This is a genomic window from Psychrobacter sp. GP33 (assembly GCF_014119005.1).
GTDB lineage: Bacteria > Pseudomonadota > Gammaproteobacteria > Pseudomonadales > Moraxellaceae > Psychrobacter.
On record NZ_JACGYX010000001.1, the window covers coordinates 346,029 to 461,371 of the forward strand.

Genomic DNA, 115,343 nt, shown 5'->3' on the forward strand with positions numbered 1-115,343 from the left:
TCGGTATCGGCACGTGTTTTGACCCTTATTGCTCAGCAGTTATAACGGCTAAGCCTAATCGCTATGTTATTTGTGTCAATAAGATGCCTTTTGCTATTATTCTGAGCCTCACAATATGATCAATGATGCTAAGCCGTTATCCATAATAGGCGCACCACTATTGGCGTCGCGCCCATTATTCTCACGTTTTGGTGTTCCAGTTCTGGTTTTGGGGATGGTAATCGCGTTTTTTGTCAGTCAGTTGATAGGCATTTATCTTGCTAGTAGTATGTTATTGCCAGCAGTAGACACATTAACAGTAGATAATACTTTCTTTTTAGGTAGCGCAGATGGCACTATCGTCAGTGCCTCTATTTTGATCAGTTGGGTATTATTAACGCTTCTAATTATGGCAATAATACGAGCCAAAGGTGGAGACATCCGTCATTATCTCGCACTTACGCCTTTTTCATGGGTCACAGCAGGAGCCATGATTGGCATCCTTGTGATATTCATGCTTGGCAGTCAGGTATTGACGAATTGGATGGATAGAACGCCACTTGATTTTGTGGATCCGCTTTATCAGTCAGTAGATTCGGTATGGTTACTGGTTATTGCGATGGTGATTGTCGCGCCAATATATGAAGAGTTAGTATTTCGTGGCTTGTTATGGTCAGCGATTAGTGAGCAGTTCTCTACGCCGCGCGGCGCAGTTATTGCTAGCATTGTGACCAGTATTATTTTTGCGGTTATTCACTTGCAATATGGACTGTATGAAATCACGACCATTATGCTATTGGCATTGATATTCTGCTACGCGCGTATCAAGTCAGGCTCAGTATTACTGCCCATTTTGCTGCATATTATTAATAATGGCGTAGCAATGGGGCAGTACTTAATACAAGTTGCTTAATTCTACAATTAAACCCTGCCACTAGGCATCAGGGTTCGATTGCAATACTTCGTCCGCTGCGCGTTCAATATCTTCAATGGTTAAATGCGGTTTGCCACTAAGCGATTGTCGCCATTTGCGCGCTCCAGTTAAGCCTTGGAACAGCCCTAAATAGTGCCGGGTCATCGTTGATAAAGATTCGCCTTGCGCCGCTTGCGCACGAAGCTTTGGATACAACTGCGCTATGATATCTGAGCGTTTTGGAATCGGCTGTCCCCATAAGATATTGGCTTCTGCCAGCAGATACGGGTTGTGATAAAACGCTCGACCAATCATCACCCCATCGATATGCTGCAAGTGAGCTTGAATGTCTGCTATCGACTCAATACCACCATTGATCTCAATGGTAAGCTCAGGAAAATCCTGTTTTAAGCGATACACATCGTCATAGCGTAGCGGCGGAATTTCGCGATTTTGTTTGGGACTCAAACCTTGTAGCCATGCTGTTCGCGCATGAACAATAAAACGGGTACAGCCTGCCGTCGCTACTGTTTGCACAAAGTCACTCATAAACTCGTAGCTGTCAAAATCATCAATACCAATACGATGTTTGACCGTTATTGGAATATCAACCGCAGCTTGCATGTGCTTGACTAAGTCAGCAACGGTCGCCGGCTCTGCCATTAAACAGGCACCGATTTTATTGTGCTGCACCCGATCAGACGGGCAACCAACATTAATATTAACCTCATCATAGCCATGTTGCTGAGCAAATTCGGCACATTGAGTCATCTCATTAATATCAGCACCGCCCAATTGCAACACAATCGGATGCTCGCTCGTATCAAAGCGCAAATGACGGGCACGATTACCATATAACAGCGCACCAGTGCTAATCATTTCTGTATATAAATAAACCTGCGGATTAAATAACCGTGCAAAATAACGATAATCAGTCGTCGTCCAGTCAATCATCGGCGCGACCGATAGCCGTTTATGAGTCATATTAATCGTCATTATTTATAGCCTTTGTTAACGCGTAGTATTATTCAGATAATTAGTTTGATGTGAGTAGAACTAAGTCTTACTATTATCGCACCTTTAATACTGCAGAATCACTCAACTTAGATGACCGTATCTATCTTTTTAAATTCTGGCAAATGATAGAAATACAGTCCCATTATTACGCCAATAAAGCCAATAAACGCAATATACAATGCTGGAGAAAAGCTAATATATAAAGTTGCATAAGCAAGCCCAAAAGGCACCAATCCACCGACAATGCCATACATCACATTATAAGAGAAGGCGATACCCGTTAGACGAATATTGGTTGGAAATAGCAATACAAAAATTGCAGGAACCATACCGATAATACCGGCAAAAAACCCTAATAAGGCATACATAATTAAAATATATTCGCCACCAGACTGTAGATGATAGTAAAAAGCAAACATCTGTCCTATCAGTAATAGAGAGCCAATGATGAGAATTTTACCAAAATTTTGATAATTGGACACCAATCCATAAAAAATACAGCCAAAAATCATAAATACAATGCCAAGGCTATGGGCGAAACTAAATAAATCATTATCGACGCTAAAGCGTAGCTCCATTAAATCAGGCAATAATAAAATAATGACTGTGGTGATACTCGAGATAATCAACGTCAGCATTAAGCCGATAAAGATAGATTGCCGGCAGTGTTTAAATAATAACGTAAAGGGTTTATTAGTATATTTATCTGGCTTACGGGACGTTAAATCAGTAAAAAATGGTGATTCTTTTACCAAGCGCCATGTTAATAAAGGCAGGCAACTGAGTATTGCTGCGATAAAGAACGGCAAACGCCAGCCATTATTCATCAGCTGGTCAGGTGTCATGGAGCTGATCAGCCAGATAAAAAAAGCGTTAGAAAATAATACACCCACATAAAAGCTTGCGGTTACGTAGCTACATCCCAGCGAGAGATATTGGCGTGGCACATGTTCTGCAATAAATATCCATGCTAGCGGCACATAGACGCCAAACGCCATACCTTGTATCAGTCGCAGCGCAATAAATAGTGCAGGCGCGACCCAGCCCCATTGCGCATAAGTCGGCAAACATGCCATCGCCAGTACCGATAGCATGGTTGCTAACATACTGAATAGCAGTACTGGTTTACGACCTTTAATATCACCATAACGCCCAAACAAAATACCGCCCAATGGACGAGCTAAATAGCCAATCGCGAACAACCCAAGCCCTTGAAGCCGGGCAAATTTTGGATCGATAGTATCTGGTAAAAAGGTAGTAGAGACAATATCTGCCATATATAAATAAATCAAAAAATCAAAAAACATGACGGCGCTACTAAAGCAGACAAACATTACCATATTCTTGTCTTTTGAGGACATCAGTTCATATTGAGGACGGGCAGGCATAGAAAATCACTTATACACATATTGATATGGCGACAGTTGTAGTCAGTCAGCAGGTAAAGACAAGATTTTAAGTAAAAAATTTAAAAATTAAAGCTTGAAACTTAAAGTTTGAACACTAAACCTGAGACAATCACGCGCCATAAAAAGCGGTAAATAATCCAGTTACCAAGATGGTTTACCGCATAATTAAGAAAGAACAATTAAGGAAAAACAACTAAGAGAAAATATTTTAAAAATTGAGAATGGGATAAACATAAACGTTTAAAGCAGCCAGTCAATCGGTAGCCATGACATGATGGTCAGCCAAACATGATCAACGACATCAACGCGGGGCTCGCTATCGTAAACAACCTTTTTACCATATTCAACTGTATGCCACTGTAGCTTGTCATTATCAACCAGCTTGACCTCATAAGCCTGATTTAGCAAATCCTCACTGAGCGCTTCATGCAGCTGCTGGGCGAGTTCATTGTCATTAATAATGACACCCATTTCTGTATTGATATTAGCAGAACGGGGGTCAACGTTATATGAGCCAACAAAGACTTGATTGTCATCAACGGCAAAGGTCTTAGCATGTAAGCTGGTAGAAGATTGACTGCGTGCTTTCCACAGTTTATTCTCACGTTTTTCTTCGCTTGCTGTCGATTTTAACTCATAAATTTTGATACCAGCACGCAGCATTTTTGGTCGCCATTGACTGTAACCGGAATGTACGGCGGTCACGTCAGTGGCGTCAAAGGAGTTGGTTAAAATTTTAATTTCAACCCCAGAGTTTGCCAGCTTCACTAATGTATTGACCCCATCATTGGTTGGCACAAAATAGGATGAGATAATGGTTAACTGTTTGGTTGGTGTGCCCAAAAGAGTGCGCAGCTGCTGCACTAAATTGGTTTGTGCAGGGACATTTTTAGTCAGTTTGCCCACGTCATCACTTAAAAACTGCATATCTGTCCAGCGAAACGGTACGCGTCTATTCAGCAAGTCAGAATCAATTGAGGAGTCTTCAATCGCTTCTTTATACACCGTTAAGCTGCTACGCGTATTATTTTTTTCGTTTTCATATAACTTATCCAAACCTTTTAAAAAGTCTGTTGTTTCGCCTTTATTCAGCGTTGCCAGCGTTTCAATATCAAAAGAGATGGGCGCTGACCAATAACTATTAAAACTGTTGTCGATATCTGCCACTACTTTACCAATCAGTAATACATCTAAATCGGCAAATTGACTGTTTTGACTATTGCTGAGGTACTCATCACCAATATTACGTCCACCAATAATGGTAATTTGTTTATCAAAGGTCATGCTTTTATTATGCATACGCCGATTGATACGCGGTAGCCCAGTTACAAAGTTTAGCGCTTGAAATTTGCGGTGCATTAAAGGGTTAATAATGCGCACGGCAATATTAGGGTGACTGGAGAAACGCAATAAATGCTGATCAAACGCGGCACTGTTATTAAAATCATCCAATAGTAAGCGAACAATCACCCCGCGCTCAGCCGCGTCCCATAAATCTTTTAATAATAGTTGTCCTGCTTGGTCATCATGCCAAATATAGTATTGCGCATCGATATTACCAGATGCCATGCCAGCTAAAATACTGCGTGAAGCAAATGCATTTGCCCCTGTGACAATGGGATGATAACCGGATAAGTCAGGATGAATCTCATTTTGTGCACTAATTGCAGTCACGAGATCCATTTTTGATGGCTTACTATTTTCAGTATTTTTGATATTTTTAGTTTGGGTAGTCGCGCGCTGTACAAGCTTAACATTGTCTTGCTGGTACAAGTCATTTACCCGCGCTGAGAGCTGCTGGCTGGCAGGTAAATGCGGCTGTTTGGGTAGCACTTGACAGGCAGTTAAGCTTAAAGCTAACCCAAGTGTCAAACTTATCGATAAGCTGCTTGAGTCTAGATTTAACATCGACATAAGTGGGGATGACCTTTATAAGCTTGATGGGGGTCTACAGTAGAAAAAATACTCTATCGTAAAAACCATCTAAAATAGGCGTACAATAATGGGGCACATGAGTGTTGATAGTTGAGCAGCTTCACTATTTTTCTTTATATCTTTATAATAGTGGTATAAAAAATAGGTAGTGAACAGTAGCGGTAATAAAAAGCAGTGTTAAGTGCTAATGAGTAATATAGGGACTGGTATCGGGTGGTAAGCTTATCAGGTGTAATGAAATCTGCCTATTAAAAATACGTTATTTTTCTTAGTTTTAAATTTATTCTAGACCTTTGCCCACTCTTAATTTAACTTTATAATATCAATTAAAAGGAATGGTTAGCAGGTGTCGGAAAGAATAGAGCGTGATATCATCATCTAAGTTAAAGAAGTAGATTAGCTTTCATAAGAAATTAATAATTCTTACTAATCGTCTTTTATAAAAAAATTTATTAATAGTCATTTAATATCGTTAATAATATATTACTAATAACAATGGAATCGTCATGAGTCAGTCGAATGTGAAGGAAGATAATAATATAGGTAGCGGATTGGATGCAAATTGGCGTTCTGATACGCTAGATTTAGGACTCGATTATGGCATGCAAACCATTGCTGTTCGTGCAGGGCAACACCGTACCGATGAGGGCGAGCATTCTGAGCCGATCTTTACTACTAGCTCGTATGTTTATAACTCAGCTGCTGATGCAGCTGCTCACTTTGATGGAACTAAAACGGGTAATGTCTATTCCCGTCATACCAATCCAAGCGTACGTACCTTTGAGCGCCGTCTAGCTGCGCTAGAAAATGGCGAGCGTGCAGTAGCGACTGCGTCTGGAATGGGTGCGATTTTGACCATGTGCTTAGCTTATCTCAAAGCTGGTGATCATTTATTGGCCGCAAACCAATTATTCGGTTCATCGATTGGTTTGTTTAATAACTATATGGCAAAGTATGGGGTTGAGGTCAGCTATGTGGATTGCTTTGACAATGACGCATGGGCAAATGCTGTGCAGCCGAATACCAAAGTAATTTACTGCGAAAGCCCTAGCAATCCACTCGCGCAGATTTGTGATATTGGTTTTTTAAGTCAGTTGTGTAAAGCCAACGATATTTTATTGGTGGTAGATAATTGCTTCGGTACGCCAGCGCTCCAGCGTCCATTAGATTTGGGCGCGGATATCGTGATTCATTCTGCAACCAAATATTTAGATGGTCAGGGTCGGGTGCTTGGTGGGGCGTTGGTTGGTAATGATAAGCTTATGCAAGAGGCGTTTACAGTTGTGCGCTCAGGCGGTATCAGTATGAGTCCGTTTAATGCATGGGTGTTTACCAAGGGGCTTGAGACGCTCAAATTGCGTATGCAAGCTCATTGTAATAATGCCAATCAAGTTGCGCAGTTTTTAGTTAATCATCCTAATGTTAGTAAAGTCCATTTCTCAGGATTGACCGACCATCCGTCGCATGAATTGACCAAGCGTCAGCACCATATGAAGGACGGCTTTGGGGCAATTATGGGTTTCGAAGTCAAAGGCAAAGGTGATCACGATCCAAAATCTGCGGCTTGGCACGTCATAGATGCTACGCGTATGGTTTCTATCACTAATAACTTAGGCGATGCGAAAACGACTATTACGCATCCAGCAACCACGACTCATTTCCGCTTAACGCCGCAAGAACGAGCTCAGGCTGGTGTTGAAGACGGTCTCATCCGTTTGTCGATTGGTTTAGAAGATGTAGAAGATATTATCAAAGATTTGGCACGCGGTTTAGACAGCTTGTAAAGTTATCGGTATAATCACGAATAGTATTTTTATTTTATACTTAATATTATTGATTTTTACTGTATTATTTTTATATTTTAACTTCCTTATAAGAGACAATTATGAATATTCAAGCCTTGATGCAACAAGCACAAACCATGCAGAAGAAAGTTGAAGCCAATGTTGAGACGGCAAAAAAAGATTTGGCTAATAAAGAAGTACACGCAGAATCAGGAAGTGGTTTAGTCAAAGTCACTATGACAGGTCGCCATGTGGTTAAGCGTTTAAGTATCGATCCAAGCTTATTAGAAGATGAGCCGGATATGATTGAAGATTTAATTGCTGCGGCAATCAATGATGCAGTACGTCAAGCTGATGAATTATATGAACAAACCATGGCTGGCGCGACTTCAGGAATGGGTCTGCCACCAGGTATGCAAGGTTTATTCTAACCCTTAATTTATAATAAGCATGACATATTGACGTAAAAAATGGGGTTGTTATCTATAGGATATGACCCCATTTTTATAGGTACAATTTTAGATTTTACTGCTTACTTTTTCATACAATCTAAAAATTATACTACCTATAAAGGAAGTTATTTTGCTTACAGCCAAATTTGATCAGCTCGTCAAACAGCTGCGTATTTTACCGGGTGTTGGTCAAAAGAGCGCCCAACGTATGGCACTTCATTTACTCACCAAAAAACGCCCACAAGGCATGGCACTTGCCCAAGCCCTTGATGAAGCGATGCGCGATATCGTCGAATGCCAGCGCTGTCATAGCTTTAGTGATCATAGTATCTGTCCATTATGCCAAGACCCAAGGCGTGACGACAACTTATTGTGCGTGGTTGAGACCGCCGCTGATGTGATGGCGATTGAGCAGACCGCAGGTTACCGTGGTCGCTATTTTGTGCTAGGTGGTCACCTATCACCAATTGATGGTATTAGTGCAGATGATTTAAACATTGCGCAGCTGGTCTGGCGAGTTAAGCAAGAGCCCGTTGAGGAGCTGATACTGGCAACTGGAACAACAGTTGAAGGGCAGACGACTGCACATTTTATTAGTGAAGCTGTGAGTCGGCATGTCAATAAAGTTACCCGTCTGGCACAAGGTGTACCCATGGGCGGCGAGCTTGAATACCTTGATAGTATGACTTTAGGGCAAGCATTGCAGAACCGGTCATTTTTATAAAAGTTCAGTTTTTATAGTAAATAACGGTTTGCCATTTTATACTCTGACATTGCTATAATTAATCTCTTAGCATTTTTTATTTCCTAAAATTGTTGACTACTTATCATTTTTTAGCGCTGATTGATGAAGAATAATAGCTACTGTTATTGAGTCATTTTTAGCGTTTCTCATCTTTTTATTTATGCAGGTATTTGCCCCGTGTCTGACCATTGTAATCCCATTCTTACCGCCAACCAGCCGTCTGTGTCAATCAGTACTGATAATCACTCTTTTATGCCAGCAGAGCCAAATATTGATGTGCTGCTAGATGTGGCAGATGAAGTGCCAGTAACGTGGATAAGAGAGCAATATCAGCTTGATGAAGTTATCAATGCTTTGGAAGGTTGCGGGCGTGTGGCGTTAGATACTGAATTTATTAAACGTGATACATATTATCCACGGTTGGCGCTGGTACAGTTGAATACGGGTGATCATATCTATTTGCTAGATGCGCCAAAGCTACAATTAACCGAACTTTGGCAAGCATTAATCAAAGTTGATGTGGCTATTTGGCACGCTTGTGGTGAAGACTTAGGTATTTTTTACTTACTATCAGGTTGTCCTCCACTGACTAATATCTTTGATACGCAAATTGCCCTGTCTTATTTGACTGGACAATTACAAATGGGTTATCAGCAGGCACTTGATGATCAATTAGATATGCATATTGATAAAGAGCACAGTCAGTCTGATTGGCTTAGACGCCCATTGTCAGACGAGCAAGAGCAATACGCCATTGATGATGTGCGCTTTTTACCAGCATTGTATTTAAGTATTGAATACGAGCTTAAGTCGCAAGGGCTGTACGATTATGTGTGGGAGGACTGCCAGCTTTATGCTCATGAGTTGTATAAAGCTCAGAATGTCGAAGATGAAGATATGTACTTGACGATGGCAGACTATCGTTATACTTCAGAGCAGATGGCAATATTACAAGCAGTGGCAACATGGCGTGAAGCGCTGGCACGTTCTACTAACCAACCGCGTACTTTTGTGATTAAAAAGCAAGCGGTACGTGAGATTATCACTGAAAAACCAAGTAATATGCGTGAGCTTGCTCATAAAACAACCATGCATCGCAGTATGCTACGATTGTATGGTGAAGAATTAATGGCGGTGATTAATAAGGCAAAAATACTGTCGTCTGCTGAATATCCGCCTTGTCTATTGCCGCCTTATCGCTCAAAAAACAAAGTTTTATCAAAAGCGGTTGAAGGTATCATTACTGAACATGCCAAGCAAATAGATGTGCCCGAAAATGTGCTTATGCGTAAGAAGTGGCTCGGTCAGTTATATGAAGTGATTGCTTTTGATCAAGGTCTATCGGCTTTACCCCAAGGATTACAAGGGTGGCGTTATGAGTGGGTTACTCAAACCTTAATTCCCGTGATTGAAGCCCATAAAAAAGAACTGCAACAAGGTATGGGCATTAACGTTTAAATTTGCCATTACTTAAAAAATATCCTGTCTGCTCAGCAACTGCCGGATCGACCAACATACCAGTATGCGATACTGGCATAATTAAATGGTCAGTGGCAGTTTCAAGCTTAGTCTCCCTTAGATACACTGTGCCGTCATGCGTCAGATATTCATCAGGTAGAGGGCTGTTTTGCAGGCGCAGCTTGCGATTATGGTAGCCCAAAACCAATTGCCCCAAACCAAAAGGATGATTGCCAGCAATCACGCCCATAATGATATGCTCAGGTAATGGCGCAACCGTCCCATCTAAGGCATCGATATAGGATTGCCCCACGATAGCAGGAGCAAGTCGCCACATATAATCAGCACAAACACTGCCCAAATGCGGCGTTCCCAGCGTGACGCAACGTCCAATCTGCCATTGCGGATAACTAACAAGAAAATCCCGAATAATTAGTCCGCCTAAACTATGACCCACTAAATCTATTGGCTGTTCAGGGTGATGATAGCGCTCAAGCCAATTATTTAGGCTTGCACTGCTCACCTTAATGCTGTCTCTTAAACTACGGTAGCCATATTGATACGTATCAAATCCTTGTACCTGCAAGCGTTTGGCTAATGGACGCATTATAAAAGGCGCATGATGCAAACCGTGAAGCAGAATAACTGAGTTTTGTTGCTGCATAAGATAAACCAGAAATTTATTTTAGTTAATTGTAGCATGAGGTTTTAAGAGTCATGAGTAATAAAAAACCGCCAAATCAGCAGCTGACTTGGCGGTTTTTAACATTAAGTGAGTATCGTTAAAATAAACTTCTATCTCATAGCAAATGCCATAATTACTGAAGATTATATTTACTAAAACCTACATGTAGTTTTCGATACTTGGGCAAGAACACATTAAGTTCTTATCACCGTAAACATCATCCACACGCGCCACACTTGGCCAGAACTTGTTTTTGCGAATATACGCTAATGGGAAGGCGGCCGTTTCGCGGCTGTATGGATACGCCCATTCGCCATCAGTAATCATCGCAGCAGTATGCGGTGCATTAACCAATGGATTGTTCTCTAGCGACCAGCCATCTGTACCAGCTTTCGCTTTTAAAGCTTCAGCTCTGATAGATTTGAGCGCATCGATAAAGCGATCAATCTCTTCTTTTGACTCAGATTCAGTTGGCTCAATCATCAAAGTACCGGCTACTGGAAAACTCATGGTTGGCGCGTGGAAGCCATAATCCATTAATCGTTTGGCAATATCAGTTTCGCTGATACCCGTCTCTTCTTTTAGAGGTCGAATATCGATGATACATTCGTGCGCCACTTGACCATTTTTACCAGTGTAAAGAACAGGGTAGTCGTCTTTAAGTTTGGCAGCAACATAGTTGGCATTCAATAATGCAAGATTGGTTGACTCAAGCAGACCATCACGACCCATCATGGCGATATACATCCATGAGATTGGTAAGATACTTGCTGAACCATAAGGAGCGGCTGATACTGCTGAACAATCTTTTTGAGCATTATGCACTGGGAATAGCTTATGATTTGCCATAAACGGTGCCAAATGCGCCTGCATACCGATAGGACCCATACCTGGACCACCGCCGCCATGTGGAATACAGAAAGTTTTATGCAAGTTCATGTGCAGTACGTCTGCGCCCACGTCAGCGGGTTGCATGATCGCAACCTGTGCGTTCATGTTCGCGCCATCCATATACACCTGACCACCGTGCTTATGGATCAGATCACAGATATCACGAATACCTTCTTCGAATACACCATGCGTTGATGGATAAGTAATCATCAATGCGCCAAGATTGTCGCTATGCTCTTCACATTTAGCGGTCAAATCAGCGATATCAACGTTACCATTGTCATCGGTTTTAACGACAACCACTTTCATGCCCATCATCATGGCTGTAGCAGGGTTGGTACCATGCGCAGACTGCGGAATTAAGCAGACATCACGATTCGTCTCGCCCAATGACTCATGATAACGACGGATAGCAAGAATACCCGCATATTCACCAGAAGCGCCAGAGTTAGGCTGCATAGAAACATCATCAAAACCAGTAATGGCTTTCAATTGTTCTTGTAAGCCGTCAATCATCTCAATATAACCAGATACTTGGTCAACGGGTGCAAAAGGATGCACGTTAGCAAACTCAGGCCACGTGATAGGTAACATCTCACTGGTCGCATTTAGCTTCATAGTACAGCTACCGAGAGCAATCATACTACGGTTCATCGCCAAGTCTTTATCTTCAAGCGACTTTAAATAACGTAGCATTTCATGTTCGGTATGGTGCGAGTTAAATACAGGATGCGTTAAAATAGCATCAGTACGTAAATGTGCCGCATCAAGTGAAACAGTCGCCACTTTTGGTAAATCATGTGACTTATTAATGAATAATTGAGTTAATACATTAAAGTCATTTTCATCACTGGTTTCACTAAAGGCAACGCTAATTTTAGTCTCACCCAAACGCCATAAGTTATAACCAACATTATCAGCGTTTTCAAAAATCTGGGTCGCAAGTTTCTCTGAACCACAATCAACTACTACACTATCAAAGAACTGGTCATGAACGACGTTTAAATTATTATCGCCCGAAGTTCTGATGACTTCAGCGAACGCAGAAGCAAAAGCATGGATGCGAGTGGCAATGCGTTTTACGCCATTTGGACCATGATAAACGGCATACATACCCGCAAGATTGGCTAGTAATACTTGAGAGGTACAAATGTTAGAGTTGGCTTTTTCGCGGCGGATATGCTGCTCGCGAGTTTGCAGTGCCATACGTAGCGCGGTATTGCCTTGTGAATCTTTTGACACACCAATAATACGACCCGGTGCTGAACGCTTCGCTTTATCAGAAAATGCAAAGTAGGCGGCATGTGGACCACCAAAGCCCATTGGAATACCAAAACGCTGTGTGCTACCTAATGCCACGTCTGCACCCATATCGGCAGGTGATTTTAGCAACACTAAGCTCATGATGTCACTGACAACTGAAGTGTAAGTTTTCTTTTCTTTTACGGCACTGATAACGTCCGTTAAGTCTTTAACATCGCCCTCAGAACCAACGTATTGAAATAGGGCACCAAAGTAGTCGCCAGATTTTGCTAATTCAAAATCACCAACGATCACGTCCCAACCGAAATATTTGGCACGCGTACGGATAACGTCTAGTGTTTGCGGATAAACGCGTTCATCAACGAAGAATTGATCAGATTTGCTTTTGCTCATACGCTTTGACATTGCCATTGCTTCAGCAGCGGCAGTTGCTTCGTCAAGTAATGATGCGCCAGCAAGCTCAAGACCTGTTAAGTCGATACAAACTTGTTGAAAGTTGAGCAAGGCTTCAAGGCGACCTTGAGCAATTTCAGCTTGGTAAGGCGTATAAGCGGTGTACCAGCCTGGATTTTCAAGGACGTTACGCTGAATAACAGCAGGCATACGTACTGGAGCGTAACCTTGACCGATATAGCTTTTGTTAACAGTGATGTTATCTGCCATCTCGCGCAGTTTTGCAAGCGCAGTATGCTCACTCATCGCTAATGGCAAATCAATCTCTTTTTTTAGACGAACGGCGTCAGGTACGGTAGCATTAATGAAGCTTGCCATATCATCATAACCAATCGCTTTTAGCATGTCGGCTTGTTTGTCATCATTAGAACCTAGATGACGATAAACGAATTCAGATTCATTAAATAGACCTTCGAAAGTATCAAGGGTCGGATTTTGAGAGGTAGACATAATAATCCTTGTTAGGGTTTATAATACAAGCAAAAAATAAGATAAAAATTCACTATAAAAATGAGTAAAGCGTATAAAAAGTAAACCTAGCGTATATTAAATAGCTATGATTTAAACATCTAATATTATTTAAATATGGTGCACGAACTGAGCTTGATCAAAACGGAACTGCGAGTTGTAAATACCATCATCAGCACGCTCACCCGCTGCAATCATCATAACAATATGATGATTCTCACCTAAACTTAATAGTCGCTTCATGGCAGGCTCATCAAAACCGCCCATCGGGCAGCTATCAAAACCGTGTGCGCGAAAAGCTAACATCAGGTTTTCAGCAGCAAGTGATGTATTATTGGTCGCCCAGTTTTTAACGTCATCAAAAGTGTAATAAGGAGATTTAATCGGCCCTTTAACTTGTCTGATGGCTTGAGTTGCGCCCCATTTTGCTACTGAAATCACATTCATTGGTCCGCGCAAAAAGTCCATTGCTACAAGTTTAGTGTAGTAGTCTTTAACTTTCTTGGGTACTGGGGTATCAGGATATTCCCGCAAAACTTGCTGAGCATGATCATGCCAGATATCAGTACGTGCCACGACAGCAATCAATCGCGCTGCGGTTTCAGCTGCATTTTGATTCATACAATTCTTAACGGCATATTTGCGTTTATCGGCACTGTCAATAACATAGAATTCCCAAGGTTGCAAATTGCTTGAGTTTGGTGCCAGCATCGCCAAGCGTAAGCAGTCTTCAAGCACTGCGTTTGGAATGGGCGTATTCGTAAAGCGCCGTATCGAACGACGTGATTCAACCACTTGACGAAACGCTTGTAATTGCGGTGTATTTACTGGTGTCGCCATGTCATCTAATACTTGCTCATCTCTTATAGGCTGTTTACTAGACACATCGACATTACTATCGACGTTATCTTCAGTTGTCTGCGAAGGATGGTTTTTAGTCGTATTGTGATAACTGGTATGAGGATCTGTTGATTTCACACATGACTCCAGAACTAAATAGCAAACTAATAATTAAAAAAATCTGATAGAAGTAAGGTGTTGATCGTGTTGCATAGGATTAATGATGTAATATATAAAATATGTTTAATATAAGAATGCAAAACAACTGTGGTTCATATTAATTTGCTATCCTTTTACATGATATTAAATATCAATTGCCATCACTAGTATTTTAGCACATTAATGATAGTGTAAAAGCAGATACCAACTAAGCGCTGATATCTGCATTATTAGATATTATATAATAAAGTATGACGGTTCGTTTAGATGCCATTCATATCAATATATTAGCAAAAATTATAGCTCGCTTTCGTACTCTTCAGCAGAGAGCAAACCTTCGTAGTCTTCAAGATTGGTTGCTTTCATTTTGTATAACCAGCCTTCACCATAAGGGTCTGAGTTGATAACTTCAGGCTCGTCTTCAAGGCTTTCATTGATAGCAATAACTTCGCCTGAGATAGGAGCATAAACGTCAGAAGCTGCTTTTACAGACTCAACAACAGCGATTTCTTCGTCAACCGTAATGTTAGCACCAACTTCTGGCAATTCAACAAAAACGACGTCACCAAGTAAATCTTGCGCGTGTTCAGTGATACCTACCGTGATAGTACCGTCGTCTTCTAGGCGCAACCATTCATGGCTAGCGACGTATTTTAATTCTGCTGGAATATTGCTCATGGAAAGCTCCTTTAAGGATGGTCAAAAATAAAAACTAGCTCATTATAATTGATGATTAATCAGAAATATGATTAATCATCAATCAAATACTATTCGTTACTTATAGTCAAGATTAGAATTAAGCGAATTGCTGTTTACCGTTTCGTACGAAAGGTAGCTTGAGAACACGAACGTCAACAAACTTACCTTTACCGCGTAAATCAATTTGTACGTTATCATCATCAGATACGTTATCAGGAACGCGCGCGATGGCAATAGAATTTTTTAAGCTAGGAGAAAAGGTGCCACTGGTGATAACGCCTTTTTGTTCGTTATCTGATCCTTGATTGATAGTGACTTCCATACCTTCACGTAATACGCCACGACTGGTGAGCAATAGACCCACTTGTTTCATTGCAGTGTTATTTTCTTTAGCTTGTTTACGGTTATTAACCAGCGCTTGACGACCAATAAAGTCACGCTCGTCTTTTAGTGCCAAAGTCCATGCCATGTTACAGTCGTAAGGACTGATGGTTTCGTCCATATCGTGACCATATAGATTCATACCTGCTTCCATACGCAAGGTATCACGAGCGCCTAGACCAGTAGGCTTGATGCCGTTCTTTTTAAGTAATGCGAAGAATGCAGCAGCAGCGTCAGCAGGCATAATGACTTCAACGCCATCTTCACCCGTGTAACCTGTACGAGCGACAAACCAATTTGGTCCTTCGATATCAGTCAAGTCAGCACCAACAAATGGAGTGATGCTCTCAAGCGTATCAGCCCAGTTAGGTTTCGCTTGAGTCAGTTTTTCAACGGCTTTAGGACCTTGTACCGCAAGCATCGCCAAATCGTCACGCTCATTTAAAGTAACATCAAATCCTTCTGCCACTTTTTCGAACTGTGCCATGTCTTTATCACGGGTGGCAGCGTTAGATACGATACGATATTCTGTTTCATCAGCATTTGATAGATAAACGATCAAATCATCGATGATACCACCTTGCTCGTTCAACATAGGAGAGTATAGAGCTTTACCGACCATTTTCAGTTTATTTACATCATTGGCTAATAGTTTTTGTAGCCAGGCTTTGCTTTCTGTACCTTTAATATCAACAATGACCATATGTGAGACGTCAAACATACCAGCATCGGTACGTACGGCTTCATGTTCATCAATTTGTGAACCATAATGAATAGGCAATTCCCAGCCAGAAAAGTCGACCAATTTACCTTCACTATCAACGTGAGACTGGTAAAGAGGGGTGCGCTGGGGAGCTTGATTATTCTGATTATTAGTATCGGTCATAACAAATCCTTGAATGTATACTGTAAATACTTAAATTCAATAAGTACTCGTAGCGTAAAGAGCAAAATTGCACCGTGCAGCCATTGCAATAAAGGGTACCACAAAAAATAAAGCCGTGCGCCAAACAGACGCCATACGTCTGTTTAAGCAAAAGCCCCATCTGTCCTGTGACCTGAGATTTTCAACGCACTCCAAACAATATTTAGCACAATTATAAAGTATAACTATATTAGCTAATCTTTGGCAGTGAGTTTTCTCCCCTTCGGTGGGTAAGACATCATCTGTTCTTACCGCTCTCCAGATTTGTTATGCCCTAATGTTGATGATTGCAAAAAGCAAATAAACACAGGTGGCATATGTTTTTCAGTCCTTTTACCTGAGCGATTAGCAGGGTAGATGCGCCTTCGGTGGTATTATAGCAGATATAAACGAGGCTTAATAAGCGCTGCATCATGCTATAAAACTCTCTCCTGAAAAACGCTTTTATTATGAAACGTTAACGATTGTTTTACAAGTCATCAAACAGATTAAAATTAAACTGCTCATCAATAGAGGTTTACCGCTTAATTTAGTTATCCCAAACTTGATGATAATTGTTTTGTTTATTTTAACTATTAAGAAAAGTCATATTTGTCAGTATTCGTGGATCTATCAACAATTAATATGGTGCTAGTATTGAAAGCTACTACGTAAAGTCACTACTGATATGAAAGCAAATTATGATAGGCTATCTAGCCCATAATAAAGATTTTATGTGTAGCAACTACTATTCAGTGGGTAGCATTCCTAACGCACGGTATTATTTCCTGACTATTGTTCTTTTCTAGCTTTTAATAGGTTTTTTTATGCATTGTGATATTTATAAATTCCCTAAACATAATGATATGTATGTTTATGTTGCACGCCCTGATTATCCTAATGATACTGATGATATTAAAGACTGGCTAGGCGTATTGCCAAAAGACTTTCGTGCTAGTTTGGGCGTTAGTAAATTTGTGATGCATTTAGATTTAAGTTCTACAAAAGCTTTGGCACGTGTTGATAAAGATGAGGTCATAGCCAAGCTAAACTCGCAAGGGTATTTTGTGCAACTGCCGCCACAAGAGGTGATGCGTAAACAAGCTGAGCTGCGCGCTCTTGAGGCACAAGACAGTAAATACCACTAAAGTTGTTACGCTTACTTGAGCCTATATTGTACGTAGGTACACAAGACAATAACTGAATAGAGTAGCCATAAAAAAGGCTGTATGATGCATTTTGTTATAAAGTCGTGATAAACTAATAACTTATTAAGCGTATAAGTTTATCGTTCTCTATGTTTAGCTTTAACAGTGAGATATCATTGTGGCGGCAGATAGGGTCATATAAGCTTGACGCAAAAATTATAACTCAGGTATCTAAATACGCATGGACTGGTTAAAAAGTATCTTACAAAGCTTACCGCTAGAAAAAATTAGTGACATTCTCGGTGAGATTGTTATCTGGTGGAGCCAGATGGTGAAAGGGGTTCCGCCTGCTGATTTGCCAGCTTACGCTTATATTGGTGGGGGTATTGTGGTACTGGCTTTATGGGTATTGGTTGCTCGTATGTTGCCACGTCCATTGGGCGGTATTAGCTGGATGGTATTGTTTTCTGTGCTATTCGCACCTGGTACTGCGCTTAGTGACCCTAGTACTATTGCGCCAGCTAGCATTAGTGTCGTTTATGCCGTCATGATGAAAGATATGACAGCAGCAGTGAGTAATACTTTGCCAATTTTAGTAGTATTGGTCGTAGGTTTATTTATAGGCTTTGTCTGGCAACTGATTCGCGGGGCATTTGAGTCGAGTTTGGAAGAAGCTCGCCGGCGCATGGCTATAGATACTGAAGCTAATTTGCAGTTAGCTGGCGGCAATTATATTGCTGAACGTGAAATGGTGGCTGATTTTCAGTCAACTGAGATACCTATCGCCGCTCCTATGCCTGAGCTAGAGAAAGCTGAACCTAGAGCCACTCAAGTGAGTTTGAATAAAGCTGTTAAGCATGACGCTTCTAAAAATGTTGCTACTGAATCTGTCGCTCATAAAGTTCTTGTTACTGAACCCGTTCTTAATAAAGAAATTCATAAAGAAAAAGTTATTACTGATACGACAATTTTAACTGCTCCTAAAAAGCCTAAAATTGAGGGTTTTTATAGTAAAAAAGCGAATGAGAGTAAAGACAGCATCGTAAATAATCTTGATACTACCGACGCTGTTGTCAGTAAAGCTAACAATAATGACTTTAAAGAAAATGCTTTACCTAATACCAGTGCTAAGACTGATACTATAAAAGATATAAAGTAGCACTTATTCTTCAAGCTAAACCGATTATCTTTCATCACTGTCTTAATCAGACAAGATAAATAAAAATGACACCTACGGGTGTCTTTTTTTATGGCACAGTTTTAAATTGTTGCTTCATACTTGATTTATAGGACGTTATAGATAGCGAACGCATGAGTATTTTGGCAATCAATGCGGCTGTGCTAACCTCAATGGTTGTTTAACGATTTTCACTATAACAATAACTGAGATTTTATTATGATTGATAAAAAAACTAAATTTACTGGCACGCAAAGCTATATTGCCACTGATGATTTGCAACTGGCAGTCAATGCAGCGATGACACTGCAAAAGCCGCTACTTATCAAAGGTGAGCCGGGTACGGGTAAGACTTTACTGGCAGAAGAAGTTGCCGAGAGTTTAGGGATGCCGCTCATTACATGGCATATTAAGTCGACCACCAAGGCAGAGCAAGGTCTGTATGATTATGATGCGGTGTCGCGTCTGCGTGATTCACAAATTGGTGACGACAAAGTTTATGAGATTGGCAACTATATCAAGCCGGGTAAATTATGGGATGCTTTTACCAGTAAAGAGCGTAGCGTGTTATTGATTGACGAGATTGATAAAGCCGATATCGAGTTTCCAAATGACTTGCTACACGAGCTTGATAAGATGTCTTTTTATGTTTATGAGACCGGCGAGACCATTACTGCCGAGCAGCGCCCCGTGGTGATTATTACCTCAAACAATGAAAAAGAGCTACCAGATGCGTTTTTGCGTCGCTGTTTTTTTCATTATATTGATTTTCCAGAAGAAGAAACCATGCGCCAAATTATTGAGGTACATTTTCCTAATATTCAAGAAAAACTGGTTAATGATGCGCTCGATATTTTTTATAAATTACGTAACGTTCAAGGGCTTAAAAAGCCGCCGTCGACCTCTGAATTGGTCGATTGGTTGACGTTATTATTGGCGGATGATATGGCTCAAGTAGAGCTAGAAGAAAACTTACGCGGTGAAAAGTCTATTCCACCGTTATATGGCGCGCTGCTAAAAAACGAAGCCGATGTGAATTTATTACAGCGTTTTGCCAATATGATGCGTCGTTAAGCGTAAGCTTTACAGCGAAGATTGAAGCTTATGTAAACGTTTAAATCATAACCATATCCGCCAATAAGTGATGCGACTCTTATGTTTATCAAACTATTCTACACCTTGCGTACTTACGGTGTGCCGGTCAGTACGCGTGAGCTGCTTGACTTCAATGCGGCACTTGAGCAAGGACTGATGATGCAGCCGCATTCGGAAGATGCTGAGCTGTTTACCTTTGCCAGTCGTGAAGATATGTACCGACTGATTCGGCTATGTATGGTCAAAGACGAGCGCCATTTTGACAAGTTTGATCGAGCAATGGCGGATTATTTTGAGGGTGTTGATAGTCTTGATATGGATGAGCTGTTGGCTAAGCTGACTGATATTCCCAAAGAATGGCTCGACTTAAAATTAGACCCAAAAAACCTAACCAATGAGCAGCGCCGACTGCTCAAAAAATATGGCTCACTTGAAGAGTTGATGAAAGCGCTTGAAGAACGTCTCAAAGAGCAAAAAGAGCGTCATCAAGGTGGCAGTAAATGGGTCGGCACCGGTGGCACTTCACCATTTGGTGCCTATGGTGATCACCCAGAAGGCGTGCGGGTAGGTGGTGAATCACGTAAACGCAGTGCGGCGAAAGTGTGGGAGCAGCGTAAATATCGCAATCTTGACGATGATAGTCAGCTTGGTACGCGCCAGATTCAGATGGCGCTACGTAACCTACGCCAATTTGCGCGTACAGGTAGTGCTAATGAGCTAGACATCCATGAGACCATCAAACGCACCGCCAAAAAAGGCATGCTCGATATCCATATGCAAGCGGAGCGTCGCAACCGTGTAAAGGTACTGATGTTATTTGATGTCGGTGGTAGTATGGATATCCATGTTGAAGCGTTAGAGAAGCTATTTTCTGCCGCGAAAAATGAATTCAAAACTTTGGAGTTTTTCTACTTTCATAATTGTCTGTATGATTATGTTTGGAAGGATAATAATCGACGCCATAGTGCACCGATGCCAACCTTTGAGCTGCTTAATAAGTATGGGCGAGAATATCGCGTTATCTTTGTGGGTGATGCCTCAATGTCGCCTTATGAGCTGATGACGGTCGGTGGTAGCGTCGAGTATATGAATAACGAAGCAGGTATTGTCTGGTTAAAAAGGGTACTGGCGCATTTTGATAAAGTCGCTTGGCTGAATCCTGAAAATCCAACGTATTGGCAATATACTCAAACCATCAATGAGATTAAGAAGCTGTTTGATAATAAGATGTATCCGATGACCTTACATGGTGTAGAAGATATGACCAATTATATGGCGCGCTAAATATATTGGTTTTATTAATGTTGTTTTTAAAGTAGTTTGACGTTGGGTTTTCAATTAACCACCACAGATTTTCAGTCAAAATAAAAACAGCCTCTACTTGATAGTAAAGGCTGTTTTTTATAACTTTTCAATCATTTATGATAGGTAAGTATTACCTATTCATCAGCTATTAAATTAATGGACGATTCCATGCATCACGTACTGCAAATCTAGCATCCGCCCATTCTAAGCGCGAGTTACCACGTGAAGTAACCCAATCACGCTGCAAATCTTGCTCTACCAACTCAAACGATTGCTCGTTACCATAACGCTTGCGCTGCGCATAACCATAACCGTAAGCATTACGGTAGTCGGTGTCGTAGTTATATTGAGGATTGTAGTATTTAGTTGATATATGCTGGGTACGCCAATATGTGTCTTCTTCCATATTGCCTTCAAAGGCATTAGCAACCGCGTTACCAGCTGTCGCACCAACGACTGCACCTACAGCGCCGCCTACGACTGAACCAATAGGACCTCCAGCTGCACCGATAGTCGCGCCTGCTGCTGCACCGCCAATCATACCCGTTCCACTACTAACAGGATTGGCTTCTTTTTGCACTTCATTATGATCAGTAGGATTGACTGCTTCACCAACTTCTTGACCGCCAGCGCCACCAACCACTGCACCTGCTAAGCCACCTACCACAGTACCAACTGGACCACCAACTGCTGTACCTACAGCGGCACCAGCTGCTGCGCCACCCAGTGCACCAGTACCACTAGCGATAGGGTGCGGCTTTTCATGAGCTTCTGAACTATCAGTAGGGTTGACTAGCTCACCTGCTTCATGTCCGACTTTACTACCAGCGATTGCCCCAACGGCACCACCGACTAATGTGCCGACCGGACCACTAACTGCTGTACCTACCGCAGCACCTGCTGCTGCACCACCAAGAGCGCCAGTACCTGTCGCTACTGGATGAGGTTTGTCTTCTTCGTTATGAATAGGCTCTCTATGACCAGCATAATGAGCATAGGCTTTAGGCTCATAAACTTCACCATTCAAGCGCGCATTGGTTTTGTCCCAACCATCACGCACCATGTCTTTTGCCTGTAGCCAAGTCATGCGCGAATTGCCTTTAACCTCATTCCAGCGTTGCTCAAGCTCAGACTCGTAATCCTCAAAGCGCGCATTTCTTGGATAATGTGCTCGGGTTGCATAACCAACCGCGTAAGCAGGATGGTAATCCGTTTCATAATCATAATCTGCCACATAGTATGGACGACCAGTATGCACCTCTTGCCAATAGGCATATTCAACCGTTGGGTCTAGCATCTCACCAACCGAGCTACCAGCTACGCCACCAACGATAGCACCAATAGCGCCACCAATAAGCATACCTAAAGGGCCACCAATAGCTCCGATAGCTGCGCCAGCTGCTGCACCGCCCGTACCACCAACGGCAGTACCGATTGGATGTGAGCCTGGCTCTCCTGTGATGGGATCAGCATTATCATTTACAACGGTATTACGATTAATATTATCCATGAATTATTATCCTTTTTACTATTATTGTATAAATTTTGGAGAATGTTAAAGCGATATGCTTACATTTATTTTTATACGTCTTATTATTTGCACTGCTTCATTGTGTAGAAGAATGTGTAGAACAAACATCTGAAACTTCATTTTAGTTAATAGCTAAATTCTAGCAATCAATCAGCGACCTAATGGTTGACATGCTATGTTTATTTTAAGAAACATAAATTTGCCATTATGCTGATAAAGAAATAACGAACTAGAACGCTGTGACGGGTCGATGAGTAATATATCTTAAGAACATGGCAGAGGTATGTAGGTACTGGGCGTTAACTTTGCAGTAGTTAGGTAAATGATATTGCCGAAATGGTCAGTCTTGTTAATCCGTTAGTATTGATAATAGTCTAGTGTTTGATTAAGTAAATGTTTAGTAATTTTTATCAATAAAGGAGAATCGGGAACTTAATAGTAGGTTCCGGCATTTATACATCGGAGTATCAACCGTTATAACGTAAAACATGGAACACGCTAGCAGTAAAAATTGAACATAAAAACAAATAAACTGCTTAGCAAGCATTGGTATTCCTAAAAAAATATGTTAACATATATTTAAAATGAATCTTATAAATCAAAGATACTTTGCTTAAGAACTATGATCGCTTAAAAAAGTATTTTTACAAATTGGCTTATAAGAGTTCACCCATTTAAACTTATTAACTAATCATCGTGATGACCCACTAAGAGAGACACAATGGCTACTGCACAAACACTCAAAATCGTAAAAGCAACCGTTCCAGTACTTGAAGAACACGGTAATGCGATTACTACAGTATTTTATAAAAATATGTTCGCTGAGCATCCGGAACTATTAGATATCTTTAATGAGACCAATCAGAAGCTGGGTCGACAGCAAACAGCACTGGCTACTACCGTTTTAGCAGCAGCCAAGCATCTTGAGCATTTAGCAGTTTTATTACCACAAGTGACTCAGATAAGTCATAAGCATCGCGCCTTACAGATTCTGCCTGAGCATTACCCTATTGTTGGCAAACACTTGATTGGCGCTATCAAAGAAGTGCTAGGCGAGGCGGCAAATGACGACATTATCACTGCGTGGACAGAAGCGTATGATGAGATTGCGTCGGTATTTATTCAGATTGAACATGGTATGTATGAAGAGGCAATGTGGGATGGCTTTGCTGAGTTTAAAGTCACTGAAAAAGTAGCAGCGGCAACAGATATAGCTGCATTCACTGTGATGCCTGTTAAGGATAGCTCAGCAGATAACCAATCAGCTATCGACTTAAACAAGCTAAAATTAACAGCTGGACAATATATCACGGTAAAAGTTGAACCTGAAGACAGTGAGCATGTCGCCTTACGTCATTATTCGCTTTATTCTGCCAATACTGATACCGGTATTCAATTTGCTGTCAGACGTGATAACCGCAACGCGCATCATGGTTTAGTGTCTAATTATTTACATGACAACTTACAAGTTGGTGATTCACTATGGTTGTCAGCGCCTGCTGGTGATTTTGCTTTAGATAAAGAGCTAGTGAAACAAAACGAGATACCTTTAGTAATGATCAGTGCAGGGGTTGGGGTAACACCAGTTTTATCTATGTTAGAAGAGCAAGTCACGACCAATCCTCAGCGTCCTATTATTTGGGTATATGCCTGTCAGAATGAGGAGCATCATGCTTTTAATGCCGACGTTAGCGCGCTATTATCACGAGCAGAGCAGGTTGAAAAACATATCTTCTATTTTGATAAAGGACAAATACTAGACCAGGCTTGGCTTGCTTCATTGCCAAAACCAGCTGATCTTTATGTTTGTGGTTCCATGCCGTTTATGGAATGCATCATTGAGGAATTAAATGTCCTTGAACACAGCGGTGATCACGTTCATTATGAACCGTTTGGTCCAAAAATGAGTTTAGATATTAAAGCTGCTTAATCATTGTTTATGACGTTGATCGCTTTATGACAATAGAACCGTGATTAAAAAGGCAAAGTTATTTTATAACTTTGCCTTTTTTGTGTCTGTATTTGCTATAAAGGTTCTGTCGACTTTATCTCTGATTATTGTTACAGTGTTTTTTATATGGTGATAGTCCATACAAGGGATTGTGTCGTTATTAAATCTTGGCTTATTGAGACACGGCGTTAGGATTTACTGTCCTGTTATCTGCCAAATTTTGTTCTAAAATTGTCCTGTTTTTTTTGATTACTTTTATTATTAGAGAACTCTATGATGTCAACAAAGCGCTATTTTGCCTTGATACCCGCAGTGTTACCGGTACTGTTTTTAGCCAGTTGCGCAACCCAAACTCAGACGAATAAACCGGTGCGCCATGGCAATGTGCAAATTAATGAAAATCAAACTATTGTGCGACCAGCGCCTGTTATTGTGCCGCCCAATAAAGTGGTTAAGCCAACGCCGGTGCCAAAAGCAAGTTACAGCAGCTTTGCCGATTGGAAAGCAGACTTTGCTAACCGTGCCATTGCATCAGGCTACAATAGCGCCGACGTTCAGCGTCTACTAGGTTCGGCATCTTTAAATCAGCAAGTGATTTCGTTGGATTCAGGGCAGCCTGAGTTCTCTAAGATGCCTTGGGATTATGCAGATTCTGCGGTATCTGATGCGCGGGTAAATACGGGACGCAGTAAATTTTCTGAACAGCGTGCTTATTTATCAACGTTAGAATCTCGATATGGTGTTAATGCTGAGATTATCGCGGCGATTTGGGGCATGGAATCAGCATATGGTGCAGTAACGGGTAATAGCTATTTGCCAAGTGCGCTGGCAAGCCTTGCTTATGATGGTCGTCGCCAAGCTTTTGCAGAGTCTCAGCTGTTATCATTAATTACGCTACTACAGCGCGGCGATGTATCGTGGTCACAGCTTAATGGCTCTTGGGCAGGCGGAATGGGACAGACGCAATTTATACCGACGACTTGGCTTAAAGAAGGGGTAGATGGCGACAATAATGGACATAAAAACCCGTGGTCAACCGCAGATGCGTTGGCATCAACTGCAAGTTATTTGAGCAATGCCGGTTGGGTACGAGGCATAGCGCCATTTTATGAAGTCAAATTGCCAGCTGGTTTTAATTATTCAGCCGTTGGTACAAAGCAGGCTGTCGCTCAATGGGCAGCACTTGGTATTGATACCATTGCTGACGTTTCATTAGATGCCAATACGCCGATGGAGCTTTGGTTACCTGCTGGTAAAGACGGTCCTGCGCTATTACTCAGTAAAAACTTTGATGCGATTAAAGTGTATAACAACTCATCCAGCTATGCGCTTGGTGTGAGTTTATTGGGCAAAGCAATCGCGCGTCAAGGTGGTCTGCAACAATCGTGGCCACGCTATGAGCGTCCGCTCTCTACCACGCAAGTGACCAATTTACAGCAACGGTTAACCCGTGCAGGCTATGATACACAAGGCACAGACGGAGTGATTGGTACCAATACCCGTAAAGCATTTCAGCGCTGGCAAGCAGATAATGGGCAAACGCCAGATGGATTTATCACTCAGCGTAGTGCTACATCTTTGACTGCCTGGTGAGCTGATTTAACTTTACCATTCTTTGCGAGTAACTATTGGCAGCAGCTGGTCAAAGCGTAATTCTAAATATTATTAATAAAAAAGCATCCAATTTTGGATGCTTTTTTATGGAAGTAAAGACTGTCCAGACTGCTCTTTAATTAATAATTTTTAGTTGATAGCTTTTATTTAAGTATTTTGAATAAAGATTTTCAAAGATTTTAATAATAGTAATACAGAAAGAGTTTAACTTAACGTACTACGCTATCGAGTAACTGAAAAGGTAGAGTGACCACGTCAAAGGCGAGTGCAAAAGGTAATAATACTAATTTTTGAACGCCTGTTTTGCCATCATATGACACATCATTTCGTTGTGACTGAGTATAAAAACTGACCGTGTAAGGTTTGCTTAGTGGACGATATTTGGACTGAATGAGGGCTAAATTATTAACCTGCGGATAAATAGCGCCTTTAACGGGTACTTGAAAACAAAAGCGCTGGGCGGCAATGCGTGCATCACTAGCAGTCGTACAGTCCTGCCCGCCATTTTGTAGAAAAAACTGATAATCGGCGCGTTTAAATTCATCTTTTAATTTGGCATAAGACAGCTGCATGTTCCCTTGAAAGTAACCGTCATTATTAGGTACATAAAAAGACATGTCATTTTGAACTTGGATATTCTTCGGGGTCAAATTGGTTAATAGAGTCACCATTTCTGTACCACCTTGGGTCAGAACGTAGCTGTTTTTATTGCCGACAATAACCATAGTAGCGTTCGGCATATTTGGTAACGACTGGGCAGGACGACCAAAGGCAACGATTTGATCTTCAGATAATATTTGCTTGGTGCTTGTATTAGTGACATGGCTTGGGCTGTCCAATAACGAGCTGGTAGCACACCCCGTAATCATAAGTATCGTGGCTATCGATGCACCAAGTATTGCCGACTTATATTGGATAAAATGAGAGGGAAAGATAGTCATCATTAGGCATCCTTGTCTATAATATGAAAGCAGTTATATAAAAATAACTGTATACAGACATCGTACCTTTTTTACCTCACCATTACTCTTTAAAGTTTGTATTGAATAGTGTGGAGAGAAGTAGATTTATTTCAGTGATGGTAGCTTTTCTAACAATGGCAAATCAAAGAACGCCGAATATAAGAACGGTAAAATATTCAGACACAAAAAAACCCCAAGTAAATAAATACTTGGGGCTGAAACTTTGCTTAAACTTAAAAAGTTAACTAAGTTTTAAATATGGCGCAGCGGACGGGACTCGAACCCGCGACGTGACAGGCTAGACCCACCATATTTCATTAAATGATATTAAGTAACATTAACCTACAAAGCTTTATAGCAAAAGAGTTGTAGGTGATTTTTTATTAGGACGTTTAGCGTATTTTAATATATCTTAATAAGGGTAATAAATATATTTTGGTCACTAAAATAGCCTAATTATTAGGCATTTATATGTCAAAAATGCCTAATAATCGGGCTTAGTCATTCTGATTATATTGGTCATTTTGTCCATTCCTCCCCACTCACATCTGTGTTGTTACTATAAGCTAAGCAGCCGCAGGATACTCTCTCAGACTAGATATAGCTGCATTTTGCTCATCACTTTAAGAATCGATACTCCCAGACACCCTCCAAAATCATTTTCCAATTTCGTATTCTTGACACAACCTGTCATACCCCTACGCTACACTAGTGCTTTATCTTTATTTATGAGTGTTAGCAATGATCTACCTAGAAAAATTCTTAGATATAAAAGACTTTCCTATTAAGCGATCTCTCTAGAATACGGCAACTGCCTCAAAATATTCCTATTTGGTTTGAATTTGATTCTGGTCAACGTATTAATTTGAGTAGCAATACAATTATTGAAGATACAACAGGCTTATACTAATTTTTACGGTGTCGTGGACAACGTCTTATTGCCAAACAAATACGTGTGAATTCTAAGTTCATATCAGTACCGCGTCTTTATACAACGATTATTTTTTACGAAAAAAATTATTATAATTGGCAACTTTAATATCACAACTTTTCTACTAAATTACCTTTATTACATAAGTATATGAACATCAATAGCTTACTAGCAGATATGACCTACGAGCATCAAATATTGATTGTTAAATATATATAAAAGTGCATAATCACATTTCTGTATGGTTCATGTAATATCATTACAATTTTTTATACAGTGTGAAATGAGTAATAGTAATTGAATTAAAAAAGCATGAACGTCTTGCATATCGCTTATCTGATATTATCGTTAGACTCAACAACGGTGAACGGTTAGATATTTTTGAGCTAGCAGATACCTATAAGGTATCTATTCGTACCCTAAAAAGAGACTTTCAAGATCGTCTAACTGTCTTAGATTTTAGTGAAGCAGGTCCACAGTTTTATTGTCTCAATGCTAAAAAAATTGGATATTACTGATATCAAACGCTTCGCTAACTTTGCCAGCGTCCAAGATCTCCTACCAAAAATTGACCGCCAATTTTTTCAAGAACAACTCAATCAAAGCATACTCGTTAAAGGTTTTGCTTATGAAGACATTAGCGCGCGTACTAATGACTTTAAAGCCATTAATCAGGCGATTAGCAAGTGCCAATATATTGAGTTCGATTATCGCAAAGTGAGTCATAATGCGACTGATAACAGTAGCAAACATCATCGTTTGCAGCCTTATCGTCTACTCAATAAAAATGGGGTTTGGTACGTGGTTGGGCAACGTGATGGACGGACGCAGGCGTTTTGCTTTACGCAAATAACCCATCTACAAGTCAATACCGACACCTTTGTGTGCTGTGAGGATGTCAAAGCGCAAATATTAAGCACCGATAGTCTGTACTTTAGCAATCATATCAGCGAAATCATATTGCAAGTGGATGTTAAGGTCGCAGGATACTTCGAGCGCCGTGACCTATTGCCTAATCAGGAGCTGATACGTCGTCTTGATAGTGGCGATTTGCTGCTAGTCTGCAAAAATGTACACCCAAGAGAGGTCATTCCTATTGTGCAGTACTGGATACCGCATATTCGGGTAATCAGCCCAAGTGCGGTTCAGGCGGAGATGAAGGATGGTTTGAGAGGGTATTTATCTATATAAATTTAATACATATAATTGATTTTTTTATTGTTTGTAGGCTTAAACGTATATTTATTCAATGAGTAAGAACAATTTTTTGAACTGCAAAATGGAGCGTAAAAAAATGAATGCTGAATATTTAAAATTATTAGAAAGCAACTTAAGACAGGTAATGAACATTGCTTGTGATCTTGATAGCTGTAGTAAAGAGACTTTGAAAAAAATTGTTGAAACTTATCGAAAAATTCGCTTGAGTCGTCTGTTAGCTAACGAATACTTCGTAGCCATTGGAGGTACACAAGGAGCAGGAAAAACCACTTTGCTAAGCACCATCTACAATGCTGAGGATTGGCTTACTTCTAATAGTGGTCGGGGGGAGCAAGTTCCTGTGTTTGTATATGAAAAGCAAGGCATTACAGAAATAATGGCTAGTAAGATTGTTTTTAACACAAAAACAAAAAAAGAATCTGAGATTCAGTGTGCCAAAGAAGAGTTTAAAAAGATTATCACTCAATGGGAATGCGATGGTAAAGATGATGAACGTGTCGTTTACGTCAAATTATTTGTACCTGTAGTATTCGACATTCCCTTTGGTTGGGTATTATTACCAGGGTATGAGGTAGAAACTCATAAAAACTATGCTTGGCAGCAGCTTATGCGCTATGTCATGACTCATGCTTTAGGCGTTATCCTTGTGACTAGTGAAGAAAGACTGGCACATGTGCAAACTGATATTACTGATGACTTAGCAGAAAGCTTACAATCGCGTCAGCCAGTTATTGCTATCTCTCGTTCAGAAAACTATCGTGATAATGAAGAAAAAATAAGCCAACTCACTAAACGAGCAAAAGAAGTCTTCAAGGTTTCAGAGGATAAAGTTATTTTTACAGGAACAGATCTGAATAATTGGAAAGATAATTTTGAAAAAGCTGTAATACCTCTATTAGATAAAAACTCTGCTGTAGAGAATAATAAAATCCATACTTTGCTAGAGGTCATTGATAATGATTTATCAGAAGTCATAAACGATCTTGAAGGACTAGCCCTAAATGCTGAGATTAGCGATAGTGCTCAAAATAGCTTAGTAGATAAGCTTATAAATAAGTTTGATAATTCTGCTAATAAGTACAAACAAGATTTATCAAAAGAGCTTAGTAGAAAGACTGCTACCTTGGTAGCAGACGCTATCCAGCAGGCTCAAAAAGAATACGGTGATGAAGAAGTAGGCCTAATAAATAATGTAAAACTAGGCTTGAAGCATATTACATTTAACGGCTCAAAGATTGATGATAAACGCAAAGAAAGAGTTAAAGGTAACTTTACCCCTACAGCCGTTATGACTTCAAACTTAAATGCTATTAATGAAACCGCTCAAAATCAATTAAACTTAGAGTTAAGCAGTCATACATCTAATAACTTATTAGGTTATTCAGATACGAAAATGGACAATTACGAAGACTCACCAGCAGACTATCATGAGTCAGTTAATGCGGGACTTAGAATATTATTAAGAAAAGAAGAGTTATCTGAAAGTGCTAGCAGCAAGAAAAATCATAACGAAATAATTGAAAAAGCCATGGAGGTACTGCCTGCTGTAGCAATGGAGTACTCTCGCATTGTCCAAATTGCTTATTTACATTCAGATGGAGATACCGTTGCTTTTAAAAATAAGCTCGAAAATAGCAACCTTGACACAACAGACCTACAAGGACTGATGGCAAATGTCGTTAGAGATACTGATACAACTTCTGAAGGTGTCAAGACAGTTATGGGTATAGTTGGGTCACTAACAGGCTTGGACATGATGGATGGTAAACTTGATGGGCAAATTGATTTTTCAGATAAACCATCGAATAGCAATGATGGGTTACAAACAGCTGCATTACTAGCTACTAGAGTAGCAGGTTTAGCGGTTGCAGTTGGTGCTGTAGCATTTACTGCATACCAAATGTCTAACTCCGTTAATCTAACAGATAAATCAAACAAAACATTTATTGAGGCATATGCGCAAGATTTAGGACGTAAAAACAATGCGATGGTAATTAGTGAGTATGATGAGCATATGCAAAAAATATCACAGTATTTACGTTCAAATTTAGAGCAAATGTATGGTATAGGTTCAACTGATACTCAACATCATCTTATGGTTGCACTCAAATATTTAAAAAATGCTCATAAAGACGTACGGAGAGTATTGAACAATGAACAACTTAACATGGCCTGAAGTTTATCAACATAGATTTGAGTGGGCTAAATCAGCTCATTCAAAGTTTATGCTAAAGTTTGACAACGACCTATATTCAACACGTGAAATCAAAGATCAAATATTTGTTGCCGTTTATGGCGCTTCACAAGTAGGCAAAACATCTTTAATCCTTGAGCTAATAGGCGTACTTCCAGAACACTATAGTACCGTTCAGAATGTTCTTAGAGCAGATAGAGACTATGGAAGATCTGCTACATCAACTGTAGTTCGCTATCGTGCTTCTAGTGATAGCTATTGGCACATACATGATGTTGGCGAAAATAGCAACGATAGGATAAATCTAAATAATAGCCAAGCCAAAAAAGTTTTAGCAAAAATTCGTTCTGATATGGAAGTTGTGGGAGGCCAATATAATGTCGAAGAAATTGATATCAGTATTCCTGAAGAATATTTGAGTAAAAAAAGTAATCGATATAAAGATATTGTCATTCGCGATTTACCAGGAGTTAAAGCAGAAAACAATAATGAGCGCGAATTTGTTACTAAGGCGATTAAAGATAAGATTGAAAAAGCTGATTTGGTGCTATTAGTTACTACTATCGATAACATAGGTTTGGTAGTACAGCCTGAAAACTTAGAATTAGATGAGTTGCAAAAATGGAGAGTTAACCCACAAAGATTTAAGATTGTCTTTACTAGGTTTTATTCAGACGACTCAAGTCTAAGGCTCTGTAACCAGCTTCATGAGCAAGAAGGTTCTATAAATAAAGACGATATTCGTACTCATATTCAAAAGCAAATACATACTTTGGATAATGATTGGAAATGGGATGTCAAAAGCCAACTCTACGCATTAGAGGTAGGAGATAGTTGGTATAAGCTTGAAACAGGCCTCAGTGAAGAGACTCAGTCGCTAAAAAAGATTAGGAAAGATTTTTTTGATGAGCTAAACGATGTTATTTACTCTGCCAGCAATCCTATCATCAGACTTTGTCACGGATACCAAATTGGTAATATTTCTAAAAATTTTAAATCAGAAAAAAACCAAGAAGCTAATATTGATCTGTCTAGGATAGAAAAAGAGATCAAAGATATCGATAATGAAATAAAAGATAGTAATATTAATATCAATAAGCATCAAATATCTATTAATGGCGAGAAAGAAGATTTAAATAACCACATAGTATATATCAGTAATTTTTACAATGACTGTAAAAATAAACTTTCGCATGTAAGACTCGAAAATTTAGAGAAAATCATAAAAGAGCCTAAACAAAAAAATACTAATATGCTAGATGACTATTTACGAAAGAATATTTCAAATATCCAGGATGAGTGGGAATTAATAAAACGAGAAAGTATAGGTAGTATTAATTTGAGTGATTTTCCTCACTTAAGTGATATAGATGATATGCAAGCTCATCTAAACAACTATGCCTTTGAAACCTATTTCTTTCAAGACAATTATAATAGTGATTTAAATAAAATAAAATCTATTATAGATAAACAGTTAGCAGTTATAAACGATTCGCTAAAAAATTCTTATTTGAAGTATCTAGGATATATAGAATTAGAAAGCAAGAAAAAAATAAAAAAATCTGAAAATATTATTTCAAAGCTAAAAAATAGAGAAAGAGATTTAGTCAAAAAAAGATACCTTTTATACAAAGAAAAGTCGAACTTAGAAGAAAGCTTAATCAGGTTTAACTCTGACCGTGATTTAGAAATAGAAAATAGTAATAACTTCTCTGGGTTTGTCCAGAATGAATTTAAACTAGCCATATCTGATTTTTCAAATCTTGCTAAAGAAGAATCAGATAATATGAGAAAACTATATTGGATAATGTTAATTAGACAATTAAATATTGACTTTAAAGTTGTAGAGGGAAAAAATGAAGGAAAAAATTGATTACGAAGAGTCTTTTGATATATTAGTAGAAGATATATTTGGCAAGATGATAGAAGAAAAAAACTCTAACCAAAAAGAGGAAATGCTTTACGACATCGAACTTCAAATAAACTATACTAAACAAGAGATCTCAAAAAATAGTAGTAAATTAAGTGGGGAAATATGTAGACTTGAAGATTTTATCAAAAATGATATTGAGTTAGAAGATGTAGCAAAAAGGATAAAAAAAATTGATAATAAGTCTCAGGACTTGTTAGAAGCTATCGACGAGTATAGTGTTAATACAAAAAATAATTTATCAGACTTAAAGTCATCATTAAAAGCCAGTAATAATGAAAATACTAATAATATTGCTGAAACCCTAAAAAAATATAATCAAGAATTAATTAAGAGTGATGAACTATTAACTAGCTTACTAAAGTCTTCAGATCTGAGCCATAAGAATTTAGCTGAAGAAACAATGCAGGCTATTTCCGATGTTAGCCAGTTACTAAACAATAATCTTAATACTTTATTGAGTAATATAGAGGATAACCGTCAGTTTACTGATGATACATATCAGAAATTTATAGAGGTTTTCCAGAGAGAGAAAGAAATATTACTAGAACACTCCTCTAATTTAGAAAAATTATTTTCTGAAAAAAATAGTCATAATTTTAGTAAGTTGTCAGAAGAAATTTCTATTATCAATAAATTGGTTTATAGTAAATACGACTCTTTACTACATCAAATAGATAAAAACAGTCAAATAATAGATGAAAAAACCACTTCAATTAACAAGACTATTGAAGCTAAATATGAACAACTAACCTTTAACCTAAAGTCTACCACGGATGAAGCACTTGTTAAGTCAAATAGTAATTATGACATTACACAGAATAAACTGGATAAAATATCCTTATCAAATAAAATTTTAATTACTTTAAACTGCCTTTGTTTAATAGCAGTTATAGTCGTTATCTTTTTAATGTATAGTTCTTAAAACGTAACTTTTAACTAAATATATTTTAATCGCTGCTTAACTGCTCTGAGCATACTTTATGAAGGTCTATGTAGACTTGGAACCTAATTATGAAAAATACTGATATTTATGACAGTAATCTTAATACTGTTTTGGATAAAGCATCTAACGAAGATCTCGATCCATTAGTTGAATATCTCAGTAAGAAATTTTCTTGTGATCTAGTAGTAGATAAAGTCTATAAAGAGAGTTCCCCTAATCATTCATGAATATGTTTCGAGGCTTCGAAGGGCCGTCATACCATGAAGTTGTATGTGACGTAGCGTCTAAATTGAAAGCAAGTTATGACAAAAATGACAGTATAGAAAATATTGAAAACTCGATATTAGAAGTTATTCTGACTAAAGCTTTAGAAAAGATGACAAATGAAGAAAAGCAACTACTACTAAAGGAGATGGGAGGGAAGTCTAATATTAATATAGCACTTCTCTCTACGAAAAGTTTTCTTACTTTATTTAGAACTGGGGGTTTTGCTTCATATCAGATGACCCTGATTATTGCTAACCAAATGTCTAGAATGTTACTAGGTAGAGGACTTATATTTGCAACTAATGCTGCTTTGATGAAGTCAGCATCATTACTTACGGGTCCTTTTGCATTGGCAGTAACTAGCGTATGGATCGCTATAGATATGTCTGGACCTGCCTACAAGGTCACCATATCATGCGTCATACATGTTGCTATGCTCAGAAAGAAAGTTAATCGAAAACGATTTAAATTTTAGTAATAAGAAAAGCAAAATATTTAACTTTTAATTGTTTACCACGGTATCTATCTAATAGTAGAGTTATTTTCAGAACGTCCAAATGACTAATGTTCTGGAGGGCTATTCCCGTCACTATTATTACTTTAGGTGAAGTACTTTTCAGTTCCTACAACTACACTACTGGTTCACACCATTAGACAAACTTATATTCAGGACTCATAACATGTTTTCAAAGAAATATTTACTACAAAATAAGTAAGCTAATCAAGCCGAGTTGTATAATCTTTATAATTTCGGTTTTTTTACATCGAAAAAGTATAAATCAATATGGAAAATATCTTAATTAATAGTTACTACCAAACTCAAAAATCTGAGTTTTCTGACCCATTTCGCTTGCGTATGCACCGGTCATTAAGTTGGCTGTCTAAGGCAATGAGCGTCGATGATGACGACATACGTTTCATCACTCTATGGATTGCGTTCAATGCAGCTTATGCTCGTGAAGTGGTCTTGTTTACGACTAGTTCAGAGCGCAGTGAGTTTAGACGCTTTATACAGCTGATATGCCGTTTAGACATTGACCAGCAGGTCTATAAGCTAGTCTGGGAGAAATATTCCGGTAGCATTCATATATTATTGGATAACTAATATACATTTCAGCCATTTTGGGATTATCAAAATGGTCTGATTAGTCAGCAAGCATGGGAAGAAGATTTTAAACGTGCAAAAGATAAAGCTCACCGTGCACTGAGTAATAAAGATACAGATACAGTATTTGATAGGTTATATACCCTACGTAATCAAATCATACATGGCAGTGCCACTCACAACAGCCAAGTCAATCGTTCACAAATTAAGGACAGTGGCGCTATCTTATCTGATATCTTGCCATTAATGTTAGGGATTATTATGGTAAACCATAGCAAGATGGACTGGGGAAAGCCATTTTATCCGGTCGTAAACTAGCAATTATTTTAGTATAAGCTTCTTACTATAAACAGTTCAGTACAGGACTAGTTTTTGCCGCCTCATTGCTAAAAATTAGGCTCTGTCAGTGCTACAGTCGGGCATTAATACATGCCCTAAGATTTCAGCCAAAGTGTTATATTGCTCCTCAGAGCTGCCCACAAAATTGGAAGATCTGTTAACTTTTAACTTAGAGAATTTTAATACTTTAAGAAACCAACCTTATATTTATATCGTAATTATTGACCACTATAAAGGCTTATTGTGATTCTAAATTGTGTTGCGATCCATATCTAACAGTTCGGCGTAATCAGCTTGGCGCAAGTAGCTCCTGCTATTATCAAACACCTTGTTCCAAATATTACTATTATAATCTTGAGTAATTTTTCTTAGTGCTGATTCTATAAAGCCAGGCCTTTTGAGTGAGATTAAAGACATAGATCTAATAAAATCCATAAAAATAAAATATATCTTGATTGGAATCCTTCTCAATACGCTTTTTATGTTCAGGGTTAGTAGTATCTTTAGATGTCTTATAACTGAGAAAAAGCGTAGTACTTTCACTAAGCTCTCTAAGATTAAATAGAGGTGAAAAACAACCTCCAATCAACAGATATTTATTAGCACCTTTACTTATCAGTGATACATTATGGATAGGTAGACTAGGGTAACAATCAAATCTATCGCTTATCAGCTTAAGATACTCTTCTTGCCCTCCTGCAACATATGCCTCGATCATCAACTCATAGAGTTTTTTAGCCAATGGATGTAAGTCAATTTTAGTAATATTCTTAAATCTGATAGTTTTTGCGGATAAATTCATTTTATTGAAACCTCTAGATTTTATCTAATTAAATTTTTCGCCTATCATGATGTATACATAATGACAGAATATTTGTAATGTCCGAACACTCCACTGACTAATAGGAATATTAGAATCCAGTCTGTTCTCAATTCTTATAGGCTGAGTTTAGCTCGTTAGTGAAAGCTCAGCTCGAATCTGTTTTTGATATGACCTACCTTTTTCGTAATCGACTTCAGTAAATTCTATTTGTGATCGAGGTATAGTCTTTAATGCAAGATTCCAAGAGGTTTGATCTGCCTCTGAGGCCTGCTCAGATAAGTGCAAAAATCTACCAGACAGTTTAACCACTGGCACATCGAGTAAGGGCTTTACTAAATTCTATAAGGTTCCAATTGCTGTACCAATTCTTGAAAAAAAGGCTACCTTATAAACGTTGTTAAAAAGGATCGTCTTCATTCCTGTCTTTTAACAATCTTGGTCACAAGTCACATTAATAGTATAGGAATAAGCAATCTGCTTTCGAGCTAATAGTAGAAGTAAAAATAGACAGCCTTTATAAAAAAGGCTTTAGAGAGAATTACAGACACAAAAAAACCTCAAACAATCTAATGTTTGAGGTTGAAACTTTTGTATTAAAACTAAGTTTTAAATATGGCGCAGCGGACGGGACTCGAACCCGCGACCCCCGGCGTGACAGGCCGGTATTCTAACCAACTGAACTACCGCTGCTTAGGTCGTTTTTAGCGTCTTGCTCTTATTAAGGAGCCCACTTCGCTAAAAGAGTGGTGGGTGATGACGGGCTCGAACCGCCGACATTCTGCGTGTAAGGCAGACGCTCTACCAACTGAGCTAATCACCCTGAGAAGCGTTTAAAAATTGCAGTGCAATTTTAGCTTCGCAAGAGAAAATACTTTAAATAATATTTTCTAAAGCTTTATTCACTAAAGGAGTCATTCTTTAGTGAATATTCGAAATATCTTAACGATATATCTAACAGCATGGAACTCATTAAAGCCCGTTGCTGTGGGTGTGTAGTATATAGATTTATAACAGACTGTCAAACATTATTTTTACTATTCTAGAAAATAATTAGCTATAGCAGAAAAGTACAGCATCTGCGCCGTCTAAAAGTGCTATCGTTCTGTCTACTTGTATGCCTACTAAAAGCCACTATACTAGGTATATTTTTATCGTAGTATAAACATTATTGCCGTTTGACGCCTTTAATAAATAAACACAGTGGGGTAATTGGTTTGAGTCGAGTTATGTACTGATGGAGATGCCTGTAGAGACTTTAGTGATCGACCCACAAGTTGCGAGTTGGACTTGGACAGACTTTGCAGGATTGGGTTTAATCTTGCATATTATTCTGATGGTGGTGCTCACGCTGCGCATTGTCTCCGTTCAGCGCAATATCGGTGTAGCAATTGCGTGGATAGCAGTGCTGTTTACTTTACCGATATTCGGTCTGATTGCCTATATTTTGGTTGGCGAGCCGATGATTGGTAGCCGTTATCGCAAGCGCGTCCAACAGGCAAGGCAGCTGATGAATGAAATGGCGCAGCGTGAGCGCTTGGTATTTAATAAAGGGCAAAGCTTACTGCCAATGCATTATCGCGGTGTGAGCCAAATGGGCACGCGTTGGACAGGTTTTGGGGTATTCCCTGAGCATCAAATGCAGCTGTTGACCACGCCCCATGCTATTTTTCAGCGTTTGATTGCGGATATTAATAACGCACGACGTACTATTTTGATGGAGTTTTACATTTTATATCCAAAAGGTCAGATATTGGAGGTCATTGATGCGTTGATGGCAGCGGCTCAGCGCGGCGTAGAGTGTCATATTCTTATAGATAGTGTGGGAAGTTTTAGTTTTTTTAATAGTGATGCGCACAAATCATTAGAAAAGGCAGGCGTTTTTGTCCATCAATCGCTACCCGTAGGATTATTTAAGACCTTGTTTCAGCGTTCAGATTTACGCAATCATCGCAAGATTGTGGTAATTGATGAGCATGTCGGCTATATCGGCAGCTTTAATTTGGTCGATCCAAAGTTTTTTAAGCAAGATAAAGAGGTTGGGCAATGGATTGATGTGGCAATCCGCAGCGTTAGTGAACATGAGGTCAGTATCACAACAGCAATGGCTAAGGTTGTCGTCACAGATATCAGTGCGGAGAGCAATGACAATCTAGACGCTTTGGATAAACGGGTTAATAGCTATACACGCAAATTATATGTGCGTAATCCGACCATTAATGAGATGAATAGCCGGATAAAGGTTCTCGATGAAATTATCAATTATCTTGATCCGCCTAGTATGGGTGCAAAGTCTATTGTCATTCCGCAAATGCCGGTAGTAGAAGGTGTAGTGGCGCAGTTGATTCCGTCCGCACCACAGGTTACGGCTCATGTAATTTATCATACGCTGGTTACTGTTATTCACCGTGCCAATCATCGTATTCGTATTACGACGCCTTATTTTGTACCCGATGAAGCGTTATCAGGCGCATTGATGACGGCAGCAAAAAGGGGCGTTGAAGTTACCTTAATTATTCCTGAAAAGGTTGATTCATTCTTAGTACAGCATGCGTCACAAGCGTACTATCAAGATCTATTAGAGGCAGGCGTGACGATTGCGCTTTTTAAAGGCGGGTTGTTGCACGCCAAAACGGTGGTTATCGATGATGACTATTGTCTGTTTGGCACGGTTAATATTGATATGCGCAGTTTTTATCTAAATATGGAAGTCACGTTGGCAATTTATACGCCAGAGATGGTAGCGCAAGTGGCAGACTGCCAAGAAACATATTTACAAAACTGCCGGTTTTTGGGCTTAGAGGAGTGGCAGCAGCGTAGCAACCACGAGCGTTTATTTGATAATGTCGTGCGATTATTTAGTCCTTTATTGTAGCGCCCTAGGTTTTAGGTTAAGGTAATGGGCATTATATTTCATGCTAATTACTTTTCATTTACTGTTTATGTGATATTTATATAAGGATAGGCTTGCCTTATGCCGCTTCCCTCAGTTAAATCTGCGCTAATAACTCCGCTTGATTATATGGCTGAAGGCTATTGGCAAGATTTTTTAGCCAAGCGACCTATTACAGGCGGTATCGCTTATGAGTCAGCATTACAAAATAGTAACCTTGATGAGTCTTTGCTGAGCTTACAACGGGTTGATACGTTATTGTCGCAGATACGCCGTGATTTGATTCAAGCGGATAGATGGAATGAGCAGGCAATACAAGCAGATGATAAATATCGTAAATTACTAATATTTTTGGCGTTTTATACTGGGCGCGTACTGGAAAAATATAGTCAAAAAACTGTTCATTGGTACGGTCAATTGGAATTACGTACGCTTTATCTGCAGCTAAACACTATAAACGATGATTTTTATCGTCATATGGCATTGTTTGTTGAGGATGTTACCCCTGATACACTCGTAGAAAATTCAGTATTGCCTGTGTTTTTTGCTTTAGAATCTATTGGTATGCGTTTATTTGGGCATATCGATCGCCAGTTCCGTACTATTTTTGGCGGGCAAGTTGCTGGTGGGTTATATCAAGCAGTGACTGATTTCTTGTCTACACTTTCTGCTAAAGCTCAGCCTAATGCTATTTCTAAACCACAATTAATATTTAAGTCTGAACTTGAGCCAGTAGTAACCGCAACACCATTGCGATCCATTTCTTCTCAATCAAAAATTTCTCAACCGCAAGCTGTAATGCCTAAAAAGCAAATCATAGAGTCAGTCGTTCCAGTTATCTCAAATATTTCAGTCGCCCCAAAACTGCCAATTGATGAACCGTCAACCACTAAGAATTTAATAAAACCAGTTATCGTTACTCCAGAGATATTTACTCAGTTACTTATTGAGCTTAATGAAATAGAAGTTGTCCAAACCGCTGGCAATAGTGAATATCAGCAAGCGTGCAAGATTCTTGATCAGTTTGAACGGCATATTGCCAAGCAAGATAAATCTCGTGCTCAAGTGATGTTTTCTGAGGCGCATCAAAGCGCTCGCCAACGCGCCCTGCAACTATTAGCAGAGGCAGCCACCGCCGGAAATACTGCAGCAATGGCACGGCTGGCAATGTATGAGCTACTGGGTGAAGGACTGAAAACGGATAAAAACAGCAGTCAATTAGCAGGAGTAGAGTGGATTAAGCAAGCGGCTAGTGCAAATGACAGCCGAGCCCAGCGCCTGCTTAGCAAACTGTATTATCAAGGCGTAGGTGTATCACAAGATATGGATGCGGGTAAACTTTGGCTTGAACAAGCCGCTAAAAATGGGCACCCTGAGGCAGCAACGGTGCTGGCGCAATGGCAGCAAGCGCAATCATTGATATCCGTGCAACAAAAGGAACAGGATAGTATAAAGCGATATCAGCTTTTGATAGCGGCTATTGCCATAGCCGCTTTATTATTGATTATCTTCGTATAATTTTTTTATAACGCATCGCTGTAAGTAATAACTGTTTATGTCTATTCATATCTATTTATTATTTAATTACTGTCTAACCAATTATTAATCTGAGTTTTTTACATGCCTTCTTCTTCACCACCTTTTTCATCTACTTCTAAGGATGCTGCGCCTCTACAATTGCGCGCGCGCGCGATCAGTCCGCCGCCTTGGTATTACCGGCTGATTATTGGTCTATTAAAACCCTTGTATCGTCTCCAAGTCTGGCGGCGCTCGCATCAGCGTGATAACTATCAACAAGAAGTGGCACAGCGTTTTGGCAAATCCTATCCGTCGCACCCTATTAGCAATAATGCTGCTGATAATAACGTCATTTGGTGCCATGCCGTCTCGTTGGGTGAGACAAATACTGTCGCCCCATTATTGGATCAATTATTACAGCAGGGCTATCAAATTTGGCTGACCAACACCACACAAACTGGATTTGCGCGTGGTGCTAGCCGCTTTGCCGATGCGATTGCTCACGGAAAAATGAGTCACAGCTATGTGCCAGTAGACAGTCCAGCCGTGATTAAAACGTTCTTAGCGCATGTGCAGCCCGTTGCGGTATTATTTGTTGAAACGGAACTGTGGGCAAATATTTTATATATTCTTGCGCAGCGAAAAATCCCCAGTATCTTAGTAAACGGACGGCTATCGGCAGCGTCTTTTAGCCGCTATCAAAAAATTAGCGCAGTCAGTCGCAGCATGATGCAAAATCTTACGCTGATTATTGCGCAAGACGACGATTCAGCGCAGCGTTTTTGTCAATTGGGCGCTGAGACTTTGCAAGTACAAGTTGCAGGCTCGCTAAAATGGGTTATTAATGCCCCTAAGATAAATCATGGTAATGAAAAGCCATTAACAAAAAATGATAACGAGAATAGCGCCCTACAAAAAGATATCGCTATCAAGCCATCTTTAAGGGATAAAAAAACATCATCAAATTCAAAAGCGCTAGAGCGTTTAAACCGTCCGTTATGGGTGGCTGCGAGCACTCATAGCGGTGAAGAAGAAATAGCTTTGTCATGGCAGCAGCAGTTACTCATGGGAACAAGTGGTCAGAATCCTTTATTAATTCTAGTGCCCAGACATCCAGAGCGCTTCGATGAGGTCGCAACTTTAATTCAACAGTCAGGATTGACGATGGCGCGTCGCAGTATGAATGAGGTAGTCACGAGCGACACGCAAGTCTATTTGGCGGACAGTATGGGTGAGCTGATGACATGGTTTGCGCTGGCGGATGTGGCGCTGGTCGGCGGCTCATTGGTCGATATTGGCGGACATAATCCGGTCGAACCTGCCAGCGTGGGAACGCCCATCTTAATGGGACGCTACACCCAGTCGTGTCAAACGGTCGTGGATAAACTGGCTGGTGTGGGGGCATTATATCAACCCTATAATGATTTTTATCGACCTATAGTCGTTGATTCACTAACTGCTGAGCAAGGTGAAGCTAAACCTTTTGTCCAAATTGCAGCTACTGACGATAATGCTTTTATTTATGAGCAACTGCAGTTTTGGCTAAGTGAGCCGACCCTTGCCAAGCAAGCAGGGCAGTCGGGTGCAGAATTGGCAGAACAAGAGCAATCAGTACTTCCTCGTCAGTTGCAATTAATAGAAGCCGTGATTGCCCAATTTTCGGATAAGGAGCCTGTACTGTGAACTGTATTTTATTACCTGCCGCTGACATTACTGCGCCTTTTGCTCAGATTCATGATGCTAGTCAAATTAAGCATATCAAGGATATATTGGGTGCTACAGTAGGCAATACGCTAAAAATCGGTCAACTTAGTGGTAATTTGGGTACAGCAATCATTGAGGAGATGACAGCCGAGAAGATTCAATTACGTGAAGTTAAGCTCACGATTGCCCCGCCAGAAAAACTTGATGTGACTGTTATTTTGGCATTGCCGCGTCCAAAAGTATTACGTCGTTTAATCATGGATATGACTGCTCTAGGAGTGCGCGATATTATCTTAATTAACAGCTACCGCACTCAAAAAAGCTATTGGCAAAGTCCGCTACTTGCCCGCCTTGACGAGTTTGTTTTAGAAGGGTTGCAGCAAGGGGTTGATACCATTGCGCCGCGCATTAGGTTGCAAAAACGCTTTAAGCCATTTGTGGAAGATGAGCTGGAAAGCCTTATCACCCATTATGCTATCGTTGCTCACCCTTATAGCGAGCGCTCGCTTACTGAATATTTACAAGCGCTTGATTGTACGCAAAATAAGGATCTGGTTAGAATGGCGAATACATCTACCGCGCAGATGCCAAGTGTGGTCTGTATTGGTGCGGAAGGTGGCTGGATTGAGTATGAGATTGCGCTATTAGCGGCGCATGGGTGTCAGGCGGTCAATATTGGCAGTCGGGTACTGCGAACGGAGGCGGCAGTCAATGTGATTCTGGGACAATGGTTACTGCATAGCGTTTAATATAATTTAAGTGGTCTGATAGATGAATCATATACAAGTATCGCTTTCGTCTTTCTAATTTATACCGGAAAGCGCTATTCATTAATGAGGCTAAAGGTAAGTATTTATTCCTGTTATTGGCACAGCAGATAAATGTATTGATAATTACTATCATTTCTATTAGTATAATGCCTTGTGTTTTAACATTAATTTATCAGCATTTTTTCAGTTATTTTTAGCCGTTCGCAGTTAATTGTATACCTTCCTCTTATTTATTCATTGTGTTATTTATGGAGAAAACCATGTCGTTGAACGCGGTTGCAGCACCTCTATCTTTTACTAGCCCTATTAAAGCCACGTTATCTGTGGCGGTATTTAGCTTAATGTTAGGACTGGTCGGTTGTAATAAAGCTGAAACGCCTGAGCAAGGCACCGAAACAGACGCAACAGCCGACACCACGGCTGCGGTGGGTGAAGCAGCGCCTGATAGCAAAGCAACGACAGGTAGCGATCAAGTCGTTACCATTTATTCTTCGCGTAATGAGCAATTGATTAAGCCATTATTGGATAAATATACGGAAGAGACGGGCGTAAAAATTGAGCTAGTAACGGACAAAACCGGTCCACTGATGGCGCGTTTAGAAGCAGAAGGTAAAAATACGCCTGCAGATATGCTTTTGACCGTTGATGCCGGTAACTTATGGCAAGCAGCAGAGCAAGGATTGTTGCAGCCAGTGGCTTCTACTGTGTTAGATACCAACGTACCGGCTAAATATCGTGACCCGAAAGGCATGTGGACAGGACTGTCATTGCGTGCACGTACTATTTTTTATGACCCAAGCAAAGTCGACGCCGCGCAGTTGTCTACCTATGCCGATTTAGCCGATCCAAAATGGAAGGGTAAGCTATGCTTGCGTTCATCAAAAGCGGTCTATAACCAGTCATTGGTTGCCAGTATGATGGAAAACTTGGGCGTAGAAAAAACTGAGCAAGTGGTTCGTGGTTGGGTGGCAAATTTAGCGACTGATACCTTTAGCGATGACACCAGCATGTTAGAAGCCATTGCTGCTGGTCAGTGTGAAGTTGGTATTGCCAATAGCTATTACTATGGTCGCCTGCTTGATGAAAAGCCTGGTTTTCCAGTAAAAATATTCTGGGCGAATCAAGACACCACTGGTACGCACGTGAATATCTCAGGCGCTGGCGTTATTGCTAACTCTGATAACCCAGATGGCGCACTTAAATTAATGGAATGGTTATCTTCTGATGAAGCGCAAGGTATCTATGCCAGCTCTGATAAAGAGTATCCAGTGAAAGAAGGTATTGATGAGTCAGAGATGCTTAGATCTTGGGGTCCATTCAAACAAGATAGTATCAGCGTCCAAAAATTCGGTGCTTTACAAACTCAAGCTATTCAGATGATGGATAAAGCGGGTTATAAATAAGTAATTAGTCGATTGACCAGTTAATAAGCGTCTATCCATCCTACGTGGTTGATAGACGCTTCTGCACTTACTTTTAACGTACGTTATAACCTTTAACTCTATTTGATAACTATCAATTGACCTAATAAATATACTCTCATACGCAAATACAATATAATACGGTTTTTTTTGCGCCTGATACGGTAAGAATTTTATGATGACACTAATTCAATGATAACAATGCCAAAAGTGTTTGTTCGTCGAGGCAATCGAGTTGAACAAGACCGTGTTGCTCCTCAAGACCATACGGTTGCCAAACGTATTTTCTCAAAATCAGTCTTAGGGCTGATTTCGTTGTTTATGCTGGTACCAATTGTTATCGTGCTGTTGTCATGGACGCAGCCAGTAGCCGATATTTGGACGCATATGCGCGAGTATATCTTGCCGCAAGTGCTCAAAAATACAGCTATTTTATTATTAATGGTTACGGTTATTTCTGGAGTCATAGGTACAGCGCTGGCATGGGTAACGAGTATGTATCGTTTCCCCGGTCAGCGCTTTTTTGCGTGGGCATTAATGTTGCCATTAGCAATTCCAGCATATGTGATGGCATTTGTGACGGTGGGAATCGTTGATTTTAGTGGACCATTACAGACTGGATTACGTGATTTTGGTATCACGACGGCTATTCCTTCGGTTCGTAACGTTTGGGGTGCTGGCATTGTGCTATCGCTAGCATTTTATCCTTATGTATATTTGCTTGCGCGTCAGGCTTTTTTATCTCAAGGTCGACGGGCAATTGAAGCGGGTCAAATGTTGGGCTTAAGTCGCAGTCGGGTATTTTTTCGCTTGGCACTACCGCAAGCGTTGCCTTGGGTTATTGGTGGTTTATTACTGGCGGCGATGGAAACGCTGGCGGATTTTGGTGCGGTGTCAGTATTTAACGTTGATACCTTTACCACGGCTATTTATAAAGCATGGTTTGGCTTTTTTAGTTTGACTACGGCGGCTCAGTTGGCGGCTCTACTGATAGGTGTGGTATTTATTGTCGTATTGTTTGAACAATATTGGCAAGCTAAGCGCGGCAATGGCATTACCCAAGGGAATAATCGCCGTTTTGAAACCAGTAAACCTGCTAAGCTTGGGATGACGCTACTATGCACAGTGATATTCTTACTAGCATTTTTAGTGCCATTTTTACAACTTATTTATTGGACAGCAGTAAATTTTCGTCAAGATTTTGATGCGCGTTATATTGATTTTGTCATTAACAGTCTTTTGCTGGCGAGTATGACCACGCTATTTATTGCCGTGCTTGCGATTGTTATTGCGTGGGTAAAACGTCAATATCCAGATAAATCGACCAAATTAATGACCACGTTAGCCAATTTAGGTTATGTGGTTCCAGGTACGGTATTGGCAGTTGGCGTATTTATCCCGATTGCGTGGCTAGACAATCAGTTTATTGCCTTTGGATTAACCTCACATCAAGTGTTGTCCGGTAGTGTGGTAGTGATGCTGTTGGCATTATCAACGCGTTTTATGACCGTAAGTTTTCAGCCTGTTGACCGTCAATTACAGCGTTTGACTGCTAATCAAGAAGCGGCTGCAAAATTGCTTAGCGATAGCCCTTTTCAGCGATGGCGTCAAGTTGTGCTACCGGTGCTCAGCCCAGGCGTATTAACGGCCTTATTAATGGGATTTGTTGAAGTCATGAAAGAGATGCCTATTACTTTAATGACGCGTCGACAAGGCTGGGATACGCTGGCAGTACGAGTGTTTGAGATGACCAGCGAAGGCATGTGGGCGCGGGCAGCCTTGCCAAGCTTACTTATTGTGCTGGTCGGTCTGCTTCCAGTTTGGATATTGCTGCGTCAAAGTGATAAAAATGGTTAGCCAAATCTGTTAAAATAAGTTCTGAGTAATGTATGTTAATTTGGTTAGTTTTTACCTATGTATATTATGGTTTTAAACCCTTTATTACCCAATAGCTAGATTATTCATAACTACTCCTTACAACTACTGTTTGCTTCATTCACCGCCCATTTTATTGGTACCGTCTATGTATACTAACCTTGTAAACGAAGCCGCAGACCAGCCAAACCATTCTTCAACTGATACTAAAGCGCAGCATAATTTTCAGCATAATAAAGTAACGCCAGTATCAGCCGAATTAGGCGCTAGTATCATGGATACCTCTTATTTTAGTATCGCAGACTTGGTCGTTGGTTACGATGACACCACGGTGGTAAATGGGCTGTCATTAACCTTACAACAAGGTGAAATTGGCTGTTTTTTAGGCTATAGTGGTTGCGGTAAAACCACGGCCCTACGAGCCATTGCTGGATTAGAACCAACGCGTGCTGGTATGATTAGCCTAAATAGTAAATGTTTAACAGAGCAGACGCCATCGCAGTCTTATGCGGTATCGCCGCCAAAGCGCGGTATGGGCATGGTATTCCAAGATTATGCGCTGTTTGGGCATCTAAGCGTGGCTAAAAATATCGCTTTTGGGCTGAATAAATGGTCGGCTGCCGATAAAAAAGCACGGGTCGCAGAGATGCTTGAGCTTGTTGAATTAACAGCGCATGCGGACAAGCGTCCAGCCGAACTATCCGGTGGTCAACAACAGCGCGTTGCGTTAGCACGAGCATTAGCACCAAAGCCTAAACTATTACTACTCGATGAGCCGTTCTCTAACCTTGATGTGGTTTTGCGTGAATCGCTCGCTATGAGTGTGCGCGACATTCTTAAACGTACTAATACTACTGCGATTTTGGTGACGCATGATCAAAATGAAGCCTTTGCGTTAGCGGATAAAGTGGGCGTCATGCATGAAGGTAAGCTGGAACAATGGGCGACCCCCACTGAGTTGTATCATCAACCCGTTAGCCCGTTTGTAGCTGAATTCGTTGGTGAAGGCGCGATGATTGATGGCGTCATTAAAGAAGGTCACGTAGAAACCGCGCTTGGCGATATTTACCGCCGAATGGAATGCCATGATGAGCTGGGGCAGCCACAGTACTGCGATTATGACTACCCTAATGGCACGCTGATTAAGGTGTTAGTCCGTCCTGACGATATCATTCATGATGATGACAGCACGCAAACGGCATTGGTGATTGGACAAGTCTTTCGCGGGGCGAACTATCTGTATCGCTTGCAACTAGATGATGGACAAACCGTATTAGCATTGGTATCCAGCCATCATAATCATGCGATTGGCACGCGTATTGGTATCTTTCCCATGCTTAAACATGTGGTGGTCTTTGATGAAAAAAATATCAATGCAACCACCTGGTCAGATTATGATCGTGCATAGTTGATGATTAGAATGGATAAATAAATATTAACGCGTTGCCAAAATATGTAAATAACGTCCCAACCATTTATACGGCTCTTGTTGTGAGTAACGCAGCTCCATACGAATCACCGCTTCTGGATCGTTATGACCACCACGTTTGAGAGGTGCATAATCATGAAAGACACGCAGACCGCTACTGACAATGGTCTCATAATGATGCTTCTCTAACCATGACTCTACTTCTTGCTTGGCGACCGGATGATTCGGCGTCAGGCTTTTTTTATTGTCGGCTTTATAATCTGTCTTATCGAGTAGATTAAAATTGCCCATAATAAGATTACGATAATCAAAGCTTGCCGGATTATAAAAGCATAATGATAGCGCTCCAGTGTTGGTCAGATGTCGATTAAAAAAGTCTATCACATCCGCAGGTTCGGCGAGCCACTCGAGCAGCGCATGGCAGAGAATTAAATCAAATTTTTCTACCTTGTCAGCAGTAAATTGTTGCTCTAATGCTTGGTACGGGCATACATGCCAACTGATGTTGTCCAATACTTGAGCTTGTTCAGCACTGATTTTTGCTTTATCAAGCATATTGGCTGAAATATCATTGATGACCATGCTATGACCTTGTGCGGCAAGCTCAATAGCGATTTGTGCCAGTCCTGCGCCCACATCTAAGATACGTAAAGGACGTCCAAGCGTTTGGCTCATCTCATAAACATACTCAAAAATATCGCGACGCAATACTGCCAGCCGTATTTCACCTTTTAAACCGCCATAAACTTTTTTTTCGAAATGATCGGCGATGGCATCAAAGCTACGGTCGGTACGCTTGTCTTCTTGTTCTGTAAGTGCTAGGGCTTCGTTGTCTTTATTATCAATTTGCATAAGCGTTTACATCGTCTTTACTAGTTTGATATCAATTAAGTTGTTTGCTTGCTATGACTTTAGCGTCGCCGTTTGATGACCCATTTAAATACCAGCTTGGATAAGGTAATAATCACAAACACCACTGCAATAAATACCCAGATACCAGTTCCCTGCAAGTTCTTTTGATACACTTGCGCCAAATAAGCGGACAATGCCATAGCAACCAGTAGCGAGCCCCAGCGTATGAAAGGTAAGGCGCGGTTATTATGATTGGGAAAGCTGACCGCATAGTCGCTAGAGAAGCTATAAAGCACCATTGCCAACATCCAAACGATAGCTAAAACGATGTTCATAAGAATAAAAGCCTTTATGTAAGTTGCCGATTTTAAAACAGTGCTTAGTGTAGCGGGTAGAAATATTTTGTCTACAATAATTGAAAATCCGCCTAAATTACAGTCAAAAAAACTTCCTTAGACCTCATGCTTAATCGCATGCAAATGCCCCTAAATAGGCAAATTTGTGCTAAAATAGCTTCTTTTATTCAACATTACTTTTAACAAAAACAGTATCGCCATTTCCCCTTTGTTTTGCACGCTTAGCAGTGCTTTTTTATAGTTTGTATATCGATAATTGCTGCATGTTTAAGCAGCTTTATTTTTGTATAACTATGAAAATTATGGTTAATAATCATATTAATACTAGCTAAGAAGTGAGACGGTAGGAGATGGAGGCGAGTGAAGGAAGGTATATGAGCGAATCAGTCAGTCCTATTGGCATCGTCGAAGAGTTAAAACAATCCTATTTGGATTATGCGATGAGCGTGATTGTCTCACGTGCGCTGCCTGATGTGCGTGATGGGTTCAAGCCTGTACACCGCCGTGTGATGTATGCGATGCATGTGTTGTCTAATGACTATAATAAGCCGTATAAGAAGTCGGCGCGTGTGGTCGGGGATGTCATTGGTAAGTACCATCCACATGGTGACAGCGCAGTCTATGATGCCATTGTGCGCATGGCGCAGGATTTCAGCTTGCGTTATCCGATGGTCGATGGTCAAGGTAACTTTGGCTCGATTGACGATGATCCACCGGCGGCGATGCGTTATACCGAAGTGCGTATGACCAAGCTGACCCATCAAATGCTCGCGGACTTGGATAAAGATACCGTCGATTGGGAAGACAACTACGATGGCTCTGAGCGCATGCCCAGCGTCATGCCTGCTCGTGTTCCTAATCTGTTGGTAAATGGTGCAACGGGTATTGCCGTTGGTATGGCGACCAATATGGCACCGCATAACCTGACTGAAGTCATCAATGCCTGCCTCGCTTATGCCGCAAATCCGCAAATATCCGCTGAAGAATTGATGGGTTATATCTCAGGTCCTGATTTCCCCACAGGCGGTATTATCTATGGTCGCGCCGGTATTCAAGATGCCTATCGTACCGGTAAAGGTCGTCTGCATATCCGTGGTCGTTATCATATCGAGGCTATGGCAGATACCGGCGTCAACCGTGATCGTGAGCGTATTGTCTTTACTGAAGTGCCGTATCAAGCCAATAAAGCCAAGCTTATTGAGCGTATTGCCGAATTGGTTCGTGATAAAAAGATTGAAGGTATTAGCGAGATTCGTGACGAGTCTGATAAAGACGGCATGCGTATCGCTATTGACCTACGTCGCGGCGAAACGGCTGAAGTTATCGTTAATAACTTATTCTTGCAAACCCCGCTTGAGTCTAGCTTTAGTATTAATATGGTCGCGCTCGATAACGGTCAGCCAAAGCTACTGACTTTACGTCAACTGATTGCGGCTTTTGTCCGTCATCGTCAAGAAGTAGTGACACGCCGTACCATTTATGAGCTAAATAAAGCACGCGTGCGTGGTCATTTACTTGAAGGCTTAACGGTAGCATTGGCAAATATTGACGAGATAATCGCTGAGATTAAAGTGTCTGCTAACCGTGGTATGGCGCGTGAAAGCTTGCTAAATAACACATGGGGTTCAGGTAGCGTACAAGCGATGCTTAAAGCCGCTGGTAGCCAATCTGTACGTCCAGACTTTATTGAAGGCGAAGATCCAAAAGCACCGTTTGGTCTGATTGAAGGCGCTGAGCGTTATCGCTTATCCCTTGAGCAGGTCAATGCTATTTTAGATATGCAATTGCACCGTTTAACTGGTCTTGAGCAAGATAAATTAACTGAAGAATATCAAGATTTGCTACGTGAGATTGCTAATTTAGAATCTATTCTTGGCGATTTTGATAAGCTGATGACGATTATCTCGAACGAGATGATTGAGATTCGTGACAACTTTGGCGATGAACGTCGTACGGATATTGTTGATTCACGTACTGACTTTAGCCGTGAAGATTTGATTCCAGAGCAAACTGTAGTCATGACCGTATCGCGTACCGGCTATGCTAAAACTCAGCCAATCGATGACTATGTGGCGCAAAAACGTGGCGGTAAAGGCAAATCTGCTACTGCGATGAAAGAAGATGACGTGATTGATCATTTATTGGTCACTTCAACTCATTCAACGGTACTGTGCTTTACCGATACCGGCCGTGTGTTTAGCTTACGTGGCTTTGAGGTGCCAATTGCCAGTCGCGGTGCACGTGGTCGTCCATTAGTAAATCTAATCGGTCTGGTTGGTGATGAATCAGTCACGACCATTCTACCGATTCCACAGACGACGGAAGAGGTTACTGGACATTTCGTATTCTTTGCGACTGCTAATGGTACGGTGAAGCGAGTTGAGCTTGAACAGTTCGCCACTATTCGTTCTAACGGTCTGATTGCGGTTGGTTTAGAAGAGGGTGATAAACTGGTCAGCGCGCGCATTACTGACGGAACCCAAGACGTGATGTTATTTGCCTCTAGTGGTAAAGCCATTCGCTTTGATGAAAATGATGCACGCTCGATGGGGCGTACGGCAAAAGGCGTTCGTGGTATGCGTCTTGCTGCTGATGATGTTATCAAGTCATTGGTCGTGATTGAAGATGATGTACGTGAAATCCTCATTGCTTGTGAAAATGGCTTTGGAAAACGTACCTTTATCGAAGAATTTAATACCCAGCATCGTGGCGGTGGCGGTGTGATTGCCATTAAAACTAGCGCGCGTAATGGTGCATTAGTAAGAGCTACTGATGTTAACCCTGAAGATGATATTATCTTGATATCGGATAAAGGCACATTAGTACGTACACCGGTTGAGCATGTTGCCAGTGCTGGTCGTAATACTCAAGGTGTGACGCTAATTCGTCTATCAAAAGATGAAAAACTGGTCGCTATGGCATGCGTTGAGCATGAAGAAGACGATAATGAATTAATCGATGCGCTAAAAGAAGATGGTACCTTTACTGTGGACGGTCAAGTACAAAGCGATATAAATGATGCGGTTGATAACGTCGCTAGTGGCGATATTGATGATAGCCTTGATGATTCGGACGCAGAATAAGTATTTAATATCTAGGTATCTGTAAATAAGCTTATATCACTATAAGTTGATTTAGTTTTCATTGTTATTGAGCCATTATTGTTATAAAAAAGCCTCCGACGTTATCGTCTGAGGCTTTTGTTTTTATGATAAATAATTACTAATGCTTGTTATTTTAATAATGTTTTTAAAGGCTACTGTCATGTTGACTACTAACCAAACCGTGCAAGGCGCTCTAGCATCGATATCCTCTAGTGTGCTTTTTTCACTAATGTTTTTATTCGGGCTGTTTATGCAGCCGTTATCAGGGACGCAGGTAGCCTCATGGCGCATTTTGATGATGCTATTGAGCTTGGTGTTATTGGTCAGCGTTACCAAGCAATGGCAACATGTTTTTGACTATCTAAAAACGTTAAAAACCCTAAAAGAATGGCTGTTGTTTGTGTTGCCAACTCCAATTTTAGGTGGGCAAATCTGGCTGTTTATGTGGGGACCGGTTAATGGTTTTGGACTTGATGTCACGCTAGGATACTTTTTATTGCCATTGGTCATGATATTAATTGGGCGGTTTTTTTATCGTGAAAGTATGAGTCGATTACAGTGGGTGGCGGCGGTATGTGCAGCAATAGGTATTTGCTATGATATATTTCAATACGGGTCAATATCTTGGGTGACTTTATTTGCGTGCTTTGGCTATCCACCTTACTATTTATTAAGGCGCAAGCTTGCCGTACCGCCGATTACTGGTTTATTGTCTGATTTAACGTTACTAACGCCAGTCGTGTTAATTATGCTTTATGTTAATAGTGGCTATAGTATGGTAGCAGAGTCTCATAAATTTTGGTATTTACTGCCGCTGTTAGGAGCGTTTAGCGCGCTTGCAATGTCACTAACGATGGTTGCTAGTAGTAAGTTGCCAGTCTCATTGTTTGGCGCGTTAAGCTACCTTGAGCCTATGCTGTTGTTCGTCTTTTCAATTACTGTGCTCCATCAAAGTTTAGACGAGGGCGGCTCCTTATTTATGTATGCCATGATTACCCTCGCATTACTGTTCATGATCATGGAAAGTATCATTGCCTATATAACGCGCAAACGTGATAATCAGCTGCGCGGTTATATCGAGCCGCAAATTGATAGTTTCCCGCCACAGCATCGTATTAACAATCGTCGCATTAAAGGCATATTGGCAGCATATCGTTTTCGTAAAATTAAACGCTACCAGCAAAAAATCAACAGGATTAATCGGAAAAATGATCAGTTGCAGATTAAATGAAGTTTTATAGTGCTCAAAAGCAGTGAGGATTCTGAGTGAATGATTCAGGATATATGCTAAGCGTTTGTATTTGGTGAAACTGACCGTATAGGCATTATTTTTCGTAACCAGAACCAAGTGGGGCAGTATTAAAGGGTGATTAAGTGCGCTATGATCCTTTTCAAAGACCACCTTTAGCGTTATTTTTGGACTGGTTTTACCCTCACGTTTTATTAGGATAATGTATGTTACACCTGCATCATTTAGAAAATTCACGCTCATTTCGCATTTTATGGTTGTTAGAAGAGCTAAATGCGGATTATAAGCTAACCTGTTATCAGCGTAATAAAGCCTATCTTGCCCCCAAAAGTCTGAAGAAAATTCACCCTTTAGGGCACGCGCCTATCTTAGAGGTTGATGAACGCGTGCTGGTAGAGTCAGGATTTATTATCGAATATTTGCTAAAACAGTATGATAATGCGCATTTGTTTAAACCGACTGAAGACAATAACGCCGCTTGGGAAGATTATACGTTTTGGATGCACTTTGCTGAAGCATCAATCATGCCATTGTTGGTCATGCGTTTGGTGTTTACCAAGGTCGTTGAAAAATCTCCCATGCTGATAAAACCGATAAGCAAAGGCATTCGTAAGCAAGTGGAAAACAGTATGATTCGTAATAGTCTGGCTACGATGCTTGATATGATGGAAGAGCAGCTGCAACACAATCATTGGTTTGCAGGGGCGGCATTTAGTGGCGCAGATATTCAAATGTATATTCCAGTTGTTGCTGCCAACGCTGGAAATGGATTGGACACTACCAAATACGCTAATCTGCTCAATTGGCTAAAACGTTGCCAAGAGCGAGCAGCCTTTAAATTAGCTGTTACCAAAGGTGGACAAGTTCGATTTTAAGAGCAAATAGTATTATAAAATTGACATGAAAAAAACGATTAAAAATTGCTGTTTGTCCGTCAAATAAATCACTAAAATAAAACCGCCCTTATTCAATAATTGGGGCGGTTTTTGTTATCATGTTGCATCATCCGTTAAGTTATCCATAAGGCAGCATCATGAACAACCGCAATGAATCAGACCCTAAACCAACAGCACCTTTATCGGATACCGTAGTTTATCCCCAGCAATTGTCTATCAAAGCCTGGTCACAGAAGCTGCTGGTCGCTTTATTGTGTGTTGCCAGCTTTTATGGCGGCTGGAAGTCGTATGAATCGCGTATGGTCAATCAGTGCTTTGCCAATGGCGGGCAGATTATAGAAGCTGAAAAGACGCTATTGTGTAAAGTATCATAATCTCACTACAGTATCGAAGTGCAGAAAAAAGTGCGGTTAATAAATACTTATCGCATAGCAGTTTATTCATGAAAAAATTGGAATTTTTGCGATGTTACAGCTGAATTTTTTAGGAACATCGGCAGGCGTACCGACCAAGCAGCGCAATGTCACAGCGCTGGCGATTGAGTGTCTAAACCCTTATTTGTCAGGTGCCAATCAGCAACAGAAATCACGTCCATGGTTACTGATTGACTGCGGTGAGGGTACCCAGCAACAGCTATTGCATACGTCATTATCTTTACATCAATTGACCGCTGTTTGTATTACTCATGTGCATGGCGATCATTGTTATGGCTTGCCTGGTTTGCTGGCGAGTGCCGCAATGTCCGGACGATGTCACAAGCTTACGATTATTGCTCCAAAAGCAATCGCTCAATTGCTGGAAGCAGTGACGATAACTACTGAACTTTACTTGCCGTTTAATATCGATTTTATGGCGATTGAAGATGTGTTAATAGAGCAAGAAGGCAAAATTACTATCGCCTTAGATAAGCAGCAGCAACTTGATATTGCTATCACGCCCTTATCGCACCGTGTCCCATCGCATGCCTTTAGTATCACGCAAACCATCAGTCAACGTACTTTAGATACGAGTAAGCTAATAGCAGATGGTATTCCAGCCAGTGCGCTATGGGGCAAGCTGCAACAAGGTCAAGACGTTGATACCGAAGAGGGTCAGCATGTACGTTGTGCTGATTATGTGCATGATAATCAACGGTGTACCAAAATCGTCGTCGCTGGTGACAATGACAATCCTGACTTGCTTACTCAAGCGGTGATTGGGGTAGATGTCCTAGTACACGAAGCGACATATACGTCTGACGTGTTAGCGCGTATTCAAGCCAAAAATCCTGAGTTTGACCCCATGCACAGTAGTGCGCAGGGGATTGGTCGATTTTCTCAAGACAATAATATTAAAAATCTAATATTGACCCACTTTAGCGCCCGTTATCAGAGCTTTGATAATCCGCAAAGTGCAACCCCAAATATGGGACATATCCGCCAAGATGCGCAAAGTACTTATCAAGGCAATCTATGGCTAGCCGCTGATTTTGCTCAATATGTCATCAATAGCGCTAAAGAAGGTGAAGCGGATAACTGTGTACAGTATCTAGGTTTTGTACGAGACGATAAATAATAGTCGTTTAGAATTTACAATAGATTATCAGCAGCTTTCAATTGTGTTTGACCTACCCAATAGCGGCTAAATTGATATGCCACACGCCCTGAACGTCCGCCACGCTCTGATGCCCAGCGTAGCGCATTGGCTCTGATATCTTCAGCAAGCTCAGCATTTTTAATATTACTGGCTGGCATTTGTTTTTGTTGAATGGCTAAATAATGCTGCACGATTTGCAAATAGGTTTGCTGATTCATTGGATAAAATGACAGCCACAAACCAAAGCGGTCAGACAGCGACACGGTTTCATCAATGGTCTCGTACGGGTTTACCTCATCAGTTTGCCCATTATAAATATTAACATTGTCTTTCATTAATTGTGGCAATAAATGACGACGATTACTGGTCGCATAGACGAGTAGCTTGTCTTGTTCTGAATCGAGCGACCCATCCAGTACACTCTTTAACGTGCGATAGCTCTCATCTTGTCCATTAAATGCCAAATCATCACAGTACACCACATAGCGACAATTAGAATCCGCTGGAAGCGCATTAATCGCTGCGCGAATTTTATCCAGCACCAATAAATCATCACGGGCAATCTCAATCACTCGCAGCCCTTCAGCGTGATAAGCTTGCAGTAAGGCACGAATCAAAGATGATTTACCCGCGCCACGCGTTCCCGTCATTAACACATGGTTTGCTGGATAACCTTTAAGAAATTGGCGAGTATTTTGTACCAGTTTTGCCTTTTGCGTATCAATACCATGTAAATCATCCAAGCTTAAAAATAAATTAACGGATAAAGGTTCTAGATGACCAGTATGTCCACCAACCCAGCGATACGCCAGCTGAGTGGGATCAATCTCAATAGTCGGTGTCACCTTTTGTTGTAAATACTGAGTTAGTAAATCAAGTAACGGTTTAGGTAAGATAGATATAGGATTTAATGAAGCATGATTTGATTCAGACATAATGGCTCTATAATTAGTAAAGAAATGTAGTGTTTAATAAGACGGTAGCGACGTTATAAAGGTTTGACGGTATCATGAAAAAAAGTAGTAGCAATATATCAGTAGCTCAAACAGGAACCCAAAAATTGCGTGCACAAGCCGCACAGCTATTACCAAGCGTGACGGCTGCACTAATAGGTTTGGGTTATTATGCATTGTCACATCAACGCATCAGTCAGCAGTTCCTTAATGGTAAAAATTCTTCTGAAAATACTATTTATGAGGGTATAACACGTGCTGAACATTCTCATTTTGGCTACGTGATGATTAAATGGACGCTCGTGTCTATAAATAACAACATGTCTAATTTAAATGTCACATCTGCTAGATTACTTAATCATGAAGTTGCTGTCTTAAAAGCTTTGAGTACCACAAAACACTTTCAAGATAGTTCTGTATCTATTGCACCAGCATTGTTAGACAGCCGCACATTACGCTGGCAAGTATTGGATAGCACTTACCAGCTTACTTTTATTGTCATGCCTTATTATAAAAACGGTAGCTTAGTAAATTATTTACACCAACATAAAACACTATCCCATAAGCAAAAATATCAACTTATTTTGCAAAGTGCGTATCTTATTGCTGATTTACATCAACATGGCTGGCTACATAACGATATCAAGCCAAGCAATATATTACTAGAGGATTTTGCACCCAATGATGCTGAGAATAGCAGAGTGACCCCAAGATTATTACTGACGGATTTTGCTTTGACGCAGCATTTTGATGATATTAAAAGCGATAAACCCGCAGGCACACCCGCTTATCTTGCGCCTGAACGCTGGCAAGGGCAGGGCGCAACGGTGCAAAGCGATATTTATGCCTTTGGAATAATGATGGTTGAGATATTAACAGGTAGTAGACCATTTAAAGTGCAGGTACAGAAAAATAATCAGGTGTTGCATGATTGGGCAATTGCACATTGTCAAAAGCCCATACCAAAGTTACTGGAAGCATATCAGCAGTATCAAGATATCATTAATAAAGCATTAGCAAAGCGAATTGAGAAGCGCTATAAAAGTATGAATGAGGTTGTAATCGACTTTAAAAAGGTAATAAGTAAGTAAAGTAGCTATATTCAAATTTAAAATACTAAATTTTAGACACAAAAAAACCTGCTAAAAAGCAGGTTTTGATATTCGGTCTAAGATGTACTATCCGAAAATGGTGGGGCTGGAGAGACTCGAACTCTCACACCTTGCGGCGCCAGAACCTAAATCTGGTGCGTCTACCAATTCCGCCACAGCCCCATTTTCGTTACCTTATCATCTTTGGTGTTCAACTTCAAACCCCATTGAGATAAATAACTGATTCGGTAGTGCGTCTCAGTGGTTGGCTATTATATAGAGTTTGCAGAGTTTGGCAAGCCCTTTTTGCAATTAATTTTAATTATTTTACTGATTCTTATTATTATAATAATAACTAATTGATAATTAACTGTTTTTAAAATTATGTTTTATAAATAAAGTGAGGCAATAGAGCATAGTTAGACTATAGTAAGTGTCGCTTTTAGGTAGTACGATAATAATATATAACTAAAAATCAATACTATAGCCTGTCAAAACTGGTGATTATGGCAAAAAAAACGTACAATGCGCTCAGCCAATTTATCTCTAGCAAGGTCAGCTATGCTCAAAACGTCTACCGAATCCGCCACTATCATTCCGCTTTCATCGTCAGCAGCGCTAAAAGATACGGCGACTGTGTTTAATCCTGCCCAAGCACCAATGCAAAAACAGGACGCAAAACAGTCAGCCGTGACAGATACCAGTGAGCCTTATCATCATAAAGCCAATCACAATGAAAACCGCAGTATTGCCCAAAGTGGCGATGCAATAGGGAAGGCAAGTGCCGCCAGTCCCGCAATAAGCGCGCCAAAGATTGGGTTTGTGTCACTGGGTTGCCCAAAAGCGTTGGTCGATAGTGAGCGCATTATCACTGAGCTCAGTCGCGATGGTTATCAGGTTGCCAGCGATTATGAAGGCGCAGATTTGGTAGTGGTCAATACCTGCGGCTTTATTGAATCTGCCGTACAAGAGTCGCTTGATGCCATTGGTGAAGCTATTAGTAAAAACGGTAAAGTCATTGTCACCGGTTGTTTGGGTAAAGAGGCGGATAAAATCCGTGCCATGCATCCAGCCGTGTTGGCAGTGACTGGCGCGCATGCGTATGATGAAGTAATTAGAGCCGTGGCGCTGCACGTGCCAAAACCTGAGCGCAGCACTGATACAGAATATAATCCTAAAATAGATTTGATTAATGAGGCGGGTATTAAATTAACGCCCAGTCATTATGCTTATTTAAAGATTTCAGAAGGCTGTAATCATCGTTGTACGTTCTGCATTATTCCAAGCTTACGTGGCGACTTGGTATCGCGTCCGATTGATAGCGTAATGAATGAAGCCATGGCGCTAAAAAAAGCGGGCGTAAAAGAGCTGTTAATCATCTCGCAAGACACCTCTGCGTATGGATTGGACTTAAAATATAAGACCAGTTTTTGGAACGGCATGCCGCTGAAATCTAAGTTTTATGATTTATGCCAAGCATTGAATGACCTAGGTATTTGGGTGCGTTTGCATTACGTGTATCCGTATCCGCACGTCGATAAAGTCGTTGAATTGATGGGTGAGAAAAAGCTGCTGCCTTATCTTGATATCCCGTTTCAACATGCGAGTCACAGCATCTTAAAAGCAATGAAGCGTCCAGCGCATAGCGAAAATACCTTGGCGCGTATCCATGCATGGCGCGCTATTTGCCCAGACATCGTTATTCGCTCTACCTTTGTGGTTGGTTTTCCGGGTGAAACGGAAGAAGATTTTCAGTGTTTGCTAGATTGGTTAGTCGAGGCTCGCCTTGATCGTGTTGGCGCGTTTACTTATTCAGAAGTAGAAGGCGCGGTGGCGAATGACTTGCCCAACCACGTACCCGAAGATATTAAACAAGAACGTTACGAGCGTTTGATGACGTTACAACAAGATATCTCTGCGCAAAAACTGCAAGAAAAAATCGGCAAAACCTTAATGGTATTGGTCGATGAAATCGATGTTGAAGAAAATGTGGCGATTTGTCGTAGTTACGCTGATGCCCCTGAAATTGATGGTCACGTTTATGTCGATGACATTACTTCAGTGGTACAAGTTGGGCAATTCTTAACCGTTACCATTGATGATGCCAGCGAGTATGACCTATTCGCCAGTTATCAAGGCTAATAGCTCAATTGATAATCTATGCTAAGAATAATTTGCGCTAAGGGTAATTTGTGTTGAAAATTGCCCAATAGGGGGCAGTTTTTGCTACAATTAGCGCAATTTAGCCAACGCTGGTCGATAGGCTATGTCTATCTGGATATTCACACGCATTTTAATGCTAATTTAATGGCAGTTTTATAATAACAAGGTGTCTTCATGTCTGATAAAAATCCCCGCTACGCTCGTATATTGCTAAAACTCTCTGGCGAAGCCTTAGCCGGTAGTAAAGATATGGGTATTGATAGTGACGTACTCGATAAAATGAGCTTGTCTATCGCCCATTTGCGTGGTCTTGGGGTACAAGTCGGGATTGTTGTTGGTGGCGGAAATTTATATCGCGGCGCGCAGCTGCAAAAAGAAGGCTTGGTCGGTCGTGTGACTGGCGATCAAATGGGAATGCTTGCGACCGTGATGAACGGTTTGGCAATGCGTGATGCCTTAGAGCGTCGCAATATTAAAACGCGCTTGATGTCAGCACTGCCAATTGGCGAAGTTACCGAAAGTTATAGCAGCCGTAATGCCATTCGCTATCTTAAAAACGGCGAAGTCTGTATTTTTGTTGCCGGTACGGGCAATCCGTTCTTTACCACAGATACAGCTGCTTGCTTGCGTGGTATTGAGATTGAAGCTGGCTTGATTTTAAAAGCGACCAAAGTAGATGGCGTGTACGATAAAGACCCAAGCTTACACAGCGATGCTGTGAAATATGATGGTCTAACCTTTGATGAAGTGTTAGAGCAAAAGCTTGGCGTAATGGACTTAACCGCCATTGCTTTATGCCGTGAGCACAATGTACCACTGCAAGTGTTTGATATGACGAAGCCTAATGCTTTATTAAACGTCATTATGGGTGAAAATGAAGGCACGCGCGTTTTTCACTAAGCGGCTATAACTTTATACATTTAGCATTGGTATCTGTTATAAAAAATAGTATGAATAGTTAACAACGATGAATAAATAAGATCTATCGGTAGCGATAAATAAGGATTGATGATGATTCAAGAGATTAAGCAAGACGGCGAAGCGCGCATGCACAAAACGCTAGAGGCGCTGGACAGTACCTTTAGTAAGGTACGTACTGGTCGTGCACACCCAGGTATGCTATCAGGGGTAATGGTCAGCTATTATGGTTCGGCTACGCCGCTGAATCAAGTGGCGAGTGTCAATGTTGAAGACTCACGTACGCTATTGGTGCAGCCTTTTGAGCGCACCATGATTCAAGCCGTTGATAAAGCTATTCGCGAAGCTGATTTGGGATTAAATCCTATGACCGCTGACGTCATTCGGGTGCCAATGCCAGCATTGACCGAAGAGACACGCCGCGATATGCAAAAAATGGCGCGCGGTGAAGCTGAAAACAGTCGGGTGTCTATCCGTAATATTCGCCGCGATATGATGAATGATATCAAAGAGTTGGCAAAAGAAAAAGAAATATCAGAAGACGATGAGCGCCGCGCCAGCGATGATATTCAAAAAATAACGGATAAATTTATTGAAACCATTGATAGCCGTTTAAGTAAAAAAGAAGCTGATTTGATGAACGTTTAGGTTATCGTGTTTTCTATGTTATAGCGTCAAATTGGCAGCCAATGATGTGATATCATTGGCTGTTTGTCATTACTATTGTTGGTTTGATTTATTATTAAAAGTAACACCAGCAATGGTAATGAGTTAAGACTTTATTTTTGTGAAGCAACTTTTAATGTTTTCCCACTCAATACCACTCAAATTTTTCTCAATAATGAGCATTACAGTCCATGTCAACTTCTACCACTTTAAAACCAAGCTCTCTTCCTCATCATATTGCTATCATTATGGATGGTAATAATCGATACGGCAAAGCGCAGGGTTTAGGGCGCGGGGCAGGTCATATTGCTGGTAAAGATGCGCTTGATCCTATCGTTGAGTATTGCCAAGAGGTAGGGGTTGAGGTGTTGACTGTTTTTGCATTCTCAAGCGAAAACTGGCAACGTCCACCAGTTGAGGTAGCGTTATTGATGCAACTGCTGGCATTGACGATTAATGAGCAACTGCCACGCATGCAAAAATATGGTATCAAGCTGCGCTTTATCGGCGACCGCAGTCTGTTAAGTGAAGAGTTGCGTGTGCTCATGGCAGATGCAGAAGCTCAGACCGCGCATCATCATGCCATGACGTTGGTAATTGCGATAAGCTATGGTGGACAGTGGGATATTGCTCATGCTGCTCAGCAATTAGCGCAGCAAGTGCAAGAGGGTCAGTTAAAGGTAAGTGATATCACTAAAGAGAGGCTCGGGCAGTATGTGCAATTGGCAGATGCGCCTGTTGTTGACATGTTGATTCGTACCGGTGGTGATTACCGTTTGTCAAACTTTTTATTGTGGCAATCAGCATATGCCGAGCTATTTTTTACCGATACCTTATGGCCACAGTTTAGCGTTGCTGAACTGGCTACTATGCTGACTGAGTTTGGTCAGCGCCAGCGTCGCTTTGGCAAAACCAGTGAGCAAGTAGAGATTCCCTCAGCGTAGTCATTAATGAATCGCCAATATTTGCTATAATCGTTTTTTAAGTAAAAATATCTCGTCATCATAAGGTCTAATGGATATGTGGCAACGGATTAAAACAGCAGTCATCCTGATTATTATTGTTGGGATTGCTCTATTTGCGAGCCAATCGCCCATTCTTTTTGCCCCTTTGTTAGCAGTCGGGGTTACGATTGCTGCACATGAATGGACAAAGCTGATGCCAAAATGGCGTCAGCCGGTGGTTTTTGTGCTGATGGTATTAGTTATAACGCTGCTTTCTTTATGGTTTAAAGTGACATGGATAGCATGGTGGATCGCGTCATTAATCATCTGGCTCATGGCATTGTCGTGGGTAACCAAGTTTCCAACGCACACCAGCTGGTACGGTCGACAGTTGGCTTTAATGGGCGTAGTGATATTAACTTCGTCGATTACTGCAATGTTCTATTTATGGCAGTTATCGCCATGGTGGCTGCTATACGTGTTTTTACTGGTGTGGTGTGCGGACAGTGGCGCGTATTTTGTTGGGCGCAAGCTGGGTCGACGCAAAATGGCACCAAATGTATCCCCTAATAAAAGTATGGAAGGCTTGGCAGGCGGTCTGGTAACAGGCTTAATGGTGGTCATTGGTATTAGTGTCTTCAAGTTGCAGCTAACGGGTACGGCACTGATAGCCATTGTATTACTGTCTGCGCTTACGATTTTGGCATCGGTATTGGGCGATTTGTTTGAATCAATGCTTAAACGCCGCGCAGGTGTAAAGGATTCTGGCACTATCTTACCGGGGCATGGTGGTATTTTAGACCGTATTGATTCTTTATTATCAGCAACGCCCATATTTGCACTTGGCTTTTGGGGACTACAGCAGCTGGGTATTTTAGTCATCTAAATGATGATATTTTCTGGCTGAATAATATTTTTTATTATTAACATCTTTTACTTTTTGTTTTCACTGTTAATGACATCATGGGCACAACTGGTTATGACGCAACGCATCGCAGTACTTGGCGCAACTGGCTCTATTGGCGACAGTACTTTGGCAATTTTAGTAACCCATTTACAAGATTATGAGGTTTATGCCTTATCCGGACATCATCGATTGGATAAATTATTGGCGCTATGTCAGCAGTTTATGCCAAAGCGCGTGTGCGTGCCGCTTGAGTCAGTTGATTTATTTGCTAAGCGCTTAGACGCTGTAGGTTTAAATATTGACGTAGTGGGTGGTGAAGCTGGATTGATTGATATTGCTACTGATACCCAAGTTGATACCGTCGTTGCTGCGATTGTTGGTGCTGCTGGTCTGCCCTCAACCTTAGCTGCTGCGCGTGCCGGTAAGCGTATTTTATTGGCAAATAAAGAAGCGTTGGTCATGGCAGGGCAGGTAATGATTGAGGCGGTCAAGACCCATAATGCCACCTTATTGCCGATTGATTCTGAGCATAATGCTATTTTTCAATGTTTGCCATCGATTATTCAGCAGGATAATACCCAAATTCATGATCGTTGTCATGGGGTACGTCAGCTGTGGTTAACTGCGTCAGGCGGACCTTTTTTACAACAGTCGTTTAGCCAAATGCAACAAGCTGGCGTCGCAGAAGCGGTTAAGCATCCGAATTGGTCGATGGGTCAAAAGATATCTGTTGATTCAGCAACGATGATGAATAAAGGACTGGAGCTCATTGAAGCCTGCCATTTATTTGATTTACCAGAAGATAAAATAAAGGTGGTTATTCATCCTCAAAGTATTATTCATTCAATGGTAGAATATAGTGACGGTAGTTTTTTGGCACAGCTTGGTAGCCCGGACATGAAAACCCCAATTGCCCATGCCTTAAGTTACCCTCTGCGGATTAATAGTGGTTCACAGCCGCTAGATTTATATACGCTCAGTGGATTAGAATTTATTAAGCCTGATTTGCAAAAGTTTGCTTGTTTGCGTCTTGCGCGAGAAGCAATGCAAGCAGGTACGCAAGCAACGATTGTACTAAATGCGGCTAATGAGTTGGCGGTTGCTGCATTTCTGGCAGGGCAAGTACGTTTAACAGATATTGCTGACATTAATGAGCAAGCACTCGGTCAGGTTCAGGTGTCGCAATTGGGTTTAGATGCTGATATAGAAGATATTTTAGCGATTGATACGTTAGCTCGTCGCCATACAGAGACGATTATCGCAAAAATGGCTGGCTAGATATAAAGCCGTTTATAATAATGAGTGTCGGTGTAATTTTGAAAAGTACAGATCTTAAAGTAAAGTTATTATAGTTAGTTTAGATACCTGTTTGACCATCCGTAAGCTGAGCGAGATAAGGTAATGACGTTTTTATTAACGCTATTGGCGGCGATTTTTGTATTAGGACCTCTAGTTGCCTTACATGAGTGGGGTCACTTTATTGTTGCGCGCCTGTGCGGAGTGAAAGTGCTTACGTACTCTATTGGTTTTGGTCCTAAAATATTAGGTTGGACAAATAAAAAGAGCGGTATCAATTACCGCATCTCAGCGTTGCCTCTTGGCGGTTATGTCAAAATGCTTGATGAGCGCGAAGGTGAAGTTGCAGAGCATGAGAAGCATTTGGCGTTTAATCGTCAGCATCCGCTTAAGAAAATTGCAATTGTTGCAGCCGGTCCGTTGATGAACTTTATCATTGCAATTGCGCTGTTCTGGGTGTTATTTATGACGCCCTCTGAGCAATTAGCAACTAAAATTGGCACTGTGTTGACAGATACGCCAGCGGCGATGGCGCAGCTACCGGTCGGCGATAAAATCGTTGCTATTGATGGGCATACTGTGCAAACGTGGGAGGCGATTAATTATCGTCTGGCTGGACGCATGGGTGAGACCGATAATATTAGTGTGACTTTACAATCGGCTAAGGCTCCTGCTGATAATTTAACCACTTATCAAGCCCCTGTAACGCAGTTTATGCAAGGCGATGCAAGAGGTAAAGATGCATTAACCAGCTTCGGTATGCTACCGTGGCAACCAGAAATAGCCCCTGTGGTAGGTGGATTAGCTCCAGATGGTGCAGCGCAGCGTCAAGGTTTAAAAGTTAATGATCGCATCACCGCTATTGATGGGTTGCCGATAGCTGATTGGATTAGCGCCACCCGAATTATCCGTGATAATCCTGAAAAACTGCTAAATCTTACGGTAATACGAGCAGGTAAAACTATACAGCTACAAATCATGCCACAAGGTAAAAAAGACACTTTGGGCAATATTTATGGGCAGATAGGGGCAATGGTGGCTCAATCTGATATCGTTATCCCTGATGCTTATAAAACTACTGTGCAATATGGTGCAGGGGAAGCTCTTGTTAAGTCCTTCGAGAAAACCGAACAATTAGCGGTCATGACGGTCAGTTCAATGGGCAAAATGCTATCAGGTATGATTGGTCTTGAGAATTTATCAGGTCCGATTACCATTGCTAAAGTTGCCAAGCAAAGCTTTGATATTAGCTGGCAGATGGTAATATCCACTGCTGCCCTCATTAGTTTAAGCCTAGCGGTACTTAATCTATTACCAATTCCCGTCCTTGATGGCGGTCATATCGTATACTATCTAATTGAGCTGATTCGTGGTAAACCTTTATCAGAAGGCGTGCAAATGGTCGGGTTAAATATTGGTCTACTCTTGCTGGTAGGTTTCATGGTGTTAGCAATTGGTAATGATATTAGTAGGCTGTTTTAATGTTATATTTCTCATTGATTGCAGTAAGTAGCGCTATACTAACGTTTTAGTCCTTATTGAATAGCAATTATGTATTCAACCCGCTAGCGTGGCTATGAGGTTACTACTATACTAATAGCAAGTTTTAGTTTATTTTATGATACGTTTTATATAAAGTGTGTTGGGTCAGCTATGATTGAAGTAAAGTTTTCCTTGGAATTTGGCTAGACAAAGCACCTTTTTTACCTTAACTTAAGCAAGTTTTTTATTGACGGATAGTGTTTATGCGTACGCCTTTATATATGAGCGCGGCTGTTTTGCCGTTAGTGGTCGCGATGATCAGTATGCCTGCACAAGCAGCGAACTTTGTGGTAACAGACATCGGCTTTAATGGTCTACAACGTCTAACCGCTGATAGTCTCTATCCGGTTTTACCCATTTCGGTGGGCGATACGGTGACAGACAGCAGTCTTGCTGCCAGTATCAAAGCACTGTATGCGACAGAGAACTTTGCTAACATTCAAAGTCGCGTTGACGGTGGTAAGCTGCGCTTCGATATGGTTGAGCGTCCAATTATTGCTGAAGTTAACTTTGACGGTAACAAACTGATTCCGAAGGAAGGTTTGCAACAAGGTCTTAAAAATGCCGGTCTCGCTACAGGTGATGTGCTTAAACAAGCGACGCTACAAGGCGTGGCAAACGAATTACAGCAGCAATATATTAGCCAAGGTTATTACAATAGTAATATTGAAGTTGATCAGACATTATTAGATGGCAATCGCGTCAAACTAGACGTACGTTTTATTGAAGGCAAGCCTGCTAAAGTAGTCGATATCAATATTATCGGCAATAAACATTTTAGCGACTCACAAATTAAAGACGTGTTTGCGGTAAAAGAGTCGTCATGGACACGTCTGTTGTCAAAATCTGACCGTTATGCTCAGGAAAAGTTGGCAGCCAGTCTTGAAAACTTAAAAGCGCTTTATCTTAACGATGGTTATGTACGTTTTTCTGTAGATAATGCGGTACTTAATATCAGTGAAGACAAGCAAAGTGTGTTTATTGAAGTGAGCTTAACAGAAGGCGAAAAATACCAGTTTGGTGATATTAACTTCTTAGGTCAGCCAAAATTTGATAAAGAAGAGCTGCGCAAGCTGGTGTCTTTTGATTCTAAAGAACAGTATTCACAAGCAAAATTAGACGCCACTACTGCTGCGCTAAAAGGCCGTTACGGTAATGAGGGTTACTATTTAGCTCAAGTGCGCCCTGTGCCACGTATTAACGATGCCACTAAAGTTGTTGATATCGATTATTATATTGATCCTGCGCGTCCCATTTATGTACGCCGTATCAACTTTAATGGCAACTTACGCACAGAAGATGAGGTATTACGTCGCGAAATGCGTCAGTTAGAAGGCACACTGTCGTCTAATGAGAAAATCCAATTGTCACGTACTCGTTTGATGCGAACTGGTTTCTTTAAATCGGTCAACGTTGATGTTAAACCGGTTCCCAATCAGCCAGATCAAGTCGATGTGAATTATACCGTTGAAGAACAGCCTTCAGGCAGCTCAACGATTGCAGCAGGTTACTCGCAAAGTGGCGGTGTGACCTTTCAGTTAGATTTGACCCAGAATAACTTTATGGGCACGGGTAATAAGGTAAAAGCGGCGTTATCTCGCTCAGAGACTCGCGACTCTTACAGTTTAGGTTATACCAACCCTTATTTCACTGAAAATGGTGTATCACAAGGTGTCAGCGCTTATTATCGTGAGACAAAATATGACGACCGTAACGTTAATAACTATGTGACGGATTCGTACGGCGGTACATTGAACTATAGTTATCCTGTCGATGAAACCAAACGCGTAAGTGCTGGGTTTAACTATGACAATACTAGCGTACGTGGCGGAAATCGTTTAGGTGTATCCAGTGTCCAACAAATTATTGATGGTGGCGGTACATTTGAACAGTACAACAATGATGATAATGAGTTCTCAGGACGTACCGGCTTTAAAAACGATTATGACAGCTATAATCTGCTATTAGGCTGGGATTACAGCACCTTAGATCGTCCGGTATTTCCAACCAAAGGCATGAGTCATACTGTTGATGCCACCGTTGGTCTAGGTGGTGATGCCAGTTATCAAAAGCTGACCTACCGCGGCAACGTGTACTATCCTTTCTATAAAGACTGGGTTGCACGAGGCTATACTAAGCTTGGCTATGGTAATGACTTACCTTTCTACGAAAACTTCTATGCGGGTGGCTATGGTTCGGTACGTGGCTATGAGTCGTCAACGCTTGGACCTAAATCGCAAAGCTACTCTGATGCGATAAATGATGATGTGCGTTTCAAAGACGAAGAAGTCGGTGGTAATGCGCTCGTAAGCTTTGGTACTGAGCTAATTTTACCAATGCCATTCAAAGGGGATTGGGCAGATCAAGTGCGCCCTGTTATATTTGCAGAAGGTGGTCAAGTATTTGATACTACTGATAAGGAAAATCGTACTTTCTTAGATCCTGTGTCGGGTAGAGATACAGGTGTGCCATTACTGACGCAAGATAATAAGTTGCGCTTTAGTGCTGGTGCCGGTGTTACTTGGTATACGCCTATCGGTCCAATTTCGCTCAGTTATGCGGTGCCAATTGGCGATAAAGATGGTGATGAGACTGAAAACGTGCAGTTCCAAATCGGTAGCACGTTCTAATAGGCTTTGGCTGTTAGTCTAAGCGTAAATTAGTGGAAATTAGTACTGCTATAATGGGTCGCTAAAGGTTGGATTTGGCGCATATTTTGTATTCATAAATCATGGTAATTTATTTAATAGTAACTTAAATGATGATAACGATTGAGCAACTTATTACTCAAATTGAACAGCGCCAGCCCGTACTGAATAAGTCTGAGCTAAGCGCTGCGCAGTTACAAATACCGCTAAAGGGCGTTGGCAGCTTAACCGATGCTGACCCTATGCAGCTGAGTTTTTTAGCAGATCCGCATTATATCTCGCGCCTGGCGACAAGTCAGTCAGGCGCGGTATTGGTTACTGCACCTTATCAAGAGCAGGTACCGCCTACCTCAGTGGCGCTAGTCGTTGCAACGCCTTACTTGGCTTATGCTAGCAGTAGCCAGTTATTTGTAGCGGCTAACTCTAATACTGGTATTCATCCGACTGCTGTGATTGCAGACAGTGCCATTATAGGCAAAGATGTCAGCATTGGTCCTTACTGTGTTATTGGAGAACAGGTGCAGATTGGTATGCGTAGCCGAATTGGTGCGCATGTCGTTATCGATGCGCATACTTGTCTTGGTGCTGATGCAATAATTGAGTCTCAGGTAACCATTGCCCACAATTGTATAATAGGTGACCATGTACGGTTGCATTCGGGAGCAAGCATTGGTGCGGAAGGTTTTGGCTTTGCGCCGACGCGTGATCCAAGTGTGAGCGGCTGGGAGCGTATCGCGCAGTTAGGTCGAGTGATTATTGGTAATCATGTACGTATTGGTAGTCACACTTGTGTTGATCGCGGCGCTATTGACGATACGGTTATTGGCAATCATGTGATTATTGATAATTTGGTACAAATCGCTCACAACGTACGTATCGGTGACGGTACAGCGATTGCGGCTAAAACAGGAATTGCAGGTAGCACAATAATCGGCAAACGCTGTATTATTGGCGGCGCTGTGGGAATCAACGGTCATGTTGAGATTACTGATGATGTTACTTTATCAGGAATGACAATGGTAACAAAGTCGATCAAGGTAGCTGGTTCTTATTCTTCAGGTACTGCCGCTATGCCAACGGCAAAATGGCGACGAGCCGCTGTACGCTTTCGCCAACTTGCTAATGATTAACATTATTTAAAACAGTCGGAATATATAGGTCTTAAAATAATCTTTTATTTTGACGTTAGGATCTTTAGCTACTTTTAAGTAAAATTTTGATAAAGATTGAGTAGTCAAATATTCAAACGAGGATAACCAATAAGTTTAGGTTTTTTATCCTCAATATAACTTATTTTTTTACTATAATTAATTAGTCTGCAATTGCAGCAAGGAAGCACCTTTATGAGCGCCATTGATATTGATACGCTAACGGACGATGACATTAAAGCCCTATCTGATCAAGGTTTAACACTACCGCTAACCTACCATACTCTAAAGCATTATTTACCGCATCGTTATCCTTTTATGCTAGTAGATAAAATCACTGCCTGCAAGCCAGGTGAGTGTATTACCGGTATTAAGAACGTGACTATTAATGAAGAGTTTTTTAATGGTCATTTCCCTGATGAACCGATTATGCCGGGTGTCTTGATGGTGGAATCAATGGCGCAAGTATCAGGCGTTTTAGGATTCATCAGTGCAGGCTTAACCGCTGAAGATGGTTATTTATATCTGTTTGCAGGTGTAGATAAAGTACGCTTTAAGCGTCGTGTGATTCCAGGCGATCAGCTTATTATCCGTGCTAAAACAGTGATGCAAAGACACGGTATTTATAAGTTTGATTGTACCGTTCACGTAGAAGATGAGCTGGCTGCCAGTGCGCAAGTAATGATTGCCCGTCAAGAGCAATAGTCAGTAAATGATAGTATTGTTATAATAGCCCGTATAAATTATTGCCTTGTTTACAAATGATTCAGATAAGTGATTCGAAGATAAGGCAATAAAAGTAGAAAGATGGCTGTAATGGACATCTTTTTTTATCGTTTACCTGTATTTTATGATACCAAGGCCTGCATTATGAGTCAGATTCACCCTACAGCACTCATCTCATCGTCCGCTATAATTGATGATTCCGCGGTCGTTGGTCCGTATTGTATTATCGGTGATGAAGTGACGATTGGTGCTCATACTGTACTTCATCGCCATGTTGTGGTATCAAAAAACACGCGAATCGGGCAACATAATGAGATTTATCAGTTTGCAAGTATTGGTGAAGACTCACAAGATTTGAAATATGCAGGTGAGCTGACATGGCTAGAGATTGGCGATTATAATACCATTCGTGAAGCCTGTAGTTTTCACCGTGGTACAGCACAAGATAATGGTTTAACTAAGATTGGCAGTCATAATTTATTCATGGTGAATACTCATGTCGCCCATGACTGTGTCATTGGTGATAACAATGTATTTGCCAATAATGTCGGTATTGCTGGTCATGTGCATATTGGCAGTCATATTATCGTTGGTGGTAACTCAGGTATTCATCAGTTTTGCCGTGTTGATGACTACAGTTTAATCGGCGGTGCGAGTTTGATTTTAAAAGATGTGGCAGCCTTTACGATGGTATCGGGGAATCCTGCTCGTGCGCATGGACTTAATATTGAAGGGATGCACCGAAGAGAGTGGTCGGCTAAGACTATTGAGATTCTGCGTAAAGGATATTTAACTGTATTTAGATCTGGAATGACCACCGCGCAAGCACTTATTATATTACAAGAAGATCTGCTGTTTAAAGAGCCTAAAATTCAGCTGCTTATTGACTCTTTGCAGCAGAGCAAACGCGGTGTGGTACGGTAACTTTATATGATATTTAACTTATGTTAAGTAATCTTGTCATATAAATAAAATCTTTATAAGCCATAACTATTAGTTATGGCTTTTTGCGTTTATGGTTGCTTGACTTTTTAGGTCGCTTAGCAGAAACTGAGCGCTTATAAGATTGTAAACAATTCTTTCTTAATGTTACTTAATTTTTGCCATTATAATTTTTCTTAGATGGCGACATACTATTAATAGTCGTTTAAGGCTATCACATTGGATAGCGTTATAATATCAGACAAGAATTCACTATTAAATATTTCTTATTAAGAAAGGTAAGAGGACGGCGAAATGGCTATTAATAAACAAGATCATGCGCAGTGGAGCTCAAGCTTTGGCTTTACACTAGCAGCAGTAGGCTCAGCAGTTGGACTAGGCAATATTTGGAAGTTTCCTTATATGGTAGGAGAGAGCGGCGGTTCCGCTTTTGTTATTGCTTACTTATTCTGTATTGCGCTGGTCGGCTTTCCTATCTTGGTGGCTGAGTGGCTCATCGGTCGTCGTGGACAAAAAAATCCTATTAATACCTTTAGTGATGTAGCAGCCAGTGAAGGACTGTCGCGCAGTTGGGGCATTGTTGGTTTCACAGGTATTCTTGGAGGGTTTTTAATCCTATCGTTTTATAGTGTTATTGGTGGTTGGGCACTTAACTATATTACTAAGGCCGGCTCAGGTAGTTTTGCAGGGCAAGATAGTACAGCGGTTAGTGCAACATTTGATGGCATGCTAGCTTCAGCAAGCACATTGTCTATTTGGCATACTGTCTTTATGGTTATTACGGCGTTGATTGTTGGTGTCGGTGTAACCCGTGGTATTGAAATGACTGCTAAAGTATTAATGCCTTTATTAGGTGTTATTTTATTCGTCATTGTTGGTTATAACGTGGTAAATGGTGGCTTTATGGAAGCCGTCAATTATCTATTTGCGCCTAATTTGAGCAAAATAACGGGTGATGTGATGTTAGCCGCATTGGGTCATGCTTTCTTTACGCTATCTATTGGTATGGGTATCATGGTGGCGTATGGTTCATATTTAGGTCGTGAAGTAAATCTATTAAAAACGGCACGGACGGTAGTAATTTTAGATACTGTTATTGCCTTAGCTGCTGGTTTAGCTATTTTCCCAATTATTTTTCATAATGGTCTTGATCCTGCTTCTGGTCCTGGGCTTATCTTTGTCAGTTTGCCGATTGCTTTTGGTAGTATGACGGGCGGTGCTATTATTGGTACACTGTTCTTTTTATTAATTACCTTTGCAGCAGTAACCTCATCAATCTCTTTACTTGAGCCATCAGTTGAGCTTTTACAAGAACGTACGCCGATGAATCGCACGATGTCGACCATTGTAGCAGCTGTTGTTGTTTGGCTATTAGGAATTGCAGCGCTGTTATCCTTTAATCTATGGTCTGACTTCACTATCATGGGTAATGGGATTTTTGATATACTTGATAAAATTACCAGTAAGTTCTTACTACCATTAACGGGTCTTGCAGGCATTATCTTTCTTGGCTGGAAGATGGATCAGCGCAGTATTCAGCAAGAGCTTAATCTATCGAACGGTGCTTGGACAATATGGCAAATCATCTCTAAATTTGTCGCACCCATTGCCGTAGTTTTGGTGTTCGTGACTACCTTATTGGGTTAGACTTTATACTTAGAAAGTAGTGGAAAGTATAGTAATAAAAAGGCTTAAGAATTTCTTAAGCCTTTTTTTATGTCACAAGCAATAAGTAAGAATTAATAAAAACTAGCGTAAATGTAGCTCAGGAACGGTTTGTCCACGTTTACTATAAAACTCAGTCACAAAAGCATCAAAGTTATCTTGCTCAATGGCTTCTCTGATACCCAACATCAAGCGTTGATAATAGCGCAAGTTATGAATAGTTGCCAACTGGGCACCGAGCATCTCTTTACATTTATTCAAATGATAAAGATAAGCACGGCTAAAGTTCTGGCAAGTATAGCAATCACATTCTGGGTCTAATGGTCGCTCATCATGACGATACTGACTATTGCGAATACGTACCACACCAGCGTTATCTAAGTCGCCAGTGACAAAATAATGACCATTACGTGCATTACGAGTTGGCATTACGCAGTCAAACATATCAACACCGCGGCGTACAGCCTCAACGATATCCTCGGGCTTACCGACACCCATTAGATAGCGTGGTTTGTCCGCTGGCATGGCATCTGGCATATAGTCTAAGACTTGCATCATCTCATCTTTTGGCTCACCGACAGACAGACCACCAATCGCATAGCCGTCAAAGCCAATCCCAAGCAAACCTTCTAATGACTGCCGACGTAAATCTTCATACATGCTGCCTTGGATAATACCAAATAGAGCATTGGTACTGCCTAATTGCTTCTGCTCATCTAGGCAACGTTGTCCCCAACGAAGTGACAGCTCTAAAGATTTTTTTGCTTCATCGTGAGTGGCAGGATAGGGCGTACATTCATCAAACTGCATGACGATATCAGAGTTTAGACTGTATTGAATTTGCATTGATTTTTCGGGTGATAAAAATACTTTGGCACCATCAATGGGTGATTTAAAATGGACGCCTTCTTCGGTTATTTTACGCATCGCACCCAAGCTAAACACTTGAAAGCCACCTGAATCAGTCAAAATTGGTTTATCCCAATGCATAAATTTATGCAAACCACCAAATTTATCAATGACATCAGTACCAGGGCGTAGCCACAGGTGAAAAGTATTGCCCAAAATGATATCCGCGCCAATGGCTTCAATGTCACGTGGCAACATGCCTTTCACTGTACCGTAAGTACCGACGGGCATAAAAGCAGGCGTTTGTACATCGCCATGGTTAAGATGAACGGTACCGCGACGTGCACGCGTCTCACCACTGGCTGTTTTATGGAGTGTAAATTGCATATAATAATCGCTATCTAAGCTATGGAAATGGCGTTAATTATATCATTGCTCAGCATTTTTAGGGCGACAGATATTGACATGATCTTTAGTTCGTATTGTCCTCCTTTAAAAGCAAATACTCACTAAAAGACACAGACACTACGACCATTTGATTGGTAAAGTGAATAAATGAGTTACCGAATATAAGTTAGCTATCAAACCGTACCATATGCCTGCGGAGACAACGTATGAAAACCGCAATTTATCTATCACTCAGTTTTCTATTATTCATACCAGGAGTTGCTATGGCTACCGAAGAACCTAACTATACCATATTGGTGAAAACTGAAAACTTTGAACTGCGTCGTTATGATGCGCAAATTGTCGCGCAAACGTGGGTTACTGGTGATCAAGATGCTGCTAGTCGTCAGGGGTTCAAGACCTTAGCGGATTATATTTTTGGTAATAATAAGGCTGCAAGTGGTAACAGCAGTAAAATTAGCATGACCGCGCCTGTCATGATGCAGCCTCAAGTTGCTGATGCCAACGTTAAGAAAAGTGAGGCGTCTAAAATCGCCATGACCGCACCTGTTATGGTGAAGCAGGAGGATAATAAGTGGCGTGTTCAGTTTATTATGCCAAGTAACTACACGATGCAGACGTTACCTAAACCCAATAATCCTGATATTACTATCGCTGAATTACCAGTGAAAAATTATGCCGTGATAAAGTTCTCAGGGCTGGCTGGCATTCAAAAAGTAGAAGCTAAAACCAAAGAGCTGCAGATATGGATGCAAAGCCAAAAGTTAGTGGGAACAGCAGTTCCGGAGCTCGCACGTTATAATCCGCCATGGACGTTACCCTTTATGCGTCGTAATGAAATTATGATTGCCTATCAGAAAAAATAAATACTTTTAGTATTAAAAATGGATTAATCATAATACGACCATAAAAAAAGACAGCATCTGCTGTCTTTTTTATTGATCACTTAAAAGGTAAAATCGCTTAGCTTTTTTGCTCACGGATGATGTTTAGCATCCGGCGTAATGGTTCAGCTGCACCCCATAATAGCTGGTCGCCAACGGTAAATGCGCCCAAATACTCACCGCCCATATTAAGCTTACGCAGACGTCCTAGGGCAACGGTCAATGTACCGGTGACGGCGACTGGCGTTAAACGATTCATGGTTGCTTCTTTATCGTCTTCGACCACATCTAACCACTGGTTACCGCTATTTTTTAGCGCCGCTTCGATTTCTTCCAAAGGAATATCTTTTTTAAGCTTGATAGTTAAGCCCTGAGCATGGCAGCGCATGGCACCGACACGAACACACATACCGTCGATAGCAATGTTATTTTCTGCATTATTACCAAGGATTTTATTGGTCTCAACACCGCCTTTCCATTCTTCACGTGACTGCTTGTTTTCCAGTTGTGAGTCGATATAAGGGATTAAGCTGCCCGCTAATGGCACACCGAAGTACTGTTTAGGGAAGTCAGCTGAACGTTGCGTTTCAGCGATTTTCTTATCAATCTCAAGTATGGCACTAGCGGGATCAGCAAGCTCATCTTTGACCGCATCACGCAACACACCCATACCATTGATCAGTTCGCGCATATTGTTTGCGCCTGAGCCACTAGCCGCTTGATACGTCATCGCGCTGACCCATTCTACCCAGCCTTTATTGAACAGCTCACCGATTGCCATGAGCATGAGAGAGACCGTACAGTTACCACCGATGAAGTCTTTTTTACCATCGGCAAGTGCGCTATCAATCACGCTACGATTGACAGGGTCTAGGACGATAATACTCTCATCTTCCATACGTAGCGTACTTGCTGCATCAATCCAGTAGCCTGTCCAGCCACTATCACGTAAAGGTTGATGTACTTCTTTAGTATAGTCGCCACCTTGACATGTGATAATAGCGTCGCAAGTAGCTAGCGCTTCAATATCATGAGCATCTTTTAATTGGCTTGGACCAATGCCATCAAAACTTGGTGCAGCACCGCCGGCATTACTGGTTGAAAAAAATACGGGGGTAATGCCCGCAAAATCATTTTCTTCACGCATCCGTTGTATGAGTACTGACCCAACCATGCCGCGCCAGCCTACCAAGCCTACTGTTAAATTACTCATGAAGCCCTGTCCTTAATTTTGGTTATTTATTGTCATACCAACCGATAACAATGCCGGGAATAACGCTAAAAAGCAAGGCATTTTGCATTATTTAAGCATGGAAATACTCAATAATTACTCATATTACCCCAACTTTAAGTTATAAAGTCAAATCTACTGACTGATGAAAACGACGTCTAACTATTAGGTAGAAAAAAGTAACGATAGTGAATAATAAAAGCAATCAGCATGGATTCACAAAACAGCTATCGTGAGTGCAAAAAAATACGCTTATAGTATTCAGATAATTACTGCTATTATTGTACATCCACGCCTTCATTCAATCACCCGTTTTTACTTAACGACAGGTTAATAACATTTATGGATTCATCCCTTGTATATTATGGCGTACAGCTGCTTGCAGGACTGGTAGCTTTTTTGACGGCCTGGGGTTGGTTGCCACTTGATAATTGGTGGGTACGCGGCGTTGAATTCCCTCGTATCCAAATTTTAGTACTGGGGATTATTGCCTGGATAGGCATGCTGCTGTTTGGTGCCGAATGGCAGTTGACTCAATGGCTATTATTCATAGCACTTAGCATTACCTTACTCTTTCAGCTGCGCATGGTACTACCTTATACAATACTCTGGAAAAAGGAAGTAGAAAAAGCCCGTATCACCGCGACTAGCAGCGACGATCAACTTAAAATTATGGTCTCAAATGTTTTAGGCCCAAATAACCAGACCCAAAAGTTGGTTGATTTGGTCAATAAAGAGCAACCAGACATTCTAATTACCCTTGAAACAGATAAAAAATGGCAACATGCACTTAGCGTCATTGAACCTGATTATCCCTATATGGTTAAAGTACCACTCGATAATTTATATGGTATGCATCTCTACTCTAAGCTTGAACTTATTGATCCCGAAGTTAAATATTTGATGATTGATGATATTCCCTCAATTCATACGCAACTGCGATTAAGAAATGACTCTGTTATCTGGTTATACTGCTTACATCCGATGCCACCAAGCCCAACAGAAGCCGATAAATCGACTACGCGCGATGCTGAACTTTTAATGGTTGGTCGACATATTAAAGAGCACAATCAAAAAGCGATACTAGCAGGTGATTTAAACGATGTGGCATGGTCAAAGACCACGCGCCGCTTTCAGCGTATCTCAGGATTACTCGATCCACGTATAGGTCGGCACTTCATCAATACCTTTCATGTTGATTATCCTTTTTTGCGCTGGGCGCTTGATCATATTTTTCATAGCGCTTGTTTTACCCTTGTAGATATGAAGCGCTTGCCTTCTATTGGCTCTGACCACTTTCCAGTGCTGACGACTTTACAATACGAGCCAGAAAAAACCAGTGAACAAAAACAGAATGCGCCCACCATGGAGGCGGGAGATATTAAAGAGACAGAAAATAAGATAGCTGAAGGTAAAAAGGAAGGTTATAAAGTCTCAAAAGAACATCTGGAAGAAGAAAAAAGCTGCTAATAATAAATCGATTGTACGTTATAGTTCATAATGAATAAAATAGCGTTCTAATATTTGTAAGCAAAAGCGTACAATAAATAGAGCTTTTAACCTCTATTACTGAACTTCGGTTTGTCCTATAATACCATCATCAGCACAAGGATATACATGGAAGCAGTGTTGAGAATGTAGTCCTATGAGCAGAGATTAATCTAAGTTTATAGGAACACGTTTTATGACTTAAGATAAGTCATCATGGAAGATAGAAGAAGAACAACAACAATAATAATATGTAGCCTCAAAGCCCGAACCAATCGCCCTAGGTTCGGGCTTCTTATTTTGTATCTATTACTAATACAAAATTGTTAGTAAGAATAATAATGGTAATAAGTAAGGACTAACATTCTTTATAAAAACTGATTTTCCCAGATGACATTAAATAAAAACTGGGCACATACTATGTATGTGCCCAGTTTTTATTTAAGACTATATAACGCTATTTAGCTACTTTAGTTGTTACTCAAACACTTGAATATAAGCGCCAGCACGCAATTCTTGCAGCCAGTCTTCTTGTGCTTGCGGAGCTAGGCGCTGATATAGAGCTTGTCTTGCCATAGTACGGCGAGCTTGCTCACTCACATCATGTTGACGCGTGCCCTCAACCTTAAGAATATGCCAGCCAAATTGAGTTTTAAAGGGCGCTGAGTAATCACCAACCGCAGTCTTTTTCATCATCGCTTCAAACGGTCCTATCATGTCCGCTTCGCTGACCCAATCTAAATCGCCACCACGTCCTGCTGAGCCTGGATCATCTGAATACGTGGCTGCAAGCCCAGCAAAGTCAGCACCTTGGCGTAACTGACTGTACAAATCATTGATTTTTTGTTCAGCAAGGGCGTCAGTTTGTAGCTCATCGACTTTAATCAAAATATGACGGGTATGCCACTGCGGTACAATGGTGGTATCGCTTGATTTTTTATTAGCAAGCTTGACGATATCAATACCTTCAGGCGTCACGAGTGGGGCGCTGACGCCACCAACCGCAAGCTTAGTTATCTCACTGGCAAGCTCTGTCGGTAACGCTGAAGCTTTATGAAAGCCCATATCCCCACCTTGCAATTCGATAGGATAACTACCTTGCACACTGGCAATCGCTGCGGCCACATCCACATTATCCGCTTGCAGTTTTGTACGTAGATTCTGGGCAACTTTTAATGCCGTCGCGCGCTGGGCATCAGACAGACGACTGTAATCATCAATGTACGGCACGCGCACGTGAATGGTTTGATATTCAGTTTGGTTCAGGCGTTTGGCTTCAGGTGAGGCTAAAAAGGCATCAATATCTTGCTCGCTGATACGTACACGATTGGAAATTTGACGCTGCTGCAAGGCCTGAATAGCAGCATCTTCGATCAGCTGAGCACGAAAGGTAGCATAACTACCGGCTTTATTGCTATCTAAACGTTGTTGTAGGGCAGTAATACTATTCAGCCCTTGCGCTTGTGCAATCTGTGCTAGACGCTGATTGATCGCCGCTTCATCAGGTTTTAGTCCCATGCGATTGATAAGTGATAACTGCAGCTCGCGTAAAATAAGTGAGTTCAATACTTCCGACTGCAACTGGGGCGAGTTGCTTAACGGTTGCCCAGCGGCTTGGGCACGTGCTTGAGTTTGGGAAATCGCATCCATCAAGTCACTTTTTAAAATCGCATTGTCATTGACTAACGCCAGAATGCCGTCACTACTATTGACAGACGTTGGGCTGCTACTCGCACTTTGAGCATTTGTACTTTGCACATCTGTTTTACTTTGAGGGCTTGTGTTTTGAGTGACGGTTTTTTGATTACTCTTTGTGGTACTAGGTTTTGCAACAGCAACCTTAGCAGGCTGTTTAACCGTGGCCGCATTGGCGCTAGCGCTAAAAACAAGACCTGTGCTCATGCCAATGGCAACAAGTACAGCACGATGGGTCTGGTGTAAAGAAAAAAATCTCATGATGCTCCTCATCAATATCATTGCTTCGGGTGTCGGGTAATCAACCAAACTCACCGAACTCAAAATAATATTGTGCATAATATGGTGATGTAAATGTTCATTAGCGCTATTCACGCAAAATGTTTGGAAAAAAGCTATATATAATTTTAAAAGTAATCGAAGATTTTGCCAGTCATATGCATATGGTTTTTCTAATCGCGATATGTTTTAACAAAACCATCAATCTGCTTGTTAGTCTTTCCATGCGGTTTGTACCGGCTCAAAACCCAATACTTTATCTGACAGTAAACGCGTTAACCGACTGCTGCCACTGCCTAAGCCATTGAGTCTAATTTCTGCCATAATCGCTTGGGTCGGTTTGTCATTCACATTTAAGTCATTGTAATAACGGCGACCGTAAACCGCAAAGCCAAAGCAGCAATCTTCATAATCAATACCGACCAATGAGTCGAGTACCTTGTTATCGCGGTAATCATATTGCCCTTGCGCCAGTACCCGCCAATTATTATTGACTGGGAAAATAGCGGATGCAGTCAGTGCGGATAGTGGCAACTGATTGGTATTATCATCCAGCTGGCGTTTGACAAAGCCCACGTTAAATAAACTGTTTTCTGAGGGCTGATAGCGCAGCTCAGTAGTAATAAAGTTTAAATCATAACTATTATTAAAGGCACCACTCACATCGACCCAGACGTTGTTATAAGGTTGTGCGCTGGCGTTCCATACCATGCCAGAAGAAGAGGAATTAAAGACTGGCTTTTGGTCTTCTAAGGTAACGCGTCCATCATTGATATAAAATTGCTCTGCAATGCTACCATCGAAACGTGTCACGCCCGTTGCGTCGATGTAACGATAGTTAATCCCTGGGGTAAAGGCATGCAAATCTTGCAGGCGATCATGACCTAAGAACCAGCTGTCCGAAAATAGCTGCTCATAGTTAATAGAAGCAATACGGGTGTTAAAGTTAGGGATATCGTTTTGGTCTTCGTAAGGTGAATAGGTATATTTTAAGCGCGGGCTAAGCAGCTGATAACCACCCATTGTGTCATCAAACGCGCCAAACGGCGAGCCGGGACGGTAGAAGTACAAACCGGCATCAATACTGGCTTGTGGTACAAATACAGATTGATTGCCATCTTCTTTATTCAGCTCATTGTCCTCTAAGCTGTCTTGGTCATACGAGGTATATAAATGCTGGAGACTCAGAGTAGGTTTAACATAACCCCACGCTGATTCTATAGGGTATGCGGCGCTTAGCTTATTATAAACTCGTATGCCACTTTTTTCATCTTCTGAGCCATCATCGATAGACTTTTTAAAGTAAGCTGAATCATGAACACCCGTAATATCGAATTTCTCTGCCCACGGTAGACGATAATTTAAAGTTAGCTGCGGCAAACGTGAATAGGGCTTGTCTTTGTCTTGAAGGGCATCTCCTTCATTGGTAAAGGCATCAAGGGTCTGGAATGTTTCTACTTTTAGCTCACCATCGACATAGTCATTATAATAACTTAGACGGGCGCGACGAGGCAGGTTTAAAGTATTATCAGATAACCCCAACGTATCAAAATCATTTAGATAATCAGAGTCGGAGACATAGCTGTATTTTGCATCGCCACTCAGGCGCGGAATACTCTTAGAAGCCCAGTAATGATCATAAAAGAAGCTGCTACGATTTTCGCCATCATACTCTTTATCGCTTGGCAAATACGAGCCATTAAAAATGCCTTCACCGTAGTTTTCGGTTAAATAGCGGAACTCACCGGATAGCATCGGATTACGATTGGTATAAATGTGAGTGTTAATCGTCGCATCGTAGTTGGGCGCTAAATTTAGGTAATAGGGAATGTCGACTTCAAGCCCACTTTCACTACCGATACTGGCACTGGGTAACAAAAATCCGCTGCTGCGACGACTGTCGATCGGGAAGTTAAAATAGGGCAGGTAAAAGACGGGAATATCGGCAATACGAAAGGTGGTATCGTAGGCTTTGCCACGGCCAGTATCGGTATCTAAGTCGATACTTTTGGCTTCTAATTGCCATTTACGATCTGTGGGCGGACAAGTGCTAAACATCACATTGTCCAGCTCGTATTGGCTTTCGTTAGGGCGATTTAGACGTTTAGCATAGCCGTGCGCTTGTAATGGCACGCTCGCAAAAGCCACGCCATAAGCAGTCGATTGCCCCGTCTCTGTACTATAAGCTAGACTGTCGGCGACGCCAATTAAACCGCCTTGTGAGGTCTTTTCAGCGAGTGATGTATTGCGACTACCGCGTGCATCTTGGTTGGTATTTAATCTGCTATTTAAGTTGCCATTGGTATTATTATCAACCGCTTGATTGGTAAATAGGACTTTACCTTGCGCACCAGCAACGCCAGTTGTGAGATCTAAAACAATTTTCTCCGCTTCAATGTGCTGAGAGCCTTGGTCAATAATTACGTTACCGGACAGCTCGGCATAATCAACATTATCATAATAGCCGTAATCTGACTCCGCAAATAGAGGTGCTTGATTATTAGGAATGCCGTTTAGAGTGGGGGCAGGTTGTCCGTTCTCGTTAATGGCACGCTGATAATTAGGATTACTGTTAGGATAAATCCATTGACCCTCACAGCGCTGGGCGCTATCTATCGAGCTGGCTGTAAATTTAGGTAGTAGGTTTAAAGTAGTACCTGTCTTTGGAATAGTCTGTGCATTATTTAAATTATTGTTAGTGTTGCTATTACTAGCCTCTTGTTGACCGTTACCAGTGTCATTTTTATTTGGTTTTAAATCATAAAATTCTGCTAAGCGCGTCAGGCTTTCTTGGATACTCTGATCGCTAACATCAATTCGGGTATTATCAATCGCAGGATCGGATGCTGCCCCTTGTGCCAATCGCGTTTTTCTACGCTTGGTTTGGTTGTCATTATTGGCAGATAGTAGTTTTGGAGTGACGTTGTCAACTATATTCTGGCGAGTCGCTATTTTATTATCAGGAGTTGAGTTAGCAGTATTATTCGTGTTTAAAAGCGGTTCAGCATTATCTTCATCTCGCTCATTAATAGCAGTAATATTCTCTGAAGTCATATCATTATCAATTTCAGAGCTAACGTTGGATTCAAAGTTAGTATCAAAATTAGCAGCACCACTATTGTCCTCATTCTTAACGGCTGTTAAGGGGAGGCTGGCTTGAGACGTATTAGGCTGAACGGCAGCAGCTTTACTTTTTGCTACACCCTTACTGGGCGTTATAACCGACTGGCTCGTTTTTATGTCGATGCTGGCTTGGGCACTGATTGCTGTGACGCCAGTCAAGCTTAAGGCACCAAATAAAATCAAACGGATGCTTTGGTAAAGCGGAGAATATAACAAGGGCACACCTATGATTGCAGAGCCTAATAAAATGCGTTGGGAGCTTGCTTCATGCACTATTATGACAATACATAAACGTGATAATAGCAAAACAATGATACCAAACCGCAAGCGTACGAGCATAATCTGGAAAATAATAATAACTGACTATTACTTTTAAATGCTGGTTAATAACTTTGCGATGAAAAAGAACATTCATCTGCTTATCTTAATATAATACTGATATCTAACCTTATTAAGCACTATGTTTACATAGCTTAATAAGACATACTCACACAAAGCTGGCAAGATGTTAATCGATAATACATTGACTCTAAATAGGCATGAGCGCCTAAAAAGGGAGTTATCTGACCACTAGTAATGACTTATCATAGTCAAAAAAAGTCAAATCAGCTACACTATTCAATAAAATTTATCACTAAGCAGTGCGTTTGTATCCCTTTATCTCTATAAGCCAAGCTTTAATAGGGTATCAGATGAATAAAAAATACCAAACTACTGGCATGATGGGCTATTTTACCAAGTATTTGTTCAATTTATTATCTTTTTAGTGATTGACCTTTCTTTTCTCTTTTGCGATGCCTCCTATGACTGATCAAACCTTACCAGCGCCTGACGTAACTACCGACTTTACTGACCTGCGTGAGCAACAATTACAAAGTTGGTTAGCGCAAATTTTTGTGGATCAACCATTCACCCTTGAGAGTTTACCGGGCGACGCTAGTGCTCGTCGTTACCACCGTATTCAATTAGTAGGTAACCATACAGATGAGGTGACAAAAACAGCGCGTTATATTGTCATGGATTCAGCTGACGAGCAAGACGCGATGCAGCAGTTTATCACTGTGGCAAAGCTGATGTCGCAAGCGATAAATGTACCAGAACTTATCGCCCAAGATATTGAAAAAGGCTTTTTAGTATTGCAAGATTTTGGTGCAGTAGAGTTTGCTCATTTATTGGTTGGTGCTACTCCAGCGCAAGTAAATGAGTACTATCAATCAGCGATGGAGACCTTAGTTGCGCTACAACAAATACCGGTAGAGACAGCAAGATCTCAGTATCAACTGCCTGATTATGATGCCGCGATGCTCAACCGTGAAATGGACTTATTTAGCGAGTGGTTTATTCCGCATATTGGCGTGACACTTGATACAAGCTTGTGGGAAAATCTAAAATCAGCCTTGATAGAGGAAATTTTATTACAACCGCAAGTCATCGTTCATCGTGATTATCATAGCCGCAATCTTATGCAGGATCAGGCAGACAATGCGCGTTTAGGGGTGATTGATTTTCAAGATGCGGTGATTGGCGCGCACAGTTATGATTTGGTATCACTGCTGCGTGATGCTTATGTTGAATGGCCAGAGCCAAAAGTCATGCAGTGGATTCATGACTTTTGGCAGTTGCAAAAACAAGCTGGACTAATAACGACAGACAGTGCTAAGCAATTTGAAAGTCAGGTCAATATTATGGGCGTTCAGCGACATCTGAAAGTGCTCGGTATTTTTATCAGGCTTTATAAGCGCGATGGTAAAAACCGCTATCTAGCTGATATTCCTAAAGTCATGCGTGACTTTCTGTTTGAGTTAGATTGGCTAAGCAGTCAAATAAACACGCAAGGCAATGCGTGCCTGCAACAAGCTGTATTGCTATTTAATGAATGGGTAAGAGATAATGTATTGCCTGCTTATCAAACCAAATTTGTGCAACAATATATTTAATACTATTGATAAACATTAGCCTCGTATGAATGTCGTTAAAACTAAGGAATATCCATGTCGGTAATAACACAAGCTATGATTTTGGCAGCAGGTAAGGGCACGCGACTGCGTCCATTGACCCTTGAAACGCCAAAACCATTGGTGGAAGTGGGTGGTCAGCCGCTTATCGTTTGGCATATTAAAGCGCTCGAAGCCGCTGGTATTACTGATATTACGATCAATGCCTCTTGGCTGGCTGATAAGTTAATAGATACGCTAGGCGATGGCTCACAGTTTGGCGTACAGTTGCATTGGTCGCTTGAAGAAGATGAGCCGTTAGAGACAGCTGGTGGTATTTTTCAAGCGCTACAAACCAGAAAATTGCAAGATGCGCCATTTATTTTGGTCAACTCTGACGTGTGGACGATGTTTGATTTTACTAAGCTAACCACTTATAAGCTAGGCGCAGACCAGCGTGCACATTTATTATTAATTGATAATCCCGAGCACAATAATAGTGGCGACTTTGCCGTTAATAATGGTTTGGCAGGCGAGCAAGCGATTGGTGATGCTGGTAAATATACCTTTGCTGGTATTAGTGTTATGTCGCCGCGGCTGGTTGATGGATTGGTAACAGGACAGGCTGCTGCTTTAGCGCCTTTACTCAAGCAGGCGATGTTAAAATTTCAAGTGACCGCAGAAGTCATAACGGATAATTGGATTGATGTAGGAACGCCTGAGCGTCTGGAACAAGTAAATAGCTTTATAAAAAATAAAGGTGTAGGTATTCATCGCGGTGCGTAATTTATAATACTTGGTTCATAATAAGTTATGTCGTTATTTAAAAATATAGTAATAATAAACACCAATAAAAAACCGCAGCGCTAATAAGATTAGGACTGCGGTTTTTTTAATAATAGCTAGCGAGATAAATACTTATACGCCCATTGCCAATTTAATCAGCTGCGCAATGGTAAAGATTGTCAAAAAACCCGCGATATATAAGCCAATAAACCATGCCCATTGCGATTGTTTTTTACTAAGGTTTCTCATATCTTTCTCCTGAAAACTTAGGATTTAAAATACTTCTTAATACATATGCTCATGATCAGTTTTACCTTTAAACGTATAATAGGCAAATGCGGTATAGCTCAAAATAATTGGTAGCATAATGCCTGCGCCAATCAACATAAATGATAGCGAAGTATCCGCTGCTGCTGCTTCATAAATCGTCATTTGATACGGCACAATATACGGGAATAATGCAAAACACACACCAATATAACCCATCAAGAATAACGCGACAGTCAACAAAAACGGACGATATTCACGCTCGCCACTTAAGTCTTTACGCATCAAGAAAAATAATGCCACGACAATAATTGGCATCGGTGCAAGGTACAATAACCCTGGGAAACTAAACCAGCCTTCCAGCGCATTAATATCTGAGAAATACATAAAGGCAGTGACCACAATCATCGCTACTACCAGCGCTGACAGCATCCAACCAGAAACTTTACGTGCCCAAACTTGTAATTTATGCTCAGTCTTAATAATCAACCACGTTGAGCCAAGTAGTGCATAACCGATAATCAGGGCAATACCACAAACCACAGAGAATGGCGTGAGCCAGTCAAAAGGACCGCCACTGTATAAGCGATTGCTCGCCTCAAGTCCTTGTACCAAAGCGCCTAGCATAATGCCTTGGAAAAAAGTAGCGACCACCGAGCCGATAAAAAAGAAGGTATCCCAAACATAACGGCGCGATGATGATTTGAAACGGAACTCAAATGCCACGCCGCGCATAATGAGACCAAACAGCATAAAGGTAACTGGCAGATACAGCCCAGTCATAATAATGCCATAAGCCACGGGGAAAGCGGCGAATAAGCCGCCACCGCCCAAGACCAGCCACGTCTCATTGCCATCCCAGAAAGGAGCGATAGAGTTCATCATGCGACTACGGTTTTTGTCCGAGCCTGCAAAGGGGAACAAAATACCGCATCCCAAATCAAAGCCATCAAGTAATACATAGACGAAGACGGATAAGGCGATTAAGCCACCCCAAATGAGGGGTAAATCTAATATATGACCAAAGTTAAACATTAGCGCAAACCTCCATCTTCGACGTCATTGGCAGGTTTATCAAGATCTTGTGTTGAATTGTCTTCAGCTGAGTTTTGTTCCATATTCTCATTTGGATTGCTATCACCACTTAGCGTGCGACCTTGACCTTCAGTGATCGAGTGCTCATAGAAATTATCATCAGCAGGGTTTTCATAGGGCTGTGGACCTTTAGCAATCAAGCTTAGGATATAAAAACTGCCTGCGCCAAATACAAAAACATATAATACGATAAAGCCAATCAGTGTCGTTGCGACTTGTTGGGCGGCAACTGGAGACATGCTTTCAGCCGTTCGAATCACGCCATAAACCGTCCACGGCTGTCGTCCTGTTTCAGTGACGAACCAACCGGCAAGCAGGGCGATAAAACCCATAGGTGTCATCATCATCCACAAGCGGTGAAACCAAACACTATCAGAATTAAATTGCTGTTTTTTAAAGTATTTATACAGACTGAATAGTCCAACCAATACCATGAGCATACCAATAGCAACCATGATACGAAACGCCCAAAAGACAATGGGAACGAATGGTCGATCTTCTGGTGCCCAGTTTTTAAGCCCTTTCACTTCTTTATCAAATGAGTGGGTTAAAATTAAACCTGATACATAAGGTATTTTAATTTCAAAGTGGTTCTTTTCCGCTTTTTGGTCTGGAATGCCAAATAAGACTAATGGCGCACCGCGTTCGTTTTCCCAAAGCCCTTCCATCGCTGCGACTTTGACAGGCTGATGCTCTAGCGTATTAAGTCCATGCATATCGCCAATCAGTACTTGTGCTGGCGCGACAAAAATTGCCATCACCATTGCCATACCTAACATAACGCGACCATGTTTGCGGTGTTCGACATGTTTTTTGGACTGAAGGTAATAAGCACCTATACCACCGATAACAAAGGCAGTCGTTAAAAATGCTGCTGTCATCATATGCGCATAGCGGTAAGGGAATGATGGGTTAAAGATAATTTCTAACCAATTGGTTGGATAAAGCAGACCATCAGCGCCAACCATAAAGCCCTGTGGCGTTTGCATAAAACTGTTAGCCGCTAGAATCCAAAAACCTGATATGAGCGTACCAACCGCAACAATCGCTGTCGCGGCAAGGTGCATACGCTTGCTAACGCGTCCCCAACCAAAGAGCATGATACCTAAAAATGACGCTTCTAAGAAGAAGGCTGTCAATACTTCATAGGCGAGAAGTGGACCTAATACGTTCCCCGCTTTATCGGAGAATACTGCCCAGTTGGTGCCGAATTGGTAGGACATTACCACACCTGATACCACGCCCATTCCAAACACCACGGCAAATATTTTTACCCAATGTTTATACACTTCGGCATATATAGGCTCGCCGGTTTTAAGCCAGCGAAACTCTAATACGGTTAGAAAGCTGGCAAGTCCGATAGAAAAGGCGGGAAAGACAATATGCCATGAGATAACAAAAGCGAACTGGATACGCGCAAGCATCAGCGCATCAAGCTGGTCAATCATAAACGTAGCGAACATAAGCGGTTACCCTTATCTGTTAGCTGACTGGCGCTATACTCCATGATACGCTCAGGTAACTGTCCGTAACTGCCAATCAATCAAGGCAATAGGCTACGGTCAATAGCCAGTTATTTAGCTGTAAATGTGGGTTAGCTAAAGGCAATTGGTTGAACGACTATTTAGCTAAATTGAATAATTTATATCCATATAAACCATCAAACATTTATTTATAAAATTAAAATAGGCTTCAATCAGAAGTCAATATATTATGCGCCACCCTATGTACACACGCAAGCTGACTCTAATAAACAATTCATACCTATCAGTCATAATTTTAATTCATTGATGTTTAAAATTAACGATAAGTATTTACTCATAGCAATGTTATTGTTTAATTTTGTTTACTAATCGTAAAGGACGGTTATTATCATGTTTTTGTTAAAATTCAGTCTTTATTATTAAGATACATTACAGTTTTAAAACAATTTTTAACGTGCGATTTGCTTATAAATTTATGTTTGTGACTGGTATATATTATTGTAATATCCTTGTAAGGCTTATTTGTTTAGAGATGTTTGGTTTTGCGAGTGTTTGTAACTTGCATCTATGACCTATAACCTTATTCCTTTTCTGTAATGAAATATGTCGTCACAAAAGAGGGATAAGGTTAATTTATGGAGGAGTGTGGGTTATTGACGAGATTAAATTAAGGTAAGATTTGTTGTTGCAGCTGTTTATGTAAAATGCGACGTAAAGTAAGAATGGTTTGTGGATTGGCTTGGATACTATGACCGCCGCTAATAATCGTTTCTGACGCTGCACCATCAAGGTGGGCGCTGGTATAAGGGACGATGCCATCTGATAGTCGTTCAGTGAGCGCTTGACTGATATCTTCATTCACCGTCACTGCTGCAACGAGTGGCTCATTTTCATTATCTTTGTTATCTACTTCTAATGCTTTGGACAAATCAATCTTTGCGCCATTTGGCTGCATTTGTGCCAAACCTTTGGTGATATCTGAGTCATTATTAGCAATAATGGAATGAAAAGTAATGCGCTTATTAATATTAATATCTTTAGTAAGCTGAATAAAAGAAGATTTATTGCTTAATTGACTGGCGCCATTTTGCAGATACAACGCGCCTAACGGATTGTTTGCCAAGTCACCTTGAGTGGCAATGGTTGCCAAATTATCCGTAACGGTTTTAATCACACTTAGTGGTAAATAGATGACGCGACGAATAGCACGAGTAAACCAACGATCCGCATAATCCGTACCTCGAAAGGGCGCGGATAAAAATACGGCGGTATCGACTTGTGGCAAGGTTTGCAATTTAAAACGCATACTCAGCTCATCATTACCAAACGCTTGGGTAAGGCTTCTAGCAATTTCGCGCTTACTGGCATTGGTGAATAAATCCTTGTCCTCAAGCACACTTAGTTTATTGGCTAAATTATCATCAGAGAGCATCATGCGCGTAATGATAGCGCCCATACTATGACTGATAATCACACTGTTTTTGCTGGCGCGATTTTGTCCACTCGGGTCGGTTTGCTGATAGGTTGCGGTCAGTAATTTTTGAATTTGATATCGATTTTCTAAAATTGGCAAATTGGTGGGATAAAATATTTGCCACACTTGATAATTGTCACGCAGCTTATCGTCATTAAAAATATCGTTGGTCAAGTTAACCCACGTTGCCGGGCTAGAGGCGAGACCATGTATCATAATCAGTACGCGCTTATTGGGGTCATAAGGTTCAAGCATAAATAGTTTCGGTAAGCTGGCTTCTTGCCGGCGCGTTAATAAATTTAAATAACCGACTCCATCGAGCTGATTTTCTGCCAGCCAGAGCCCGTATCCAGCCGAAAAATTAGCAGCCAATTGATAATTATCACCTAAAATATTCACGCTTTCACTACGGTAAGGATTATAAAGGTGAATATCAAGCTGCCGACTGCCAAGCACATCAAGTACGCTTTCACCGTCAGGGATAATCAAGCCAGTCATTAATAAATGCCCGGTTGGATAAATGCGGGCGGTGGTCTCGCTATCATCCATACTGCCATTGCTTGCAGCTTTAGATAATTTGCCTGACAGTGACGACACCAATAATTGCCGTATGGTCGTGGTATAGCGATCGTCAAGTGAGGCGACCAAACTGACCCCAAGACCAGGACGTTTACTAATAGAGTTTAGCCCTGATAATCGCAGATCATAGGTTGAGACCAAATCGTCTAAGGCTGACGCTTGTTTTTGTGCGTTTTGTAAATAGTTGTTTTCATTGGGTAAATGTATATTGAGCTGATAATTGTACACTTCCATGGTCATGACTTTGATTTGATCAGTAGGCTTACCACGCAGTGCGGTCTCATTAGCAATCGTAGCCTGAGCACTGTTATCTAGCGTCTTGACAGGCGGCAAATACGCCACCTTTATATTTGCAGTTTTGCCCAGCATTTTATTATTATTGTCTTTGGATTCATATAACTGAGTAATGACATCATTACTGGCAGCGTTATAAATATCTTGAGTTTGAATATCAAGGTCATTAGGAATGCGATTTGGCTTCTGACTTCTGGCTTCTTTTGCCTCAGCGCCATCAAAATCGTGGTCCAATCGATCATAGAATAAATAGGTATAGCTGGATTTAATCGCATCAAACAATCGCGCTTGATAAGCATTAATACATACTTCCGTATTTTGCCGCTGAGTCTCAGTTTGAGTTTGAGTTAAACTGGCGTTGGCGTAATAAGGGTCAATCGGTGGACGCGCCAGTGCATCACGGCAGTGCGGCGTGATCGCTAATTGCTTGGCTTTGGCATAATGCAGCTCAGCAAAAATAGCGAGTGCCGAGCGGTAATGCTTATTGAGCATACTATCAGTAAGCTGATCTAAGCATAAATCAAATTGCTGCAAACAGGCTTGCTCATTAAGACCTGCTGATAACAATGTCGATGCCGTATCACTACTGAGCGAGTTCCCAGTGACAATGTTACCGCGCTGAGCCGCGATGGTTTTTGAAGAGGCTTGCTTATTCACAGAGACCGTACTACAAGCAGACAACACTAAAGCCATTGCTACGATTAAGAGCATAGCAATAATTATATTTGGCTTAGTAGAGGTAGCTGCAATTATAGTTGTGACACGGCGGACAGATGCCATAAGAGTCTCAATAAAGGGTAGTAAAGAGGAGATAGAATAGTTTAAACCTAAAAACATCTAAATTTTAAAAAAGCAGGTATAAAAAAGAGTAAATACAAAAAAGCGCCATCGTTTTATGAGTATATATTACCTCAAAAAAAAATGGCGCTTACATGGTGTTTTTGCTTAGCGTTAACACTATTTAGTCTTAACGTTATGTGCTTAAAATACTACCCATTATAAAATTGCTATTTATGTCGCAGGTTTGGCACTGGTATTGGTGGATAAATCCCAAATATAATATTTACCATCTTCAACCAATTTAATCTGCTGAGGAATAATAACATTGTCTGGATTTTGTTTTTCAAGACGGCGCAAACGATCTAAAGCTTGGCTACGACGATCACTTAATAAGTCTGACTGTGCCAAACTTTGCTCTGCTTCTGTATAGCCAAGCGCAACTGCACGATCAAGATACTTTTGCCCTTCTTTAAATCCGCCGCCTTCTGAGAGCATCATACCGTAAAGGAAATTCGCTTCACCACTATTAGGGTTGATTTTGATAGCTCGGTCAATATGTTTGCCACCTCGCACCGTATAATCAGAACCTAAATCTAAGTTACGTCCCATACCATTTAACTTAGCGGCACGTAACAGCACGTCATATGAAGCATCTGACGCACTAGCATAAGGCTCAATCCAATCGGTCAATACTTTAATTTTTTCACGAGCAGTATGGCGCTGAGTACGGTTAGGAAAGTTTGGTGGATAATGACGGGCATGTGGAGAGGTGTCTTTAATAAAGTCATCAAGCAAGCTGACATCCAGTTTTTCGATATCAGAGTTACGTTTTTGCGCAACGATAATGGTTGGCACAAAGCTGACATTGGCGATGCTAGCTTGTGGCACTGGAATATTACCCAATTGACTGTTTCTAATATCATTACCCGCTTGGGTGCCAACGTTTGCATTATTTACGCTAGTAGCAGGCGCTGACTGTACTGTTGAACCTTTGGTTGGTTTTTGAGCAAAAACGATAGGCAATGGCTTAAGGACTGTTACCTTTGGTGCATACGCAATGTCATCAGCGGCAGCGTCAACTGAAGCAGTACCTTCAATAGCGGTATCTACTGTCTCAGGTGTACTGACTGCAGTAGCAGAAGAAACAGAACCAGCACGGCGAACCACACGTTTGCTAGAGTCAATCGCGCTTGGCACTGTGCTGGTTGCCGTTGTTACGGCTGAGGCTGACGTGTCATCGGCAGCAGTGGCTGGTACAGCAAACATCATAGAGCAAGCGGCTGCTAAAGCGGTAACAGTAGCAATCTTATGCGATTTTTTAAGGGAGGTAGGCTGGTTAATGGTTTTCATAAAAATAATTACCTTTATATTGATGTGATTAACTTGATGTAAATAATAGAATGTAATTAGTGGTATACATTAAACTCAATAAACGAGTGCTGTCACCGAGAAGCTGGAAAAACGGTACAATTTTGATGGCTTTAGTGACCTTAACAAATGCGTGCCAATATTCGCAAGTATCTGTTAAGTGAATATCATTAAATAATTGTCATTAAATAATTGTCATTAAATAGAATCTATTAATAGGTGGCTTGCTCTATATTGAATATAGCTTATAAGTAAAATGTTATAAATGATAAGCCGTGGCTTTCATGACGTTTGCCATCCAGCGCATGGTATGGCGAACCGGCGCAGATAAAGTTATACCGCCATTATTCAATGCCAATTCACGGTGATGTAACTCTTCAATATCCATTTGTGCAAGTATCTCGCGTGAGCGTATATCCTGTACGGGCAGTTGCCCAATATGATCTTGTAAATGTTCGCTGACTTGCGCTTCTGTTTCTGCCACGAACCCTAAGCTAAACTCATTAGAAATCGTGCCCGCTACCGCCCCAAGTCCAAAGGACATCGCATACCATAATGGCGTAAAGAGACTTGGATGGCTACTAAGCTCACGCAACCGAATCTCACACCATACCAAGTGATCAACCTCTTCTTGAGCAGAGTGTTGCATGTCTTGCTTGACCTTATCATCTTTAGCACTAAATGCCTGACCATGATATAAGCCTTGCGCGCACACTTCTCCGGTATGGTTGATACGCATCAGACCAGCCACATGGCGCGCTTCTGTGATACTTAGTTTCGGAATAATATCAGTACTGACAGGCAGTGGACGGGTGCTTGGATTTGAATGCGGGACAATCGCCCGCAGCGCTCTATCGACGCCCAATAACCAATGATCTGTCGTTGACAAGGAACGCAGCGCCATAGTTAGCTCCTAACTAAAATAATATCTGATAATAGCAATAATAAGAAAAACGAGATGGATATAATGAAAACAATAGTCACAGTATTTATAGAAAATAAAATTATATAAAACTATCGCTATTTTTAAACATGCTCAGATAACCGAAGCAACGATAATCCCTAATTTTGCTCTACTATAACAAACAATCTGAAATATCGGCATAAGAATTGTCAGCATACCTACCATTTAACTGACACGTCTGTAACTGAATGTCATACAACGTGCTATCATTTTAGGACAAGGCTAATTACCACCAATTACCCATCTTGCGTTTCCATAGTTGCTCGCCCGATATGCGTTGTTAACTTAACATATAAAAATAAACCAAAGACAATATTCAGTATTCCCGTTACTAAAAATAGTTGTGGCAATGACATCTTCAAGCTGTTCAATATTACAATCGCAAAGATAGCAGAGCCAACCATAAATATCGCATTGAAAATATTGTTTGCGCCGACAATACGCGCACGGTGACTTTTGGGTGCATAAGCCTGCATCGATGCATATAAAGGCACGATATATAAGCCACCACTAAAGCCTAAAAAGAATAAATCGGCGAATACTCGCACCGTACCAGGCATGGTAGAGAGCTGCCCGATGCCTAATAACGAATTCTGACTTATATCAATCGTCAGTCCTGATAGCGAGAAGTACAAGTCAATGGCAAAAATACTTAAGCCTGCTATGCCAAAAGGTAGTAGCTTTATACTGACCTGGTTTTTTGTCAATGTTTTGCATAACAATGAACCGATAGAGACGCCCACTGAAAATAAGGTAAGTAAGAAAATAACCACAGACTCATCGCCATGCAAAATCACTTTACTAAATTCAGGGGTTTGCGTTAAAAACGTTGCGCCATAAAACCAAAACCAGCTATTACCTAGAATCACAAAGAACAAAAAGGGCAGCGAATATAAGTAACGCACCGCTGACATACTGGTGGTAAAAATATTCCAATTAATCTTTAAGCTTGGCTGCATCGCTGGCATGTCAGGAATAGCGCGTGACGTGAGGTAGCCCAATACAGCCACTATTAATACCACGCCACTAATCCAGTACAGCGATTGGTGCAGCTGTGTCAGTACGCCAGCAATAATCATACCAAGCAAAATTGCCAGCGAAGTACCCATTTGGAACAAACCATTGGCACCGACCAACTCATTTTTTTTCATCGCTTGGGGCAAATACGCATACTTAATAGGACCAAAAAATGTTGATTGCGTCCCCATCAAAAATAAAGCAACGAATAACAAGGCATACCATTCAAAGACGAAACCAACGGCAGCAATCACCATAATGGACAGTTCTAACAGTTTGGTAAAACGGGTTAATTGAGACTTTTCATACTTATCTGCCAGTTGTCCTGCCAAAGCTGAGAATAAAAAATAGGGCAAAATAAATAACATTGCCGCTAAATTATTTAAGATACTTACTGCCACCCCAAGCTGACTGGCGGCGGTATATGTGAGCACCAGTATCAGTGCCTGCTTAAAAATATTGTCATTAAAAGCGCCTAAAAACTGGGTAAAAAACATGGCGCTAAAACGGCGACGCTTGAATAGTTGAAACTGGTTTGCCATGAGGGCTCCTGCAAGCGGACAAGATTAATTAGGATTAAGAAAATAATAAAACGATGAATGAAATGAAAGTTGATTTAAACAAATATAAGATTAGATGAGAGTTCTAAATATGATTTTTTGAGCATTGCTTTATTAATGTCAGTGTCAGTGTTTGCCTATGGTGTGTCGCAATAACGGCTGTGATAACAGCATCAATAACACAGCGCAGCAGAAACGTATCATTACTTAACATACGCTTTACAGACCTTAGACCGTATAATAGCAAGGCTGTGCCAGAAATACATGCGTTAGACCTATGATTTAGCTCTTATCTCAGTTATGATTTATAGATTTTATGCGTCTATTTTAACCCCATGCTACAACATGATTCATCGGTAACTTACGATACCGTATGACATGATAGGAAAAAGTGCTCATGAGCTGTTCGCCTTTACCACAACCTTATCAGCAATCTGGCTTATCGCCATTATCTTATTTTAAAGATGAGAATAGAAATCGCGTGCGACAAGGTTATTATGCGTATCCACGCTGCTATTTTGCTCGGACAGCATTATTTACTGCTATTACCAGTAGTAGCATGGTTGGGTTTGGCGTGGCGCCAGCTATGGCAGCTGAAGCTGGCATGCTAGCTGATAGTCGTCAAGATAGCTTATTAGTCGATAGCTCAGCAACAGATAGTACCCAAGTAGATAGAACTCAGCTTGATACTACCCTTGATGCGTTACGACTAAAAAAGGCTGTGGAACAAGGCATTATTGAACCCTCAATATTAGAAGACTATAGCGCACAAAACTTTGGAGAGGGTACTAAGAAAAAAGGTGCTAAAAAGTCGCCCAAAAATCAAGAACAAGATTCTCCTCAAAAAACGTTAAGTTCATTTGATAATAACTTGCATCAACAAGCACTCAATGTACAGCAGCAAGGTTATCAGATGATGACGCCTGCTCAAATTGAGCGTGAGCTTGCAGCGGTCAATAGCGCCACTAGGCAACGTGGTAATGATAGTAGCAATAATAACGGTTTTGATGCCCCGATTGCCACATTAAATGGAAGCTCGCCGCCTATTGGGTTCGATGTAACCCTTGATTCTGCCAACCTGCCAGCACCCACTAATCTTGAAACCCTACACTCTAATGAAAGTGCGCTGACACGTGCAGACAATGAGATAATGGCGCGTCCTGTTGATGTCAGTGATTCGGTGTCGAGCGGACAGGTGGATGCCAGTCACGATGTCTTACAGCAGCCTGATGCGCTTCGTGCATTAGCGGAGCAAAATCGTAAGCCAGCTCCTGAGCAATCCACCGCTGTCCCAGATAAAGCATTAAATCCAGAAGATTATCTACCAGGTTATCAGCCAGCAACGGGAACTCAAGCCATCGTTGGTAGCATGGTTGATGCGTCAAAACCTAAGCCACGTGCCCGTAGTAAGGGTAGCTTTATTAAACGTGCGTACAATCGTCTATTTAATGGTGGTTACAAGGCGCTACCGCATATTGAAACGACGGTTTATTTGCAACAAAGTATCCCTAACGCAGCCCCAAAGCTTATCAAAGCCGATAGTAGTATGCAGCCAATTAATAATATTAAAGCGGCGCTCGATGACACCACGGTACAGTCGGTGATGGACTTTACCGCCGCCTTACCACGCTTGCGCCAGATAGCGCTCGATGCGGCAAAAGCGGTCGGTTATTATGATGTTACTCTGCGCTTAAGCCAACCTAACAGCGATTCGATTGATGTAATTATTGAAAAGCTTGGCGAGCCTGTCCGTGTTGAGAGCAGCATTGTTGATATTCGTGGCAAGGGTAGTGAACAAGAAGAATTCACCACACTTGCGCAAACTCTACTTCCAAAAGAGGGAGAAGTCTTTAATCATGGTATTTATAAAGACAGCAAGGCGGCTCTTGAATCTCTAAGCAGTACTTATGGCTACTTCGATCAATATTGGCTCAATAAATCAGTCGAGATTATCTTACCTGACAATATTGCAGATATATCGCTGGTCTATAATACGGGCGATCGTTATCAATTCGATGATGTGGTGTTTTTCACCTATGACAAAGCATCGGGGACATTGACCACCGATCCTGAAAAATTACCGGTTGAAACGTCCTTATTGCGTCAGCTTTATGACTTTAATGCAGGTGACCCTTTCTACCGTCCTGACATTACCAAATTTACTAATGATTTATCTGCTACCCGTTACTTTAATACCGTTAACGTTGAAACCATTCTGCCACCTGACGAGCTCAGCGCTACCGCAACTTTAGCCTTTGATAATGCACCAGTTGAGGAAGGGGAGTCGCGCAATAGTGATGATATTGATAGCGACCGTGGCTTAGACAGCGACGTAAATGACGATAATGGGTCTGATACGTTAAATTTAAAAGACAATGTTCGGTTTAAAGATAAAAGATTGGCGAGCAATATTGATAATAACGATATTGACAATGAGAATAGCAATGAAGGCGATCGCAATGACAGCGTCGCTGCCACAAGTGATGACGCCATAAACGCTACAGATATTGCTCCCATTGAGTTTGAAGTGGATGAAGAAACCTCTGAAAAGCTGGCAGCGATTAAGAAAAAAGCCGATCGCTTAAGCCGTTTGCCCAGTGACCGCGTATTGGATGAAAAATCGAGCGGCACCGACAGTATTTTAGGAAAAATCAGCGACTCTGTGAGTAGCGTTGCCAAAAAATTATTCCCAGATGATGAGCTGTTAATAGCTGATGAGAATTTTGTGCCGCCAACTCTTGAAGGACGCATCAGTCCTGAGCAAGTACAGCAGACTAAAAAAGTACCGCTTTATGTCTTTGTCTCAGCAGACAAGCCGCGTGATGCGCAAGTGGGTATCGGCTATGGCACAGACACTGGTGTACGTGCTACAGGAAAAATAGATTATAATTTAATCAACCGTAAAGGTTATCAGGCAGGTGCTGAAGTTGCGGTATCACGGATCAATAAAAATGCCACAGTATATGCCAGTCGACCATGGAAACATCCGCTCAATGATAAATTAGAAGCTCGCTTAACTTATGAAGAGGAAACGATTGATCAAGGTGAAGGTAACTTTGATTTATCTACCAAAACTTTAAAAGCGGCGCTGGCGCGTAATATCCACCGTGAAAATGGTTGGGATCGCAGCTACTTTATGCGTTATCGATTGGATCAGTTAGAGACCGGCATTGATGAAGCGGCTTTTGAAGATTTACCTGTACGTTTTGCATCTTCTAAGCCTAAACAGCAAGCATTGCTATTCGGCTACGGGGTTAGTAAAACGACGGCTGATAGTGCTACCAATCCAACTCGCGGCTATCGTCAATATTACGGAATAGAGGCAGGCGCGGATAAAGTATTTAGCGATACGGATTTAGCCATTATCCGTGCTGGCGTTAGCGGCATCTATACCTTTGGTGAAGATAAAAAGCATCAAGTATTGGGTAGCGTCAATACGGGCTATATTTGGGCAGATGATTTTTATAATGTGCCGTACAAGCTGCGCTTTTTTGCTGGTGGTGACCAAAGCATTCGTGGCTACGATTACAACAGCTTATCACCGATAGACAAAGGCTATTTATCAGGTGGACAAATACTAGCAGTTGGTAGTGCCGAATATAACTATGAAGTGAAACCTGGTCTGCGCGCAGCGGTATTTAGCGACGTAGGTAATGCCTATGACAAAGACTTTAAGACCGATACTAAAGTGGGCGTTGGCGTCGGTATTCGTTGGGCGTCGCCTGTAGGTGTGGTTCGGGTCGATGTGGCAGCTGGCGTGACAGAAGAGGATATTCCAGTTAGACTGCACTTCTTTATAGGCTCACCGTTATAACTCAGTTGATATTGTGAATAATAGCGTTGTAATGACGGCACTACTATATAAGTAGTAGCACTACAAAAACGTTAGCACTAATTATTGATGAGGCTAATTTGAGAGCCAATGAGACATACGATTGCTGTTAAGTTATTTATAAACCTTTTGAACCCAGTTGAGAGTCATATTGAACCATCAGACCCCGCCACCTGAACCGCCATTGGTTGAAGATCCTGCACAACGAGATGCGCGCGCGGTACGTCGCTGGTATCCGCTGTCTTTTGTGATCAAGCTGCTCATACTGATGCTCATCGTCTTGGCAATTATGTTTGCGATATTCTTTTATATGGCAGGCACAGACTCGGGTACGAAATTTATTTTAGATAAAATTAGTGATGAATCCGGTGTTGAGATTCAGTATGGTGCAGGCAATCTGCGCGATGGCTTATTGGTCACTGATATCAATATTAAGGTGAATGAAGATTTAGAAGTACTGGTGGATAAGGCGTATGTCAAAATTGGCTGGCGGGCTATTTTTGCTAAAGAAGTACATTTGCGTGAAGCTGATATCCAGCGTATTGAGATTATCAATAAAAAGCCGCCAACTGGTGAGCCGTTTGACTATAAAACCCTTAAACTGCCGGTAAATTTGCGCTTTGACCACGCTAGCATACAATCTATTGTTTACAAGCAAGCGCCGAAAGAACCTATTGTTATTCATAATATTAGCGCGCGTAATGTGACTTGGGTAGATAGCTTGGTAAGTGTCGGTCGCGGTGATTTATTCTATGGCGATATCGTCAAGATCAGTGCATTACAGGGTAAGATTGATTTACAAGGTGATTATCCGCTCGATTTGACCGCCATCGCTGAAGTTAGTGCTTTAGAGAAGATTTACGTCGCACCGCTTGATATCACGGCAACGGGCAGCTTGAAGCGTACAGTGGGCAAGGTGCGGAGCCGTTATAATGAAGGCGATGTGAGCGGTGACGTGGTAATACAAGGCTTAGATGACAATGCGCCCTTCCAAGCTAATTTACAGTGGGATGATATTCTCATTCCCTACGCCGATGCACAAAATATTCATTTAAAAAGTGGGATGCTGACTGCTGACGGGGTGCTATCAGAAATTCGCCTGCGTATCAATACGGATATTACGGCCAAAGACATCCCTTCAGGGAATTACCGCGCGCGCGGTGTGATTGCCGATAGCCAGCTTCGGATTGATAGACTAAATGCCAATGTTCCGGCTGGGCGTTTATTTGCGCAAGGTATTTTAGATTGGAAAGACAGTTTTGATGCCAAAGTATTGGCGACAGGGACTAACTTCGATATTAGAAAGGTTATCCCCAAAGACTACGCCGATTATAAAGTATATGCTCCGCAAAAGCTCAATGGTGATTTGTCCGTTCATTATCAACAAAAAAATAGCGCAGGCAATCTACAGTTGCAAGCTGACTTGCGCCAGCGTGATGGCGAGCATGTCAATGCTAAGATTGTCCGCGGCAAAACTCCAGTAAAATCGAAGCAAAAAGCGCCTTGGTATATCGATGCTACTTGGCAAAATATCATCCGTAAAAACCTACCCAATATCGGCAATGTTAATAGCCCACGCGGACAAGCCAGCGTTATTGTTCGTGGCACTCAACTATCAGTAGACGCCAAAGCGCTGATAAATGAGCTTAATGTTGCGCCCAAGGGCAATTATGATGTCAAGCTGCGCAAATCAGGTACGGTAATTGACATCAATCGTCTCAATTATAATGGTATTGTTGGCGATTTATCCGGTAGTGGACAGATTCAGCTGGCAACTAAGCAACGTCCGTTAACCTGGCAGATTGATGCAAAGACTAACGGTTTACTACCCAAAAAATATCGCAGCGATTTGCCGCTTGAGCGCCTAACAGGTCGCCTAAGTGCGCGCGGTCGTCTGTTAAATATCAGTAAAAATAAGGTTAGCGGTCAGCGTCATATCATTAGCTTTACTAATACGGATATCAAAGCGCAGCTTGATGCCAGTCAAGACAGTCGCACCATTGGCATCACTGGTAACGGTGATGCCAGTGTTGATATCATCGGTGGTAAGCTGTCGATGTTTGATGCGCGTTTTGATGGCAATATTGATACCAAAGATGTGCCCAAAGGTCGTCTATCAATTGATGCTGCGGGTACGCCTGAGATGGTCAGTTTCCGTAAGCTAAATTACAACGGTGAAGCAGGTGCTGTACAAGCAAAAGGCGCGCTAGATTTACGTAAAAATATTGGCTGGACGCTGGCAGGGCGTTTTGACAACTTTAATATTGGTTACTTTTTACCAGCTTATGCGGCCATTGTTAGCGGTGATTTGACCACCAGTGGACAGTGGCAACCAGCACCTAAAAACAATCCAAACGCAGCTGGTAAATTGCAGCAATTTGCGGTAAATTTTGACGGTGTCTTAAAAGCGGAGCAGCTGCCTGAGGGCAAATTAAGTATTGCGGCAAATGGCGATGATAAGCGCATTCGTATTGAGCGTTTTCGCCACGTGGGAGCAGCGGGCAGTATTGATGCGAGTGGCAACGTTGATTTGACCCAAGGCATTGCTTGGAATATCGGCGCTAAGATGGATCGATTTAATCTCGGTTATTTCCTCAAAGATACTCCTAGTGTGATTACAGGTTCGTTAAATAGTGATGGGCTTTGGACAAAGTCTCAGCAAATCATTCATTTAAATCAAATGAATCTAAGCGGTGTTCTAAAAGGTCAATCTATCAGTGCCCAAGGCAGCTTAGCCGCCAAACTGCATTTACCCGAAGATTTAGCCAGCTATTTTAAACGCTTGCAAGCCCAAGAAGTCCAAGCTCAATATCGGCAAGTTGATGCCTTAATAGACAGTCTCGTTGCTGATAATGTGATAATACGTTGGGGTGATAACTACATTACGGCAAACGGTGATGCGCGCCAGCTACAAGCAAAAATTAATATCACCAATCTTGATCAGTTATCAGAGAAGTTAAGTGGTAAAGTTACAGGCGGTGCTACGCTATCGCAGCCTGCTGGACAGGCGCTACCAACCATATATATTGACTTAATAGGTGAGCGTATCTCGCTACCCGGGTTTATTTTAAGCCAAGGACGTATTCGCGGTAAGCTGGTCAATCTTGCCACTAGCCCAAGCCAATTGCTGGTAGATGCACAAGGCTTGATGGTTGCAGGGCAATCTTTTAAAGATATCTCCGCCTACTTTACCGGCACAGAGCAGGCGCATACTGTTGATCTAGCGGTTGCAAATGAAAAATTAGAAGTGGCGGCACGCTTGAAAGGCGGGTTTAATCGTCAGCGCCTTGATTGGTCAGGTGTCATCGGCAATGGGCGTGTACAGTCTAAATATGCTACCTTAAACCAGTTACAACCGGCTCAAGTGATTGTGAATTTGCCACAGCAACAAAAGGGTGCGGCAGGTGATTTAAAAGTACAGCTGGCAGCCCATTGTTGGCAAGCAGAAGACCAAACTGGCAAACTGTGTTTGCGAGAGAATCTTATTGCTTCAGCGACGTCAGGTCAGGTCAATCTTGCCGTACAAAAACTCGATAGTTCGTTATTTGCTACCTTTTTACCAGACGATATCGATTGGCAAGGTAAGATTGATGGTAGGGCGATACTTGGTTGGCGACGAGGCAATCCGCCAACGATTAATACTACCTTATACTCTGATAATGGCAAAATCAGCTTGATTCAAGATGGGGACAGCGTTCCTGTTACCTTGCCCTACAAGCGGGTATCACTAATTGCAATGTCTGTGGCAAATGGATTGAAGCTGCGTACCGATATCAATACCGGAGGCGGTGCACGCGGTTATGCTGAAGTACTGGTTGACCCTTATAAAAGTCCAAAACCCATCTCTGGTGCACTGGTGCTCAATGAGCTAAATCTTGCAATTTTTAAACCTTTCTTCCCTGGTATGCGAGTGCTAGAAGGTAATATTACCATGCAAGGTGGTCTCGGTGGTACGCTCACTCAACCGCAAATTTACGGAAATGTGAAGCTGGTCGATGGTCGTATCGCGCTGTTAGATTTACCGGTGAATCTGTCTAATGTTAATGCCGAAGCTAAGATTGGCGGTACGGAAGCCATTATTGATGGTCAGTTTAATAGTGGTGCTGGCAAGGGTACATTAACAGGTACGATTAATTGGCAGGAAAAACTGCAAGCCAAGCTGAGCATTAATGGTGAGCGTCTAGTATTGACTCAGCCACCATTGTTATTGGCAGAAGTAAATCCAGATATTGACATTATCGTGCGTCCGGGTGATCGTTATGTCAATATTGAAGGTGCAATTAGTGTGCCTTCCGCCACTATTCGCCCACCTGAAGCCAGTGAAGATATTATCACCCAGACAGAAGATGCCGTGGTGCTCGATCGCCGCTTGATTGGTAATATTGAAGAAGTATTGGCAATATCCAAACCGTGGTCTATCAATGCCGATATCGGAGTCGATTTGGGAGATGATGTGAATTTCCGCGGTTTTGGTGCTGTCATTCCGTTAGCGGGTGCGCTAAATATCAACCAACGTGGTCAAGGAGTGATGCGTGCCAAAGGCGTTATTCAAGTGTCACGCCGTACCAATGTTAATATCTTTGGGCAAAGTCTAGAGCTCAATTATGGGCAAGTACGCTTTAATGGCGATGTGATGAAGCCCAATCTTAGCATTGAGGCAGTAAAAAATATCAGTGGTAAAACCGTTGGTCTGCGTGTTAAAGGCAATGCCGAAAGTCCTAATATTGTGGTCTTTAACAATGCAGGACTTACGCAGCAACAGGCAATGAATGCGTTGGTCACCGGACGTATCAATAATACCGGTGCCACCCAAATCAGTGAGCAGGGCTTTAAATCAGAAGTGACTAATAATTTAGCCGCCGCAGGTTTGAGCTTTGGCTTAAGTGGGACACGCAGTTTGACCAATCAAATTGGACAGGCACTTGGACTGCAAAGCTTAACCGTTGATGCATCAGGTACTAGTGAAGATACTAACGTCAATGTCACAGGATATGTGACGCCAGACTTGTATATTCGCTACGGTGTCGGTGTCTTTAATGCGCAAAACAGCCTCTCTATTCGTTATCAGTTAACACGACGTATCTATATCGAAGCGACTTCAGCAGCGGAAAATGCGGTTGACGTGGTATATAGTTGGCAGTTTTAACTAAGCGATTTTAACTAAGCAGCTTTAAATAAGTAATGACTTTAAAATACTTTTGTTACTAATGATTATTACCAATAAAAAACGCCTTCGATAAGGCGTTTTTTAGTATGCGTTTTTCATTATGTAAGAGACGTATCATCAATAACTAATGCTTTAAGCACGCTTAACGCTAAGCGCTATTTGGTTAAAATTAAACGATTATTACGGGTCAAGCGTAAGCGATATTCTTCCCCTTCATGCTCGATACGTACCTCTTTAGTCAGCGCAAATAAATGCTGAGATTGCAATGTTGGTAGACGGTTGTCACGGAAGTTCAAGTAACGAGAGATAACCATGCTCATAATCAATTCCTTTATATAAATAGCTAAACATTAAATAATTAAAACAATAATAAAATATATAGGTTTATTAACGATAATAATTATCATTTACATTGATGTATTTTGCAAGCTATAAGTAGAAAATATTTCCAGTTTTATGTAAATTTACGTAATTTTTCAATTTATAGTTTTAGTTGTCAATCGTAAACTATCCCTGCAGTTTTCTAAATATAGGATATTTATATGCCCAGTCACCTTACACCTGCTTCGACGCCTACCATTGTTAACGTCGCGATTGCCGTTATTTATTATCAAGATAAATATCTGCTTGGCTTTCGTCACCAAGCACTGCATCAAGGCAATAAGTACGAGTTTATTGGTGGTAAAATAGAGGCGGATGAGACAGCAACTAAAGCATTGATCCGAGAAGTGGGCGAAGAAGTTGGTATTGATATCAGTGCTAATGCAGTGGTCAAACTCGGACGTTTGCACCATGATTATGGTGATAGGCAGGTTTGCCTACAGGTTTATAGGGTAGCATTAACAGATATACAGTTTGCCGAGCATCAGAATGAGAGTCACGGTTTAGAGGGACAGGCACTGGTTTGGGCGAATAAAAATGACTTGCTAGCAGGCACATATCCGTTGCCTGCTGCCAATAAAACAATTTTAGCTTGGTTACAGCTGCCGACTCAGATTGTCATTACTTATCCTTTAGCGCATTTTACTGCTCAATCAGACGCAGAAATGGCATGGCTTACCTATCATAAGCAACATCTACCACAGGACGCATGGGTTTATATCCGTATCAAAGCTAATGCTTCAGAAAGCCAACTAATCGAGCAACTATTAACGCTGCGTCCAGACATCCAAATCATAGTACCGCATAATAATAGTAATGCGTCATTCACAACTAACTTAGTAAAAGATAATTTTCAAACTCAAGCCTACCATCTTACCCAAACCGAATTGATGGATAACATGCAGCAAGATTACGCTAGCGACCGACCGCTCCTTATTAGCTGTCACGGTGCCGACAGTATTAAAGCTGCCAATCAACTTGCAGCCAGCCGCTTAGCAAAACAGCAAGCACCTGTCATTGCTATTTTTCTATCGCCCGTATTAGCAACCCAAACTCATCTTAACGAGTTGCCACTAGGTTGGGAAGCTTGGACAACACTGGCACAGTTGGCAGATATGCCCGTTATTGCTTTAGGTGGATTGTCACCTTCTATGTATCAGCAAGCCACTCATTATGGCGCTACAAGTATTGCTGGTATAAGGCAGTTTATGAGTAGTTAACTGCGCGCTATAAGTATAGATATCAAGCGCGAAATATACAATTAGCCTCAGAATAAATGAAGCATATGATGCGGTTAATAGCCAGTCTATAGACACAATATTACCGCTTGAACAGTTATTTTCTATACAATTTACACAAGCGTTACACTGTATTGAATCTGCTCAATTACGAGAGTATTGCTTACAAACCGTTGCGTTTTCCTACACTGCCACACTGTATTAACGGTGACCATGCCCTTAAGATAAACTATAAATTTTTAAAGTATATTTTAAAGTATAAATAATAGTTAACAATGGGACTTCTATGAAAACCACCAAGTTACCTCTGTCAGCATGGAATGACGCACAGGCAGCCGGTTCTCAGTCGCAGTCGGTTAAGCAGCCAGAATCTTATTATCCTACTTGCGATAAAAAAAAGCAGACCGGTCGTGCCAGCAATGATGATATTTATAAAAATCTATTTAGTAAAAATATGCTTGATAATGTGTCTATAGACAAGATATCAGCGGATATCGTCTTTACTACTAAAGGAGCAGTTGCTGATGCAGCAGCTCAGTCAGCTAAGACTCAGTCAACTATGAGCACCGCTTATAAAAAGGCACCTAGCAAAGAATTGCTCAATAGAAAAGTGTCAGAGCAGATTGAAGTGGCATCAACTACTTTTAAGAACCCATTATCTAGCGAGTCACACTCTAATGAGCATCTCCTTAAAGACCGTGTAGCTAATAAAGCATATAGCCTTGTTCAACCGTCATCTAATACCAATACGCATATGAAAAGCCTCAATCTTGATACTGAGAAAGATGAGCTCAACTCAGCAAACATAAACGCTCAAATCCCGGAACGTGTATTTATGAATGGTCTTATTAAACATACTGCGATTGCCTTAGCGATTATTATCCCGTTAGCTGCTTTTTCTGCCTATGCTGCACCGCAAAATATGCCTATGACTGCAACACCTGAAGGCAGTGCTATAAAAAGTACTCAAATGAATAGCACGGAAATGCCAGTTATTGAGCCGTCCTCAATTATCCATAAGTCAGCAAATATGCCAACGACAGTGGATAGCGTTGATCTTGAACAGTATGCAGGAACATGGTATGAAATAGGTCGTTTGCCTATGTATTTTCAGCGTAAGTGCGCAAGTGACGTGACCGCGACGTATACTGGTAAAGCAGATGGTTCAGGTATTGATGTTCTCAACCAATGTCGTAAAGAAGATGGTGCAATGATGAGCGCCAATGGGCTGGCAAAAGCGGTTGATGATTCAGGCAGCAAGCTAAAAGTCACATTTTTACCCTCATGGATACGCTGGTTGCCAGTAGGACGCGCAGATTATTGGGTGTTAGCGCGCGATGCTAATTACCAAACGGCTCTCGTTGGTACGCCTGATAAGAAGTATCTATGGTTGCTGGCGCGTACGCCAAATATCAGTCAACAAACCTACAGTAAATATCGACAGATTGCCCAGCAGCAAGGTTTTGATTTAAGAGAATTTAAATTGACCACGCAAAGCAATCAACATGTAAAACTGGTTCCTTAACAGTACAATGACTTGTTCATCATCTAATCAGGTCTTTCGTCCTAATATATTTGCAAGACGCAACGTATCATTTGCATAATTGGCAATAATAACGGTTATCACTGGCAAAACAGGGCATTTTGCGCTAGAATCTAGACGATTTACGCGCAACGATGGCAAGCCGTTTTTATTGCTATTTCTTTATTATCGTCAATAAAGCGCCATTTTGATTGCGTTTCTGTTTAGCCTCAGTTTTATTGATTGTTTTATCCTACTTATATTTTCTTATTCGTTTGTCATTATTTTTATTTATCCCACCTTTTACTGACTATAAGGATGTTCCTCGTGAGCAACGCTGATACCTTACGCCAATTACATCAAGACCATTTAAGCCAATATAATAATCAAGAACAACAAGCTATTGAATTGATTGGATTATTAAATAAATTATATAACGAGCAAGATGTTCAAGTAACCTTGTTCGGTGAGAACCTCGATACTACCTCAGTAAGTAAAGTATTGGCATTGCATCAAAAAGCTGCCATACGTGAGTCGGGCGCTGAGCCGATTGCTATTGCCGATACTTTAGATATGGTAAAAGCGATTGCTGCGCATACTGAACTTCAGTCAACCAGTATTGATGTTGGTCAGCTTATTGTAAATAACAGCGACCTAGCAGCGGCATTGCAAGCAGTAAATACCTCTGAGCAAGCGCAAAATGGCGCAACTGACGTAGTTCTATACGGCTTTGGTCGTATCGGTCGTATCTTAACGCGTCTACTGTTATCAAAGGCGTCAAGCGTTAAAGGCTTACAATTAAAAGCCATCGTAGTACGTCCAGCAGCGGCAGGTGACCTTGCCAAGCGCGTGTCATTGCTTGAGCGTGACTCCATTCATGGCAGCTTTTCTGGTGGCGTGAGCATTGATGATGATAATAACGGCATGATTATTAATGGTCGTTTTGTACAGGTTATCTATGCTAAAGACCCAAGTGAGATTGACTATACTGCTTATGGTATTGATAATGCATTAGTTATCGATAATACGGGTATTTGGAAAGATGAAGACGGCTTAGGCAAGCATTTGCAGTCTAAAGGCGTGAAAAAAGTCTTGTTAACAGCGCCAGCTGGCGGAAATATTAAAAACGTCGTGTATGGTGTCAACAACAATACCGTGGGCGACGACACGATTGTTAGTGCGGCAAGCTGTACCACTAACGCGATTACGCCTATGCTAAAAGTCTTAAATGACGAATACGGTATCGAGAATGGTCACGTTGAGACGATTCATTCGTTCACCAACGACCAGAACTTGATTGATAACTATCATAAAGCTGATCGTCGTGGTCGTAGTGCCGTATTAAATATGGTCATTACCAGCACTGGTGCCGCAAAAGCAGTGGGCAAAGCATTGCCAGAGTTAAGTGGTAAGTTGACTGGTAACGCCATTCGCGTGCCTACACCAAACGTTAGCTTAGCAATTTTAAACCTAAATTTAAAAACTGCACCACAAAGTGCAGATGCGTTAAACGAATTTATGCGCAAAATTTCTAATAGCAATCAGTGGCAGTCACAAATTGCTTATACTGACTCAACAGAAGCAGTCTCTACTGACTTTGTTGGCACCACGCACGTTGGTGTTGTTGATGCTCAAGCGACTATTTTGACGGATAATCATGCCATCGTTTATATTTGGTATGATAATGAAGTTGGCTATAGCACTCAAGTTCTGCGTCTAGCCACGCAAATGGCAGGTATCAGCTATACTCAAGTGCCAGCGTAATAGTCTGATTTATAACATTCTTGCGTATAGTAATCTGGTATAAAAATAAGCGATATTTAATATCGCTTATTAACCACCGTTTGTATCGAGTGCTTAAATGCTATACTAGTCGTCGTTAACATGACATACACTACCCGATAGTCTGATTGGTTATCGGGTTTTGTTGCCATAATAAGTACTGATATTGTCTTTATTTAAGGTCGCACTTCTCATTAGAGCGTCTTTACATACAGACAAAATTAGCCCGAGCTGTAACCCAAATTGTAAATTAAGGAACGTAACATGCGATTTATTGATGAAGCCATCGTAACCGTAAAAGCAGGCGATGGTGGTAACGGTATCGCCAGTTTTCGCCGAGAAAAGTATGTCCCACGTGGCGGACCGGATGGTGGTGATGGTGGTACTGGCGGTGATATTTATGTTATTGCTGAAGATAATACCAACACCTTAGTCGATTATCGCTACACTCGCCGCTATGACGCAATGCGCGGTGAAAATGGTCATAGCAGAAACTGCTCAGGTAAAGGCTCAGATGATGTCTTTCTACCGGTGCCAGTTGGTACTACAGTTATTGATACTGAAACTGATGAAGTGCTTGGTGACATGACTGAAATCGGTCAGACATTCCTGATTGCTAAAGGTGGAGACGGTGGTCTAGGGAACACTCACTTTAAAAGCTCAACCAACCAGGCTCCGCGCAAAGCAACATCAGGCTTTGAAGGTGAGCTAAAAGTACTTAAATTTGAGCTAAAAGTTGTGGCGGACGTTGGACTAATTGGACTACCGAACGCAGGTAAATCGACATTCATTCGTCAAGTGTCAGCTGCCACTCCTAAAGTTGCCGATTATCCGTTTACTACTTTAGTGCCAAACCTAGGCGTAGTGGATATTGGTCGCCATCGCTCGTTTGTGATGGCAGATATTCCCGGTTTGATTGAGGGTGCGTCAGAAGGGGCGGGTCTTGGTATTCGATTTTTAAAGCATGTGGCACGCACACGTCGCCTGCTGCATATTGTTGATATTCAACCGCTTGATGGTAGTGATCCAGTAGAAAATGCGCGTATTATTTTCAATGAGCTTGAGCGCTTTTCACCAGAGCTGGCGAATTTGCCACAGATTTTAATTTTGAATAAAATCGATCAGATAGTCGATGCAGACGAGTTAAATGAGCTTTGTGAACATATTGTAGCGCAGCTTGGCTGGACAGGCGCTGTGTTCCGCACCTCAACTCTCACAGGTGAGGGTGTCGATCCTGTTAAATATCATTTGATGAATGAGATTGAGCTTGAGCGTGAGCGTGAGTTAGAATTTCCAGAATTTGCTGAAGCGCAAAGAGCACGCTTTGAGCGTCTAGAAATAGAGGTGCGCCGTAATACAGAAGCGCAGCGTGAAGCCTATCGTGCCGCTCGTAAAGCCCAGCGCGAAGGTACTGATTTGCCGGACGATGATAGCTTTGATGGCGAAGCCTTTGACGACGATGACGATGATGGCGTTGAAGTGGTGTATGCCCCTTAAATTGTCTGGTATCACTTCGAAAATTTAAGCATTATTTTGTTAAAAAGTAGGTCAGCTAGCCTGCGACTTTCTTTTTAACTTATCTTTCATTAGTATTTTATTAATGAAGAACGAGTTTTTAAATGCGTTATGTTTTAGATGATGTGACGTATTTTTTACACCCATCCCGCAATATACAGGAGTTTTTATGGCAGGTGACATGGAACAAACGACAGAAGAAGCAAGGTTTGTTAAGCAAACCCGCAACTTTGATATTAAGCGCGTTATTGTCAAGATTGGCTCATCATTATTAACCAATAATGGGCGAGGGCTGGATCGAACTGCCATTTACGAGTGGGCAAAACAGATTGCAAAACTGCATAATCAAGGTATAGAAGTGCTACTGGTGTCATCGGGTGCCGTCGCCGAAGGCGTGGTACGTATGAATCTGGACGAGCGTCCCAAAAAGTTAGCAGCGCTGCAAGCGTGTGCCTCTATAGGGCAGATGGGCTTGATTGAGACCTGGTGGTCAGCCCTGATTCAGCATGGGATACAAAGCTCACAACTGCTGTTAACTCATGATGATTTGTCCAATCGTAGCCGTTATCTGAATACCAGTAGCGCATTGACTCAGTTGTTAGAATGGCGTGTGCTGCCGGTCATTAATGAAAACGACACCATTACCATTGATGAGATTAAATTTGGTGATAATGACACGCTAGGCGCGATGGCAGCGGCAATGGTCAATGCGGATTTATATATCATTTTGACCGATCAAGAAGGCGTATTTACTGACAATCCACGTCACAACCCCAACGCAAAAATGATACGTCAAGAACGTGCCATGGCGGATTATTTGTTTGATATTGCGGGCGATGGCGGTAAGCTTGGGCGTGGTGGTATGTTAACCAAAATCCGCGCTGGTCGCTTAGCAGCTATGGGTGGTTGCCCAACCGTGATTGTCAGCGGTGCTATTGATGACGTCATTACCCGCGTAGTCTCAGGTGAAGCGGTAGGTACGTTACTAACAACCAATGAGCACGATAAAATTATAGCTCGCAAACAATGGATAGCTGCGCATTTGCGGATGTCAGGGACGCTAATCGTCGATGCCGGTGCTGCTCGTGCTGTCATTGAAAATAATAGAAGTCTATTACCGGTTGGTGTGGTAGAGGTGCGTGGTGATTTTGATGAAGGCGATGTGGTTGAAATTGTCCATCAAGATACTGGCGAACGCTTAGCCATTGGTCAGGTGAATTTCTCATCAAACGATGCGCGCCGTGTGGCTCGTGAGCGTACAGAGCAGTTTGGTAAGATTTTTGGCAATAAAGAAGAGCGGGTAGTGATGGTACACCGCGATAACTTAGCGTTGTCAATGTAAAACCTTGTCGGTTTAAATTGTTGCTAATAAAATGATGCGTGCCTAGTTATATATAAAATTATTCCTTGTTTTAATATTAATATCGTTATTTTTATCTCACCCTATGTTTAACACTGACAATAATAAATATTGTTCTATTTTGGAGATTGGTGCATGAGCTTCTCGGATACTGTTAACTCCCCTCAGCAAAATTTTGCTCCCCTAAAAAATGATAGATTATTACGGGCTTTACGTTTTGAGCCAGTAGATACTACTCCGGTCTGGATGATGCGTCAGGCAGGGCGCTATTTACCAGAATATAAAGCCACCCGTGCTGAAGCGGGCGACTTTATGAGCTTATGTAGAGACACTGCGCGTGCGACTGAGGTGACGTTACAGCCTTTACGCCGTTTTGATTTAGATGCTTCTATTTTATTTAGTGATATTTTGACCATTCCTGATGCGATGGGTTTGGGTCTATATTTTGAAGCTGGCGAAGGTCCTAAATTTAAATACCCTATTCGTAACCAAGCAGATCTTGATAGAATACCGACTCTTGATGTCAATGATTCTCTAGATTACGTCATGCGTGCAGTGACCAGTATCCGTACCGAGATTAACGGAGCAGTGCCACTGTTTGGTTTTTCAGGCAGTCCGTGGACGCTTGCTACTTATATGATTGAAGGCGGTGGCTCAAAAGATTACCGTTATACCAAAGGTATGCTTTATGGCAATCCTCAGTTTTTACACCAATTATTAGATAAGCTTGCCATTGCTGTGATTGACTATTTAGATGCACAAGTGATTGCTGGGGCGCAAGCGTTACAAATATTTGACAGTTGGGGCGGCGCACTGGGTCACCGTCAATTTATTGAATTCTCCCATGCCTATAATAAGCGCATTGTGGCGGAGTTAAAGGTACGTCATCCTACTATTCCGGTGATTTTATTTACTAAAGGCGGTGGTCTTTGGTTGGATATTCAAGCCGACAGTGAAGCGGATGCTTTGGGACTTGATTGGACGATGCCAATTGACCGTGCTCGCCAAGTTTTGCGCGCAAGCGAACGCCAATTAAGTGAGCATTACCAACAGCCACAGCGCCGCAAAGCCGTTCAAGGAAACTTAGATCCAGCCACGCTATATGGTTCACCAGAAACCATTCGCAAAGAAGTCAAAGCGATGTTAGATAGTGCTTATGCATGTGGCGAAAAGACAGGCTATGTAGCAAACTTAGGTCACGGCATTACGCAGTGGGCTGACCCTGAGCGTGCTAAAGTCTTTATTGATGCGGTGCATGAGTATCAGCTTTAATTGAAACTATTGTAATAAAAACCATGATCGTTACCCATGACGGTCGTTATTAGCTTGTTAAACAGATTTTAATACTATCCCAGTTGATATAATTAGTAAAAAGGATGTCTTATGATTTCAGCAGCGATTATCGGTGGCACAGGATATACAGGTATTGAGCTTATTCGATTGTTATCAGCGCACCCTGAAGTGTCTATTGATTTATTGACCTCGCGTAGTGAAGCCGGTACGCGTGCTGATGAGATATTTCCAAGCTTACGCGGTATCTCTGATCTAGTATTTAGTGATTTAGGCGATGATACATTATCTATGCTGCAACGCTGTGATGTGGTGTTTTTTGCCACACCGCACGGCGTAGCAATGAGACAGGCAGAAGCCTTAACCCAAGCTGGTGTTAAAGTGATTGACTTAGCAGCAGATTTTCGCTTGCAATCTTTATCAGATTTTGAGCACTGGTATCAGCAGTCGCATACGTGTCCTGAATTGCTAAAAACAG

Annotated in this window: 81 protein-coding genes, 3 tRNA genes, 3 pseudogenes and 2 riboswitches (2 of these 89 cut by a window edge); of the genes and pseudogenes, 56 read left to right on the forward strand and 31 right to left on the reverse strand. The window is 41.3% G+C overall.

What is annotated here, in order from left to right:
- Together H2245_RS01510 and H2245_RS01515 are read left to right on the forward strand one after the other, a co-directional pair.
- Positions 1-45: the end of an alpha/beta fold hydrolase gene (locus H2245_RS01510; RefSeq protein ID WP_182405310.1), read on the forward strand. Its footprint begins 837 nt before the window's first position; 45 of the gene's 882 nt are visible here — the last part of the coding sequence; its start codon lies off the left edge, out of view; it ends in the stop codon at positions 43-45.
- Between the two features lie 70 nt (positions 46-115).
- The gene (locus tag H2245_RS01515) at positions 116-892 is read left to right on the forward strand and encodes a CPBP family intramembrane glutamic endopeptidase (RefSeq protein ID WP_259365030.1); all 777 of its coding nucleotides are present in this window, start codon (positions 116-118) and stop codon (positions 890-892) included.
- Between the two features lie 21 nt (positions 893-913).
- Here the strand turns inward: H2245_RS01515 and dusA are convergent, their stop codons facing one another.
- The 3 genes from dusA to H2245_RS01530 form a co-directional block, all read right to left on the reverse strand.
- The gene (gene dusA, locus H2245_RS01520; protein WP_259365031.1) at positions 914-1,888 is read right to left on the reverse strand and encodes a tRNA dihydrouridine(20/20a) synthase DusA; all 975 of its coding nucleotides are present in this window, start codon (positions 1,886-1,888) and stop codon (positions 914-916) included.
- A gap of 107 nt (positions 1,889-1,995) precedes the next feature.
- Positions 1,996-3,297, reverse strand: a complete 1,302-nt coding sequence (locus H2245_RS01525; RefSeq protein ID WP_182405312.1) for an MFS transporter — start codon at positions 3,295-3,297, stop codon at positions 1,996-1,998.
- Positions 3,298-3,558: 261 nt separating this feature from the next.
- Positions 3,559-5,226, reverse strand: coding sequence for a phospholipase D family protein (locus tag H2245_RS01530; protein ID WP_404944644.1), 1,668 nt, complete (start codon positions 5,224-5,226; stop codon positions 3,559-3,561).
- Between the two features lie 533 nt (positions 5,227-5,759).
- On the opposite strand from H2245_RS01530, the gene H2245_RS01535 reads away from it, so the two are divergent.
- The 4 genes from H2245_RS01535 (at position 5,760) to H2245_RS01550 (ending at position 9,692) form a co-directional block, all read left to right on the forward strand.
- A complete protein-coding gene (locus H2245_RS01535) occupies positions 5,760-7,037 on the forward strand; it encodes an O-succinylhomoserine sulfhydrylase (protein ID WP_182405316.1) in 1,278 nt (425 codons plus the stop codon).
- A gap of 101 nt (positions 7,038-7,138) precedes the next feature.
- Positions 7,139-7,468 carry a YbaB/EbfC family nucleoid-associated protein gene (locus H2245_RS01540; protein WP_182405318.1) on the forward strand — a complete coding sequence of 110 codons (330 nt, stop codon included), beginning with the start codon at positions 7,139-7,141 and terminating at the stop codon, positions 7,466-7,468.
- Positions 7,469-7,619: 151 nt separating this feature from the next.
- The gene (recR, locus tag H2245_RS01545) at positions 7,620-8,213 is read left to right on the forward strand and encodes a recombination mediator RecR (protein ID WP_182405320.1); all 594 of its coding nucleotides are present in this window, start codon (positions 7,620-7,622) and stop codon (positions 8,211-8,213) included.
- Between the two features lie 198 nt (positions 8,214-8,411).
- Positions 8,412-9,692, forward strand: coding sequence for an HRDC domain-containing protein (locus tag H2245_RS01550; protein ID WP_310734110.1), 1,281 nt, complete (start codon positions 8,412-8,414; stop codon positions 9,690-9,692).
- On the opposite strand, the gene H2245_RS01555 is transcribed toward H2245_RS01550, so the two are convergent.
- The 5 genes from H2245_RS01555 to gcvT all read right to left on the reverse strand — a co-directional run bounded on the left by H2245_RS01555 (position 9,682) and on the right by gcvT (position 16,417).
- Positions 9,682-10,356: a triacylglycerol lipase gene (locus tag H2245_RS01555; RefSeq protein ID WP_182405322.1), complete on the reverse strand. Its 675-nt coding sequence runs from the start codon at positions 10,354-10,356 to the stop codon at positions 9,682-9,684. The genes H2245_RS01550 and H2245_RS01555 overlap by 11 nt on opposite strands.
- A 180-nt stretch (positions 10,357-10,536) precedes the next feature.
- The gene (gene gcvP / locus H2245_RS01560) at positions 10,537-13,434 is read right to left on the reverse strand and encodes an aminomethyl-transferring glycine dehydrogenase (protein WP_182405324.1); all 2,898 of its coding nucleotides are present in this window, start codon (positions 13,432-13,434) and stop codon (positions 10,537-10,539) included.
- 129 nt (positions 13,435-13,563) lie between these two features.
- Positions 13,564-14,292 carry a nitroreductase family protein gene (locus H2245_RS01565; protein WP_182405668.1) on the reverse strand — a complete coding sequence of 243 codons (729 nt, stop codon included), beginning with the start codon at positions 14,290-14,292 and terminating at the stop codon, positions 13,564-13,566.
- Positions 14,293-14,748: 456 nt separating this feature from the next.
- A complete protein-coding gene (gcvH, locus tag H2245_RS01570) occupies positions 14,749-15,129 on the reverse strand; it encodes a glycine cleavage system protein GcvH (RefSeq protein WP_182405326.1) in 381 nt (126 codons plus the stop codon).
- Positions 15,130-15,247: 118 nt separating this feature from the next.
- Positions 15,248-16,417 carry a glycine cleavage system aminomethyltransferase GcvT gene (gcvT, locus tag H2245_RS01575; RefSeq protein WP_182405328.1) on the reverse strand — a complete coding sequence of 390 codons (1,170 nt, stop codon included), beginning with the start codon at positions 16,415-16,417 and terminating at the stop codon, positions 15,248-15,250.
- A 150-nt stretch (positions 16,418-16,567) separates the two neighbouring features.
- Positions 16,568-16,728: riboswitch (glycine riboswitch) on the reverse strand.
- Positions 16,729-16,771: 43 nt separating this feature from the next.
- Positions 16,772-16,900: riboswitch (glycine riboswitch) on the reverse strand.
- 362 nt (positions 16,901-17,262) lie between these two features.
- Between gcvT and H2245_RS01580 the strand changes: the two genes are divergently transcribed.
- The 4 genes from H2245_RS01580 (at position 17,263) to H2245_RS01595 (ending at position 21,139) form a co-directional block, all read left to right on the forward strand.
- A complete protein-coding gene (locus H2245_RS01580; RefSeq protein WP_182405330.1) occupies positions 17,263-17,583 on the forward strand; it encodes a YcgL domain-containing protein in 321 nt (106 codons plus the stop codon).
- 241 nt (positions 17,584-17,824) lie between these two features.
- Complete coding sequence (locus H2245_RS12040; protein WP_259365032.1) at positions 17,825-18,742, forward strand: hypothetical protein; 918 nt, start codon at positions 17,825-17,827, stop codon at positions 18,740-18,742.
- A 237-nt stretch (positions 18,743-18,979) separates the two neighbouring features.
- Positions 18,980-19,834, forward strand: a complete 855-nt coding sequence (locus H2245_RS01590; RefSeq protein ID WP_182405332.1) for a MoxR family ATPase — start codon at positions 18,980-18,982, stop codon at positions 19,832-19,834.
- 81 nt (positions 19,835-19,915) lie between these two features.
- Positions 19,916-21,139, forward strand: a complete 1,224-nt coding sequence (locus tag H2245_RS01595) for a VWA domain-containing protein (protein WP_182405334.1) — start codon at positions 19,916-19,918, stop codon at positions 21,137-21,139.
- Between the two features lie 589 nt (positions 21,140-21,728).
- On the opposite strand, the pseudogene H2245_RS12045 reads toward H2245_RS01595, so the two are convergent.
- From H2245_RS12045 to H2245_RS12055, 3 pseudogenes are all read right to left on the reverse strand, one after another.
- Positions 21,729-21,914 (reverse strand): annotated as a pseudogene (locus H2245_RS12045) (glycine zipper domain-containing protein); the annotation flags it as partial.
- A gap of 54 nt (positions 21,915-21,968) precedes the next feature.
- Positions 21,969-22,220: pseudogene (locus H2245_RS12205) on the reverse strand (glycine zipper domain-containing protein); the annotation flags it as partial.
- Positions 22,194-22,670: pseudogene (locus tag H2245_RS12055) on the reverse strand (hypothetical protein); the annotation flags it as partial. The pseudogenes H2245_RS12205 and H2245_RS12055, both read right to left, overlap by 27 nt.
- 742 nt (positions 22,671-23,412) lie before the next feature.
- On the opposite strand from H2245_RS12055, the gene H2245_RS01605 reads away from it, so the two are divergent.
- Both H2245_RS01605 and H2245_RS01610 read left to right on the forward strand, forming a co-directional pair.
- Complete coding sequence (locus tag H2245_RS01605; RefSeq protein ID WP_182405338.1) at positions 23,413-24,621, forward strand: globin domain-containing protein; 1,209 nt, start codon at positions 23,413-23,415, stop codon at positions 24,619-24,621.
- Positions 24,622-24,915: 294 nt separating this feature from the next.
- On the forward strand, positions 24,916-26,235 hold the full coding sequence (locus H2245_RS01610) for a lytic murein transglycosylase (RefSeq protein ID WP_182405339.1): 1,320 nt from the start codon (positions 24,916-24,918) through the stop codon (positions 26,233-26,235).
- A gap of 230 nt (positions 26,236-26,465) precedes the next feature.
- On the opposite strand, the gene H2245_RS01615 is transcribed toward H2245_RS01610, so the two are convergent.
- Positions 26,466-27,200: a hypothetical protein gene (locus tag H2245_RS01615; RefSeq protein ID WP_182405341.1), complete on the reverse strand. Its 735-nt coding sequence runs from the start codon at positions 27,198-27,200 to the stop codon at positions 26,466-26,468.
- A gap of 1,453 nt (positions 27,201-28,653) precedes the next feature.
- Here H2245_RS01615 and H2245_RS01620 point away from each other — a divergent pair.
- From H2245_RS01620 to H2245_RS12060, 6 genes are all read left to right on the forward strand, one after another.
- Entirely contained in the window at positions 28,654-29,340 is a 687-nt protein-coding gene (locus H2245_RS01620; RefSeq protein ID WP_220464344.1) for a WYL domain-containing protein, read from the forward strand.
- Positions 29,341-29,443: 103 nt separating this feature from the next.
- A complete protein-coding gene (locus H2245_RS01625) occupies positions 29,444-31,543 on the forward strand; it encodes a hypothetical protein (RefSeq protein ID WP_182405343.1) in 2,100 nt (699 codons plus the stop codon).
- On the forward strand, positions 31,521-33,434 hold the full coding sequence (locus tag H2245_RS01630; protein WP_182405345.1) for a dynamin family protein: 1,914 nt from the start codon (positions 31,521-31,523) through the stop codon (positions 33,432-33,434). Before H2245_RS01625 ends, H2245_RS01630 begins: the two co-directional genes overlap by 23 nt.
- Positions 33,418-34,416, forward strand: coding sequence for a hypothetical protein (locus H2245_RS01635; RefSeq protein WP_182405347.1), 999 nt, complete (start codon positions 33,418-33,420; stop codon positions 34,414-34,416). Before H2245_RS01630 ends, H2245_RS01635 begins: the two co-directional genes overlap by 17 nt.
- 244 nt (positions 34,417-34,660) lie before the next feature.
- Complete coding sequence (locus H2245_RS01640; protein ID WP_182405349.1) at positions 34,661-35,179, forward strand: YaaW family protein; 519 nt, start codon at positions 34,661-34,663, stop codon at positions 35,177-35,179.
- A 309-nt stretch (positions 35,180-35,488) separates the two neighbouring features.
- The gene (locus H2245_RS12060; RefSeq protein WP_259365033.1) at positions 35,489-35,809 is read left to right on the forward strand and encodes a HEPN domain-containing protein; all 321 of its coding nucleotides are present in this window, start codon (positions 35,489-35,491) and stop codon (positions 35,807-35,809) included.
- Positions 35,810-36,569: 760 nt separating this feature from the next.
- On the opposite strand, the gene H2245_RS01650 is transcribed toward H2245_RS12060, so the two are convergent.
- The 3 genes from H2245_RS01650 to H2245_RS01660 form a co-directional block, all read right to left on the reverse strand.
- Positions 36,570-36,950: a hypothetical protein gene (locus H2245_RS01650; RefSeq protein ID WP_182405351.1), complete on the reverse strand. Its 381-nt coding sequence runs from the start codon at positions 36,948-36,950 to the stop codon at positions 36,570-36,572.
- 634 nt (positions 36,951-37,584) lie between these two features.
- Positions 37,585-37,661, reverse strand: a tRNA-Asp gene (locus tag H2245_RS01655).
- A gap of 54 nt (positions 37,662-37,715) precedes the next feature.
- Positions 37,716-37,791, reverse strand: a tRNA-Val gene (locus tag H2245_RS01660).
- 420 nt (positions 37,792-38,211) lie between these two features.
- Here H2245_RS01660 and H2245_RS01665 point away from each other — a divergent pair.
- The 7 genes from H2245_RS01665 to H2245_RS01695 all read left to right on the forward strand — a co-directional run bounded on the left by H2245_RS01665 (position 38,212) and on the right by H2245_RS01695 (position 48,557).
- Positions 38,212-39,843: a cardiolipin synthase gene (locus H2245_RS01665; RefSeq protein ID WP_259365034.1), complete on the forward strand. Its 1,632-nt coding sequence runs from the start codon at positions 38,212-38,214 to the stop codon at positions 39,841-39,843.
- Positions 39,844-39,942: 99 nt separating this feature from the next.
- Positions 39,943-41,379: a tetratricopeptide repeat protein gene (locus H2245_RS01670; protein WP_182405354.1), complete on the forward strand. Its 1,437-nt coding sequence runs from the start codon at positions 39,943-39,945 to the stop codon at positions 41,377-41,379.
- 102 nt (positions 41,380-41,481) lie between these two features.
- Complete coding sequence (locus H2245_RS01675; protein WP_182405356.1) at positions 41,482-43,062, forward strand: 3-deoxy-D-manno-octulosonic acid transferase; 1,581 nt, start codon at positions 41,482-41,484, stop codon at positions 43,060-43,062.
- Positions 43,059-43,832 (forward strand): 16S rRNA (uracil(1498)-N(3))-methyltransferase, encoded by a 774-nt coding sequence (locus tag H2245_RS01680; protein WP_182405359.1) that lies wholly within the window; start codon positions 43,059-43,061, stop codon positions 43,830-43,832. Before H2245_RS01675 ends, H2245_RS01680 begins: the two co-directional genes overlap by 4 nt.
- A 281-nt stretch (positions 43,833-44,113) precedes the next feature.
- Positions 44,114-45,256, forward strand: a complete 1,143-nt coding sequence (locus H2245_RS01685; RefSeq protein ID WP_182405361.1) for a Fe(3+) ABC transporter substrate-binding protein — start codon at positions 44,114-44,116, stop codon at positions 45,254-45,256.
- A 210-nt stretch (positions 45,257-45,466) separates the two neighbouring features.
- On the forward strand, positions 45,467-47,131 hold the full coding sequence (locus tag H2245_RS01690; RefSeq protein ID WP_182405363.1) for an iron ABC transporter permease: 1,665 nt from the start codon (positions 45,467-45,469) through the stop codon (positions 47,129-47,131).
- Between the two features lie 292 nt (positions 47,132-47,423).
- Positions 47,424-48,557, forward strand: coding sequence for an ABC transporter ATP-binding protein (locus H2245_RS01695; protein WP_404944645.1), 1,134 nt, complete (start codon positions 47,424-47,426; stop codon positions 48,555-48,557).
- Positions 48,558-48,584: 27 nt separating this feature from the next.
- On the opposite strand, the gene H2245_RS01700 is transcribed toward H2245_RS01695, so the two are convergent.
- Together H2245_RS01700 and H2245_RS01705 are read right to left on the reverse strand one after the other, a co-directional pair.
- On the reverse strand, positions 48,585-49,430 hold the full coding sequence (locus H2245_RS01700) for a methyltransferase domain-containing protein (protein ID WP_182405367.1): 846 nt from the start codon (positions 49,428-49,430) through the stop codon (positions 48,585-48,587).
- 59 nt (positions 49,431-49,489) lie between these two features.
- Positions 49,490-49,765, reverse strand: a complete 276-nt coding sequence (locus H2245_RS01705) for a hypothetical protein (RefSeq protein WP_182405369.1) — start codon at positions 49,763-49,765, stop codon at positions 49,490-49,492.
- A 395-nt stretch (positions 49,766-50,160) separates the two neighbouring features.
- On the opposite strand from H2245_RS01705, the gene gyrA reads away from it, so the two are divergent.
- The 5 genes from gyrA (at position 50,161) to H2245_RS01730 (ending at position 56,589) form a co-directional block, all read left to right on the forward strand.
- Complete coding sequence (gyrA, locus tag H2245_RS01710; RefSeq protein ID WP_182405371.1) at positions 50,161-52,869, forward strand: DNA gyrase subunit A; 2,709 nt, start codon at positions 50,161-50,163, stop codon at positions 52,867-52,869.
- 181 nt (positions 52,870-53,050) lie between these two features.
- Complete coding sequence (rarD, locus tag H2245_RS01715; protein WP_182405373.1) at positions 53,051-54,121, forward strand: EamA family transporter RarD; 1,071 nt, start codon at positions 53,051-53,053, stop codon at positions 54,119-54,121.
- A gap of 224 nt (positions 54,122-54,345) precedes the next feature.
- Positions 54,346-55,014, forward strand: coding sequence for a glutathione S-transferase (locus H2245_RS01720; RefSeq protein WP_182405375.1), 669 nt, complete (start codon positions 54,346-54,348; stop codon positions 55,012-55,014).
- A 158-nt stretch (positions 55,015-55,172) separates the two neighbouring features.
- Positions 55,173-55,409, forward strand: coding sequence for a hypothetical protein (locus H2245_RS01725; RefSeq protein WP_182405377.1), 237 nt, complete (start codon positions 55,173-55,175; stop codon positions 55,407-55,409).
- A gap of 91 nt (positions 55,410-55,500) precedes the next feature.
- Complete coding sequence (locus tag H2245_RS01730) at positions 55,501-56,589, forward strand: ribonuclease Z (protein ID WP_182405380.1); 1,089 nt, start codon at positions 55,501-55,503, stop codon at positions 56,587-56,589.
- 14 nt (positions 56,590-56,603) lie between these two features.
- Here H2245_RS01730 and H2245_RS01735 read toward each other — a convergent pair whose 3' ends face one another.
- A complete protein-coding gene (locus H2245_RS01735; protein ID WP_182405382.1) occupies positions 56,604-57,545 on the reverse strand; it encodes an ATP-binding protein in 942 nt (313 codons plus the stop codon).
- 74 nt (positions 57,546-57,619) lie between these two features.
- On the opposite strand from H2245_RS01735, the gene H2245_RS01740 reads away from it, so the two are divergent.
- On the forward strand, positions 57,620-58,654 hold the full coding sequence (locus H2245_RS01740) for a serine/threonine-protein kinase (RefSeq protein ID WP_182405385.1): 1,035 nt from the start codon (positions 57,620-57,622) through the stop codon (positions 58,652-58,654).
- Positions 58,655-58,752: 98 nt separating this feature from the next.
- Here H2245_RS01740 and H2245_RS01745 read toward each other — a convergent pair.
- Positions 58,753-58,837: transfer RNA gene (locus H2245_RS01745), tRNA-Leu, on the reverse strand.
- 378 nt (positions 58,838-59,215) lie between these two features.
- Here H2245_RS01745 and rimO point away from each other — a divergent pair.
- From rimO to H2245_RS01805, 12 genes are all read left to right on the forward strand, one after another.
- Positions 59,216-60,796 (forward strand): 30S ribosomal protein S12 methylthiotransferase RimO, encoded by a 1,581-nt coding sequence (gene rimO, locus H2245_RS01750; RefSeq protein ID WP_182405387.1) that lies wholly within the window; start codon positions 59,216-59,218, stop codon positions 60,794-60,796.
- 195 nt (positions 60,797-60,991) lie between these two features.
- Positions 60,992-61,717 (forward strand): UMP kinase, encoded by a 726-nt coding sequence (pyrH, locus tag H2245_RS01755; RefSeq protein ID WP_182405389.1) that lies wholly within the window; start codon positions 60,992-60,994, stop codon positions 61,715-61,717.
- Between the two features lie 111 nt (positions 61,718-61,828).
- Positions 61,829-62,383 (forward strand): ribosome recycling factor, encoded by a 555-nt coding sequence (gene frr / locus H2245_RS01760; protein WP_182405391.1) that lies wholly within the window; start codon positions 61,829-61,831, stop codon positions 62,381-62,383.
- A gap of 209 nt (positions 62,384-62,592) precedes the next feature.
- Positions 62,593-63,345: a polyprenyl diphosphate synthase gene (uppS, locus tag H2245_RS01765; RefSeq protein ID WP_182405393.1), complete on the forward strand. Its 753-nt coding sequence runs from the start codon at positions 62,593-62,595 to the stop codon at positions 63,343-63,345.
- A 76-nt stretch (positions 63,346-63,421) separates the two neighbouring features.
- Positions 63,422-64,231, forward strand: a complete 810-nt coding sequence (locus H2245_RS01770; protein ID WP_182405669.1) for a phosphatidate cytidylyltransferase — start codon at positions 63,422-63,424, stop codon at positions 64,229-64,231.
- Between the two features lie 93 nt (positions 64,232-64,324).
- Positions 64,325-65,530 carry a 1-deoxy-D-xylulose-5-phosphate reductoisomerase gene (gene ispC / locus H2245_RS01775; RefSeq protein WP_182405395.1) on the forward strand — a complete coding sequence of 402 codons (1,206 nt, stop codon included), beginning with the start codon at positions 64,325-64,327 and terminating at the stop codon, positions 65,528-65,530.
- Between the two features lie 123 nt (positions 65,531-65,653).
- A complete protein-coding gene (rseP, locus tag H2245_RS01780) occupies positions 65,654-67,030 on the forward strand; it encodes an RIP metalloprotease RseP (RefSeq protein ID WP_182405397.1) in 1,377 nt (458 codons plus the stop codon).
- A 263-nt stretch (positions 67,031-67,293) separates the two neighbouring features.
- The gene (bamA, locus tag H2245_RS01785) at positions 67,294-69,720 is read left to right on the forward strand and encodes an outer membrane protein assembly factor BamA (RefSeq protein WP_182405399.1); all 2,427 of its coding nucleotides are present in this window, start codon (positions 67,294-67,296) and stop codon (positions 69,718-69,720) included.
- Positions 69,721-69,851: 131 nt separating this feature from the next.
- The gene (lpxD, locus tag H2245_RS01790) at positions 69,852-70,868 is read left to right on the forward strand and encodes a UDP-3-O-(3-hydroxymyristoyl)glucosamine N-acyltransferase (protein ID WP_182405670.1); all 1,017 of its coding nucleotides are present in this window, start codon (positions 69,852-69,854) and stop codon (positions 70,866-70,868) included.
- Positions 70,869-71,081: 213 nt separating this feature from the next.
- Positions 71,082-71,591 (forward strand): 3-hydroxyacyl-ACP dehydratase FabZ, encoded by a 510-nt coding sequence (fabZ, locus tag H2245_RS01795; RefSeq protein WP_182405401.1) that lies wholly within the window; start codon positions 71,082-71,084, stop codon positions 71,589-71,591.
- A 165-nt stretch (positions 71,592-71,756) separates the two neighbouring features.
- Positions 71,757-72,536 carry an acyl-ACP--UDP-N-acetylglucosamine O-acyltransferase gene (gene lpxA / locus H2245_RS01800; RefSeq protein ID WP_182405403.1) on the forward strand — a complete coding sequence of 260 codons (780 nt, stop codon included), beginning with the start codon at positions 71,757-71,759 and terminating at the stop codon, positions 72,534-72,536.
- A gap of 312 nt (positions 72,537-72,848) precedes the next feature.
- Positions 72,849-74,201 carry a sodium-dependent transporter gene (locus tag H2245_RS01805; protein WP_182405405.1) on the forward strand — a complete coding sequence of 451 codons (1,353 nt, stop codon included), beginning with the start codon at positions 72,849-72,851 and terminating at the stop codon, positions 74,199-74,201.
- Between the two features lie 102 nt (positions 74,202-74,303).
- Here H2245_RS01805 and tgt read toward each other — a convergent pair whose 3' ends face one another.
- Complete coding sequence (tgt, locus tag H2245_RS01810) at positions 74,304-75,455, reverse strand: tRNA guanosine(34) transglycosylase Tgt (RefSeq protein WP_182405407.1); 1,152 nt, start codon at positions 75,453-75,455, stop codon at positions 74,304-74,306.
- A 284-nt stretch (positions 75,456-75,739) separates the two neighbouring features.
- Here tgt and H2245_RS01815 point away from each other — a divergent pair, with 284 nt between their 5' ends.
- Positions 75,740-76,342, forward strand: a complete 603-nt coding sequence (locus H2245_RS01815) for a heme-binding protein (RefSeq protein ID WP_259365035.1) — start codon at positions 75,740-75,742, stop codon at positions 76,340-76,342.
- A gap of 97 nt (positions 76,343-76,439) precedes the next feature.
- On the opposite strand, the gene asd is transcribed toward H2245_RS01815, so the two are convergent.
- A complete protein-coding gene (asd, locus tag H2245_RS01820; protein ID WP_182405411.1) occupies positions 76,440-77,573 on the reverse strand; it encodes an aspartate-semialdehyde dehydrogenase in 1,134 nt (377 codons plus the stop codon).
- 360 nt (positions 77,574-77,933) lie between these two features.
- Between asd and H2245_RS01825 the strand changes: the two genes are divergently transcribed.
- A complete protein-coding gene (locus H2245_RS01825; RefSeq protein ID WP_182405413.1) occupies positions 77,934-79,061 on the forward strand; it encodes an endonuclease/exonuclease/phosphatase family protein in 1,128 nt (375 codons plus the stop codon).
- Between the two features lie 495 nt (positions 79,062-79,556).
- Here H2245_RS01825 and H2245_RS01830 read toward each other — a convergent pair whose 3' ends face one another.
- Positions 79,557-81,035 carry a peptidylprolyl isomerase gene (locus H2245_RS01830; RefSeq protein WP_182405415.1) on the reverse strand — a complete coding sequence of 493 codons (1,479 nt, stop codon included), beginning with the start codon at positions 81,033-81,035 and terminating at the stop codon, positions 79,557-79,559.
- Between the two features lie 231 nt (positions 81,036-81,266).
- Positions 81,267-84,392 carry an LPS-assembly protein LptD gene (locus tag H2245_RS01835; RefSeq protein ID WP_182405417.1) on the reverse strand — a complete coding sequence of 1,042 codons (3,126 nt, stop codon included), beginning with the start codon at positions 84,390-84,392 and terminating at the stop codon, positions 81,267-81,269.
- A 587-nt stretch (positions 84,393-84,979) separates the two neighbouring features.
- Here H2245_RS01835 and H2245_RS01840 point away from each other — a divergent pair.
- Positions 84,980-86,113: an aminoglycoside phosphotransferase family protein gene (locus H2245_RS01840; protein ID WP_182405419.1), complete on the forward strand. Its 1,134-nt coding sequence runs from the start codon at positions 84,980-84,982 to the stop codon at positions 86,111-86,113.
- 54 nt (positions 86,114-86,167) lie between these two features.
- Positions 86,168-86,896 carry an N-acetylmuramate alpha-1-phosphate uridylyltransferase MurU gene (murU, locus tag H2245_RS01845; RefSeq protein ID WP_182405421.1) on the forward strand — a complete coding sequence of 243 codons (729 nt, stop codon included), beginning with the start codon at positions 86,168-86,170 and terminating at the stop codon, positions 86,894-86,896.
- Positions 86,897-87,028: 132 nt separating this feature from the next.
- On the opposite strand, the gene H2245_RS01850 is transcribed toward murU, so the two are convergent.
- The 7 genes from H2245_RS01850 to H2245_RS01880 all read right to left on the reverse strand — a co-directional run bounded on the left by H2245_RS01850 (position 87,029) and on the right by H2245_RS01880 (position 96,760).
- Entirely contained in the window at positions 87,029-87,145 is a 117-nt protein-coding gene (locus tag H2245_RS01850; protein WP_182405424.1) for a DUF2474 domain-containing protein, read from the reverse strand.
- Positions 87,146-87,181: 36 nt separating this feature from the next.
- The gene (gene cydB / locus H2245_RS01855; RefSeq protein ID WP_182405426.1) at positions 87,182-88,198 is read right to left on the reverse strand and encodes a cytochrome d ubiquinol oxidase subunit II; all 1,017 of its coding nucleotides are present in this window, start codon (positions 88,196-88,198) and stop codon (positions 87,182-87,184) included.
- On the reverse strand, positions 88,198-89,721 hold the full coding sequence (locus tag H2245_RS01860; RefSeq protein WP_182405428.1) for a cytochrome ubiquinol oxidase subunit I: 1,524 nt from the start codon (positions 89,719-89,721) through the stop codon (positions 88,198-88,200). The genes cydB and H2245_RS01860 overlap by 1 nt, the downstream gene beginning before the upstream one ends.
- Before the next feature lie 688 nt (positions 89,722-90,409).
- Positions 90,410-92,869, reverse strand: a complete 2,460-nt coding sequence (locus H2245_RS01865; protein ID WP_220464345.1) for a triacylglycerol lipase — start codon at positions 92,867-92,869, stop codon at positions 90,410-90,412.
- A gap of 231 nt (positions 92,870-93,100) precedes the next feature.
- Positions 93,101-94,219 carry a hypothetical protein gene (locus H2245_RS01870; protein WP_182405430.1) on the reverse strand — a complete coding sequence of 373 codons (1,119 nt, stop codon included), beginning with the start codon at positions 94,217-94,219 and terminating at the stop codon, positions 93,101-93,103.
- Positions 94,220-94,496: 277 nt separating this feature from the next.
- A complete protein-coding gene (gene coq7, locus H2245_RS01875) occupies positions 94,497-95,135 on the reverse strand; it encodes a 2-polyprenyl-3-methyl-6-methoxy-1,4-benzoquinone monooxygenase (protein ID WP_404944646.1) in 639 nt (212 codons plus the stop codon).
- A 302-nt stretch (positions 95,136-95,437) separates the two neighbouring features.
- On the reverse strand, positions 95,438-96,760 hold the full coding sequence (locus H2245_RS01880) for an MFS transporter (protein WP_182405434.1): 1,323 nt from the start codon (positions 96,758-96,760) through the stop codon (positions 95,438-95,440).
- 415 nt (positions 96,761-97,175) lie between these two features.
- On the opposite strand from H2245_RS01880, the gene H2245_RS01885 reads away from it, so the two are divergent.
- Positions 97,176-100,592 carry an autotransporter assembly complex family protein gene (locus H2245_RS01885; protein WP_182405436.1) on the forward strand — a complete coding sequence of 1,139 codons (3,417 nt, stop codon included), beginning with the start codon at positions 97,176-97,178 and terminating at the stop codon, positions 100,590-100,592.
- A 166-nt stretch (positions 100,593-100,758) separates the two neighbouring features.
- Positions 100,759-105,756, forward strand: coding sequence for a translocation/assembly module TamB domain-containing protein (locus tag H2245_RS01890; RefSeq protein WP_404944647.1), 4,998 nt, complete (start codon positions 100,759-100,761; stop codon positions 105,754-105,756).
- Between the two features lie 176 nt (positions 105,757-105,932).
- On the opposite strand, the gene hemP is transcribed toward H2245_RS01890, so the two are convergent.
- Entirely contained in the window at positions 105,933-106,091 is a 159-nt protein-coding gene (gene hemP, locus H2245_RS01895) for a hemin uptake protein HemP (RefSeq protein ID WP_404944648.1), read from the reverse strand.
- Positions 106,092-106,319: 228 nt separating this feature from the next.
- Between hemP and H2245_RS01900 the strand changes: the two genes are divergently transcribed.
- The 7 genes from H2245_RS01900 to argC form a co-directional block, all read left to right on the forward strand.
- On the forward strand, positions 106,320-107,378 hold the full coding sequence (locus tag H2245_RS01900) for an NUDIX domain-containing protein (RefSeq protein WP_182405440.1): 1,059 nt from the start codon (positions 106,320-106,322) through the stop codon (positions 107,376-107,378).
- 304 nt (positions 107,379-107,682) lie between these two features.
- Positions 107,683-108,921, forward strand: coding sequence for a lipocalin family protein (locus H2245_RS01905; protein WP_182405443.1), 1,239 nt, complete (start codon positions 107,683-107,685; stop codon positions 108,919-108,921).
- 315 nt (positions 108,922-109,236) lie between these two features.
- The gene (locus tag H2245_RS01910) at positions 109,237-110,682 is read left to right on the forward strand and encodes a glyceraldehyde-3-phosphate dehydrogenase (protein WP_182405445.1); all 1,446 of its coding nucleotides are present in this window, start codon (positions 109,237-109,239) and stop codon (positions 110,680-110,682) included.
- 282 nt (positions 110,683-110,964) lie between these two features.
- Positions 110,965-112,197, forward strand: coding sequence for an Obg family GTPase CgtA (cgtA, locus tag H2245_RS01915; protein WP_182405447.1), 1,233 nt, complete (start codon positions 110,965-110,967; stop codon positions 112,195-112,197).
- Between the two features lie 187 nt (positions 112,198-112,384).
- Complete coding sequence (gene proB, locus H2245_RS01920; protein ID WP_182405449.1) at positions 112,385-113,557, forward strand: glutamate 5-kinase; 1,173 nt, start codon at positions 112,385-112,387, stop codon at positions 113,555-113,557.
- 153 nt (positions 113,558-113,710) lie between these two features.
- Positions 113,711-114,847 carry a uroporphyrinogen decarboxylase gene (hemE, locus tag H2245_RS01925; RefSeq protein WP_182405451.1) on the forward strand — a complete coding sequence of 379 codons (1,137 nt, stop codon included), beginning with the start codon at positions 113,711-113,713 and terminating at the stop codon, positions 114,845-114,847.
- 111 nt (positions 114,848-114,958) lie between these two features.
- Positions 114,959-115,343, forward strand: partial view of an N-acetyl-gamma-glutamyl-phosphate reductase gene (argC, locus tag H2245_RS01930; RefSeq protein ID WP_182405454.1) — the 5' end (the start) only. 683 nt of this gene lie beyond the right edge of the window; the window shows 385 of its 1,068 coding nt (coding positions 1-385); the start codon lies at positions 114,959-114,961; its stop codon lies beyond the right edge, outside the window.

Excerpts from the sequence above, each read along its gene's own strand:
- H2245_RS01515 (WP_259365030.1), top strand. The coding sequence starts at position 116 with ATGATCAATGATGCTAAGCCGTTATCCATAATAGGCGCACCACTATTG.
- dusA (WP_259365031.1), bottom strand. The coding sequence starts at position 1,888 with ATGACGATTAATATGACTCATAAACGGCTATCGGTCGCGCCGATGATT.
- H2245_RS01525 (WP_182405312.1), bottom strand. The coding sequence starts at position 3,297 with ATGCCTGCCCGTCCTCAATATGAACTGATGTCCTCAAAAGACAAGAAT.
- H2245_RS01530 (WP_404944644.1), bottom strand. The coding sequence starts at position 5,226 with ATGTTAAATCTAGACTCAAGCAGCTTATCGATAAGTTTGACACTTGGG.
- H2245_RS01535 (WP_182405316.1), top strand. The coding sequence starts at position 5,760 with ATGAGTCAGTCGAATGTGAAGGAAGATAATAATATAGGTAGCGGATTG.
- H2245_RS01540 (WP_182405318.1), top strand. The coding sequence starts at position 7,139 with ATGAATATTCAAGCCTTGATGCAACAAGCACAAACCATGCAGAAGAAA.
- H2245_RS01555 (WP_182405322.1), bottom strand. The coding sequence starts at position 10,356 with ATGCAGCAACAAAACTCAGTTATTCTGCTTCACGGTTTGCATCATGCG.
- gcvP (WP_182405324.1), bottom strand. The coding sequence starts at position 13,434 with ATGTCTACCTCTCAAAATCCGACCCTTGATACTTTCGAAGGTCTATTT.
- H2245_RS01565 (WP_182405668.1), bottom strand. The coding sequence starts at position 14,292 with ATGGCGACACCAGTAAATACACCGCAATTACAAGCGTTTCGTCAAGTG.
- gcvH (WP_182405326.1), bottom strand. The coding sequence starts at position 15,129 with ATGAGCAATATTCCAGCAGAATTAAAATACGTCGCTAGCCATGAATGG.
- gcvT (WP_182405328.1), bottom strand. The coding sequence starts at position 16,417 with ATGACCGATACTAATAATCAGAATAATCAAGCTCCCCAGCGCACCCCT.
- H2245_RS01580 (WP_182405330.1), top strand. The coding sequence starts at position 17,263 with ATGCATTGTGATATTTATAAATTCCCTAAACATAATGATATGTATGTT.
- H2245_RS12040 (WP_259365032.1), top strand. The coding sequence starts at position 17,825 with ATGGACTGGTTAAAAAGTATCTTACAAAGCTTACCGCTAGAAAAAATT.
- H2245_RS01590 (WP_182405332.1), top strand. The coding sequence starts at position 18,980 with ATGATTGATAAAAAAACTAAATTTACTGGCACGCAAAGCTATATTGCC.
- H2245_RS01595 (WP_182405334.1), top strand. The coding sequence starts at position 19,916 with ATGTTTATCAAACTATTCTACACCTTGCGTACTTACGGTGTGCCGGTC.
- H2245_RS01605 (WP_182405338.1), top strand. The coding sequence starts at position 23,413 with ATGGCTACTGCACAAACACTCAAAATCGTAAAAGCAACCGTTCCAGTA.
- H2245_RS01610 (WP_182405339.1), top strand. The coding sequence starts at position 24,916 with ATGATGTCAACAAAGCGCTATTTTGCCTTGATACCCGCAGTGTTACCG.
- H2245_RS01615 (WP_182405341.1), bottom strand. The coding sequence starts at position 27,200 with ATGATGACTATCTTTCCCTCTCATTTTATCCAATATAAGTCGGCAATA.
- H2245_RS01625 (WP_182405343.1), top strand. The coding sequence starts at position 29,444 with ATGAATGCTGAATATTTAAAATTATTAGAAAGCAACTTAAGACAGGTA.
- H2245_RS01630 (WP_182405345.1), top strand. The coding sequence starts at position 31,521 with ATGAACAACTTAACATGGCCTGAAGTTTATCAACATAGATTTGAGTGG.
- H2245_RS01635 (WP_182405347.1), top strand. The coding sequence starts at position 33,418 with ATGAAGGAAAAAATTGATTACGAAGAGTCTTTTGATATATTAGTAGAA.
- H2245_RS01640 (WP_182405349.1), top strand. The coding sequence starts at position 34,661 with ATGAATATGTTTCGAGGCTTCGAAGGGCCGTCATACCATGAAGTTGTA.
- H2245_RS12060 (WP_259365033.1), top strand. The coding sequence starts at position 35,489 with ATGGAAAATATCTTAATTAATAGTTACTACCAAACTCAAAAATCTGAG.
- H2245_RS01650 (WP_182405351.1), bottom strand. The coding sequence starts at position 36,950 with ATGAATTTATCCGCAAAAACTATCAGATTTAAGAATATTACTAAAATT.
- H2245_RS01665 (WP_259365034.1), top strand. The coding sequence starts at position 38,212 with ATGCCTGTAGAGACTTTAGTGATCGACCCACAAGTTGCGAGTTGGACT.
- H2245_RS01670 (WP_182405354.1), top strand. The coding sequence starts at position 39,943 with ATGCCGCTTCCCTCAGTTAAATCTGCGCTAATAACTCCGCTTGATTAT.
- H2245_RS01675 (WP_182405356.1), top strand. The coding sequence starts at position 41,482 with ATGCCTTCTTCTTCACCACCTTTTTCATCTACTTCTAAGGATGCTGCG.
- H2245_RS01685 (WP_182405361.1), top strand. The coding sequence starts at position 44,114 with ATGTCGTTGAACGCGGTTGCAGCACCTCTATCTTTTACTAGCCCTATT.
- H2245_RS01690 (WP_182405363.1), top strand. The coding sequence starts at position 45,467 with ATGATAACAATGCCAAAAGTGTTTGTTCGTCGAGGCAATCGAGTTGAA.
- H2245_RS01695 (WP_404944645.1), top strand. The coding sequence starts at position 47,424 with ATGGATACCTCTTATTTTAGTATCGCAGACTTGGTCGTTGGTTACGAT.
- H2245_RS01700 (WP_182405367.1), bottom strand. The coding sequence starts at position 49,430 with ATGCAAATTGATAATAAAGACAACGAAGCCCTAGCACTTACAGAACAA.
- H2245_RS01705 (WP_182405369.1), bottom strand. The coding sequence starts at position 49,765 with ATGAACATCGTTTTAGCTATCGTTTGGATGTTGGCAATGGTGCTTTAT.
- gyrA (WP_182405371.1), top strand. The coding sequence starts at position 50,161 with ATGAGCGAATCAGTCAGTCCTATTGGCATCGTCGAAGAGTTAAAACAA.
- rarD (WP_182405373.1), top strand. The coding sequence starts at position 53,051 with ATGTTGACTACTAACCAAACCGTGCAAGGCGCTCTAGCATCGATATCC.
- H2245_RS01720 (WP_182405375.1), top strand. The coding sequence starts at position 54,346 with ATGTTACACCTGCATCATTTAGAAAATTCACGCTCATTTCGCATTTTA.
- H2245_RS01725 (WP_182405377.1), top strand. The coding sequence starts at position 55,173 with ATGAACAACCGCAATGAATCAGACCCTAAACCAACAGCACCTTTATCG.
- H2245_RS01730 (WP_182405380.1), top strand. The coding sequence starts at position 55,501 with ATGTTACAGCTGAATTTTTTAGGAACATCGGCAGGCGTACCGACCAAG.
- H2245_RS01735 (WP_182405382.1), bottom strand. The coding sequence starts at position 57,545 with ATGTCTGAATCAAATCATGCTTCATTAAATCCTATATCTATCTTACCT.
- H2245_RS01740 (WP_182405385.1), top strand. The coding sequence starts at position 57,620 with ATGAAAAAAAGTAGTAGCAATATATCAGTAGCTCAAACAGGAACCCAA.
- rimO (WP_182405387.1), top strand. The coding sequence starts at position 59,216 with ATGCTCAAAACGTCTACCGAATCCGCCACTATCATTCCGCTTTCATCG.
- pyrH (WP_182405389.1), top strand. The coding sequence starts at position 60,992 with ATGTCTGATAAAAATCCCCGCTACGCTCGTATATTGCTAAAACTCTCT.
- frr (WP_182405391.1), top strand. The coding sequence starts at position 61,829 with ATGATTCAAGAGATTAAGCAAGACGGCGAAGCGCGCATGCACAAAACG.
- uppS (WP_182405393.1), top strand. The coding sequence starts at position 62,593 with ATGTCAACTTCTACCACTTTAAAACCAAGCTCTCTTCCTCATCATATT.
- H2245_RS01770 (WP_182405669.1), top strand. The coding sequence starts at position 63,422 with ATGTGGCAACGGATTAAAACAGCAGTCATCCTGATTATTATTGTTGGG.
- ispC (WP_182405395.1), top strand. The coding sequence starts at position 64,325 with ATGACGCAACGCATCGCAGTACTTGGCGCAACTGGCTCTATTGGCGAC.
- rseP (WP_182405397.1), top strand. The coding sequence starts at position 65,654 with ATGACGTTTTTATTAACGCTATTGGCGGCGATTTTTGTATTAGGACCT.
- bamA (WP_182405399.1), top strand. The coding sequence starts at position 67,294 with ATGCGTACGCCTTTATATATGAGCGCGGCTGTTTTGCCGTTAGTGGTC.
- lpxD (WP_182405670.1), top strand. The coding sequence starts at position 69,852 with ATGATAACGATTGAGCAACTTATTACTCAAATTGAACAGCGCCAGCCC.
- fabZ (WP_182405401.1), top strand. The coding sequence starts at position 71,082 with ATGAGCGCCATTGATATTGATACGCTAACGGACGATGACATTAAAGCC.
- lpxA (WP_182405403.1), top strand. The coding sequence starts at position 71,757 with ATGAGTCAGATTCACCCTACAGCACTCATCTCATCGTCCGCTATAATT.
- H2245_RS01805 (WP_182405405.1), top strand. The coding sequence starts at position 72,849 with ATGGCTATTAATAAACAAGATCATGCGCAGTGGAGCTCAAGCTTTGGC.
- tgt (WP_182405407.1), bottom strand. The coding sequence starts at position 75,455 with ATGCAATTTACACTCCATAAAACAGCCAGTGGTGAGACGCGTGCACGT.
- H2245_RS01815 (WP_259365035.1), top strand. The coding sequence starts at position 75,740 with ATGGCTACCGAAGAACCTAACTATACCATATTGGTGAAAACTGAAAAC.
- asd (WP_182405411.1), bottom strand. The coding sequence starts at position 77,573 with ATGAGTAATTTAACAGTAGGCTTGGTAGGCTGGCGCGGCATGGTTGGG.
- H2245_RS01825 (WP_182405413.1), top strand. The coding sequence starts at position 77,934 with ATGGATTCATCCCTTGTATATTATGGCGTACAGCTGCTTGCAGGACTG.
- H2245_RS01830 (WP_182405415.1), bottom strand. The coding sequence starts at position 81,035 with ATGAGATTTTTTTCTTTACACCAGACCCATCGTGCTGTACTTGTTGCC.
- H2245_RS01840 (WP_182405419.1), top strand. The coding sequence starts at position 84,980 with ATGACTGATCAAACCTTACCAGCGCCTGACGTAACTACCGACTTTACT.
- murU (WP_182405421.1), top strand. The coding sequence starts at position 86,168 with ATGTCGGTAATAACACAAGCTATGATTTTGGCAGCAGGTAAGGGCACG.
- H2245_RS01850 (WP_182405424.1), bottom strand. The coding sequence starts at position 87,145 with ATGAGAAACCTTAGTAAAAAACAATCGCAATGGGCATGGTTTATTGGC.
- cydB (WP_182405426.1), bottom strand. The coding sequence starts at position 88,198 with ATGTTTAACTTTGGTCATATATTAGATTTACCCCTCATTTGGGGTGGC.
- H2245_RS01860 (WP_182405428.1), bottom strand. The coding sequence starts at position 89,721 with ATGTTCGCTACGTTTATGATTGACCAGCTTGATGCGCTGATGCTTGCG.
- H2245_RS01865 (WP_220464345.1), bottom strand. The coding sequence starts at position 92,869 with ATGGCATCTGTCCGCCGTGTCACAACTATAATTGCAGCTACCTCTACT.
- H2245_RS01870 (WP_182405430.1), bottom strand. The coding sequence starts at position 94,219 with ATGAAAACCATTAACCAGCCTACCTCCCTTAAAAAATCGCATAAGATT.
- H2245_RS01880 (WP_182405434.1), bottom strand. The coding sequence starts at position 96,760 with ATGGCAAACCAGTTTCAACTATTCAAGCGTCGCCGTTTTAGCGCCATG.
- H2245_RS01885 (WP_182405436.1), top strand. The coding sequence starts at position 97,176 with ATGAGCTGTTCGCCTTTACCACAACCTTATCAGCAATCTGGCTTATCG.
- hemP (WP_404944648.1), bottom strand. The coding sequence starts at position 106,091 with ATGGTTATCTCTCGTTACTTGAACTTCCGTGACAACCGTCTACCAACA.
- H2245_RS01900 (WP_182405440.1), top strand. The coding sequence starts at position 106,320 with ATGCCCAGTCACCTTACACCTGCTTCGACGCCTACCATTGTTAACGTC.
- H2245_RS01905 (WP_182405443.1), top strand. The coding sequence starts at position 107,683 with ATGAAAACCACCAAGTTACCTCTGTCAGCATGGAATGACGCACAGGCA.
- H2245_RS01910 (WP_182405445.1), top strand. The coding sequence starts at position 109,237 with ATGTTCCTCGTGAGCAACGCTGATACCTTACGCCAATTACATCAAGAC.
- cgtA (WP_182405447.1), top strand. The coding sequence starts at position 110,965 with ATGCGATTTATTGATGAAGCCATCGTAACCGTAAAAGCAGGCGATGGT.
- proB (WP_182405449.1), top strand. The coding sequence starts at position 112,385 with ATGGCAGGTGACATGGAACAAACGACAGAAGAAGCAAGGTTTGTTAAG.
- hemE (WP_182405451.1), top strand. The coding sequence starts at position 113,711 with ATGAGCTTCTCGGATACTGTTAACTCCCCTCAGCAAAATTTTGCTCCC.